This is a genomic window from Streptomyces sp. AC1-42W (assembly GCF_003248355.1).
In the GTDB taxonomy this organism is placed as follows: Bacteria; Actinomycetota; Actinomycetes; order Streptomycetales; family Streptomycetaceae; genus Streptomyces.
The window spans coordinates 925296-1038491 of sequence record NZ_QKWY01000001.1 but is presented as its reverse complement, the minus strand read 5'-3'; the positions used below and the strand labels follow the sequence as shown (position 1 = coordinate 1038491).

Annotated in this window: 106 protein-coding genes and 5 pseudogenes (2 of these 111 running past the window's edge); 57 read left to right on the top strand and 54 right to left on the bottom strand. The window is 71.5% G+C overall.

Translation table 11 applies throughout. The features are described 5' to 3' along the window. The 3 genes from DNK56_RS04775 to DNK56_RS04765 all read right to left on the bottom strand — a co-directional run. Window positions 1-1057: the 5' portion of a serine/threonine-protein kinase gene (locus DNK56_RS04775; RefSeq protein ID WP_111330738.1), read on the bottom strand. 476 nt of this gene lie to the left of the window's left edge; only the first 1057 of its 1533 coding nucleotides appear in the window; its start codon is at window positions 1055-1057; its stop codon lies beyond the left edge, outside the window. Further along, on the bottom strand, window positions 1054-1614 hold the full coding sequence (locus tag DNK56_RS04770) for a hypothetical protein (RefSeq protein WP_241989760.1): 561 nt from the start codon (window positions 1612-1614) through the stop codon (window positions 1054-1056). Before DNK56_RS04770 ends, DNK56_RS04775 begins: the two co-directional genes overlap by 4 nt. A gap of 233 nt (window positions 1615-1847) precedes the next feature. Continuing rightward, the gene (locus DNK56_RS04765) at window positions 1848-3920 is read right to left on the bottom strand and encodes an N-6 DNA methylase (protein WP_111330734.1); all 2073 of its coding nucleotides are present in this window, start codon (window positions 3918-3920) and stop codon (window positions 1848-1850) included. A gap of 257 nt (window positions 3921-4177) precedes the next feature. Here DNK56_RS04765 and DNK56_RS04760 point away from each other — a divergent pair, with 257 nt between their 5' ends. The 10 genes from DNK56_RS04760 (at window position 4178) to DNK56_RS04720 (ending at window position 10686) form a co-directional block, all read left to right on the top strand. Continuing rightward, a complete protein-coding gene (locus DNK56_RS04760; RefSeq protein WP_111330732.1) occupies window positions 4178-5044 on the top strand; it encodes a DUF4190 domain-containing protein in 867 nt (288 codons plus the stop codon). 186 nt (window positions 5045-5230) lie between these two features. Further along, window positions 5231-5560, top strand: coding sequence for a cupin domain-containing protein (locus DNK56_RS04755; RefSeq protein WP_111330730.1), 330 nt, complete (start codon window positions 5231-5233; stop codon window positions 5558-5560). Window positions 5561-5636: 76 nt separating this feature from the next. Continuing rightward, complete coding sequence (locus tag DNK56_RS04750; RefSeq protein ID WP_111330728.1) at window positions 5637-6548, top strand: hypothetical protein; 912 nt, start codon at window positions 5637-5639, stop codon at window positions 6546-6548. Then, window positions 6545-7057 carry a hypothetical protein gene (locus DNK56_RS04745; RefSeq protein ID WP_111330726.1) on the top strand — a complete coding sequence of 171 codons (513 nt, stop codon included), beginning with the start codon at window positions 6545-6547 and terminating at the stop codon, window positions 7055-7057. Before DNK56_RS04750 ends, DNK56_RS04745 begins: the two co-directional genes overlap by 4 nt. After that, window positions 7041-7475, top strand: a complete 435-nt coding sequence (locus tag DNK56_RS04740; protein ID WP_206750615.1) for a roadblock/LC7 domain-containing protein — start codon at window positions 7041-7043, stop codon at window positions 7473-7475. The genes DNK56_RS04745 and DNK56_RS04740 overlap by 17 nt, the downstream gene beginning before the upstream one ends. Continuing rightward, on the top strand, window positions 7472-7840 hold the full coding sequence (locus tag DNK56_RS04735) for a DUF742 domain-containing protein (RefSeq protein ID WP_111330724.1): 369 nt from the start codon (window positions 7472-7474) through the stop codon (window positions 7838-7840). Before DNK56_RS04740 ends, DNK56_RS04735 begins: the two co-directional genes overlap by 4 nt. Before the next feature lie 125 nt (window positions 7841-7965). Further along, entirely contained in the window at window positions 7966-8571 is a 606-nt protein-coding gene (locus DNK56_RS04730) for a hypothetical protein (RefSeq protein WP_111330721.1), read from the top strand. 14 nt (window positions 8572-8585) lie between these two features. Then, window positions 8586-8729, top strand: a complete 144-nt coding sequence (locus tag DNK56_RS34905; RefSeq protein ID WP_158558548.1) for a hypothetical protein — start codon at window positions 8586-8588, stop codon at window positions 8727-8729. A 56-nt stretch (window positions 8730-8785) separates the two neighbouring features. Beyond that, complete coding sequence (locus DNK56_RS04725; protein ID WP_111330719.1) at window positions 8786-9139, top strand: hypothetical protein; 354 nt, start codon at window positions 8786-8788, stop codon at window positions 9137-9139. A gap of 437 nt (window positions 9140-9576) precedes the next feature. Beyond that, a complete protein-coding gene (locus tag DNK56_RS04720; protein ID WP_111330716.1) occupies window positions 9577-10686 on the top strand; it encodes a helix-turn-helix domain-containing protein in 1110 nt (369 codons plus the stop codon). Window positions 10687-10732: 46 nt separating this feature from the next. On the opposite strand, the pseudogene DNK56_RS04715 reads toward DNK56_RS04720, so the two are convergent. Continuing rightward, window positions 10733-11155, bottom strand: a pseudogene (locus DNK56_RS04715) (HNH endonuclease family protein); the annotation flags it as partial. A gap of 95 nt (window positions 11156-11250) precedes the next feature. Here DNK56_RS04715 and DNK56_RS04710 point away from each other — a divergent pair. Genes DNK56_RS04710 through DNK56_RS04700 form a run of 3 tightly spaced genes read left to right on the top strand, consistent with a single transcriptional unit; the run spans window position 11251 to window position 15205 of the window. Beyond that, the gene (locus tag DNK56_RS04710) at window positions 11251-12408 is read left to right on the top strand and encodes a tyrosine-type recombinase/integrase (protein ID WP_111330714.1); all 1158 of its coding nucleotides are present in this window, start codon (window positions 11251-11253) and stop codon (window positions 12406-12408) included. Beyond that, window positions 12405-14609 carry a tyrosine-type recombinase/integrase gene (locus DNK56_RS04705; RefSeq protein WP_158558550.1) on the top strand — a complete coding sequence of 735 codons (2205 nt, stop codon included), beginning with the start codon at window positions 12405-12407 and terminating at the stop codon, window positions 14607-14609. The genes DNK56_RS04710 and DNK56_RS04705 overlap by 4 nt, the downstream gene beginning before the upstream one ends. After that, window positions 14606-15205: a DUF6262 family protein gene (locus DNK56_RS04700; protein WP_111330710.1), complete on the top strand. Its 600-nt coding sequence runs from the start codon at window positions 14606-14608 to the stop codon at window positions 15203-15205. Before DNK56_RS04705 ends, DNK56_RS04700 begins: the two co-directional genes overlap by 4 nt. 66 nt (window positions 15206-15271) lie before the next feature. Here DNK56_RS04700 and DNK56_RS35770 read toward each other — a convergent pair whose 3' ends face one another. From DNK56_RS35770 to DNK56_RS04680, 5 genes are all read right to left on the bottom strand, one after another. Further along, on the bottom strand, window positions 15272-15688 hold the full coding sequence (locus DNK56_RS35770) for a hypothetical protein (RefSeq protein ID WP_241989759.1): 417 nt from the start codon (window positions 15686-15688) through the stop codon (window positions 15272-15274). A gap of 45 nt (window positions 15689-15733) precedes the next feature. Beyond that, on the bottom strand, window positions 15734-16624 hold the full coding sequence (locus DNK56_RS04695; RefSeq protein ID WP_241989758.1) for a hypothetical protein: 891 nt from the start codon (window positions 16622-16624) through the stop codon (window positions 15734-15736). 72 nt (window positions 16625-16696) lie between these two features. Next, on the bottom strand, window positions 16697-17467 hold the full coding sequence (locus DNK56_RS04690; RefSeq protein ID WP_111330707.1) for an HNH endonuclease family protein: 771 nt from the start codon (window positions 17465-17467) through the stop codon (window positions 16697-16699). Window positions 17468-17477: 10 nt separating this feature from the next. Next, window positions 17478-17885, bottom strand: a complete 408-nt coding sequence (locus tag DNK56_RS04685; RefSeq protein ID WP_446750458.1) for a hypothetical protein — start codon at window positions 17883-17885, stop codon at window positions 17478-17480. Between the two features lie 132 nt (window positions 17886-18017). After that, window positions 18018-18884, bottom strand: a complete 867-nt coding sequence (locus tag DNK56_RS04680) for an SCO6745 family protein (protein ID WP_111330705.1) — start codon at window positions 18882-18884, stop codon at window positions 18018-18020. A gap of 116 nt (window positions 18885-19000) precedes the next feature. Here DNK56_RS04680 and DNK56_RS04675 point away from each other — a divergent pair, with 116 nt between their 5' ends. After that, a complete protein-coding gene (locus tag DNK56_RS04675) occupies window positions 19001-19576 on the top strand; it encodes a TetR/AcrR family transcriptional regulator (RefSeq protein ID WP_111330703.1) in 576 nt (191 codons plus the stop codon). A gap of 4 nt (window positions 19577-19580) precedes the next feature. Here DNK56_RS04675 and DNK56_RS04670 read toward each other — a convergent pair whose 3' ends face one another. Together DNK56_RS04670 and DNK56_RS04665 are read right to left on the bottom strand one after the other, a co-directional pair. Next, window positions 19581-20360, bottom strand: a complete 780-nt coding sequence (locus DNK56_RS04670) for a GntR family transcriptional regulator (protein WP_111330700.1) — start codon at window positions 20358-20360, stop codon at window positions 19581-19583. Then, window positions 20357-20899, bottom strand: a complete 543-nt coding sequence (locus DNK56_RS04665) for a GntR family transcriptional regulator (protein ID WP_111330698.1) — start codon at window positions 20897-20899, stop codon at window positions 20357-20359. Before DNK56_RS04665 ends, DNK56_RS04670 begins: the two co-directional genes overlap by 4 nt. Window positions 20900-21059: 160 nt before the next feature. On the opposite strand from DNK56_RS04665, the gene DNK56_RS04660 reads away from it, so the two are divergent. Next, window positions 21060-21464 carry an ATP-binding protein gene (locus tag DNK56_RS04660; RefSeq protein WP_111330696.1) on the top strand — a complete coding sequence of 135 codons (405 nt, stop codon included), beginning with the start codon at window positions 21060-21062 and terminating at the stop codon, window positions 21462-21464. Between the two features lie 12 nt (window positions 21465-21476). On the opposite strand, the gene DNK56_RS04655 is transcribed toward DNK56_RS04660, so the two are convergent. The 10 genes and pseudogenes from DNK56_RS04655 to DNK56_RS04605 form a co-directional block, all read right to left on the bottom strand. Then, a complete protein-coding gene (locus DNK56_RS04655; protein WP_111330694.1) occupies window positions 21477-22799 on the bottom strand; it encodes an MFS transporter in 1323 nt (440 codons plus the stop codon). 268 nt (window positions 22800-23067) lie between these two features. Further along, window positions 23068-24417 (bottom strand): annotated as a pseudogene (locus DNK56_RS04645) (IS200/IS605 family accessory protein TnpB-related protein); the annotation flags it as partial. A 15-nt stretch (window positions 24418-24432) separates the two neighbouring features. Next, the gene (locus DNK56_RS04640) at window positions 24433-25629 is read right to left on the bottom strand and encodes an IS110 family transposase (protein WP_111329880.1); all 1197 of its coding nucleotides are present in this window, start codon (window positions 25627-25629) and stop codon (window positions 24433-24435) included. Window positions 25630-25853: 224 nt separating this feature from the next. Beyond that, window positions 25854-26138 (bottom strand): annotated as a pseudogene (locus DNK56_RS35765) (IS200/IS605 family accessory protein TnpB-related protein); the annotation flags it as partial. Next, the gene (locus DNK56_RS04630; RefSeq protein ID WP_111330692.1) at window positions 26131-26706 is read right to left on the bottom strand and encodes an IS607 family transposase; all 576 of its coding nucleotides are present in this window, start codon (window positions 26704-26706) and stop codon (window positions 26131-26133) included. The gene DNK56_RS04630 and the pseudogene DNK56_RS35765, both read right to left, overlap by 8 nt. Before the next feature lie 153 nt (window positions 26707-26859). Further along, a complete protein-coding gene (gene mfd, locus DNK56_RS04625; protein WP_111330690.1) occupies window positions 26860-30390 on the bottom strand; it encodes a transcription-repair coupling factor in 3531 nt (1176 codons plus the stop codon). 277 nt (window positions 30391-30667) lie between these two features. Then, entirely contained in the window at window positions 30668-33250 is a 2583-nt protein-coding gene (locus DNK56_RS04620) for an ABC transporter permease (protein WP_111330688.1), read from the bottom strand. Further along, window positions 33247-34035, bottom strand: a complete 789-nt coding sequence (locus DNK56_RS04615; protein ID WP_111330686.1) for an ABC transporter ATP-binding protein — start codon at window positions 34033-34035, stop codon at window positions 33247-33249. Before DNK56_RS04615 ends, DNK56_RS04620 begins: the two co-directional genes overlap by 4 nt. A gap of 255 nt (window positions 34036-34290) precedes the next feature. Then, on the bottom strand, window positions 34291-35187 hold the full coding sequence (locus DNK56_RS04610) for an IS982 family transposase (protein ID WP_111330452.1): 897 nt from the start codon (window positions 35185-35187) through the stop codon (window positions 34291-34293). 200 nt (window positions 35188-35387) lie between these two features. Continuing rightward, entirely contained in the window at window positions 35388-36845 is a 1458-nt protein-coding gene (locus DNK56_RS04605; protein ID WP_111330684.1) for an MFS transporter, read from the bottom strand. A gap of 157 nt (window positions 36846-37002) precedes the next feature. On the opposite strand from DNK56_RS04605, the gene DNK56_RS04600 reads away from it, so the two are divergent. After that, window positions 37003-37458, top strand: coding sequence for a MarR family winged helix-turn-helix transcriptional regulator (locus tag DNK56_RS04600; protein WP_111330682.1), 456 nt, complete (start codon window positions 37003-37005; stop codon window positions 37456-37458). 54 nt (window positions 37459-37512) lie between these two features. Here the strand turns inward: DNK56_RS04600 and DNK56_RS04595 are convergent, their stop codons facing one another. The 3 genes from DNK56_RS04595 to DNK56_RS04585 form a co-directional block, all read right to left on the bottom strand. Then, window positions 37513-38406, bottom strand: coding sequence for a cellulose-binding protein (locus DNK56_RS04595; RefSeq protein ID WP_241989757.1), 894 nt, complete (start codon window positions 38404-38406; stop codon window positions 37513-37515). A gap of 196 nt (window positions 38407-38602) precedes the next feature. Beyond that, window positions 38603-41050 carry an SUKH-4 family immunity protein gene (locus DNK56_RS04590; protein WP_111330678.1) on the bottom strand — a complete coding sequence of 816 codons (2448 nt, stop codon included), beginning with the start codon at window positions 41048-41050 and terminating at the stop codon, window positions 38603-38605. A gap of 5 nt (window positions 41051-41055) precedes the next feature. After that, a complete protein-coding gene (locus tag DNK56_RS04585; protein ID WP_111330676.1) occupies window positions 41056-42033 on the bottom strand; it encodes an SMI1/KNR4 family protein in 978 nt (325 codons plus the stop codon). A gap of 300 nt (window positions 42034-42333) precedes the next feature. Between DNK56_RS04585 and DNK56_RS04580 the strand changes: the two genes are divergently transcribed. Both DNK56_RS04580 and DNK56_RS04575 read left to right on the top strand, forming a co-directional pair. Next, the gene (locus DNK56_RS04580) at window positions 42334-42867 is read left to right on the top strand and encodes a YwqJ-related putative deaminase (RefSeq protein ID WP_111330674.1); all 534 of its coding nucleotides are present in this window, start codon (window positions 42334-42336) and stop codon (window positions 42865-42867) included. An 8-nt stretch (window positions 42868-42875) separates the two neighbouring features. Beyond that, a complete protein-coding gene (locus DNK56_RS04575) occupies window positions 42876-43400 on the top strand; it encodes an SUKH-3 domain-containing protein (protein WP_111330672.1) in 525 nt (174 codons plus the stop codon). An 8-nt stretch (window positions 43401-43408) separates the two neighbouring features. Here DNK56_RS04575 and DNK56_RS04570 read toward each other — a convergent pair whose 3' ends face one another. Beyond that, window positions 43409-44737, bottom strand: coding sequence for a sensor histidine kinase (locus tag DNK56_RS04570; RefSeq protein WP_111330670.1), 1329 nt, complete (start codon window positions 44735-44737; stop codon window positions 43409-43411). Between the two features lie 155 nt (window positions 44738-44892). Here DNK56_RS04570 and DNK56_RS04565 point away from each other — a divergent pair, with 155 nt between their 5' ends. The 5 genes from DNK56_RS04565 to pth all read left to right on the top strand — a co-directional run bounded on the left by DNK56_RS04565 (window position 44893) and on the right by pth (window position 49991). After that, window positions 44893-45744 carry a hypothetical protein gene (locus DNK56_RS04565; protein WP_111330668.1) on the top strand — a complete coding sequence of 284 codons (852 nt, stop codon included), beginning with the start codon at window positions 44893-44895 and terminating at the stop codon, window positions 45742-45744. 209 nt (window positions 45745-45953) lie between these two features. Then, window positions 45954-47402, top strand: coding sequence for a bifunctional UDP-N-acetylglucosamine diphosphorylase/glucosamine-1-phosphate N-acetyltransferase GlmU (glmU, locus tag DNK56_RS04555; protein ID WP_111330666.1), 1449 nt, complete (start codon window positions 45954-45956; stop codon window positions 47400-47402). Between the two features lie 120 nt (window positions 47403-47522). Beyond that, window positions 47523-48497, top strand: a complete 975-nt coding sequence (locus tag DNK56_RS04550; protein ID WP_111330664.1) for a ribose-phosphate diphosphokinase — start codon at window positions 47523-47525, stop codon at window positions 48495-48497. Window positions 48498-48689: 192 nt separating this feature from the next. Further along, complete coding sequence (locus DNK56_RS04545; protein ID WP_111330662.1) at window positions 48690-49271, top strand: 50S ribosomal protein L25/general stress protein Ctc; 582 nt, start codon at window positions 48690-48692, stop codon at window positions 49269-49271. A 126-nt stretch (window positions 49272-49397) separates the two neighbouring features. After that, window positions 49398-49991 (top strand): aminoacyl-tRNA hydrolase, encoded by a 594-nt coding sequence (pth, locus tag DNK56_RS04540; RefSeq protein ID WP_111330660.1) that lies wholly within the window; start codon window positions 49398-49400, stop codon window positions 49989-49991. A 75-nt stretch (window positions 49992-50066) separates the two neighbouring features. Here pth and ppc read toward each other — a convergent pair whose 3' ends face one another. Beyond that, window positions 50067-52796 (bottom strand): phosphoenolpyruvate carboxylase, encoded by a 2730-nt coding sequence (gene ppc, locus DNK56_RS04535; RefSeq protein ID WP_111330658.1) that lies wholly within the window; start codon window positions 52794-52796, stop codon window positions 50067-50069. 336 nt (window positions 52797-53132) lie between these two features. On the opposite strand from ppc, the gene DNK56_RS04530 reads away from it, so the two are divergent. From DNK56_RS04530 to DNK56_RS04515, 4 genes are all read left to right on the top strand, one after another. Beyond that, entirely contained in the window at window positions 53133-54116 is a 984-nt protein-coding gene (locus DNK56_RS04530; protein ID WP_111330656.1) for an acyl-CoA desaturase, read from the top strand. After that, on the top strand, window positions 54113-54799 hold the full coding sequence (locus DNK56_RS04525; RefSeq protein ID WP_111330654.1) for a TetR/AcrR family transcriptional regulator: 687 nt from the start codon (window positions 54113-54115) through the stop codon (window positions 54797-54799). The genes DNK56_RS04530 and DNK56_RS04525 overlap by 4 nt, the downstream gene beginning before the upstream one ends. 260 nt (window positions 54800-55059) lie before the next feature. Continuing rightward, window positions 55060-56820 carry an FG-GAP repeat domain-containing protein gene (locus DNK56_RS04520; protein ID WP_111330652.1) on the top strand — a complete coding sequence of 587 codons (1761 nt, stop codon included), beginning with the start codon at window positions 55060-55062 and terminating at the stop codon, window positions 56818-56820. Window positions 56821-57090: 270 nt separating this feature from the next. Further along, complete coding sequence (locus DNK56_RS04515) at window positions 57091-58437, top strand: FAD-dependent oxidoreductase (RefSeq protein ID WP_158558559.1); 1347 nt, start codon at window positions 57091-57093, stop codon at window positions 58435-58437. Window positions 58438-58461: 24 nt separating this feature from the next. On the opposite strand, the pseudogene DNK56_RS04510 reads toward DNK56_RS04515, so the two are convergent. Next, window positions 58462-58821, bottom strand: a pseudogene (locus tag DNK56_RS04510) (VOC family protein); the annotation flags it as partial. After that, entirely contained in the window at window positions 58818-59618 is an 801-nt protein-coding gene (locus DNK56_RS04505; protein ID WP_111330648.1) for a trans-aconitate 2-methyltransferase, read from the bottom strand. The gene DNK56_RS04505 and the pseudogene DNK56_RS04510, both read right to left, overlap by 4 nt. Window positions 59619-59706: 88 nt before the next feature. On the opposite strand from DNK56_RS04505, the gene DNK56_RS04500 reads away from it, so the two are divergent. Continuing rightward, window positions 59707-60201 carry a MarR family winged helix-turn-helix transcriptional regulator gene (locus DNK56_RS04500; protein ID WP_111330646.1) on the top strand — a complete coding sequence of 165 codons (495 nt, stop codon included), beginning with the start codon at window positions 59707-59709 and terminating at the stop codon, window positions 60199-60201. Here the strand turns inward: DNK56_RS04500 and DNK56_RS04495 are convergent. After that, window positions 60163-60951 carry a LuxR C-terminal-related transcriptional regulator gene (locus tag DNK56_RS04495; RefSeq protein WP_111330644.1) on the bottom strand — a complete coding sequence of 263 codons (789 nt, stop codon included), beginning with the start codon at window positions 60949-60951 and terminating at the stop codon, window positions 60163-60165. The two genes, DNK56_RS04500 and DNK56_RS04495, sit on opposite strands and share 39 nt — an antisense overlap. Window positions 60952-61148: 197 nt before the next feature. Here DNK56_RS04495 and DNK56_RS04490 point away from each other — a divergent pair, with 197 nt between their 5' ends. Then, window positions 61149-61433, top strand: coding sequence for a GNAT family N-acetyltransferase (locus DNK56_RS04490; protein ID WP_111330642.1), 285 nt, complete (start codon window positions 61149-61151; stop codon window positions 61431-61433). Between the two features lie 39 nt (window positions 61434-61472). Here DNK56_RS04490 and galK read toward each other — a convergent pair whose 3' ends face one another. The 8 genes from galK to DNK56_RS04450 form a co-directional block, all read right to left on the bottom strand. Further along, entirely contained in the window at window positions 61473-62642 is a 1170-nt protein-coding gene (galK, locus tag DNK56_RS04485; protein WP_111330640.1) for a galactokinase, read from the bottom strand. Next, entirely contained in the window at window positions 62639-63619 is a 981-nt protein-coding gene (gene galE / locus DNK56_RS04480) for a UDP-glucose 4-epimerase GalE (protein ID WP_111330638.1), read from the bottom strand. The genes galK and galE overlap by 4 nt, the downstream gene beginning before the upstream one ends. Further along, a complete protein-coding gene (gene galT, locus DNK56_RS04475; RefSeq protein ID WP_111330636.1) occupies window positions 63616-64659 on the bottom strand; it encodes a galactose-1-phosphate uridylyltransferase in 1044 nt (347 codons plus the stop codon). Before galT ends, galE begins: the two co-directional genes overlap by 4 nt. 137 nt (window positions 64660-64796) lie before the next feature. After that, window positions 64797-65489 (bottom strand): response regulator transcription factor, encoded by a 693-nt coding sequence (locus DNK56_RS04470; RefSeq protein ID WP_111335465.1) that lies wholly within the window; start codon window positions 65487-65489, stop codon window positions 64797-64799. Window positions 65490-65620: 131 nt separating this feature from the next. Next, window positions 65621-67402, bottom strand: coding sequence for an outer membrane protein assembly factor BamB family protein (locus DNK56_RS04465; RefSeq protein WP_111330634.1), 1782 nt, complete (start codon window positions 67400-67402; stop codon window positions 65621-65623). Between the two features lie 51 nt (window positions 67403-67453). After that, entirely contained in the window at window positions 67454-69286 is a 1833-nt protein-coding gene (locus DNK56_RS04460) for an outer membrane protein assembly factor BamB family protein (protein WP_111335464.1), read from the bottom strand. Window positions 69287-69533: 247 nt separating this feature from the next. After that, entirely contained in the window at window positions 69534-71234 is a 1701-nt protein-coding gene (locus DNK56_RS04455) for an outer membrane protein assembly factor BamB family protein (protein ID WP_342211072.1), read from the bottom strand. A 3-nt stretch (window positions 71235-71237) separates the two neighbouring features. Continuing rightward, a complete protein-coding gene (locus tag DNK56_RS04450) occupies window positions 71238-73058 on the bottom strand; it encodes an ABC-F family ATP-binding cassette domain-containing protein (RefSeq protein ID WP_111330630.1) in 1821 nt (606 codons plus the stop codon). A 124-nt stretch (window positions 73059-73182) separates the two neighbouring features. Between DNK56_RS04450 and DNK56_RS04445 the strand changes: the two genes are divergently transcribed. Beyond that, the gene (locus DNK56_RS04445) at window positions 73183-73824 is read left to right on the top strand and encodes a lipoprotein (protein ID WP_199563880.1); all 642 of its coding nucleotides are present in this window, start codon (window positions 73183-73185) and stop codon (window positions 73822-73824) included. 3 nt (window positions 73825-73827) lie between these two features. Here DNK56_RS04445 and DNK56_RS04440 read toward each other — a convergent pair whose 3' ends face one another. From DNK56_RS04440 to rsmI, 5 genes are all read right to left on the bottom strand, one after another. Further along, on the bottom strand, window positions 73828-74721 hold the full coding sequence (locus DNK56_RS04440) for a 4-(cytidine 5'-diphospho)-2-C-methyl-D-erythritol kinase (RefSeq protein WP_111330628.1): 894 nt from the start codon (window positions 74719-74721) through the stop codon (window positions 73828-73830). Continuing rightward, the gene (gene rsmA, locus DNK56_RS04435; protein WP_111330626.1) at window positions 74718-75653 is read right to left on the bottom strand and encodes a 16S rRNA (adenine(1518)-N(6)/adenine(1519)-N(6))-dimethyltransferase RsmA; all 936 of its coding nucleotides are present in this window, start codon (window positions 75651-75653) and stop codon (window positions 74718-74720) included. The genes DNK56_RS04440 and rsmA overlap by 4 nt, the downstream gene beginning before the upstream one ends. 53 nt (window positions 75654-75706) lie before the next feature. After that, window positions 75707-76573 (bottom strand): TatD family hydrolase, encoded by an 867-nt coding sequence (locus tag DNK56_RS04430; protein ID WP_111330624.1) that lies wholly within the window; start codon window positions 76571-76573, stop codon window positions 75707-75709. A gap of 74 nt (window positions 76574-76647) precedes the next feature. Further along, on the bottom strand, window positions 76648-77043 hold the full coding sequence (locus DNK56_RS04425) for a hypothetical protein (protein WP_111330622.1): 396 nt from the start codon (window positions 77041-77043) through the stop codon (window positions 76648-76650). Window positions 77044-77203: 160 nt separating this feature from the next. Then, window positions 77204-78067 carry a 16S rRNA (cytidine(1402)-2'-O)-methyltransferase gene (gene rsmI / locus DNK56_RS04420; RefSeq protein ID WP_111330620.1) on the bottom strand — a complete coding sequence of 288 codons (864 nt, stop codon included), beginning with the start codon at window positions 78065-78067 and terminating at the stop codon, window positions 77204-77206. Window positions 78068-78152: 85 nt separating this feature from the next. Between rsmI and DNK56_RS04415 the strand changes: the two genes are divergently transcribed. Both DNK56_RS04415 and DNK56_RS04410 read left to right on the top strand, forming a co-directional pair. Continuing rightward, window positions 78153-79931, top strand: coding sequence for a dolichyl-phosphate-mannose--protein mannosyltransferase (locus DNK56_RS04415; RefSeq protein ID WP_111330618.1), 1779 nt, complete (start codon window positions 78153-78155; stop codon window positions 79929-79931). A gap of 254 nt (window positions 79932-80185) precedes the next feature. Beyond that, window positions 80186-80962, top strand: a complete 777-nt coding sequence (locus DNK56_RS04410) for an NUDIX domain-containing protein (RefSeq protein WP_111330617.1) — start codon at window positions 80186-80188, stop codon at window positions 80960-80962. Here the strand turns inward: DNK56_RS04410 and DNK56_RS04405 are convergent. Next, window positions 80946-82079 carry a helix-turn-helix domain-containing protein gene (locus DNK56_RS04405; RefSeq protein WP_199563881.1) on the bottom strand — a complete coding sequence of 378 codons (1134 nt, stop codon included), beginning with the start codon at window positions 82077-82079 and terminating at the stop codon, window positions 80946-80948. The genes DNK56_RS04410 and DNK56_RS04405 overlap by 17 nt on opposite strands. A gap of 964 nt (window positions 82080-83043) precedes the next feature. Here DNK56_RS04405 and DNK56_RS04395 point away from each other — a divergent pair. The 16 genes from DNK56_RS04395 (at window position 83044) to DNK56_RS04315 (ending at window position 96861) form a co-directional block, all read left to right on the top strand. Continuing rightward, on the top strand, window positions 83044-83310 hold the full coding sequence (locus tag DNK56_RS04395) for a DUF6284 family protein (protein WP_111330613.1): 267 nt from the start codon (window positions 83044-83046) through the stop codon (window positions 83308-83310). Continuing rightward, complete coding sequence (locus DNK56_RS04390) at window positions 83307-83597, top strand: DUF6303 family protein (RefSeq protein ID WP_111330611.1); 291 nt, start codon at window positions 83307-83309, stop codon at window positions 83595-83597. Before DNK56_RS04395 ends, DNK56_RS04390 begins: the two co-directional genes overlap by 4 nt. After that, window positions 83594-84607 (top strand): DUF2637 domain-containing protein, encoded by a 1014-nt coding sequence (locus tag DNK56_RS04385; RefSeq protein ID WP_111330609.1) that lies wholly within the window; start codon window positions 83594-83596, stop codon window positions 84605-84607. Before DNK56_RS04390 ends, DNK56_RS04385 begins: the two co-directional genes overlap by 4 nt. Then, window positions 84604-85113, top strand: coding sequence for a hypothetical protein (locus tag DNK56_RS04380; protein ID WP_199563882.1), 510 nt, complete (start codon window positions 84604-84606; stop codon window positions 85111-85113). Before DNK56_RS04385 ends, DNK56_RS04380 begins: the two co-directional genes overlap by 4 nt. Window positions 85114-85154: 41 nt before the next feature. Continuing rightward, on the top strand, window positions 85155-85892 hold the full coding sequence (locus tag DNK56_RS04375; protein ID WP_111330607.1) for a DNA cytosine methyltransferase: 738 nt from the start codon (window positions 85155-85157) through the stop codon (window positions 85890-85892). After that, complete coding sequence (locus tag DNK56_RS04370) at window positions 85892-86218, top strand: RRQRL motif-containing zinc-binding protein (RefSeq protein ID WP_111330605.1); 327 nt, start codon at window positions 85892-85894, stop codon at window positions 86216-86218. The genes DNK56_RS04375 and DNK56_RS04370 overlap by 1 nt, the downstream gene beginning before the upstream one ends. A 24-nt stretch (window positions 86219-86242) precedes the next feature. Beyond that, a complete protein-coding gene (locus DNK56_RS04365; protein WP_111330603.1) occupies window positions 86243-86722 on the top strand; it encodes a pRL2-23 in 480 nt (159 codons plus the stop codon). Then, on the top strand, window positions 86712-87104 hold the full coding sequence (locus tag DNK56_RS04360; RefSeq protein ID WP_111330601.1) for a DUF3307 domain-containing protein: 393 nt from the start codon (window positions 86712-86714) through the stop codon (window positions 87102-87104). The genes DNK56_RS04365 and DNK56_RS04360 overlap by 11 nt, the downstream gene beginning before the upstream one ends. 13 nt (window positions 87105-87117) lie before the next feature. Continuing rightward, window positions 87118-87720 carry a plasmid transfer protein TraA gene (gene traA / locus DNK56_RS04355; RefSeq protein WP_111330599.1) on the top strand — a complete coding sequence of 201 codons (603 nt, stop codon included), beginning with the start codon at window positions 87118-87120 and terminating at the stop codon, window positions 87718-87720. A 65-nt stretch (window positions 87721-87785) separates the two neighbouring features. Beyond that, on the top strand, window positions 87786-89783 hold the full coding sequence (gene traB / locus DNK56_RS04350; RefSeq protein ID WP_111335456.1) for a plasmid transfer protein TraB: 1998 nt from the start codon (window positions 87786-87788) through the stop codon (window positions 89781-89783). Window positions 89784-89953: 170 nt separating this feature from the next. After that, window positions 89954-90451: a hypothetical protein gene (locus tag DNK56_RS04345; RefSeq protein WP_111330597.1), complete on the top strand. Its 498-nt coding sequence runs from the start codon at window positions 89954-89956 to the stop codon at window positions 90449-90451. 99 nt (window positions 90452-90550) lie between these two features. Further along, window positions 90551-91414: a bifunctional DNA primase/polymerase gene (locus tag DNK56_RS04340; protein WP_111330595.1), complete on the top strand. Its 864-nt coding sequence runs from the start codon at window positions 90551-90553 to the stop codon at window positions 91412-91414. A 3-nt stretch (window positions 91415-91417) separates the two neighbouring features. Further along, on the top strand, window positions 91418-92896 hold the full coding sequence (locus DNK56_RS04335) for an ATP-binding protein (protein ID WP_111330593.1): 1479 nt from the start codon (window positions 91418-91420) through the stop codon (window positions 92894-92896). Between the two features lie 436 nt (window positions 92897-93332). Beyond that, window positions 93333-93578 (top strand): helix-turn-helix transcriptional regulator, encoded by a 246-nt coding sequence (locus DNK56_RS04330; protein WP_111330590.1) that lies wholly within the window; start codon window positions 93333-93335, stop codon window positions 93576-93578. Window positions 93579-93651: 73 nt separating this feature from the next. Then, the gene (locus tag DNK56_RS04325; RefSeq protein ID WP_111330588.1) at window positions 93652-94911 is read left to right on the top strand and encodes a tyrosine-type recombinase/integrase; all 1260 of its coding nucleotides are present in this window, start codon (window positions 93652-93654) and stop codon (window positions 94909-94911) included. A 300-nt stretch (window positions 94912-95211) separates the two neighbouring features. Beyond that, a complete protein-coding gene (locus DNK56_RS04315; protein ID WP_199563883.1) occupies window positions 95212-96861 on the top strand; it encodes a penicillin-binding transpeptidase domain-containing protein in 1650 nt (549 codons plus the stop codon). A 7-nt stretch (window positions 96862-96868) separates the two neighbouring features. On the opposite strand, the gene DNK56_RS04310 is transcribed toward DNK56_RS04315, so the two are convergent. Continuing rightward, window positions 96869-97501, bottom strand: a complete 633-nt coding sequence (locus DNK56_RS04310) for an NAD(P)-dependent oxidoreductase (RefSeq protein ID WP_111330582.1) — start codon at window positions 97499-97501, stop codon at window positions 96869-96871. Then, the gene (locus tag DNK56_RS04305) at window positions 97498-98466 is read right to left on the bottom strand and encodes an EamA family transporter (protein ID WP_199563884.1); all 969 of its coding nucleotides are present in this window, start codon (window positions 98464-98466) and stop codon (window positions 97498-97500) included. The genes DNK56_RS04310 and DNK56_RS04305 overlap by 4 nt, the downstream gene beginning before the upstream one ends. A gap of 91 nt (window positions 98467-98557) precedes the next feature. On the opposite strand from DNK56_RS04305, the gene DNK56_RS04300 reads away from it, so the two are divergent. Beyond that, window positions 98558-99448: a LysR family transcriptional regulator gene (locus tag DNK56_RS04300; protein ID WP_111330580.1), complete on the top strand. Its 891-nt coding sequence runs from the start codon at window positions 98558-98560 to the stop codon at window positions 99446-99448. A 79-nt stretch (window positions 99449-99527) separates the two neighbouring features. Here the strand turns inward: DNK56_RS04300 and DNK56_RS04295 are convergent, their stop codons facing one another. Genes DNK56_RS04295 through DNK56_RS04280 form a run of 4 tightly spaced genes read right to left on the bottom strand, consistent with a single transcriptional unit; the run spans window position 99528 to window position 100777 of the window. Then, the gene (locus DNK56_RS04295) at window positions 99528-100079 is read right to left on the bottom strand and encodes a GNAT family N-acetyltransferase (RefSeq protein WP_111330578.1); all 552 of its coding nucleotides are present in this window, start codon (window positions 100077-100079) and stop codon (window positions 99528-99530) included. Further along, entirely contained in the window at window positions 100076-100297 is a 222-nt protein-coding gene (locus tag DNK56_RS04290; protein WP_274543585.1) for a lasso peptide biosynthesis B2 protein, read from the bottom strand. The genes DNK56_RS04295 and DNK56_RS04290 overlap by 4 nt, the downstream gene beginning before the upstream one ends. Before the next feature lie 34 nt (window positions 100298-100331). After that, on the bottom strand, window positions 100332-100577 hold the full coding sequence (locus tag DNK56_RS04285) for a hypothetical protein (RefSeq protein WP_111330576.1): 246 nt from the start codon (window positions 100575-100577) through the stop codon (window positions 100332-100334). After that, window positions 100574-100777: a hypothetical protein gene (locus DNK56_RS04280; RefSeq protein ID WP_111330574.1), complete on the bottom strand. Its 204-nt coding sequence runs from the start codon at window positions 100775-100777 to the stop codon at window positions 100574-100576. Before DNK56_RS04280 ends, DNK56_RS04285 begins: the two co-directional genes overlap by 4 nt. A gap of 336 nt (window positions 100778-101113) precedes the next feature. On the opposite strand from DNK56_RS04280, the gene DNK56_RS04275 reads away from it, so the two are divergent. The 3 genes from DNK56_RS04275 (at window position 101114) to DNK56_RS04260 (ending at window position 103790) form a co-directional block, all read left to right on the top strand. Continuing rightward, a complete protein-coding gene (locus DNK56_RS04275) occupies window positions 101114-101869 on the top strand; it encodes a DUF6879 family protein (RefSeq protein WP_111330572.1) in 756 nt (251 codons plus the stop codon). Window positions 101870-101884: 15 nt separating this feature from the next. After that, window positions 101885-102736, top strand: a complete 852-nt coding sequence (locus DNK56_RS04270) for a helix-turn-helix domain-containing protein (protein ID WP_111330570.1) — start codon at window positions 101885-101887, stop codon at window positions 102734-102736. A 244-nt stretch (window positions 102737-102980) separates the two neighbouring features. After that, window positions 102981-103790, top strand: a complete 810-nt coding sequence (locus DNK56_RS04260; protein ID WP_111330566.1) for a class I SAM-dependent methyltransferase — start codon at window positions 102981-102983, stop codon at window positions 103788-103790. Window positions 103791-103865: 75 nt separating this feature from the next. Here DNK56_RS04260 and DNK56_RS04255 read toward each other — a convergent pair whose 3' ends face one another. Together DNK56_RS04255 and DNK56_RS04250 are read right to left on the bottom strand one after the other, a co-directional pair. Beyond that, window positions 103866-104867 (bottom strand): hypothetical protein, encoded by a 1002-nt coding sequence (locus tag DNK56_RS04255; RefSeq protein ID WP_111330564.1) that lies wholly within the window; start codon window positions 104865-104867, stop codon window positions 103866-103868. Then, a complete protein-coding gene (locus DNK56_RS04250; RefSeq protein ID WP_111330562.1) occupies window positions 104864-105427 on the bottom strand; it encodes an RNA polymerase sigma factor in 564 nt (187 codons plus the stop codon). Before DNK56_RS04250 ends, DNK56_RS04255 begins: the two co-directional genes overlap by 4 nt. A 213-nt stretch (window positions 105428-105640) precedes the next feature. Here DNK56_RS04250 and DNK56_RS04245 point away from each other — a divergent pair, with 213 nt between their 5' ends. Further along, a complete protein-coding gene (locus tag DNK56_RS04245) occupies window positions 105641-106843 on the top strand; it encodes an IS110 family transposase (RefSeq protein WP_111330560.1) in 1203 nt (400 codons plus the stop codon). 100 nt (window positions 106844-106943) lie between these two features. Here DNK56_RS04245 and DNK56_RS04240 read toward each other — a convergent pair whose 3' ends face one another. From DNK56_RS04240 to DNK56_RS04225, 3 genes and pseudogenes are all read right to left on the bottom strand, one after another. After that, window positions 106944-107726, bottom strand: a complete 783-nt coding sequence (locus tag DNK56_RS04240; protein WP_111330558.1) for an SDR family NAD(P)-dependent oxidoreductase — start codon at window positions 107724-107726, stop codon at window positions 106944-106946. After that, window positions 107723-107911 (bottom strand): annotated as a pseudogene (locus DNK56_RS04235) (serine hydrolase); the annotation flags it as partial. The pseudogene DNK56_RS04235 and the gene DNK56_RS04240, both read right to left, overlap by 4 nt. A gap of 943 nt (window positions 107912-108854) precedes the next feature. Then, entirely contained in the window at window positions 108855-110108 is a 1254-nt protein-coding gene (locus DNK56_RS04225) for an ATP-grasp domain-containing protein (protein ID WP_146610528.1), read from the bottom strand. A gap of 625 nt (window positions 110109-110733) precedes the next feature. On the opposite strand from DNK56_RS04225, the gene DNK56_RS04220 reads away from it, so the two are divergent. The 4 genes in view from DNK56_RS04220 to DNK56_RS04205 are tightly spaced (at most 12 nt apart) and all read left to right on the top strand, a layout consistent with a single transcriptional unit that may run on beyond the window. After that, on the top strand, window positions 110734-112545 hold the full coding sequence (locus DNK56_RS04220; protein ID WP_146610529.1) for a hypothetical protein: 1812 nt from the start codon (window positions 110734-110736) through the stop codon (window positions 112543-112545). Between the two features lie 12 nt (window positions 112546-112557). Continuing rightward, window positions 112558-112875: a Rieske 2Fe-2S domain-containing protein gene (locus DNK56_RS04215; RefSeq protein WP_111330550.1), complete on the top strand. Its 318-nt coding sequence runs from the start codon at window positions 112558-112560 to the stop codon at window positions 112873-112875. After that, the gene (locus DNK56_RS04210; protein WP_111330548.1) at window positions 112872-113132 is read left to right on the top strand and encodes an indolepyruvate ferredoxin oxidoreductase subunit alpha; all 261 of its coding nucleotides are present in this window, start codon (window positions 112872-112874) and stop codon (window positions 113130-113132) included. The genes DNK56_RS04215 and DNK56_RS04210 overlap by 4 nt, the downstream gene beginning before the upstream one ends. Beyond that, window positions 113129-113196: the 5' end (the start) of a cupin domain-containing protein gene (locus DNK56_RS04205; protein WP_241989756.1), read on the top strand. 502 nt of this gene lie beyond the right edge of the window; the window shows 68 of its 570 coding nt (coding positions 1-68); the start codon lies at window positions 113129-113131; the stop codon falls past the right edge of the window. The genes DNK56_RS04210 and DNK56_RS04205 overlap by 4 nt, the downstream gene beginning before the upstream one ends.

The following is a 113196-nucleotide window of genomic DNA, read 5'->3' as shown; positions in this document are numbered from 1 at the left end:
GGAGCAGGCCGCCGAGCATGTCCACGGCCTGGGTGATGCGGCCTTCGCCGAGGAGGCGCTTGACCTCGTCGACGGCTGCGGCGACGTCCGGGCGGGCGGGCGCCGGGGCGGGCCTGGCGGGCGGCGGGACGGTGGCGCGGTCGGGCCAGGGGGCGTGCGGGCGCAGGAAGGGGCGGGTGGGGTCGAGGGGGCCGGAGGGCTGCCGGGAGCCGCGTGCGGGCAGCAGCGGGGCGAGCTGTTCGTACACCTCCTGGGCGCTGGCGGGGCGGTGCTGCGGGTCCTTGGCGAGCAGCCGCAGGACCAGTGTCTCCAGGGCCTCGGGGATGTCGGGCCTGATCTGCCGGACGGGCAGGGGCGGTTCGTAGAGGTGGCGGTGGAGCACGCCGAGGGCGGTGGAGCCGGCGAAGGGCACGTCGCCGCTGAGCAGTTCGTGCAGCAGGACGCCGAGGGCGTACAGGTCGGTGTACGGGCCGACGGCGCCGCCCATGGCCTGTTCGGGGGCCATGTAGGCCGGGGAGCCGATGGGCGAGCCGGTGTTGGTGAGCCGGGTGGTGTCGGTGTCGAGGACGGAGGCGACGCCGAGGTCGAGGACGAGGACGGTGCCGTCCGGACGGACCATCACGTTGCGGGGCTTGAGGTCGCGGTGGACGATCGGCACGGCGTGCACGGCGCTGAGGACGGCGCACAGCTGGGCGGCGACCGCGACGGCCCACGGCCAGGGGTAGGGGTCGTGTTCGGCGAGGTGGTCGCCGAGGTCGGCGCCCTCCACGTACTGCATGACGAGGAAGAGGTCGTCGCCGTCGCTGCCGGCGTCGTGCACGGTGACCAGGCCGGGGTGGTCCACCTGGGCGGTGACGCGGCACTCGCGGACGAAGCGGCGGCGCAGCTCCTCCGCCGCGTCGCTCCCGATGGGGCCGGTGACCCGGTCGGGGCGCAGCAGTTTGACGGCGACCCGGCGGTCCAGGCGCTGGTCGTAGGCCGTCCAGACCTGGCCCATGCCGCCCTGGCCGAGGATCGTGGCCAGTTCGTACCGCCCGCCGACGAGGCGGCCGTTCACCGGCCCTCCTCCTTGCGGAGGTAGTCGCTCAGCTCGTCCAGTTCGGCGCGGACCTGGTCGATGCGGTGGGGCGGCGGGGGCGGGGTGGGGGTCGGGGTGTGCGGCGTGGTGTGCGGCCGGGGTGCCGGGGGCTGGGCGCGGGGCGGTGCGTAGGGGGGCGGGGCGGGCAGCGGGACATGCGGCCCGTACAGCGGGGTGGGCAGCGGGACGGTGGTCGCGTAGCCGTAGTGGGGCGCCGGCTGCGGGAGGGCGGTGCCCCGGTCCGGGAACCGGGCCGTGAGCCGCGCGTAGTGGCGGATGTCGGCGACGAGGTAGTGCGCGCAGGCGCCCGCCATCGCTATGAGGAGCAGCGGGATGAAGATGTCGTCGAGCCTGTTCGTCTCGCCCTCCGGGCCGTCCTGGCCGATGATCGGCAGCAGCACGCAGACGAGGACGAAGCCGGCGCCGGCGGTCCACCAGTCCGCGGCGCGGCGGCGGACGCAGGCCAGCCGGAGCAGCGGCGCCCACAGCAGCAGGCCGAGGGAGCAGATCGCGAGCGCGGGGAACAGCACGCGCATGGACACGATCCAGGCCCGGCCGGGGACTCGGCGCGGCGCCGCGGGCGCGGGACCCGACGCATACATGGCTGCTCCTGGAATGCCTGGTCGTGGAAGGTACGCGCGCGGGGACGTGCGTACGGATTCGAGCGTAAGGGGCGACACCGACAGGGGCGCCGGGGTTGTGCGGAACCGTTGTGGTTCCGATCACCTCCGGGTGGCCGCGTCCGCTGCCGGTCCCGCCGTCGCCGCTGTCATTCCGGGGTGACCGTACCGTCCGTCAGGCCGTCGTAGAGGCCCTGGGCGAGTTGTCCGCCGAGGCGTCCGGCGAGCCGCAGCGCGTCCTCGAACGCGGCGAGGGCGCGGAAGCGTTCGCCGTAGCGGCGCTGTTCGGACAGGGGCAGGCGCGGCAGTTGGAGGCGGCGGGCGTCGAGCCGGGTCGCGGTGGAGGCGTGGCTGCTGGCCTGCCGGTTGTTGGTGGTGCCGCGCAGGAAGCCGGCGAGGAACCAGGGGTCGAGCACGGCCGGGTCGGGGCGCAGCAGCTGGAGGTTGCGGCCGAGCGCGGCGCCGGCGGTGGCCTCGTCGACGACGCGGACGACGGTGACGCCGCCGAGTACGGGGACGACGACGTCGCCGGCCGCGACGAGGACGGGTTCCTCGGGTGTCCCGTCGGCGGGGAGGCTGCCGGAGGGGCCGGTGCCCGCGAGGACGTCGTGTTCGGTGAGGACGGGGCCGGTTCCGGTGCCGGGGCCGCCGTGCCGGAGCTGGAGGGCGCCGGCGCGGGCGAGTTCGCCGAGGGTGGTGAGCGGGCGGTGCGCGGGGGTGGCGGGGGCGGGCGGGGGCGGGGTGAGCCCGGTGGCCAGGCCCAGGGTGCGGGTGAGCCGTTCGCGTACGCCGGCCAGCTCGGCGGGGCCGCGGGTGGCGGCGGGGGACGGCAGGTGGCGGGCGGGGGCGAGGTCCACGTCGTCGTCGAGGAGTTCGATGACGGGGACGGTGCGGGAGGCGCCGGAGCGCGGGTCGGCGGGCTGCGGGCGCCCGTCCTCGTACGCCTGCCAGGCGTCGAGCACGGTGTGGCGCAGGGCGGCCGGGTCCAGGCGTTCGCGGCCGCCCCGCTCGGCGGTCTCGGCCGGGTCCGCGGTGTCGACCAGGAGGAGTTCGGGCGAGGGGTGCGGCTCGGCGCCCGGCCTGCGCAGCACCCACAGGTGCAGGGGGACGCCGTAGGGGGGCGCGGCGCCGGCCGGCAGGGCGACGACGGCGCGCAGGGTGCCCCGGCGCAGGAGGTCGGCACGGATGCGGCGGCCGGAGCGGCGGGACGCGGCGGCGGGCGGCATCAGCAGGACGGCGGTGCCGCCGTCACGCAGCCGGGCCAGTGCGTGCTGCACCCAGGCGAGTTCGGACTCGGTGCGGGCGGGCAGTCCGTACTCCCAGCGCGGGTCGTAGGCGAGTTCCTCGTGGCCCCAGTTGCGTTCGTTGAACGGGGGGTGGCAGAGGACGGCGTCGGCGGCCAGTTCGGGGAAGGCGTCGGCGCGCAGCGTGTCGCCGGTGCGCACGTCGGGCGCGCCGGCGCCGGGGGTGGTGCGCAGGGCGAGGCGGAGGGCGGTGACGGCGGCGAGGCCGGGGTCGCTCTCCTGCCCGTACCGGGTGGCCGGTCCGGGGACGGCGGCCAGCAGTGCGCCGGTGCCGGCCGCGGGGTCGAGGACGGTGCGTACGGCGGGGTCGCCGGTGCCGGCCAGTTCCGCCATGAGTTCGGCGAGGCCGGGCGGGGTGAGCGTGTACTGGCGCGGGTTGGCGTCGAGCTGGCGGCCGAGCAGGAACTCGTACGTCTCGCGGGTGCCGGTCCCGGCGGCGAGTTCGGCGGCGGAGCGCAGCAGCGGGACGGAGGGGAGGAGTTCGGCGCGGTCCGGGGTGTGGACGGCGCGTCCGTTGCCGGCGGGACCGAAGCGGTCGGCGAGGACGTCGCCCAGGGCGAGGGTGAGCACGCCGGCCATCCGTTCGTCGCTCACGCCGGTGATCTCGCGCCAGGCGGCGGGGCTGCGGTCCACCAGGAGGAGGGCGCAGCCGACGTGGACGAGGGCGGTGACGGCGCCGGCCGGGTGTCCGGCCAGTTGCTGCCAGACGCGTTCGCGGAGGGGGACCTCGACGAGTTTGCCCTGGTCGCGGAGCCATCGCTCGACCTCGGACAGGGCGAAGGAGGGGCTGGTCTCGGTGCCGCCGACGGGCTGGGGGAAGTCGGCGTGCCGGCGGCGCCAGTTGCTGACGGCGGCGCGTCCCACCCCGGCCAGGCGGGCGATCCCGGCGGCGGTCACCTCTGTCGCGTTCTCCGGCACTGCTGTCTCCCTGTCCCGCTGCCGGCCGATGCCTGGACAGCGCATCACGTGATGCGTTGCGGCCGTGCGGGCGAGCATACCGACCCGTTCACAGAGCACGCCCATCCTCTTCGTTCACATCGAGCGGTGTGTCATTTCCTGTGAACCGTGTTGACTCGGTTCACACATGATGGTGTCATTGCCCCGTCGCCGCACGACAGCGGCAGCCGCAACCGCAACCGCTCACGTTTCCCCCGTACTTGCCGAAGGGCACAGCCATGTCCCAGTTCACGCAGCCGCAGCAGTCCCCGTACTCCCAGCCGCAGCAGCCGTACGGCCCCGGTCATGCGCCGGGTATGCGCCCCGCGCGCAACGGGCTGGGCATCGCCGCCCTGATCCTCGGGCTCATCGGCGCGGTCTCCGGCCTGATCCCGTTCCTCTTCTGGCTGGCGGGCATCCTCGGCACCATCGCACTGGTCCTGGGCCTGGTGGGCCGGGGCCGCGCCAAGCGGGGCGAGGCGACGAACAAGGGCATGGCGACGTTCGGCACGATCCTGGCGCTGATCGCGCTGATCATGTCGGTGGTCGGCGCGGTGATCACGTTCAAGGCGGTGGACGACGCGGTGGACGACCTGAACAAGGCGGTGTCGGACACGACGGCGTCCGCGAAGCCGAAGGCGGGCGGGGACGCGGCGAAGGACAAGGACAAGAACAAGGGCGGCGACAAGGCGAAGGGCGAGGAGAAGCCCCTCGACGAGGCGCTGGAGGCCGGTGACTCGGCGGTCTACGACGACGACCTCACGGTCACGGTCGGCGACCCGGCGGCGTACTCCCCGAGCGAATACTCCGTGGGCCACACCAAGGGCAACAAGGCGTACAAGGTCACCGTCGTCATCGAGAACGCCGGCAAGGAGAAGTTCGAAGCCACGCTCGTCACCGCCGATGCGCGGGCCGGCGCGGACGGGGTGAACGCCGAGAAGATCTTCGACGACAAGGTCGGCGAGGGCTTCACCGGCACGATCCTGCCGGGCAAGAAGGTCACGGTGACCTACGCCTTCGACGCGCCGTCCGACGCGAAGAACCTCACGGTGGAGATCAGCCCCGGCATCTTCTACGACGCCTCGCAGTGGGAGCTCACGCTCTGACCCGCAGGGCCTCCGGCCCGTACGACCCGCGCACCACCCGTCCCCGGGGGCGGGTGGTGCACACGTGCTGTGCATCGTGCGTCAGGTGGTGCACCTGTGGCGTAGGAATCGGCATGTACGCGCCGTACGCTCACCGGCACCGGCAGGCGGCGACGAGCCCGTCGCCGTACCGAATGGGGGACATCCATGCTTCCGGGGTTCACGATCGCCTCGCCGCGCCACTGGCCGGAACCGGTCGAGGCCGGTGAGGGGATCACGGCCTGGCGGATCAAGGAGGCGTCGGCGGCCGACCCGAGCGTGATGATGGTGCTCCGCTTCGCGGGCGGCGCCGCCTTCGGCGAGGACCGGCACGGCGTACGGGAGATCGTGCACGTCATGGAGGGCGAGTTCGGCGACGGCCGGGACGTCTGGCCCGCCGGAACGGTCATCTGCGGCGAGCCGGGCTCGGTGCACCACCCCCAGTCGGCGACGGGCTGCACGCTGCTGGTCATCTACCCGGACGGCGAGGCCGCCTGAAATCGTTGCGGCCGGCTCACGGGGGTGGTCGGCCGCACCGCCGCAGACGCACCGGCGAGGAAGCGGGGGGACAGAGGTGGCGTGGCTGTCGTATGCGGGCGGTGCCGCGGCCGTGATGGCGGCCGTGGGCTGGATACGGGAGAGCAGGCGGCGCGTCGCCGCCGAGCGGGACGGCGAGGACGCGCTGCGCCGGTACCGCGTGGCGGCATCGGACGCCGCCGCGCAGGCGGAGGCCGTCCACCGGCTGGAGGGCCGTATCCGGTCCGAGGCGCTGGCGGTGGACTGGTGGCGCAGCCGCTACGGCGAACTGAGCGAAGCACTCGGCCCCGCCGTACGGCGCCTGGAGCAGCAGACGTCCGCCGCGCAGGCGCCCAAGGAGGAACTGCCCGTCGACGCGCGGCGGTTCGAGACGCTGGTCCACGAGGTCCTCGAACAGGCCCGCCACGAGACCGTCCGCGCGCGGACGCGGGTGGAGCGGGCCACCGAGGAAGCCGAACGCGAAACGGCGTCCCTGCGCGCCTCGGCACTGGCCGGCGTCCGCACGACGGCCGAGCACATGCACACCGCGCTGGCCACCGCGCAGGTGGCCGTCGACCAGGCGCTCGAACAGGTCACGTCGGAGGTCGAGCAGGGTGTCCTGCACGAACTGGACCGGTGCGTGAGCCAGGCAGGCCACGCGGTGCAGCGGCTGCGGCTGCGGCTGCTGAGCGACGCCTGGCCGGGCGTCCAGCGGGCGGACTGCACGGTCGAGGAGATCGTGGAGGGCGCGCGGGCCCGCACCGTGCACTTCGACCTGGTCCGCTGGGTGCCCGCGGAGCCGGGCGACGTGTGGATACAGGGCCGGGTGGCCGAACCGGTCGCCATGGTGCTGGCCGAACTCCTGGACAACGCGGCCACCTACTCGGCCTCCCCGTACAGGTACGGGCCGAGTGGGCCGGCCCCGGTGGAGGGGTACGGGTCACGGTCCGCGACCAGGGGCTCGGGATGACCCGCGGCGAGCTGGAACGAGCCCGCGCGACGCTGGCCGCCGGCCGGACGCTGGACGCGACCCGGCTGGACGGGGCGCAGCAGCTGGGGCTGCTCGTCGCCGGCCGGCTGTCCGACCTGTACGAGCTGCCGGTGCGGCTGGAGAGTGCCGAGGGCGGCGGTGTGCTCGCCGTCCTCGACATCGGCCCGCACCACTTCGCCGAGGTCGAGGAGCCGGCGCTCCTGGCGGCCGTGCCCGCGCCGCCCCCGCCCCGGACGGCCGACGAGGACACCGGCGCCGTCTGCCCGATTCCGCCGGCGCCCGCCCGGCAGGCGCCCTCCGGCCTCCCGCAGCGCCGCCCGGCCGCCCGCGCCGCGCCCCTTCCCGCCCTGCCGGAGACGGCATCCGACGTGCTGCCGGACGGCGGAACGGGGGCGTTCTCCGCACTGCAGGACGCCCTGACCGATCTTTTCGCCCCGGCGCCCTCGGGGCCGCGCAGAGAGGAGCTGCCACGTGGTGGACACGGGTGATCTCACGGCGGACCAGGTGGATCTGAGCCCGCAGCTCACCCGCCTCCTCCAGCACCGGGGGACGATCGCCGCGGTGCTCTTCAGCGGCGACGGGCTGGCCCTGGCCCACTCCGACGGCACATCGCGGGAGACGGCCGAGCGGACCGCCGCCCTGTGCTCGGGGCTCGCGTCCCTCACCGGCGGGCTGGCCGAGTTCTGCGGAACCACACCGGACCGGGTCCCGCTGCGCTATCTGATGATCGACTGCCACAGCCACACCGTGCTGGTGCTCTCCGCCGGAGCGCGCACCGGACTGGCCCTCTCCGTCGCGGCGGACAGCCTCTCCGCACAGGTGCAGGAGGCGATCCGCGCGGCGGGCAAGACGATCCACGGTCTGCGGTCCGTCCTGGAAACGCGCGAGCGCGACGGCGTGGGGTGAGCGACGGCCACACCCGGCGCGGCCTGACGCGGTCCTTCGCGATGGCCGGGGACGCGGCGTACCTCGGTGTCCCGCTGGACCCGGCCACCCTGCTGCGCGTACCGGACGGCGCGGCCGACTCCGGGGCCGCCGCACGCCTGGGGCCCGGCCCGCTGCGTGTGCTGCGGCTGTGCCGGACCGGCGTGATGTCGGTCGTCGAGGTCTCCGCGCGTCTGCGGCTGCCCGGCGCGGTCACCCGCTCCCTGATCGCCGAGTTACTGGACCGGGATCTGCTCCGCGCCGAGGCCGCCCCCGATCCGTCGTCGTCGCCGGTGCCGGACACGGCCCTGCTGGAAAGAGTGCTGCGTGGACTGGAACGGCTCTAGATCCTGGCGTCCCGTTCCCCGTCGTCCGCCCGTCAACGACTTCCCGGGCCGCCCGCTGTTCCCGGCGGACGAGCTCCGCCGGCCCCCGCCCTGACCACCTTCGTCCGCTCCATCCTGGAGGCACGGTGACCACCCCACACCTCCCGCCCCTGCACGGCGACGGCCTGACCCTGCACGACGGGCCCACCGCCTGCCCGCACGCCGTCGTCACCGGCTATCCGCAGGCACGGCACGTCCTCGACCGGCCCGGCCTGTTCCCCCGGACGACGAACGCGGGGCGGCCACCCGGACTGCGGGGCGCCGACGGGGAGACCCACGCCCGGCTGCGCGCGGCCGTGGAGGAGGCGCTCGCCGGCCTCGACCTCCACGCGCTGCGCCGCCATGCCCGCGTACAGGCACGGCGGTTGCTCGACCCGATCGCCGCGCGCGGCATCGGGGACCTGATGGGCGAGTACGCGGACATCCTGCCGCTGCGCGCCCTGCTGACCACCCTGGGCACCGGCGACGACACCGCCCGGCAGCTGGAGTCGGTCTGGCACACCAGCGCCTGGCCGGAGCGCCCGGGCGCTCTGGTCCCCGCCCTCGACGCCGCCGTGGCGGCCGACCGCCGCGCGCCGGGCGGCGGGCTACGGCGGCCACCTCCCCCGGTCTGGGCCGCACACACGACCACTCCCATCTCGGCTGGGGAGCCGGAGCCCACCGCTGCCCGGCATCGGCGACGGCCCGGCTGATCGCCGAGGCGGCCGTGGAGAGCGTCATCGACCGACTCTGGCAGATTGTTCCCGTCACCGGGCCGGCCGATCCGCACACCGGTACGGACGTCGTCGTCCCCGTCCACATCGGCGTCACCTGCCGGCCCGCCGACCGCGGCACACCGGTCCCCGACTGACCGCAGCCCGCCCCGCCCCGCCCCGCTCCCGTACCGCTCCGAGGAGACCACACCCCATGCTCACGCTCGCGGCCCTGGCCCGCCGGTCCGAGTACGCCCTGCACCCTCCGGCCGGGCACGACCGGACCGGCGACGACTCCGTCCCGGTCGACCGGGCCGCGCTGCTGACCCGCGCCGACTGGCCCGGCGAGTCGTTCGCCGGCACCCTCCTCGTCTGCGAACCCGACAGCATCGCTCCCGACCGGGCCGCCACCGTGCTCGGGCGCCTGGCCGACCGGCGCGCGGCCGGCCTGGTCGTCGCCGACGCCGAGGGACGCGCGCTGCCCCCGCCCTGGTCGCGGCGGCCCGGCAGGCGGCCCTTCCGCTGCTGCGCTCCACCGAGCCGGCGGCGGTCTGGCGGCACACCCTGATCCCCCGCGTCACCGAGCAGCGGCTGCTGAGCGCCGACCGGCACGCCCTGCTCCTGGGCCGCCTCCTCGACCATCTGGCGCCCGGCACCCGGACCGCCCCGGCCGAGCTGCTCGCCTGGCTGTCCGGCGAACTCGACGCCGACATACGCCTGGACGAGCCCCACGGCCGGCACGCGCCCGCCCCGGCCCCGCCCGGCGGCACGGCCCTCGTCCACCCGGTCGCCGCCACCGGCCAGGTCCTCACCGCCCACCGCTCGCTGCCCTGGAGCGCGCCCGAGGCGGAGCTGCTGCGCCGCACCGCGGCCGTCCTGGCCCCGCCCCCGCAGACACCCACCGCCCCGCCCCCGCCGGCGCCCGTCGCAGCGGCCCGCGAGGGGCGCGCCGCCCGGCTCGCGACGAGCCTGCGGGCGGTCCGTCTCGCCGCGTTCCAGGCCCTGATGACCGGTCACATCGAGTCGGCGCAGCGCATCCTGGGCCCGCTGTCGCCCGGCCTGCTGGACACCGAGGACGCGCAGATCGCCATCATCGACTGCGCGGCCGGACCCCGTGACGAGGTCTTCGCCCGCGTCAAGTCGCGGCTCGACGACGAGGGAAACGGTCTGGCGGTGCGCTGCCCGGCGTTCGAGGGCCACATCATCGTCGTGGCTCCGCGCCCGGACCCCGGCGCGCCGGAGGCTCCCGCCGTCGCCCGGCTGCGGACGCTCGTCGCCGACAACGGGCTGCTCAGTCTGGGCATCAGCCCCGTGCTGCCGGTGGAGGAGATCGGCAACGGCTACAGCATGGCCTACGACGCCATCGCCACCGCCCGTATCAGTCCCACGCGGGCCGCCACCGCCACCGGGACCCCCGGCCTGCTGGAGGCGCTCGACCCCGCCGGAGCGCGGCAGTGGGCCACGGCGCTGCTGTCCCCGGTCCTGGGCCGGCGCGGCGGTGATCAGCAGTTGTCGACCGTGGGGCTCGGCCTCGAATTCGAGGTCTCGGCCGCCAGCCGCATCCTGGGCATCCACCGCAACACGCTCTCGCGCAGGGTGCGCGGCATGCTCCAGGCCACGGGACTGGACCCGGACCGCACCCTGGACCGCATCAGCCTCTCCCTGGCCCTGCAGATCCACGCCCTGCACGGACCGGCGCCCCGGCCCGCCGCCGGCACGGTTCCCGGGCTCGCCGGCCTCGTCGACCGGGAGCCGGTGACCACCTGGGCCGCCGCCGCCCTCGCCCCGCTCCGGCAGGACCACACGGACCGGCGGACCACCGACGGCGGGACCCTGCGCGCCTGGGCCGCCCTCGACTTCCGGGTCGACGCCACCGCACGGGAGACCGGCCTGTACGCCGCGACCGTACGCAGTCACATACGCACCGCCGAGGGGCAGCTCGACTGGATGCTCCTGTCGGCCCTGCCGACCGGTCACCTCACCACCGACGAGGACGCCCCGCGCAAGCAGTCCGGGCTGCGGCACCTGGCCGTGGCCCTCCAGGCCACACCGGGCTCCCCGCCGCTCCGGCTGCCCGACCCGGTGCACGCGGGAGGCGAGGCCCCCCGGCCCTGACTGCCGTCAGCGGGGCCCGTCGGCGGGGCCCGTCAGCCGGAAGCGGTCAGCCGCCGCACTGCTTCAGCATCATGTCCTTGTCGGCGGCCGTCACCGGCAGCGCGTACTTCAGGGAGACCTGGGCGAACCGCAGCGCGTAGGCGCAGCGGATCGGCTTGTACGGGGGGAGCCAGGTGGCGGGGCCAGCGTCCCGTTTGGCGTTGTTGGCGGGGCCGTCGACCGGGAGGAGGTTGAGGGGGTCGTTGGCGATCTGCTGGCGCTTGGCCTCGTTCCAGTGGGCGGCGCCCATCTGCCAGTCGTACGAGAGCGGCATGACGTGGTCGATCTGGACCTTGGTCGCCTGCTGCTTGCGCCACTCGATGGTCTTGCCGGTGTACGGGTCCTTGAGGGTCATCGAGACGACCACGCAGTCCGAGCCGGAGCGGAGTTCGACGTTCTTGCCGTCGCGGGCGAGGAGGTCGTTGCGGGTTATCTCCATCTCCTTCCTGAGTGCGATGCACATGAGGCACAGCCGTAACCCCTTCCTGTCCCTTCCCGTTATCAGCCATGCCATGAGGCACATGAGTGACAACGAGACAGGAAGCAGATCCCTTGACGTTACTTACAGAGAAGGCCGTATCTCCCGCCACCGGCGAGACCACCTGGCTCCTGGTCGACGAAGAGACGTACGCGCCTCACCCCGAAGCCCGTGAGTTCTCCCTGTATCTACGCGGAGCCGGGCGGTCACCGCAGACACAGCGCGCGTACGTCCCCAGAGTCGGTCGCTTCCTCAATTGGTGTGCAGAGCGGGGCACCGACTGGAGGACCGTCCGGCTACGGGAAATGAGTCTGTTCAAGTTCCATGTCGAGCGGACACCGACCCGGTACGGGCGGCCTCCGTCCGGCAAGACGGTCAACGCCACGCTCACTGCGGTGTGCGAGTTCCTCCGCTTCTGCGCCGTCCAGGGGCACGTGGATCACGAAGTCGCCGCACGCCTCAGTGAGCCGCGTTTCCTCTCCCACGCCCCGGCCGGCTTCGATCCCGGCGAGGGCGGCCAGCACCTGATGGTCAAAGCCCGCGTCCTGAAGGCGCCGGAGATCGAGCGGGCACCGCAGACGCTCACCAGCGTCCAGACGAAGCAGGTCATCGACGCCGCTCGCACCGCGCGTGACCGGCTGCTGCTGACCGTCCTGGTGAAAGCGGGCCTCCGCATCGGCGAAGCTCTCGGACTGCGGCGTGAGGACATACATCTGCTCCCCGACTCCACACACCTGGGCTGCCGAACCGGTGGCGCGCACCTGCATGTCAGGCCCCGTCACGACAACGTGAACGGCGCGCGGGCCAAGGCCGGGCGCCCTCGCATGGTTCCGCTCACACCGGAAGTGGTGCACCGATACCGCGATCATCTCTCCGAGCGTGAACAGGTCGTCGGCGCCGCCGAGTGTGACTACGTCTTCCTCAACCTCGTCGGCATCCACGCGGGACGTCCGCTGTCCTACTCCAACACGAAGCAGGTGATCGAACGTATCGGGAAGCGCTGCGGGCTCACTGCCCGACCGCACATGATGCGGCACACAGCCGCCACCCGATGGATCCGCGACGGGGTCGCTCCGGACGTCGTACAGACCCTCCTGGGCCACGCCTCCTCGGCGAGCACCGCCGTGTACCTGCACGCCCAGGACGAGGATCTCCGTGCCGCCGTCGAGACCGTCGAGAGTCTCGTGCCGGAGCTGCTGCGATGACCAGTGCGCTCCTCCGCTCCGCTGCCGTTTCCTCCGTCTCCGGCGCCCCGGAGTGGCCGTCGTGGCTCGCGGCACGCCTGCCGTCGGGCTGGCGCACGGGTGAGTGGGACCCCGTTCAGACGCTTTTCACCGCCGATCCCGGCAATCCCACGACGAGCGTGTTCGTCTGCTCCGTAGTCGCCTGTCGCACCCATGTGGCGAGTAATGGATCCCGCTGCGACGCCTGCCGTAAAGCCCGCTACCTTCTGGGCAATCCCGCGGACTTCGACGCCACGCACATCCCGGACACGTCCCGCCGCCGGCCCAACACCTCCGCGAACGGGGCGATGCCGGGCGTCTCCCAGTTCTCGCTCGCGAGTGTGAGCCCCGCGGTCCGCCAAGAGCTCTTGTACGGGCTCCAGCAGCGCGACGACGCCGGAATCAGCCTTGTCCCCCAGCGGGTACGCCGCATTGTGGCCGGCCTCCCCGCCGGACTCGGCTCGCTCCTCGACCTGGACGCCTCCTTCTCCTCCGGGCTTCCGGCTGCAGCCTCCGGCGTCCTGAACGGTGTTCTCCTGCACGTCCGACGCGCACGCGTCGAGTTCGAGGGCGCCGATCCGACCTCGGGCGACGTATGGGAGTGCGCTCTCATCGGGCTGACGGCAGGGCGCGGTCGCAAGTACGCCGCTGTCCACGGTGACATCGACTTCCGTCCGGTACGGCAGCGTTGGCTGCGAGAACTCGTCAAGGAGTACGGCCGCACGGCACGCCCCAACGTCATGGACCTGCGGCAGACCGTCTACGCAGCGACCATCGCGTCCTCCGCGCTGGCAGGCCGCCCCCACGGGGATGAGCCGGGGCTCCTCGCCATGGCCGACATGAATGCCGTAGTGGACCTGTTCCGGATCACCAAGCGTCCCGAGGACGGTCACGACTACTCCACCAGCCACCGCAGAGCCCTGCTCCGGCACTGGCGCACGTTCCTGGACTACGCCCGTCAGGCCGGGATGATGGATCACGTGCCCGGCGGGTTCGCGCTCAACCCCCGCTTCCACAGCATCGCCGCCGTGGAGGTGACCGAGGACGATCTCGGCCGTGCGATCCCCGAGCACGTCATCGCCCAGCTCGACGCGCACCTCGATCTGCTCGGCACCTCGACGGGGTACGCGAGCGGCGGCTGGGCGGCCGCCGACTTCGCGCGGATGTATCAGGTGGTCTACGCGGTCCTCCGGGACACCGGCCGGCGTCCGGGCGAGGTCACCAGCCTGCGCCGCGACTGCCTGGAGCGGGTCGACGGCAAACCGACGCTGATCTACGACAACCACAAGCGTCGACGCCACGGCCGTCGGCTGCCGATCTCGGAGAGCACCGCCCAGCTGATCGAAACCTGGCAGAAGAAGCTCGATGCACTTCCGGCCGTACCGGCGTGTGCCCAGTGGCTCTTTCCCTCACCGGGACAGCGCAACCGTCCACGCCGCGGGCATCTGAAGGCCGCGCAGTTCTGCAACCGGATCTTCCGCGACTGGGTCGACGAGCTGATCCCAAACCTAATGGACGACCGGCTCGACGAGGACGGCGCCCCGCTCGCCTACGACCGCACCGAGGTCGTCCCGTACGGCTTCCGACACTCGTACGCCCAGCGCCATGCGGACGCGGGCACTCGCCCCGACGTCCTGCGGGAACTCATGGACCACCGTTCACTGGACGTCACCATGGGCTGCTACAAGGTTTCCCTCAGCCGAAAGCAGGAGGCCGTGCGCACGGTCGCGGCGCTCGCCGTCGACCGGCACGGAGCAACCCGCGGGTTCAGCGACCCCCTCGCCTATGAGGTGGAAAGCGTTGGGGTTCCCTATGGCGGCTGCACCGAGCCGAGCAACGTCAAGGCCGGCGGTGGGCACTGCCGCATCCGCTTCCAGTGCGCAGGATGCGACTTCTACCGGCCCGATCCCTCCTACCTCCCCGCCCTGGAACAGCAGGTCGCGGACCTGCGGGCCGACAAGGAAGCCGCCCTCGCGATGGAAGCCGCCGACTGGGTCGTACGCAATCTCGATGACCAGATCCGCGCCTACTCGAAGTCGGCCGACGAGATGCGGCGGAAACTCGACGCGCTGCCCGCCGAGGAGCGGGCCGCCGTCGAATCCGCATCACGCGAGCTGCGCAAGGCACGTTCGGCAGCGGCCTTCATCCCTCTGCAGGCACTGACGACACGGAGCTCCGAATGAGAATCCCTGCTACTTCCGGCGGCAACGACCGGAACGCCCGGGTCGAGCGCCTGCGCGTCAGCCGCGCCAAGGACAGCGAAGACAAAACAAAGCGTGCACTCGACGCCGTGGATGACCTTCTCCGCTCGGGGCGACGGATCACCGTTGCTCAAGTGGCACGGGATGCCTCGGTTTCCACGTGGTTCGTCTACAACCGGCGTCAGGTGCACCAGGCCGTTCAGGACGGCATCTCCGCCCAGCGAACGCGAGGTCGTCAGAACTCCCACACTCCAGAAGCGTCCCAGGTATCTCCGGCTGGGTTACGGACGGACCTTGCACTGGCCCGCGAAGAGATCAAGGACCTCAAGAAGGAGCGCGATCGGCTCCGTAGCCGGGTCAGGCTCTCTCTCGGCGCCGAGTTGGAGGGCGTGAACCAGCATGAGCTGATCGAGCGGGTGCAGCAGATGGAGCAGCGGAATACCGCGCTGGAGCAAGCATTGTCAGAGGCCAGGGATCGGATCACCGACCTGGAGGGCCAACTGCGCGAGGCGGAGGACGACCTCACCGCCGCGCGAACCAGTCTGCGCCGTGCCATGCGGGCTGTTCCGTCCCCATAGCTCGCGTTCCACCACCTGCGGCTGTCCGGCTTGAGTGCCGTCCGCCGGACAGCCGAAGGGCCGGAATCAGAATGGGGGATCGTTGATGAGCGAGCCGGTCCAGACAGGTGAGACCGGCTCGGAATCGCGCTGCTGAAGGAGCGCGACGGCATCGTTGGCGCGTCCCAGGTCAATAAGGTACCCAGCGAGTTCGTTGCTGTTCGCGGCGGCGTGCCGTTCGAGAACAGCAACAGCCTCCTCGGCGCGTCCGGCGCCAGCGAGCAACTCAGCAATGTGCGGCGCCGCGTACGAGGTGGCCCCCTCGGGGTGGGAGAGGGCATGAGCGACCGCTACGTCGACGCCGTCGCGGGCAGCGATCAGCGGCAGCCGCATCCAGTACAGATCCCATTCCTCCTCGCCCCCTCGGGCGGCGGCGAGGGCGTCGAGGTGCGCCAGGCCCGTCCTCGGGGCGTCTCTGGTCGAGACACAGGCCGGACAGAGCATGAAGGATCCAGTCGTCCCCGTTGTGGGCGTCGGCCTGAACCCGCATCACGTCGATCGCTTCGTCCCCTCGACCGTGCCGTGCCAGGAGCTGTGCGAGCTCGAAAGCCGAGTTGGGATCAAGGCCCCAGGTCGGTCGGCCTGCCGGTACACGGCGATCGCACCTTCCACATCGCCGCGCTGCTCCAGCACCTCGGCCAGGCGCCGCTCGGCGTCACCGAAATCCTCGGTCGCCGCGTACGCCCGCAGTTCCTCGATCCGATCGTGTCTCGCCAGCAGGTCGGCCAGCTGGTCGCGGTTGTTGACGGAGGTGATCTGCCGGGTGTGCAGCAGGGCGATCGCTTCGTCGATGCGGCCCTGGCGTTCACGGATCGCGGCAAGCAGCCCGATCGCCGTGTCGAGGTCAAGGCCACGGCAGCACCACGGGCCGTCGCACCGATGCCGAGCCGGGATCCGGGCGGCCAGCAGCGCGGCAACCTCTTCGTCCCGGCCTGTTCCCCTGACAATGTCGACCAGAGCGGTGGCAAGAACCCAGTCCTCGATTCCAGCACTCAGCCGAGTGACCGCCTCGTCCGCACACCCATGCCGGGCCAGCAGGCGCGCGAAGAACTCCAGCGGGAGCCCTCCCTTGCTCGCGTACGGCCGGGCCAGGATGATCGCCTCCTCAGCCCGCCCCCAGCTCTCCAGCAACTCCGCCTGAACCTGGGCTGCCGGCCACCAGCCAGTGGCAACGTACGGAGTAAGCACCTCCAGCGCCTCGGTCTGCCGTCCCTGGTCGCCGAGCAGCTGCGCCCAGGCCCGCGCGCAGAACCATTCCCCGCGACGGGCTTGGACCTCTACCTCTTCACTGTGGCCGGCCTCAAGAAGCCGGGAGGCCAGGAGTGGAGGAATGCAGCCGGACAAGGTCCGGGCCTGACGGTCGAGAGCGGCAGCGTCCATGACTGCGAACCTTAGCCATCACGGCCGAGAGTGACCCCGCACCCCGGGGCCGGGACAGCACTGGGGCTCCTGTCAGCCCTGGCACTGTTCCAGCATCATGGCCTTGTCCGCCGTTGTCACCGGGAGTTCGTACTTGTCAGCGACCTGCGCGAAGCGCACCGCGTACGAGCACCGGATCTTCTTGTTCGGCGGAAGCCAGGACGCCGGCCCCGAGTCACGCTTCGCCGAATTGGCGCGCCCTTCGACTGGAAGCAGATTGAGCACGTCGTTCGCCAGTTGCCTGCGCTTGCTCTCCGGCCAACGGGCGGCACCCATCTGCCAGCTGTAGGACAGCGGGACCACGTGGTCTATCTGTACCTCGGTGGCCTTGGCCTTTTTCCAGGCGATCTCCTTGCCGGTGTACGGGTCGTACAGGTTCATCGCAACGACCACGCAGTCGGAACCTGAACGGAACTGCACGTGTTGCCCGTGGAGTTTCAACAAGTCATTCCGCGTGTCACAACCATTCCTCGCCAGCGGCACCCCATCCGCCGTATCCATCCACGCATACCCGAACTTGTCACGCTCGTAGCCCGTCTTCGGCCCACGCCCCTTTGTGGTGAGCCCTTGGATGAGCTTGCGTGCGTCGGCCTTGTCCGCTTCCGACGTGAGCGCGGCGAGCCCCGGCTTCGTCCCGTCGGGGTTCGCCAACGGGCTCACCACGCGGCCGGCGGCGGTATCCGGACCAGATCCTGCGGCGGTGCCACCTGCCTCCAGTTCGTCACAGCCGGTGACCAGCGCAGCGGCAATGGCGGCCGCAATCACGACCTTCGTCCCGCCTGTCCGCAGGATCCTGTAACTCATGTGCCTCTCACTACGCACAGCCGACCACACCCTGCATACGCTGTGAGAACAGGTCCACCACGGCGCGGACCATAGAGATAATGCGGGTGTCGCAGCCGTTGCGGGACAGCGGTATGCCGTCCACCGAGTCCTTCCACGCGTAGCCGAACTTGTCCCGCTTGTAACCGGTCTTGGCACCGCGGCCCTTGGTGGCGACCCGCTCGATGACCTTGCGGGCCGCCGCCTTGTCCGCGTCGGAGGTGAGCGGGGCGAGGCCGGGTTTCGTGCCGTCCGCGTTCTCCAGCGGGCTGGCGCCGAACCCGGTGGCGGCGGGGCCGCCGTCCGCGCCGGCGGAGGGGCCGGTGGAGGAGGCGGCCTGCTCGGGATCGCAGCCGGCGAGTGCCAGCACGGCCGTCGCGGCCAGGGCGGGCACCGTCACTCGACACACGCGGGGAGATATCACTCGTATCCGTCCTGACGGGGAGAAAGCCGAACCAACGAGGGGATTCTACGAACGTCTTCCCCGCCGGAAGGATTTCATGGCCCCGAACCCTTCCCGCGCGCGGGCCCGTCACACCTTGCCGATGCCCAGGGTGTTCTCGGACGGCAGCAGTCCGGACCCGATCGCCGCCACCCACAGCGGCCCGAGCAGGCCGACGAGCCGTTCCCGCTCCGCCTCCGTGAGCACCCGCCACGGGCCGGCCGCCGCCTCGTCCGTCCGGCGCTCCACCTCGGCGCGCAGGGCCCGTCCGGCCTCCGTCGCCGTGCCGTCGGCCGCCACCAGCCCCCGGCGCGCGAGCCGTTCGAGCCCCGCCCGCCACTCGCCCTCGCCCCAGCCCCGGCTGCCGAACACCTCGGGGCGGGCGGCCCCGATCGCCGCGAAGGACACCAGCGACTCGACCGGGTCCAGCTCCGCGTCCGCCAGCGCCGCGAGGTGGCCGTCGCCCCGGTGCTCGCGCAGGACCGTCGCCGCGTGCCACAGGGCGAGGTGCGGGGCGTCCGGCCGGGGCAGCGCGGCGTTCGCGGCGGCGAGCGGCCGGCCCGCCACCTCGGCCGCCTCCGCGACGCGCCCCAGCAGGGCCGCGGCCTCGGCGGTCCCGGGCGCGCCGACCTCCTCCCCCAGCAGCGCCCCGTACATGCGGTCCACGGCCCGGACCCGTGCGGCGAGCACCGCGTCCGGCGCGGCGACCGACCAGACGGCGGGGACGTACGCGCCGACCATGCGCGGGCTGAAGCTGTAGAACGCCTCCCCGACGGTGTCCGCCCCGGCCTCCCCGAGCGGCGCCGCGCGCCAGGCGAAGTAGCTCGGCCACCGCTCGTCCACCGCGTACCCCAGGGCCGCGGCCTCCTCGAACGCCTCCGGCGCGTAGTACAGCACCGCGTGCAGCGGCTCCAGCAGGTGCCACAGCTGCCGTACGCGACCCGGCTCGTCGGTCATGTCGTCTCCGCCCTTCCCCCGCGCGGCCGCTATCTAGCCACCGCCTAGATTGAGGCTCCAGAGTGCGCCGGACCCCTCGAACTTGTCAACGCCTAGATCCCGCGTACTCTCGTCCCATGACCAGCGACCGCGCCTATCACCACGGCGACCTGCGGCGGGCCGTCCTCGCCGCCGCGCTCGACGTCATCGGCACCGAGGGCCCCGCCGCGCTCAGCCTGCGCGACCTCGCCCGCCGGGCCGGGGTCTCCCATGCCGCCCCCGCCCACCACTTCAAGGACCGCACCGGTCTGCTCACCGCCGTCGCCGCCGAGGGCTACGGCCTGTTCGCGGACGCGCTGGCCGCCGAACCGGACCTGCGGGAGCGGGGCGTGGCGTACGTACGGTTCGCGGCGACGCACCCCGCGCACTTCCAGGTGATGTTCCGGCCCGACCTGCTCCGGGCCGACGACCCGGACCTGCTGGCCGCCAAGGACCGCGCGACGGCCGCCCTGCGCTCGGGCGTCGCCGCCCTCGACACCGCGGACGACGACCCCCGCCTCACCGGCGTCGCCGCCTGGTCCCTCGCCCACGGCTTCGCCACGCTGCTGCTCAGCGGCAACCTCACCGACGCGGTGGCCGACCGCGACCCGGAGGACGTGTTCCGGATCATCGCCCGCCTGCTGCTCACACCGGGCGGGCCGCACGGCCGGTAAGGCCCTACTCGGCCGTGAACTCGTACTGCACCTCGTACAGGTGCCCGGCCTTCACCATGACCGTCGCCTCGATGGGCCGCTCGCCGTCGCTGTAGACGACGCGCAGCGTACGCAGCACCGGCAGCCCTCCGGGCAGGCGCAGCGCCTGGTACTGATCCTGGGTGGGCACCCGCGCGGACACGCGGTCGACGCTGAGCCGTGGCGGGTAGCCCAGCCCCGCGAGCAGCGTCGGGGTCCCGCCCGGAATCTTGCGGCGATCCGTCATCGCCGTACCGCTGACGATGTCCAGCGGGTAGTACGAGGCAACGAGCTCGGCGGGTTCGTCGTCGATCACGAGCAACTGGCGCCGCAGCAGCGCCGGATCACCTCCCGGAAGCCTCAACGCCTCCGCGACATCCGCCGGTGGCTGGACCTCGGCCACTTCGAGCAGCGTGCTGTGAGCCCGAGAGCCGCCCTTCGCCGCTTCGGCCAGCCAGCGGTACGGCTCCCCGGCGCCCGCCGGAGCCATCGACGCGGCCGGGCGGACAGTCCGCTGGCGATGCTCGCGCACAGTCACCGACGCACCCGCCCTACCGACCACCAGTTCCTCGTCCTTGAGCAGCTGCACCGCCTTCTGGATAGTCGCGTTCGAGGCGTCGAACCGCTGCTTGAGGTGGGCCGTCGAGGGCAGGTTCGCGCCGGGCGCGAGGTCTCCGCCCATGATCTGGTCCCTGAGATCGGCCGCGATCCGCTCATGCAGCGAACGGCGGTCGGCGGCGTCGGCTTCGGGTCTGGGCACGGTCATCCGATCCTGATCTCGTAGCGCAGCTTCTGGCGTTGCGGAGGCATGACCATGACGTCGACCTGAATGGGTCGGTCAGCCTCGTCCAGGGTGAGCCGTGTCAGCTGGAGGACGGGGTCGCCCTCCGCCAGCCCCAGCTGCTCGACCTCGGGCCCGGTCGCCCGCCGCGCGGTCACCTCTTCACGTACGCGTACGCCGACGTGGCCCAGCTCCACCAGAAGCCTGACAGCCCCACCGGGGATCTTGGCCGTTCCGGCGAGGCCGGTGCCGCCCGCGATGCCCAGCGGGTAGTAGGTGTCCGTCAACTCGCAGGGCTCGCCGTCGAGGTACATGATCCTGCGCCGGGCGACGACGTTCTCCCCGGCCGCCACCCCGAGCAGTTCCGCGACCAATTCCGGGGCCGCCACCTCGCCCGCCTGGACAACGCGCTGGCTCCCCCGGCGCCCCTCGGCGGCAGCCTCGGCCGCCCAGGTGTCGCCCGGAGCGCCGGAGGACGCGGCGAGATAGGGCGTCGACGTACTGACCCATTCATTACCGCCCATGTCCTTCTCCTCCGCAGCTCCCACCGACACGACACCCAGCGTGCCTCATCTCCAGACGGGAGGCCCAGTCACTCCCCACCAGAGACCACCTTGCCACCTTTCGCGAACAGCAGTAAGGTCGTCGCCACGTTACAACCCGCAAGCAAGGCGGTGAACCACCGTGTCCCTGGTGCAGCAACGACGCTTCACCCGCAGGCGCACCTCTGTCGGTGCCTCACGCGCGTTCGTTACCGGCGTCCTCGCCGAGTGGCATCTCCACACCTTGATCGAGGACATAAGGCTGTGCGTCTCGGAACTCGCCACCAACGCATTGCTGCACGGTGTTCTGCCCGGCCGGGAGTTCAGCGTCGTGCTCCACCGGACCGAGGACCAGGTACGGCTGGAGGTCCGCGACAGCGGACCCGGTCAACCACGCGTCCAGCAGGCCGCCGAAGACGCCTGCTCCGGACGCGGCTTGCACCTCGTCCGGGAACTCGCCGACGACTTCGGAATCGATGACCACGTCGTCGGCAAGACCGTGTGGCTGATCTTCAAGACCGCGCCCGCCACGGCAGCGCTTCCGTGATGCGGTCGCCGCTCACTCCCCGATCGACCGCACCCCGTCCCCCCCGGTACGCCACTGCGCCCCCTCCAGATCCCGTATGCGCGGGATCGGTGACGGCAGGAGCCAGAGCAGGGAGAGGCAGCCGCCCACTGCCGCCACCAGGAGGGTGGGACGCAGGCCGAGGAAGGTGGCCAGGGCGCCTCCGGCTACCGCGCCCACCGGGCGTACCCCGTAGTTGACCGTGCCGAACGCGCCCGCCACACGGCTGCGCATCCCGTCCGGGATCACCGCCGCCTGGAGGGAGTTGAGGTTGACGTCGAACAGCATGACGCCGAAGCCCGAGAGGAATTCCGCACCCGCCAGCGCGGCCGCGCGGAGCCAGAGCGGCCCATTCGCGGCGGCGGCGAGAGCGATCGGGGCAGGGAAGAGGACCGCGCCCACGAGGATGCCCCGGCCCATGCCCAGGCGGCGGGAGATCGCCGGGGCGCACACCGCGCCGAGCAAGGCCCCGGTCGCGCCGATGCCCAGGGCGAGACCGATCGCACCGGCCGACAGACCGAGGTCACGCGTCGCGAACAGGACGAGCAGGCCGCTGCCGCCGACGAAAGTGAAGAAGTTGACCGTCGTCGCGCAGCCCAGCGAGGCCCGCAGTACCGGGTGGCGCACCACGAACGCCAGGCCCTCGCGGGCGCTGCGCAGCAGCGGGGGTGCGGCCGGGCCGGTGGCGGGCGGTTCGTCGACCTGGATGCGGCCGATCAGCGCTGCCGACGCCAGGAACGACAGCGCGTCCACCACGATCGCGACGGGCGCGGTCAGCGCCTGGACCAGTGCGCCGCCGATCGCGGGGCCGGCCACATAGGAGGCCGAACGGCTGGTGCTGATCCTGCTGTTGGCGTCCAGGTACGACGCCCTCGGCACGAGCCGTACGAAGAACGACGGGTACGCGGTGTTGAACAGCAGCCCGCCCGCGCCCACCAGGACCGCGACCACGTACAGCTGGGTCAGCGTCACCGAGCCCAGGACGTAGGCGACCGGGAGGCTCAGCAGGACCGCCGCGCGCACGATGTCGGCGAGGATCATCAGGCGGCGCTTGCGGGCACGCCGGTCCGCCCACGCGCCCACGAACAACCCGAGGAGGTTGGGCGCCCAGATCAGGGCGGTCAGCCAGGCGACCTGATTGGCGGAGGCGCCGAGAGTGCTGACGGCGATCAGCGGCAGAGCCAGTTCGGTGATCCGGTCACCGAACTGGGAGACGGTGTTCCCCGCCCAGAAGCGGGCGAAGCGCCGGTCCCGCCACAACGACGGTGTCTTCGCCTGCGGGGATATGCCGGAGGGTGCACCGGATTCGGCGGTCATGGGGCCGCCCCCTCGTTTCTTTCGCCCTCCGGCAGCGCGTACCGCAGCAACGCCACGCCACGGCTTCTCCCACATCATCACCGACTGCGTGACCGAGTTCGTCATCGGCGGCTCACCATGCGCACCGGACGCGGCCGAGCAGGTCGCCGAGCGGCTGCCCCGACGTGCGACAGGCGGCCGTGAACACCCTCGCCGACGTGCGGACCGCGCTCGACCGGGCGGGCCACCCGGCCGGCTCGTACCGGCTGATCCTCCAGTCGTACCGTTCCTATTCAGTGAGCAGGAGTGGGTCTTGGACCCGCTCCTGCTCACTGCGGACATCCCGAACGGTGTTGGGTGTCCTGGTCGCCCGCGTTCTCGCCGCGTCCGGCGGCACGGATCGTGTCCGTGGTCCGGGAATACGGGGGCGGGGTCCCTCACGCCCTGGGGCACCCGGTGCGGTCTGGACGGTCCGATGCCTCACACGATCACTCCGGTCGTGTGAGGGCGGTGCCGTCCGACGCCGGATCGGGTGTCCCAGGGCGCGTCGCCCGATCGCGATACCGGCGGCATCGTGACGGGACATCTTCCGGTGCGGGGCGGTCAGTGGCTTCTGCCAGTGCTGCCCACCCCACATCGAGGTGTAGGCCGGGTCGACCGCGATGATCGCGAGACCGTGTTCGGCGGCCATGGAGACAAGGCGGGCCTTGAGCCTGCCGGTGGGCATGCCGGAGATCAGCTGCCGGAACCGCTTCCTGCGGCCGTGCTTCTCCCGCGTCTTCTCCGCCCCGAAGTCCAGGTCTTCGATGGCGATCGCGGTGACGCCGGTCCGACGAGCCCAGTGCAGGAGGCGGGTGAGCGCGTGGCGGACCTGCGCGTCACGATGTCTTGCCGATCCGCTGAGATCGTAGGTGAAGCGGCTGGGGTTGCCGACCGGGTTGCCATGCGTGTCGAGGCGGTAGGCGGCGAAGTGGTCGGCGTTGGTGTCTACCCCGATCACACCCCCGGCCCGCGCAGCTTCCAGCGGGACGGTCCGCACGACTGGTTTCTGCCAGGACGCGGTCAGGTACCAGCGCCCCCGGCCGGTGTCGTAATGGATTCGGTAGGCGACCGCGCGGTTGCCCTCGACACGGTCGGCCCACTCCGCACCCCGGTGCGCGAAGGCGACCGTGCAGGCGAGGGTGTAGCGGCCGTGCGTGGTGTTGGCCAGGTGAGCCAAGGGCGCGGGGAGTTTGATGCTGACCTGGCCCTCCGGAGTGACGCGGATCGTTTCGTTCCCGTACCGCTTCCCCGACTCACCGTCCGCCGCCAGAAACCACCGCTCCGCCTCCCACCGCTCCCGCCACTCCTCCTCGCTCAGCCCGGCCTCGGCGAGATGATGGCGCGTGTTCAACAGACGCTTCCCGCCACGCACGACCCGCACCCGCCCCGACCGCCAGTCCGCGACAGCAGCCGCGAGCCGGTCCTCCAGGGCCTTCAAACGGCGGGACTTCTGGAACCACTCACCCCGGGACCGGTAACCACCCGCCGCACGCTTCGTACCCTTCGACCCGACCGGCAACGACAACCGGCGCCGCAGCGCCCCGATCCCGGCCTCCAAGGAGCGGATATGCGCCGCCAGGCACCGCCTCGCCAACGCTTCCTAATGCTGTTGTCAAACGGCCGCAGTCGCTGAGGGTGTGACTTGATAGCACCGTCGGTCACGGATCAGGGCCCACAGGACGTTGACGCGTCGGCGGGCGAGGGCGAGCACGGCTTGGACGTGCTTCTTCCCCTCGGCGCGTTTGCGGTCGTAGAACTTCCGCGAGTTCGGGTCGTAGCGGACGCTGACCAGCGCGGAGGTGTAGAAGACGCGCTGGAGTCTTCGGTGGTAATTGAGCGGCCGGTGGAGGTTGCCACTGACCTTGCCCGAGTCGCGAGGGGCGGGGGCGACGCCGGCGAAGGCCGCCAGGGCGTCCGGGGAGCCGAAGTCGTCCAGGCTGCCGCCGATAGCGGCGAGGAACTCGGCACCGAGCACGGTGCCGATGCCCGGGACGCTCTGGACTATGTCGGCGAGTTCGTGCTCGCGAAACCGGCCCTCGATGAGCTTGTCCATCTCGGAGATCTGCTCGTTGAGGGCCATCACCTCCTCGGCCAGGGTGTGGACCAGCTTGGCGGTGGTCTTCTCCCCGGGGACGGCGGTGTGCTGTCGCTCGGCGGCCTCAACTGCTGTTTCGGCCAAGGCTCTTGCGTTGCGGACCTTGCGGTTGGCCAGCCATTTGGTCAGCCGCGCGGTCCCGGCGCGGCGGATCGCGGCCGGAGCCTGGCAGCCCGTCAGCAGCCTGAGCGGGCCGGTGTTGGTCACGTCCAAGGCACGCTCAAGGGCCGGGAACATGCTCAGCAGGGTGCCGCGCAGCCGGTTCACCACGCGGGTGCGGTCTTCGACCAGGTCGGCACGGCGTCCGGTCAGCAGCTTGAGTTCGATGGCGGCTTCGTCACCGGGGCGGATGGGCCGCAGGTCACGACGCATCCGGGCCTGGTCGGCGATCACGTAGGCGTCGCGGGCGTCGGTCTTGCCCTCGCCGCGGTAGCCGTCGGATGCCCGGTTCACCAGACGGCCGGGGATGTAAAGGACTTCCTGGCCGTGGTTGATCAGCAGAGCCAGCAGCAGCGCGGGCTCCCCGCCGGTCATATCGATGGCCCAGGTCACCTGGCGGCCGTCGGCCAGGTCGAGGACGTCACCGATCAACTTCAGCAGCTCGGGCTCATCGTTGGCGACCCGCCGCGACAGCAGGGTCTTGCCCCCGGCGTCCAGCGCGAGGCCGTGATGATGGCCCTTGCCACTGTCGATCCCCGCCCATATCCGGCTCATCGTGCTCCTGACGTACGTGTGCGTGCTGTTCGTACCACGGACGACCTCGCCGGCATTGCTCTACACAGCGACTTGTTCGCACTTCCTAATCGGCGGCCGAGTCGTCGTGGGGCGCCGGGCGGCGAAGCGATGGTAGCCACGAAACGGCAGCCCACTGATAGCCACACCCAGCACCCCTGGGCGACCCAACCCTACGAATGGCTCGATCAACCCGATCAAGAAGGTAGAGCCCACTGATCATGCGACGCCTTCGTGATCGCCCCCGCGATCCGCGACGACGACACCCCCGTCAACCCACGCTTACGCACAGCCCACGACTCAGCATCGTGGTCCAAGCCATCCGCGCACCGGGCTTTCAGATCCCGCGACGCCAGCGCACCCTGATACGCGCCCACGGCCCGCAACACCCGCTCGTCCTGCCCGGTGAGGTGCTTGAGACGGTCCCTCACCGCTACCCCGGACGGTCCGGGAGCGACGAACGGAGCGGCGACCGGGCGCAGGTCAGCCACGTTCGGCGGCCTCCATTGCTCTGCGGGCACGGCTTTGTGCCGACCCGCGCCCGTACCGGCGGGCGCAGAACGAGGTCAGCACCTCAACCATGTCCCCTACCAGGTCGTCCTCGGCTTCACCGTCGTCCAGCACCAGGAGGCGACGGCCCGTCGCGCACAATGCGGCCTCGACAAGTTCTACGTTCATCCGGCCGATCCGGTCCCTGTGCTCCACCACCACGCAGGTCACGTGCTGATCGGCCAGCAGGCGCCGGGCCTTGGGGCGGCAGCCGTCCATCCCGGAGGCGATCTCCGCCTCGACCCGGACGACCCGGTGACCGGCCTTCGCCGCCCACGCCGACAGCCGGGCGACCTGGCGCTCCGGATCGCTCTTCCGGTCGTGCGAGGACACGCGGGCATACAGACCCACTCCACCCATGGCCCGGGACGCCGTGTTCGCGTCCACATTCACCAGGATCGTTCGCGGCCCGACCCGCCGAGCCGGCACCGGCAACGATCCCTCACGGAACCACCGATACGCGGTCTGCGGATGCACACCCTGCGCCCGCGCCCACTCCGTCAGATTCACACCCTGAGAACGACACTCACTCGTGCGTGGTTACGCTCACTCCCCCAAACCCGAGGAACAACAGGTGGCAACCCCTTCGCAGAAACGGGAACGGGTGCGGGTGCGGTACGTCGTCGGCGTATCGCACCCGCACCCGTGTCCGCGCTCAGACCCTCACGACCCCAGGATCGTCGTCAGGAACTCGCCCGTCCACGCCAGCAGTTCGCGGCCCACCACCGGCTTCCCGCCGATCCGCCCCGTCGTCGGGCGCGGGACCAGGATCTGGTGCACCGCCGGCTTGATGACCGTCTTCGGGTAGAGGCGCTTGAGGCGCAGCTCCTGCGACTCGCGCAGTTCGACCGGCGCGAAGCGGATGTTGGACCCCTGGAGCACGATGTCGCCGACGCCGCAGGCGCGAGCCAGCATCCGCAGACCGGCCACGAGCAGCAGGTTCTCGACCGGCTCCGGGAGCTTGCCGTAGCGGTCGGTCAGCTCCTCGCGGACCGCCTTGATGTCCTCCTCCGAGTTCGCCGAGGCGATCGCGCGGTACGCCTGGAGGCGCAGCCGCTCGCCGGGCGCGTAGTCGTGCGGGACGTGCGCGTCCACCGGCAGCTCGATCTTGACCTCCAGCGGCGGCTCCTCCTCCACCCCGCCCTCCAGGGAGGCCCGGTAGTCCGCGACCGCCTCGCCCACCATGCGTACGTACAGGTCGAAGCCGACGCCCGCGATGTGGCCGGACTGCTCGCCGCCGAGCAGGTTGCCCGCGCCCCGGATCTCCAGGTCCTTCATGGCGACGTACATGCCGGCGCCCATCTCGGTATGCTGGGCGATCGTGGCCAGCCGCTCGTGCGCGGTCTCGGTGAGCGGCTTCTCGGGCGGGTAGAGGAAGTACGCGTACCCCCGGTCGCGGCCCCGGCCGACGCGGCCGCGCAACTGGTGGAGCTGGGAGAGGCCGAAGTTGTCACCGCGCTCCACGATGAGCGTGTTGGCGTTGGAGATGTCGATGCCGGACTCGACGATCGTGGTGGAGACCAGCACGTCGAACTTCTTCTCCCAGAAGTCCACGACCACCTGCTCCAGGGCCTGTTCGGACATCTGGCCGTGCGCCGTGGCGATCCGCGCCTCGGGCACGATCTCGCGCAGCCGCGCCGCCGCCCGGTCGATCGACTCGACCCGGTTGTGAATGTAGAACGCCTGGCCCTCACGCAGCAGTTCACGCCGGATCGCGGCGCCGATCTGCTTCTCCTCGTACGGGCCGACGAAGGTCAGGACGGGGTGGCGCTCCTCGGGCGGCGTGGTGATGGTGGACATCTCGCGGATGCCGGTGACCGCCATTTCGAGCGTACGGGGGATGGGCGTCGCGGACATGGTGAGCACGTCCACGTTGGCGCGGAGCTTCTTCAGCTGCTCCTTGTGCTCGACGCCGAACCGCTGCTCCTCGTCCACGATGACCAGGCCCAGGTCCTTGAACTTCGTCTCGGACGAGAACAGCCGGTGGGTGCCGATGACCAGGTCGACCGAGCCCTCGCGGAGCCCTTCGAGGGTCGCCTTGGACTCCGTCTCCGTCTGGAAGCGGCTCAGCGCGCGCACATTGACGGGGAACTGCGAGTAGCGCTCGGTGAACGTACCGTAGTGCTGCTGCACCAGGAGCGTGGTGGGGACGAGAACGGCGACCTGCTTCCCGTCCTGGACCGCCTTGAACGCGGCGCGGACCGCGATCTCCGTCTTGCCGTACCCGACGTCGCCGCAGATCAACCGGTCCATCGGGACCGACTTCTCCATGTCCGACTTGACCTCGGCGATCGTCGTCAGCTGGTCGGGCGTCTCCGCGTACGGGAAGGCGTCCTCCAGCTCGCGCTGCCAGGGCGTGTCCGGGCCGAAGGTGTGGCCGGGGGCCGCCATCCGGGCCGAGTAGAGCTTGATCAGGTCGGCGGCGATCTCCTTGACGGCCTTCTTGGCGCGCGCCTTGGTCTTCGTCCAGTCGGCGCCGCCGAGCCGGTGCAGGGTGGGGGCCTCGCCGCCGACGTACTTGGTGACCTGCTCCAGCTGGTCGGTCGGGATGTACAGCCGGTCGCCGGGCTGGCCGCGCTTGGCGGGCGCGTACTCGACGAGCAGGTACTCGCGGGTGGCGCCCTGCACCGTACGCTGCACCATCTCGATGTAGCGGCCCACGCCGTGCTGCTCGTGGACGATGTAGTCGCCGGCCTCCAGGGTCAGCGGGTCGATGGTCTTGCGCCGCCGGACGGGCATCCGGCCCAGGTCCTTGGTGGCGGTGCGCTGGCCGGTGAGGTCCGTCTCGGTGAGCACGGCGAGCTGGAGGCCGGGGTGGACGAAGCCGTGGTCGATGGCGCCGCAGGAGACGTGCACCACGGACGGGGAGATCTCGCCCAGGTCCGGGTCGAGCCGGGCCGCGATCCCCTCGCCGCCCAGCATCTCGACGGTGCGCGAGGCGAGCCCCTGGCCCTCCGTGACGTACACCGTGCGCCAGCCGTCGGCCAGCCGGCCCTTGGTGTCGGCGAACGCCCGCGCGGTGTCCCCCCGGTACGCCTCCGGGGCCTGCATGCCGAGCGCCAGGGTGTCCCCGTCCGGCTCGGCGTCGGCGGCGAACGGGGAGATCGACCACCACATCATGTCCAGCTCACGGGCCCGCTCGCGCACGTCCGCGATGCCGCGCAGCGAGGCCTCTCCGACGTCGATCGGGGCCTCGCCGCCGCCCGCCGACGCCGCCCAGGACGCCTGCAGGAACTCCTGGCTGGTCGCGACCAGGTCGGCGGCGCGGGTGCGCACCCGCTCGGGGTCGCAGACGACGGCCATCGCGCCCTCGGGCAGCACGTCGAGCAGCAGCTCCATGTCGTCCACGAGGACCGGTGCCAGGGACTCCATGCCCTCGACCGCGATGCCCTCGGCGATCTTGTCGAGGAGTTCGCCCAGCTCGGGGTGTGCCTCGGCGAGCGCGGCGGCCCGCTCCCTGACCTCGTCCGTCAGCAGCAGCTCCCGGCAGGGCGGCGCCCACAGCCCGTGCTCGGCGACCTCCAGGGAGCGCTGGTCGGCGATCTTGAAGTAGCGGATCTCCTCGACGTCGTCGCCCCAGAACTCCACCCGCAGCGGGTGCTCCTCGGTGGGCGGGAAGACGTCCAGGATGCCGCCGCGCACCGCGAACTCGCCGCGCTTCTCGACCAGTTCGACCCGTGCGTAGGCGGCCGCCGCCAGCGCCTCCACGGTGGCGCCGAGGTCGGCGCTCTGCCCGGTGCGCAGGGCCACGGGCTCCAGGTCGGCGAGCCCCTTGACCTGTGGCTGGAGCACGGAGCGGATGGGGGCGACGACGACGGACACCGGCCCGGTCTCGGGGTCGTCCGCGCTCGGGTGCGCCAGGCGCCGCAGCACGGCGAGCCGGCGGCCCACGGTGTCGGAGCGGGGCGACAGGCGCTCGTGCGGCAGGGTCTCCCAGGACGGGAACTCCGCGATCGTGTCCGGCGGCAGCATGGTGCGCAGCGCGGCGGCCAGGTCCTCCGCCTCCCGGCCGGTCGCGGTGACCGCGAGGACGGTGCGCCCGGCGTCCCTGGCCAGCGCCGCCACCGCGAAGGGGCGGGCGGCGGGCGGGCCCACCAGGTCGATGTGCATCCGGTGGCCGTCACCGGCGGCCTTCACCGCTTCGTCGAGCGCCGGATCACGTACGACGACATCCAGCAGACCGTTCAGGCTCATGAAGGGGGTTCCGTCCGGGTGGTGAGGGGTGGCCTGACGGCCGGCTGCCGCCAGGGCGCGCTGCACCGGGGGCAACGCGAAGGGCCCGACGCGTGGAACGAGCCGGGGGTTCCAGCGTACGGCCCGGGACCGACAGCCGCGCCCGCGGCGGGGGTCCGCGCACCGTACCGTGCCCGCCCCACCGGCCCCTCCCGCCCCGCGCACCGCACACACCCCGGCCCCGGCGCGTTCCGGGGAACGTGCCGGGGCCGGGGCCGTCAGAGCGTGACCTTTCTTCTCACCCGTCCGAGGCGATCGCGTTCAGGACGTTCATCCGGCCGGCCCGGAACGCGGGGACCAGGGCGGCGAACAGTCCGACGAAGGCGGAGGCGATGAACACCGTGATGATCGTCGGCCACGGGATGTCCAGGACGCCCAGGCCCTCCAGGGCCAGCAGCTTCTGGGCCGCGGTGCCCCAGCCCATGCCCAGGCCGAGGCCGAGCAGGGCGCCGAACAGGGCGATGACGACGGACTCCAGCCGGATCATGCGGCGCAGCTGGCGGCGGGAGAGGCCGATGGCGCGCATCAGGCCGATCTCGCGGGTCCGCTCGACGACCGACAGGGCCAGGGTGTTCACCACACCGAGCACCGCGACGATGATCGCCAGGGCGAGCAGCCCGTACACGACGTTCAGGAGCTGGCCGACCTGGTCCTTCAGGTCCTCCTTGAAGTCGGCCTGGTTCTGCACCTTGTACTGCGGGTACTTCGCGAGCGAGTCCTTGAGCGCCGCGTAGGCCGCGTCCTCCTGGCCGTCCTTCGCCTTGGCGAACATGATCATGTTCTGGGGCATCTTGTCGGCGGGGACGTACCGCTGGGCGGTCTCGGTGCTCATGTACATCGCGCCCTGGTCGAGGGCGGTGTCGTCCGAGGTGATCGCGGCGACCTTCAGCTTCGCCCGCTCGCCGCCCTTGAACGCGACGGTGAGGGTGTCGCCGACCTTGACGCGGTGGGCGGTGGCGAACTCCTCGCCGACCGACATGGCGTCCTTGCCGTACGCGGCGTCCAGGTCGCCGGAGAGGACCTCGCGGCGTACGTCCTGGGCGTAGGTGGGGTCGGCGGCGGTGACGTGCTCGTCGGTCTTCTTGCCGTCCGGGCCGGTCAGCTCGGCGTTGATCACCTTGTAGTGCGTGAGGTGGTCGATGCCGGGCGCGGAGGCCAGGGCCTCGGCGGCCTGCGGGACGATCAGCTGCTCGGGGACGGAGGACTGCACGATGAAGTCCGCGCCGACCGACTTGTCGAGTTCGTCGGTGGCCGAGGCGACCATGGAGGAGCCGACCACGGAGAGGCAGGCCACCAGGGCGAGGCCGATCATCAGGGCGGCGCCGGTGGCGCCGGTGCGGCGCGGGTTGCGCAGGGCGTTGCGTTCGGCGAGCCGGCCGACCGGTCCGAAGAACCGCAGCAGTACGGCGCTCAGTGCCCGTACGACGACTCCGGCGAGCAGCGGGCCGATCACGACGAAGCCGACGAGGGTGAACAGGACGCCGAGGCCGAGGAAGGCGGAGCCGTCGCTCGCCTCGTCCACCCGGGTGGTGTACCAGAGGGCGGCCGCGCCGGCGCCGGTCAGGACCAGGCCGAGGCCGGCCCGGACCCAGCCGGACTTGGCGTCCGCCGGGGTGCCGGCGTCGCGCAGGGCGGCCATCGGGGAGACCTTGCCGGCCCGGCGGGCCGGGACGTAGGCGGCGAGGACGGTGACGACGATGCCGAGCACGAGCCCGATGACGGGGGTGGTCCAGGCGATCGTGAGGTCCTCGGTGGACAGCTCCATGCCGACGGCGCCCATGACCTTCATCAGCCCGACGGCGAGCCCGACCCCGGCGCCGACACCGAGGACGGAGCCGAAGATGCCCAGGAGCACCGCTTCCAGCAGCACCGAGCGGTTGACCTGCTTGCGGCTGGAGCCGATGGCCCGCATCAGGCCGATCTCGCGGGTGCGCTGGGCGACCAGCATGGAGAAGGTGTTGACGATGAGGAAGATGCCGACGAGGAAGGCGATCCCGGCGAAGCCGAGCATGGCGTACTTCATGACGTCGAGGAACGACCCCATGGAGTCCTTGTTGTCGGCGGCCGACTCCTCCTGCGTGCGGATCTTGTACGCGGTGGAGCCGGCGAGCTCCTTGGCCACGTTCTGCTTCAACCGCTCGTCGCTGACGCCGGGTTCGGCGGTGACGGAGATGTGCGAGTACACGTCGGGGGCGCCGAGGAGGTAGCGCTGGGCGGTGGTGGTGTCGAGGTAGACGATGGCCGCGCCGGGGTTCGTCACCTTGAAGGCGACGATGCCGCTGATCTTCCCCGTGATGTCGCCGGGGGAGGCGATGGTGCGCAGTTCGTCGCCGATCTTGAGATCGTGCTTCTCGGCGGTGTCGGCGTCCACCATGACCTCGGTGGGGCCGCGCGGGGCGTGGCCGGAGGTGATCTCCATGGACCGCAGGTCGTTCTCGGTCCAGTTGCCGGCGATGGTCGGGGCTCCGGTGTCGGAGCCCATGTTCTCGTTCTCGCTGTTGACGACGGTGACGGCCGCGCTGGAGACGGCTCCCTCCGCCTTCTTGACGCCGTCCGCCTTCTCGACCTCGGCGAGGAGGGAGGCGGGCAGCGATTCGGGCTTGCCGTTGCCCGGGACGTCGTCGACCTTGGCCTTCTTGGGGCTGACGGTGACGTCGGCGGAGGTGGCGGCGAAGAGCTTGTCGAACGTGGTGTTCATGGTGTCGGTGAACACGAGGGTGCCGCTGACGAAGGCCACCGACAGCAGGACGGCGACGGCGGAGAGCGCCATGCGTCCCTTGTGCGCGAAGAAGTTGCGCATCGAGGTCTTCCACACGGTCATGAGGTCCGCCCGCGCGCGTCGAAGTCCTTCATGCGGTCCAGCACCTGGTCGGCGGTGGGGTTGAGCATCTCGTCCACGATGCGGCCGTCCGCCAGGTAGAGCACCCGGTCCGCGTAGGAGGCGGCGACCGGGTCGTGGGTGACCATGACGATGGTCTGGCCCAGCTCGTCCACGGACTTGCGCAGGAAGCTCAGGACCTCGGCGCCGGCCCGCGAGTCCAGGTTGCCGGTGGGCTCGTCGCCGAAGATGATCTCCGGCTTGGCGGCGAGGGCCCGCGCGACGGCGACGCGCTGCTGCTGGCCGCCGGAGAGCTGCGTGGGGCGGTGCTTGAGCCGGCCGGCGAGGCCCACGGTCTCCACGACCTGGTTGAGCCAGCCGGCGTCGGGCCTGCGGCCCGCGATGTCCATCGGGAGCGTGATGTTCTCCAGCGCGTTGAGCGTCGGGAGCAGGTTGAACGCCTGGAAGATGAACCCGATGCGGTCGCGGCGGAGTTGGGTGAGCTTCTTGTCCTTGAGGCCGGTGATCTCGGTGTCGGCCAGGTGGATGTGACCGGACGTCACGGTGTCGAGGCCGGCCAGGCAGTGCATCAGCGTCGACTTGCCGGAGCCGGACGGGCCCATGATCGCCGTGAACTGCCCGCGGGCGATGTCCACATCGACGTGGTCCAGCGCGACGACCCGCGTCTCGCCGGTCCCGTACGCCTTGACGACCTGCCGCGCCCGCGCAGCCACGGCCGTACGCCCTCCAGTGCCCCCGTGCCTGGGAATGGTTACAGCCGTTGTCACGGTATATCTCCTAAGTCGGTCGGCGACGGGTTGTCGCCCTCTGCTGTGAAGTCTGCTGGCAGGAGGGGGTCCGGCGCGCTGGTGCGCAGCGCAGTCTTCGGGTGGGGTTTTCCCCACCCCGCCCCCTGTGGTCCGCCCCTCCGCGGTACGTGGAACACGCTACGGAGGGGGGCCACCCCGCCACGTCCTCCAGCGGGAGGAACGGCCCCTGGCCCGATGTGGGGAGCGCCCCCTAGACGAGTAGTTCCGATGTGTTCAGTGATCGAATGCGGTCAGCGACCGCAGGACCGGGGCTCCGGTCTTGTGGTTGTGCCAGATCGCGGCGGCCATCGCGAGGATGCGCTGGGCGACACGGACGGCGACGCCCTCGAAGGTGCGTCCGCCGTGCTGCTCCAGGTCGAGCTGGCCTTTCAAGGTGTCGTTGACCGACTCGATCAGCTGCCGCACCGACTTGAGCAGCGACTCGCCCTTGCGGCGCTTCTCCCGCTTGAACGACGGGCGGAGCAACTGGGCGCCGCGGAAGGCGAGATCGGTCTCGAACTCCTTGGAGGCGAAGCCCTTGTCCGCGATGACGAGCAGACCGGGCCGGTCGGCGGTCAGGTCTGGTTCGCGGTCCAGCATCGCGGCCAGGACCTCGCGTTCGTCGATCTTCGGGCTGGCCAGGGCCCAGGTGATGGGCATGCCGGTCGGCGTGCAGACCAGGAAGAGCCGCAGGCCCCAGTAGAAGCGGGAGTGCGAAGCGCAGTACCCGTATCCGGCCCAGCCGGCCATGTCCGACCGCTTCACCGTCGGGCGGGACATGCCGCACGGCACGGGCGTGGAGTCCACGATCCACTGGTTGTCGAACCAGAAGTCCGTGTCCACCGCGAGCATCCGTATTGCCTTCTTCACCAGCGGCAGCGCCGCACGCAGCCGCTTGTTGTATCCCGGCCGCTTGGGCAGGTACGGGAACATCGCACTCAGGTTGCCGTGAGCGAAACGCAGCCAGCGGGCTTCCGAGGCGAAGCCCAGCAGGGACTGCGCGACGGCCAGACAGACCAGCTCGGAATCACTCAACTGCGGTGGCCTGCCCAGGCATCGGGCCCCTCCGATCTCGTCGTCGATCTTCACGTACAGTCCGGTGATGAGGGCGTCCAAGTCTTCGTTCGTCACAAAACGATCTTGGGCGCCCTCGCCATGTCTCCGGGCGGACCATCAACATTCGGAACTACTCGTCTAGGGGACTGCGCCCCCGGGAGCATGCCCGTCTCAGGGGCTGCCCCCCCGGGGCCTGCGCCGCACGGCTGACATGACGACGCCCCCGTCCCGGCGGGGGACCGGGGCGGGGGCGTCGCGTGGGTGGTGCGGCCGGGTCAGCTCTTGGCGGGGGCCGCTTCCGGGGTCGCCGGGGCCGGGGAGGTGTCCGGGGTGGCGGTGGTGGCGCGGGTCGCCGGGATGAAGGCGGCGACGGCCACCGCGATCAGGGCGACGCCGCAGCCGACGATCAGGCCCATGCGGAAGCCCGCCTCGGAGGTGAAGGTGTAGCCGCCCGTCTCGGTGGTGAGCTGGGCGAGGACGGCGCCGATGACGGCGGCGCCGACCGAGGTGCCCAGAGCGCGCATGAGGGTGTTGAAGCCGTTGGCCGCGGCGGTCTCGGAGGCCGGGACGGCGCTCATGATGAGGGCCGGCATCGCCCCGTAGGCCAGGCCCACACCGCCGCTGCTGACCATGAGGAACAGCATCAGGCCCCAGGCGCTGCCCATCAGCAGCAGGCCGAGGCCGTAGGCGGCGGCGATGACCGCGACCCCGCAGATCAGGGTGAACTTGGGCCCGCGGGCGTCGGTGAGCTTCCCGCCCAGCGGGGAGACCAGCATCATCATGATGCCGCCGGGGGCCATCCACAGACCGGCCTGGAGCATCGACTGGCCGAGCCCGTAGCCGGTGGCCTCGGGGAACTGCAGCAGCTGAGGCGCGATCAGCATCCCGGCGTACATACCGAATCCGACGAACAGCGACGCGATGTTGGTGATCAGCACCCGGGGGCGGGCCGTGGTGCGGAGGTCCACCAGCGGGTCGGTGGTGCGCAGTTCCCAGAAGCCCCAGGCGATGAGCACCACGACGGCGGCGGCGAACAGGCCCGTGGTCGTCGTGGAGGTCCAGCCCCAGTCGGCGCCCTTGGAGACGGCGAGCAGCAGGGCGACCAGGCCGACCGCCAGGCCGAGCGCGCCGGGCACGTCGAAGCGCTGCCCCTTGGCGCCGGCCGGGACGTCCGGGATCAGGAACCAGATCAGCGCGCAGATGGCGGCGGCCAGCACGGCCGAGCCCCAGAACAGCACGCGCCAGCTGGCGTACTGGGCGACCGCCGACGCGATCGGCAGGCCGAGCGCGCCGCCGATGCCGAGCGAGGCGCTGACCAGGGCGATGGACGAGCTCATCTTCTCCGGCGGCACCACGTCGCGCAGCAGGGCGATGCCGAGCGGCACCATGCCCATGCCCATGCCCTGGAGCCCGCGCCCGACGATCATCGGGACGACGGTGGAGGAGAGCGCGCAGACCACCGAGCCGACGATCAGCGGCACCGAGCAGGCGAGCAGCATCCGCCGCTTGCCGAGCAGGTCGCCGAGCCGGCCGGAGACCGGCACACACACCGCGGAGACCAGCAGGGTGACGGTGATGACCCAGGCCGCGTTGGAGGACGAGGTGTCCAGCATCCGGGGCAGTTCCGCGATGAGGGGCGTGACCAGCGTCTGCATGACCGCTGCCACGGTGCCGGCGAAGGCCAGGGTGGCGACGACGCCGCCCGTCCTGGCCTGCGGCTGGGGGGCTTCCATGAAGGGGGACTCCTCGGGGGGTAGGGGTGGTCCCGCCTGCCGGGACAGCGACGTGCATCGTACATGCTCAATGCGTCATACACATTATGTGTCTCGTACACACTGCATGCGAGAATGGACCGCCGTCCCCACGCAGCAGAAGCAGGAGGCCGCAGACATGCCCAGGCCCACGGAAGAGGTGGAGTACGAGCAGATGCTCCTCGGCCGCCACAGCCTCGCCGACCACCGCGGCGGACGCCACAAGTACGCCCTCCTGGACCGCAGCGCCTACATCCTGCTGAGCCGGCTCCGCGTCCAGGGCCCCATGTCCAACGGCGAACTGAGCGACGCCTTCGGCCTCGACGCCTCCACCCTCAACCGGCAGACCGCCGCCGTGGCCCGCGCCGGGCTCGCCGAACGCATCCCCGACCCGGACGGCGGCATGGCCCGCAAGTTCCGCATCACCCACGAGGGCGCGCAACTCCTGGACGCGGAACGCGAACGCGTCGTGCGCTCCCTGGACCGGGTCATGCACGACTGGCCGGACGACGACATCGCCGCCTTCGCCGGCTACCTCAAACGCTTCAACAGCAGCATCGAACAGCTCTCCCGACGCCCCTGGCCCCGCCCCTGAGAAACCCCCGAGAACACCCCGAGCACCCTCCGCGAGCCCGCCGGGGAAAGCCGGTCAGTCCCGCGCCGGGGCCACCCGCCCGGTCAGCGCCGCGAGCGAACTGCGCACGTGCGCCATGTGCGCCTGGACCTCCTCGCGGCCCTCCTCGTGCTCCCGCAGTATCCGCTCGGTCTCGCGCACCACCCGCTCCTCGCGCACCCGCGCACGGGAGAGCAGCTCCGCCGCACGCGCCTCGGCGTCCTCCCGGCCGTGCCGCGCGGCCTCCTCCGCCTCGGCCCGGACCCGCCGCGCCGCCGCCAGATCCTCCTCCGCCCGCTCCAGCAGCGCGGCATGCCCGGCCGCCTGCGCCGCCTCCGCCTCCGCGAGCTCCCGCTCGGCCGCCTTCCACCGCTCGGCGTGCTCCTGCTCCTGATGCGCCAGCACACTCGCGGTACGGGTACGCGTCGCCTCCATCGCGGACGCGGCCTCCTCGCGCAGCCGCGCCGCCTCCGAGCGCGCCGCCTCCAGCACCTCGCCGGCCGCCGCCCCGGCGACCCCGACCACCTCGTCGGCCCGGCCCACCGCCGCCGCCCGCACCGCGTCCGCGTCCGCCCGCGCCGCGTCCCGCAGGGCCGGCGCCGCCGCGTCCGCCTCGTCCCCCAGGGCCTGCGCCTCCTCGCGCGCGGCCGCCACGAGCGCCCCCGCCTCCTCGGCGGCCAGCGCGAGAATCCGCTGCGCCCGCTCCCCCAGCGACGCGTAGTCCTGGGGCTCCAGCCGCGCCACGACCTCGTCCAGCCGGGCGGACTCCGCCGCCAGCAGCTCCGTCCGCTCCGTGAGCGCGGCCACCCGCGCCGCGGCCTCGTCCCGCTCGGCGGTGAGCGCCGCGACCGCGCGGTCCACCTGCTCCGGCCGGTAGCCACGCCCCCGTACACCGACGAACCCGTACGCGGACCCCGGTGCAGAACTCATCCCTGACGCCTCTTTCCGATCATCCCGAATCCGACGCCCGCGCGGCGAGCGATACGTCAAGGATGCGGCAATTGGTGGGGAAGTCGGAATCGATGCGGCGCTTTCCGGACGGAAGCGACCGGCATCACACCCGGCGAAAGGCGTGGTGCCCGGCCCCTCACAGGGGTCCGGGCACCACGCCTCGCGTACGGAACGGTCAGATCAGCCCGTCCCACATCTGTTCCAGCAGCACCGACCACCAGCTCTCCGGCGACGCCAGCGCCGCCGCGTCCAGCGCCACCAGCTGCGCCTGGAAATCCACCGTCCAGCGGCCCGCCTGCTCCGGGTTCAGCCCGTACCGCAGCCGCCACATCCGGCCCAGCAGCGCCATGCAGCGCACGAACTCCGGCAGCCCCGTGTTCACGAACTGCGGCGGCACCGGCGCACCGCCCGGACCCGACTCCACCGGCACCGCCACGATGTGCGCGGTCCCGTACTGGACGCAGATCGCCCGGCCGAAGTCCGAACCCATCACCAGGTACGACCCGGCGTCCGAAGCCGGCCGCACCTGCCGCTGCGCGGCCAGCTCCGCCAGCGTCGGCACCACCGGCTGACCCGGCTGCGCCCAGAAGAACGGCCCGAAGCCGGCGGGCAGCCCCGCCCACACCAGCGTCCGCGCCACGATCTCCGGCACGCCCTGACGGGACACCGCCCGCTGGTCGAAGCGGAGCACACCCTGCGGACCGAAGGTCTGCAGCATCTCCTCCGCCAGCGCCTCCGGCGGAACCGGCGGCGCCGGCTGCATCTGCGGCAGCGGCGCGCGCACCGGCGCCGGCCGCGCGGGACCGTCCGCCACCTGGTGCAACTCGCCCTGATGCGTGAGCAGATGCTGCATGCCCTGCTGCCGGCTGGCGTGATCCGTGCCGTACGGGGCGACGGAGGTGATCCGCACCTGCGGCCAGGTCTCCCGGATCATCCGGGCGCAGTAGCCGCCGGGCAGCTCGCAGGACTCCAGCTCCGTGTGCAGCTCGATCACCTGCTGCGGCGGAACGTTCATCGCCCGCAGCTCGTGCAGCATCTGCCACTCCGGGTGCGGGGTGCCCGGCGCCGAGCGGCGGATCAGCTGCTGCTCACTGCCGTCCGGCGCCCGGAAGCGCAGCACCGCCTGGTAGCCCGGACCCACGGTCGGCTGACCGGGGGGCGCCTGCGGATAGCCATACGCCGGCGGCGGAGCCTGCCCCGGTACGCCCATCGGCGGGCCGGGCGGCTGCGGCGCGCCCGGACCGACCTGGCCCGGACCGGCGAGCATCGTCGCCGCATGGTGCACCCCGCCGGGACCGGGCGGCGGCGTCGCACCCGGCGGCGGGGGCGGCGGCTGCTGCCCGGCGGGCGCGCCGGGGGCACCGGGCGGGCCGGGCGGCTGCGGGGCGTGCGGGCCGGCCGCGTGGGGGTCGGCGAACATCGTGGCGGCCTGGTGCACCCCGCCACCGGGCGGCGGCGTCGGCGGACCGGGCGGCTGCGGGGCACCGGGCGGGCCCAGCTGCGAGACGAGCTGCGTCGGCACATAGCCGCCCGCCGGGGCGCCGGGCGCACCCGGCCCCGAGGGCGGCGGCGGCACCGGGGCACCCGGCCGGACACCCGGAACACCGGGGGCACCGGGCGGCGGAGGCGTCCCGCCCCGCGGGGAGCGCGGCGGGACGGCCGCCTTGCTCGTCGCGGCGTCGGCGATGTCCCCCGCGCCACCGGGCGGCGGGGTGTGCCGGCCGGGAACCCCCGGCGCGGGCGGCGGACCGGGCACACCGGGCACGGGCGGGCCCGGCACCGCGGTACCGGGAACGGGCGGTCCGGGCACGGCCGTACCGGGCACCGGAGGACCCGGCACCGGCGGGGCGGAGTTCGCCGGGTGGCCGCCCAGGCTCGGCGCGATCGCGGTCTTCGGCAACTGGCTGCCGCCCGGCATCAGCGCCGTGGGAGCGTCCGCCGGCACGACCGGGGGCAGCTCCTCCTCGTCGTCCGCGCCGGAGAGCGGCGGCGCGAACGCGGTCGCCGTCAGCGCCACCTCCGCGTCGCCCGCGCCGGCGCCGGTGTTCGTGTCGGTCCCGGCCCAGGGCGTGGCGCCCACGGGCGGCTGGAGCGAGGACGCCGGCACGCCGTCCGACGCGGTCGGCTCGTACGCCACGGACCCGCCCTGCGAAGGCGTCGGGGACGACGGGATCGGGGCCGGCGGCGGAAACGACGACGGGGCGGCCGGGGCGGGCGGCGGGGTGTCGTCCCGCTCGGCACGCCGGTCCGGGATACCCAGCTTGTCCGCCGCCTCCTGCAACCACTCCGGCGGGCTCAGCAGGAACGACGTCTGATTCAGGTCCACCCGCTCGGGCGGCGCCGGAGCGGCCGGCTCGACGTCCTGCGAGCCGTACTCCTCCTCGTACCGGCGGATCACCTCACCCACCGGCAGTCCGGGCCACAGCGTCGCCTCACCACTGTCCCGCGCGATCACCAGCCGCTGACGGCCACCGTCCGACACCGGCCCGTCCGGACGGTCCTCGGCCCACACCACGAATCCGAGTTCGAATTCACGGACCCGCACCTCGCGGTGCTGGTACGCCGGAACGTCACCGTTCACCCACTCGTCCGCGCGCTCCTGCGCCTGTGCGAAGGTCACCATCGCGCTCACCCCTCCACCGGGACGACGTGCGCGAAGCCGCCGTCCACCATCAGGTTCGCCACCGTCTCCAGCTCCGGCGGATTGCCCGCGAGCCGCTGGAGGAACGCGTCGAAGTCCTCACCGCACGGCAGCAGCAGCCGGTCCACCCGCTCCCGCACCGTCCAGCCGTCCCGGTCGCGCGCGTCGTCGTAGGCGCAGAACCACACCGAGCCCAGACCCTCGCCCCGCACCTTCACCGCGAGAATGCCGCCCTGCACGAAGGCCACACCGAGGTAGTCCTTCGTCAGATGGTCGCGCAGGCACTTGTTCACGTACACCAGGTCGTTCACGGCGGCCTCCTCGCGCACCGTGAAGAACGGCTGGTCGACCAGCAGCCCCAGCTCCGCGTCCAGCGCCGTACCCACCGGAGCCGCGCCACCGGCCGCCTTGAGGAACGAACGGTACGCACCCGGCAGCCGGTAGCCGAGATCCTCCTCGACGCCCAGGATCTGCTGCTCGCTCACCGCGACCGACCCCTTGGGCAGCCGGAAGTGCGCCGGCCGGGTCTCCTGGAGCGGACGCGTACCCCGCTTGTCCAGGTCCACCTCGGTCGACGCCAGCCCCGCGTGGTGGCGCAGCAGCGCCTTCACCTCGACCGGGACCAGCTCCATCCGCCGGCCGCCCGGCACGTGATGCCAGGTCCAGCCGTGCGGGGTCGCCACCGGCGGGATCGTGTCCCACAGCTCATGACCGGCCTCCGCCATCGCCGCGTTCGCCGACACGTAGTCCGTCAGCCGCAACTCGTCCACGCCGAAACCCTGCGGAGGCTCCGCGATCTCCGCCGCCGCCCGCGCGTACGGCGAGAAGTCCGGGCAGCCGTTCTCGTCCATCCGCACCCCTCTGGGGTGGCGCGAGGCCCGGACCGGGTCCGGGAAGTGCACGAGCTGCCCGGCATAGGCCGCGTTCGGTGGCGCGGCTTCCTGCCCGAGCCGACCTGTCGTCATGGCGGTTGCCCCCTGCTGCGTCCGGCTGATGAGGACCGACCCAGGGGGTCGTCCAGGCACAGCCTAAGCGGTGACCCCCGCACGGGAACCGGCCCCGCCGCCTCCGGACCACTTCCGTCACCAACCGTCACAACGGTGTGACGGACGAGCGACGGGAAGGCCACCGAATCGCGACACGCGACCACGTTTCACCGACCCAGCTTTCACAGGACCCGACACATTTGGCAGGCTGTCACCCGCATACACGGGGGCGTGCACATTCTGCAGCGGCCGCTGCGGGCACGGGAGGGACACAGCACCATGCACACCGCACACACTGCACAGACCGTCACCACCGGGGACCCACGACTCAGCTGGAGCAGCACCGATCAGGGCCACGCCCCCCGGCTCGGCCAGCGCCGCGACGGCATCCTGCCGGCCGTCGCCGCCGCCCTGTCCGTACGCGGCGAGACCCTCACCTGCACCGCGGGCAAGGGCGACCAGCCACCCGTCCTGCACCACCTCGTACAGGACTTCCTCGACACCCTCCCCAGCGCGCAGCGCGAACGGTTCACCGGCCGCTGCCCCGAAGCCATACTGCTCTCCCGCCACCTCACCGCCACCGAGGCCGGACGCTCCAAGCGGGCCCAGCGCAAACCCCTCACCAACGGCGAGGCGCGCCGCGCCCTCAAGCACTCCCGACTCACCGCACGCCGCATCCGCGAGGACGGCGACCCGCTGCACGGCAGCTACGCGGCACCCTGCCGCTCCTGCGCCGTGATGCTGGCCCACTTCGGCGTCCGCCCCGTGGACATCACCACACCCGGCGCGGCCACCACCGCAGAGAAGGGCTGACCGCGCCCATGCACGACCGCACCGACCTGCCCGCGCAGTCCGGCCCCGAGCGGCCGGCCGCCCCCCGCTTCCCGGCCGCCGTGGACACCGCCCTGCGCGCCGCCGGCTGGCAGCCCGGCCGCTGGGACATCCGCCAGGCCGAGGAGTGGGCCGACGCGCTGCGCTCGTACGCCTCACCGGCCGGGCACCGGCACGCCGTCTTCCCGGCCGCCGTCGAGGCATGGGCCGAGTTCGGCGGGCTGCGCGTCACCGCCACCGCGCCCGGCCGCCAGATCGCGCCGCCGGCCGTCCGCATCGACCCGCTCAGCGGGCTGCACCTGGCCCGCACCCTCGGCGACCTGGGCCGGGCGCTGGACACGGAGGTGGCGCCGCTCGGCGAGGAGGGGGAGGGCCAGGCGGTCCTGGCGATCGATCTGACCGGGCGGGTGTACTCCATCGACCACACCGGCGACTGGTATCTGGGCCGGGACATCGACACGGCCCTCGCGACGCTGGTCACGGGGCTCCAGCCGGAGCGGCTGGTCTCGGGCTAGCCCCTGCCCTAAGCGGACGCCGCTGCGGCGCCGTCGGCGCCGGTGCCCTCGTCCGGCAGAACCGCCGAAACGCGGAAACCGCCCCTGTCCGTGGGACCCGAGACGAACACACCGCCCAGGCCCAGCACGCGTTCACGCATGCCGACCAGGCCGTTGCCCCCACTGGGCAGCCCCGCGTCCGCCGTCGCCGCGTCGGACGGGCCGTTCTCCACCTGCATCGCGACCTCGGCGTCCCGGTGCGCCAGCCGCACCCACGTCCTCGCGCCGGCCGCGTGCTTGTGGACGTTGGTGAGGGCCTCCTGCACCACCCGGTACGCCGTCTGCTCGACCTCGGGCGCGTACGCCCGCACGTCGCCCTCCACCGACAGCTCCACGGTCATCCCGGCCGCCCGCGACTGCCCGACCAGCGCCTCCACCTCGTCCAGGCGCGGCCCGTCCTCCGCCGCCGCCTGCGCCGCCCGGCCGACCGCGGCCAGCGGCACCTTGTCCACACGGGTCATCATCGGGTCACCGGTCCGCAGCACGCCCAGCATCTCGCGCAGCTCGGTGAGCGCCTGGCGGCCCATGTCACCGACCAGCGCCGCGTTGCGCACGGCCTTGGCGGGGTCCTTGGGCGCCACCGCCTGGAGCGCCGCCGCGTGCACCACCATCAGGCTCACCCGGTGGGCCACCACGTCGTGCATCTCGCGGGCGATCCGGGTGCGCTCCTCGGTGCGGGCCCACTCCGCGCGCTCCTCGGCCCGGTCGGCGAGCAGCGACAGCTCCCGCTCCAGCGAGTCGGCCCGCTCCCGCAGGCTCTCCATCAGCCGGCGCCTGGCCCCTATGTACAGGCCGAACAGCACGGGCGGGGCGGTCAGCCCGACGGCCATGAAGAGGGACAGCATCGGCACGTACCAGTCGCCGGGCCCGAAGTCGGCGTTCTCGTCGACGCCCTGGCGCAGCCGCACGTAGGTCACGATGAACGTCCCCACCAGGGACATGCTCATCAGCACGGCGGTGATCCGCCGGGGCACCTCGGACGCGGCCAGCGTGTAGAGCCCCACCAGGCCCATCAGGAAGCCCATCTCGGCGGGGGTCGTCGCGATCGAGACCAGCACCACCGCGATCGGCCACCGCCGCCGCACCAGCAGCACGGCCCCGGCGAGCAGCCCGAACACCACCCCCAGGGGCACGGGCAGCCCCGCGTCCCCCGCGAACGCCACCCCTTCGAGCCCGCATTCCAGCGCCGAGACCAGCGCCAGTCCCCCGTCGAGCGCGACACTCCGTCGCCGTTCCCACCACCAGTAGCCACGGGTGGTCGAACCCGCCGCTTCCCGGTCTGCCCCCGTTGCGGTCATGGCATCCAGCCTACGGGCGCCCGCATCCCATTTAAGGAGCACCCGCACAGCACGTCGCACGTTCGACCGAAGGCCGATTGGGGAACAACCGCCCGAAATAACGAATCGACCGCCCATTCGACCCGGACGTCCGGATTCCGGACAACGCTTGGCGCATGACGGAAACCACGAGCAAGTACGCGGACTTCGAGGGCCTGCGCGAACAGGCGGTAGCGCTGCGCCGGGAGGGCCTGAGCCGCCGCCAGATCCGGGACCGGCTGCACGTCGACAACAACGACATCCTCAACCGCCTACTGGAGGGCGAGCCCGCGCCGGAGTGGACCAAACGCCCGCGCGCCAAGGACGACCTGAGAGCGAAGGCCCGCGAGCTGCGGCTGGAAGGGAAGACGTACGACCAGATCCAGCTGGAGCTGGGATGCTCGAAGAGTTCGATCTCGCTATGGGTACGAGACCTGCCGAAGCCGCCGAGGCGCTCACCCGCGGAAGCCTCCGCCATCGCCAGGCGGGGATGGGAAGCCACCCTTGAGCGGCGCGAGGCGGAGCGGCAGCGGACCAAGCGCGACGCGGTTGCCGAGATCGGAACGATGACCGAGCGGGAGCTGTTCGTGCTCGGCGTCGGGCTCTACTGGGCGGAAGGCACCAAGGCCAAACCCCACCGACGCCAGGAGCGAGTGACCTTCATCAACAGCGATCCGCACATGATCCGCGTCTTCCTGGCCTGGCTCCGCCTGCTGAAGGTGCCGTCCGAGCACCTGCGGTTCCACGTACACATTCACGAGTCGGCCGATGTGCCTGGCGCCGAGCGGTTCTGGAGAGAGGAAGTCGGCCCGTCCGGCTCGTTCGGAAAAACCTCGCTCAAGAAGCACAATCCCACCACCACGCGCAAGAACACCGGCGAGTTGTACCGCGGTTGCCTCGTGGTGCGCGTGAACAAGAGCGCCGCGCTGTACCGTCGCATTGAGGGCTGGTGGTACGGCATAGTAGATGCCACGCCCTCCGCCGGCTGACCTTTTGTCCGGTTTGCGGCGTACGCCATCCCCTATGGTGTAATCGGCAACACGGGTTACTTTGGATAACTTGTTCCAGGTTCAAGTCCTGGTAGGGGAGCTCTTTCGTGCGGGCCCCGACCATTTCGGTCGGGGCCCTTGCCCATGTCCGGGCGGACGCCCCCCGGTATCCTGCGGGTGTCCACCACCCGAAGCCGAAGGGCATATCCGTGAGCTCCGTACGCCCGGCAGCCGTCGTCGTCCTCGCAGCGGGTGAGGGCACCCGCATGAAGTCGAAGACACCCAAGGTCCTGCACCAGATCTCCGGGCGCTCGCTCGTCGGTCATGTCGTCGCCGCATCCCGTGAGCTGGACCCCCAGCACCTCGTCGTGGTGGTGGGCCACGCGCACGAGCAGGTCACCACCCACCTCGCCGAGGCCGACGCGCAGGTGCGCACCGCCTACCAGGCCGAGCGCAAGGGCACCGGGAACGCGGTGCGGGTCGCGCTCGACGAGCTGGGCGGTGCGGTCGAGGGCACCGTGGTCGTGGTGTGCGGGGACACCCCGCTGCTGTCCGGCGAGACGCTGGCGGCGCTCGCCGCGACGCACACCGCCGACGGCAACGCGGTCACCGTGCTCAGCGCCGAGGTCCCCGACGCCACCGGCTACGGGCGCATCGTGCGCGACGCGGCCAGTGGCGCGGTCACCGCGATCGTGGAGCACAAGGACGCGAGCGACGAGCAGCGGGCCGTGCGGGAGATCAACTCCGGGGTGTTCGCGTTCGACGGGAAGCTGCTCGCGACGGCGCTGGGCCAGGTGCGCACGGACAACAGCCAGGGCGAGGAGTACCTCACCGACGTGCTGTCCATCCTGCGCGAGGCCGGGCACCGGGTGGGCGCTTCGGTGGCGGGCGACCACCGCGAGATCCTGGGCATCAACAACCGGGTGCAGCTGGCGGAGGCCCGCCGGCTGCTGAACCAGCGGCTGCTGGAGCGCGCGATGACGGCCGGGGTGACCGTCGTCGACCCGGCGTCCACGCTGATCGACGTCACCGTGACGTACGAGCGCGACGCGATCGTGCACCCGGGCACCCAGCTGCTGGGCAGCACGCACCTCGCGGAGGACGCCGAGGTCGGCCCGAACTCGCGGCTGACGGACACCGTCGTGCACGCGGGCGCGCGGGTGGACAACACCGTGGCGGACGGCGCCGAGGTCGGTCCGGGCGCGCTGGTGGGCCCGTACGCGTATCTGCGGCCCGGCACCACGCTCGGCCCGAAGGCGAAGGCCGGCACCTACGTCGAGATGAAGAACGCGACGATCGGCGAGGGCACCAAGGTCCCGCACCTGTCGTACGTGGGCGACGCCACCATCGGCGACCACACCAACATCGGCGCCGCGAGCGTCTTCGTGAACTACGACGGTGTGGCCAAGCACCACACGACGATCGGGTCGCACTGCCGCACCGGGTCGGACAATATGTTTGTGGCGCCTGTCACGGTCGGAGACGGTGTCTACACCGCCGCCGGGTCGGTCATCACGAAGGACGTACCGTCCGGTTCGCTGGCCGTGGCACGGGGCCAGCAAAGGAATATCGAGGGTTGGGTGGCGCGCAAGCGTCCCGGAAGCGCCGCCGCGCAGGCGGCCCAGGCGGCGGCGGAGAAGCCGACCGGCGAAAGCTGACCGGAAACAGGTGCGCCGCGCACGGCGTACCGTGATAGATGCTCACCCCATTTCGGCTGGCTCGTTGCACTTCGGGACATCTGTGTGCGGCGCCAGGAACACGTCTGAGGAGACTGTGCTGTGACCGGGATCAAGACGACCGGCGAGAAGAAACTGATGCTCTTCTCCGGCCGCGCCCACCCCGAGCTGGCCGAGGAGGTCGCGCACCAGCTGGGTGTCGGCCTCGTGCCGACGAAGGCCTTCGATTTCGCCAACGGTGAGATCTACGTCCGCTTCCAGGAGTCGGCGCGCGGCGCGGACTGCTTCCTGATCCAGAGCCACACGGCTCCGATCAACAAGTGGATCATGGAGCAGCTGATCATGCTCGACGCGCTCAAGCGCGCGTCGGCCCGTTCGATCACGGTGATCGTGCCGTTCTACGGCTACGCCCGCCAGGACAAGAAGCACCGCGGTCGCGAGCCGATCTCGGCCCGGATGGTCGCGGACCTGATGAAGACGGCGGGCGCGGACCGCATCCTCACCGTCGATCTGCACACCGACCAGATCCAGGGTTTCTTCGACGGCCCGGTGGACCACCTCTTCGCGCTGCCGATCCTGGCGGATTACGTGGGTGCCAAGGTGGACCGCTCCAAGCTGACGATCGTCTCCCCGGACGCCGGCCGCGTGCGCGTCGCGGACCGCTGGTGCGACCGGCTCGACGCCCCGCTGGCGATCGTGCACAAGCGCCGTGACAAGGATGTCGCCAACCAGGTGACCGTCCACGAGGTCGTCGGCAATGTGAAGGGCCGGGTCTGTGTCCTGGTCGACGACATGATCGACACCGGCGGCACCATCTGCGCCGCGGCCGACGCCCTGTTCGCGCACGGCGCGGAGGACGTGATGGTGACGGCGACGCACGGCGTGCTGTCCGGTCCGGCGGCGGACCGCCTCAAGAACTCGAAGGTCAGCGAGTTCGTGTTCACGGATACCCTGCCGACCCCGAATGAGCTGGAGCTCGACAAGATCAAGGTCCTGTCGATCGCCCCGACGATCGCCCGCGCGGTGCGCGAGGTCTTCGAGGACGGCTCGGTCACCAGCCTGTTCGAGGAGCAGTAGGACCGGGCGGCGGCCACCGCCGCCGTTGATCCACTTTGGGGTGCGGCCTCTCCGCCGGGTAGACTCGACGAGTTGCTCGGCGAGGGAGGCCGTACCTGTGTACGGGGCTCCGTTATCGGCGCGCTCTTCGTAGCAGGCCAGTTTTGGCCGGGTGACCGTCCGTTCTTCCGTCACCTCACGAGGAGTGCCACCATGGCCGAGATCAAGCTGAGTGCCCAGGTCCGTACCGAGTTCGGTAAGGGTGCCGCCCGCCGCGCGCGCCGTGCCCACCAGGTTCCCGCGGTCGTCTACGGCCACGGCGCCGAGCCGGTCCACATCACCCTGCCGGGCCACGAGCTGCTGCTCGCGCTCCGTACCGCCAACGTGCTGATCGGTCTGGAGATCGACGGCAAGGACGCGCTGGTCATCCCGAAGGCCGTCCAGCGCAACCCGCTCAAGGGCGACATCGAGCACGTCGACCTGCTCACCGTGAAGCGCGGCGAGAAGGTCAACGTCGAGATCGCGGTGCACGTCGAGGGCGACCTGGCGCCGGGCGGCAACCTGCTCGAGTACGTGATGAACACGCTGCTCGTCGAGGCCGAGGCCACCAACATCCCCGAGTCCGTCACGGTCTCCGTGAAGGGCCTGGACGCCGGTGCGTCCATCCTCGCCAAGGACATCCCGCTGCCGGCCGGCTCGGTGCTGGCCGAGGGCGACCCGAACGCCATCGTGCTGCAGGTCGTCGCCGCGCAGGTCGAGGAGGCCCCGGCCGAGGAGGCCGGCGAGGAGGCCTGAGCCCTCGCCGTACCTGCTTGACTGACGGGGCGGTGGTCTCCCTTCACCGGGGAGCCGCCGCCCCGTCTTCCTGTCCGCGCCCGCCGTACGGGGGCACAACGTGTACGAACGAGGAGACCGCACGCGATGTCCGAAGCCACCGACCCCTGGCTGATCGTGGGGCTGGGCAACCCCGGCCCCGAGTACGCGGCGAACCGGCACAACGTCGGCTTCATGGTCGCCGACCTGCTCGCCGAGCGGATCGGCGGGAAGTTCAAGCGCGCCCCGAAGGCCCAGGCGCAGGTCCTGGAGGGGCGGATCGGTCCGCCGGGGCCGCTGAGCCGGCGGGTGGTGGTCGCCAAGCCGATGTCGTACATGAACCTGTCCGGCGGCCCGGTCGCGGCGCTGCGGGACTTCTACAAGGTGCCGCTGGACCATGTGGTGGCGGTCCACGACGAGCTGGACATCGACTACGGGACGCTGCGGCTGAAGCTGGGCGGCGGCGACAACGGGCACAACGGGCTGAAGTCGATGACGAAGGCGATGGGTCCGGACTATCACCGGGTGCGGTTCGGGATCGGCCGGCCGCCGGGGCGGATGCAGGTGGCGGACTTCGTGCTGAAGGACTTCTCCTCCATGGAGCGCAAGGAGCTGGCGCTGGAGGTGGACCGGGCGGCGGACGCGGTGGAGTGCCTGCTGGCGGAGGGGCTGGAGCGCGCGCAGTCCGCGTACAACTCCTGACCGGGTCCGTGCCGGTGGAGCGGGACGGGGCGCGGGGGGATTCCCCCGCGCCCCGTCCGTGTGTGCGGGGCCGGCTCAGCCGGTGTTGCGCAGGCCCGCGGCCACGCCGTTGACGGTGAGCAGCAGGGCGCGGGCGAGCAGCGGGTCCTCCTCCTCGCCGCGTTCGGCGGCCTGGCGCTGGCGGGCGAGCAGGGAGACCTGGAGGTAGGAGATCGGGTCCAGGTAGGCGTCGCGGATGGCGAAGGTCTGCTGGAGCACCGGGTGGGTGTCGAGCAGCTTGTCGCCGCCGGTGACGCGCAGGACTTCCTGCACGGTGAGGGCGTGTTCGGCCTCGATGGCGTCGAAGACGTGCTTCAGCTCGTCGGGGACGAGGGTGTCCACGTAGTGGCGGGCGATGCGCAGGTCGGTCTTGGCGAGGGTCATCTCGACGTTGGAGATGAAGTTGCGGAAGAAGTGCCACTGGTCGTGCATCTCTTCCAGGACCGTGTCGAGGCCGGCTTCGCGCAGGGCCTTGAGGCCGGAGCCGACGCCGTACCAGCCGGGGACGATCTGGCGGGACTGGGTCCAGCCGAAGACCCACGGGATGGCGCGCAGTCCGTCGAGGGAGACGCCGGAGCCGGGGCGGCGGGAGGGCCGCGAGCCGAGGTGCAGGTTGCCGAGCTGTTCGACGGGGGTGGAGGCGAGGAAGTAGGACGGCAGGTCCGGGTCCTCGACGAGCTTGCGGTAGGCGGCGTGGGCGGCGTCGGAGACGGTGTCCATCGCGGCGTCCCAGCGGGCGAGGGCCTCGTCGGACTGGCGGGGTGCGGTGTGCAGGGCGGATGCCTGCAGGGTGGCGGCGACGGTCAGTTCGAGGTTTTCGCGGGCGAGGGCGGGGATGAGGTACTTGTCGGAGATGACCTCGCCCTGTTCGGTGACCTTGATCTCGCCCTCCAGGGTGCCCCAGGGCTGGGCGAGGATCGCGTCGTGCGAGGGGCCGCCGCCGCGGCCGACGGTGCCGCCGCGGCCGTGGAAGAGGCGCAGCCGGACGCCGTAGCGGTGGGCGACGTCGCGCAGGCGGCGCTGGGCGCGGTGGATCTCCCACTGGGAGGTGGTGATGCCGCCGAACTTGGAGGAGTCGGAGTAGCCGAGCATGACCTCCTGGACGTCGCCGCGCAGGGAGACGAGGCGGCGGTAGGAGGGGTCGGCGAGCATTTCGTCGAGGATGACGTCGGCGGCGCGCAGTTCGTCGGTGGTCTCCAGGAGCGGCACGATGCCGATCCGGGCCCAGCCGGCGTGGAGGTCGACGAGGCCGGCCTCGCGGGCGAGGACGGCGGCGGCGAAGACGTCGTCGGCGCCCTGGCACATGGAGATGATGTAGGACTCGATGACCTCGGGGCCGAAGCGTTCGAAGGCTTCCTTGATGGTGTGGAAGACGCCGAGGGTCTTCTCGCCTGCGGCGTCGAGCGGGGCCGGGGTGGGGGCGAGGGGGCGGCGGGAGCGGAGTTCCTTGGCGAGGAGCTTCTGCCGGTAGTCGCGGGGCATGTCGGCGTAGCGCCAGGATTCCTCGCCGAGTCGGTCGAAGAGCTGGCCGAGGGCGTGGTGGTGGGCGTCGGCGTGTTCGCGGACGTCCATGGTGGCGAGCTGGAGGCCGAAGGCGGCGAGTGTGCGGATGGTGCGGGCCATGCGGCCGTCGGCGACGATGCCGGCCTTGTAGCGGCGCAGCGAGTCCTGGATGAGGGTCAGGTCGTTGACGAGTTCGGCGGTGCCGAGGTAGTCGCAGCCGGGGCGGTGCGGGCGGCCGCTGGCGAGGCGTTCGCGGGTGTTGACGAGCTTCTGGCGGATGCAGGTGGCCTTGAGCCGGTAGGGCTCTTCGGCGTTGAGCCGCTTGTAGCGGGGGCTGATCTCGGGGAGGAGGTCGAGGTCGGCCTTGAGGGAGGCGAGGAGTTCGTCGGTGGCGCCGGTGTAGCGGATGGAGTTGGAGAGCAGTCCGCGCAGTTGGTCGATGAGTTCGAGGGCGTCGGTGATGCCGTGCTCGTGCTGGAGGATGAGGACGTCCCAGGTGACCTTGGGGGTCACGTTGGGGTTGCCGTCGCGGTCGCCGCCGATCCAGGTGCCGAAGGTGAGGGGGCGGGTGCCTGCGGGCAGTTCGACGCCGACGCGCTCCAGTTCGGCGGCCAGGTCCTCCAGGACGTCGCCGACGGCGTCGGCGTGCAGTTCGTCGAGGTAGTAGATGGCGTTGCGGGCCTCGTCGGTGGGCTCCGGGCGGACGACGCGCAGTTCGTCGGTCTGCCAGATGAGGTCGATGTTCTCGGCGAGCCGGAGGTCCTGGCGGCGGCGGTCGGCCTCGACGACGGGGGTGTCGAGGAGGGCGGCGACGCGGCGGAGCTTGTTGAGGACGGAGCGCCGGGCGGCCTCGGTGGGGTGCGCGGTGAAGACGGGGCGCACGTTGAGGTTCTTGACGGTGGCGCGCAGGTGCTCGGGGTCGGCGTCCTTGAGCCGGTCGGCGGTGCGGGCGAGGAGGCCGCCCTCGGCGCCGCGGCGGTCGCGCATCTCGTGGGCGCGGTGGACCTGCTCGGTGACGTTGGCGAGGTGGAAGTAGGTGGAGAAGGCGCGGACGAGCTTGGCGGCGGTCTCCAGGTCGGTGTCCCCGAGGAGCTGGGCGGCGGCTTCGCCGTCGGTGCGGGTCAGGGCGCGGACGCGTTCGACGAGGTCGAGGAGTTCCGGCCCTTCCTGGCGTACCAGGGTTTCGCCCAGGAGGTCGCCCAGGCGGCGGATGTCGGCGCGCAGCTCGGGGCTGGCGGCGGGGGTCTGGTCGGCACTGCTCACAGTGTGCGGCTCCTTGCAGTGGTTGTGCACGGGGTCCGGGGACCGCGGTCGGCGGATGCCGACGCCACCCCGGAAAGCAGGGTGCGGACCGCGCTGTCCGACCTCTCCAGGATAGGTGTCCGTGCTTTCGGCGCTGTTCGCGCCCCGGAGGGGCCGTCCGATTGTCAGCGGCTCCGGCCGGGGTACGCGGTGTGTGTCTACCCGGTATTCGTGCGTCTGTGCGCGGTGTTTCGCCCTCTCGTGGGCGGGCCTGCGCGCTGACATACTTACGAAGCCGTAGGTTACGGGTGCGTAACCCCGGTTGTCCGTCTCGTTCTCACCCCCAGGGGACTCCCCATGAAGACCAGCCCCGATGTGATCGAGGCCGCCGCTCCGGCGGCCGGTGATCCTGTTCCTCCCTCCGCCACGCTCGGCGGGGACAACAAGCGGTCGATCGAGCAGATCGCGTTGCTGCTGTTCATCGTCGTTCCGTTCGTGGCGCTGGTCGCGGCGGTGCCGCTGGCCTGGGGCCGCGGTGTGAGCTGGCTCGATCTGGGTCTGCTGGTGGCGATGTACTTCATCGGCTGCCATGGCATCACGATCGGTTTCCACCGCTATTTCACGCATGGTTCGTTCAAGGCGAAGCGTCCGCTCCGCATCGCTCTGGCGGTGGCCGGTTCGCTGGCGGTCGAGGGTCCTCTGGTGCGCTGGGTGGCCGATCACCGCAAGCATCACCGGTTCTCGGACGCGGACGGCGATCCGCATTCGCCGTGGCGGTTCGGTGAGACGCTGCCGGCGCTGCTGAAGGGTCTGTGGTGGGCTCACATCGCATGGATGTTCGATGAGGAGCAGACTCCGCAGCAGAAGTACGCCCCGGACCTCATCAAGGACCCGGCGATCCGCCGTGTCTCCCGTCACTTCATGACGTTCACGATCATCTCGCTGGCGATTCCCCCGCTGGTCGGCGGGCTGGTGACGATGTCGTGGTGGGGTGCGGCGACGGCGTTCTTCTGGGGCTCGCTGGTACGGGTGGCCCTGCTGCACCACGTGACGTGGTCGATCAACTCGATCTGCCACGCGGTGGGCAAGCGCCCCTTCAGGTCCCGCGACCGCTCGGGCAACGTGTGGTGGCTGGCGGTCCTGTCCTGCGGCGAGTCCTGGCACAACCTGCACCACGCGGACCCGACGAGCGCGCGGCACGGCGTGATGCGGGGTCAGATCGATTCGAGTGCCCGGCTCATCCGCTGGTTCGAGCGGGCCGGCTGGGCCTACGACGTGCGCTGGCCGGACTCCGCCCGGATCGAGTCCCGGCGCCACCCCGCGGCGGCCGACCCGGCATGATGGACGACGTGGCGACCGACTCCAGCGCAGGCAGCGAGAACACCCGTGCACCCTCGTCCCGGCGGGCCCGCCGGGTGCGGATGACCGGGAAGGAACGCCGTGAGCAGTTGCTGGACATCGGTCGCACCCTGTTCGCGGACAAGGGCTTCGAGGGCACGTCGGTCGAGGAGATCGCGGCCCGCGCGGGGGTGTCGAAGCCGGTCGTCTACGAGCACTTCGGCGGCAAGGAGGGGCTGTACGCGGTCGTGGTGGACCGGGAGATGCGCAAGCTCCTGGACATGGTGACCGGTGCGCTGACCGCGGGCCATCCGCGTGAGCTCCTGGAGCAGGCGGCCTTCGCCCTGCTGGACTACATCGAGACGTACACGGACGGCTTCCGCATTCTCGTCCGGGACTCTCCGGTGGCGCAGTCCACGGGCACGTTCGCCTCCCTGATCAGCGATATCGCCACCCAGGTGGAGGACATCCTGGGGCTGGAGTTCAAGGCCAGGGGATTCGATCCGAAGCTGGCCCCGCTGTACGCGCAGGCGCTGGTGGGCATGGTGGCGCTGACGGGTCAGTGGTGGGTGAACGCGCGCAAGCCGAAGAAGGCGGAGGTCGCGGCGCATCTGGTGAATCTGGCCTGGCACGGTCTGGAGAATCTGGAGTCCAAGCCGCGGCTGATAGGGCACCGCAAGAGCTGACGGGCCGTCCGGGTTTCCGCGGCCGTCCGGATCTCCGCGGCCGGGCGGTTTTCCGCGGCCGCGGTCGCGGATGTGTCCAAGCCGCAACCTTGATCCAGCGCTAAACCACTACAGTCCCGGTGGTCACAGTTGTAGAGTCTGTGACCATTCCGGGAATGCGTCGCCTGCATGTAATGCACCTGTGAACGGTGCACGTTTTGCACCGTGCGATCGCCTTTCTCCCGGTTCCACCACTTACCCCTGGGGGGGCTTTGACTTCTGTGGAACCCGGCCGTTCTGTTACGCGCTCCAAGCGTGCGCGGCGGATCGCGGCCTGCACCGCACTCGTCCTTTCCGCCGGCATGCTGCTGGCGGCCCCGGCCTCGGCCGATGACTCGGCGACCGCTCCGAGCGGCGCCACCGCGCAGAACACCCCGGAGCTCGGCGCGCAGCCGACGCTCACCCTGCCGAAGCGCTCGGCGAAGAAGAAGTCGGACGCGTCCGCCGCACCGGGTGCGCAGTCCCCGTCCGCGGTCGTTCCCGCGAAGCCGCGTGCCGACCTGGACGGCGACGGCTACAGCGACATGCTGTACCGGGGCCTGGACGGCAACCTGTACGCGATCACGGACTCCTCGGGCTCGCACGCGTACACGATCTACAGCGACGACCAGTTCGAGACGCCGAAGGACATCATCACGCCGGGCGACCTGGACGGCGGCGGGATGGCCGAGGTGCTGACGCTGTCGGCGTCCGGCAAGCTCTCGCTCTACCAGAGCTGGGGCGCGGACAGCACCGGCTACGTCACCTGGTCGGGCAACGGCTGGCAGAAGTACAACAAGGTCGTCTCCCCCGGCGACCTGAACGGCGACGGCCGCGGCGACCTGCTCGCGCGGACGCCCTCCGGCGACATCTACGTGTACATCTCGACCGGCAATGTGAACAGCGCGCCCTTCAAGGCCGGTGTCAAGGTCGGCTACGGCTGGAACACGTACGACCAGATCGTCGGCGCCAACGACGTCAACGGCGACGGGCTGGGCGACATCATCGCCCGCAAGCCCAACGGCGACGTGTACTTCTACGCCGGTACCGGCGACGCGTCGAACCCGTTCAAGGCGCGCGTGAAGGTCGGCTACGGCTGGGACATCTACAACCAGCTGATCAGCTTCGACGACGTGGACGGCGACGGCCTGGGCGACATCGTCGCCCGCAAGGTGAACGGCACGCTGTACACGTACTACTCGAAGGGCGACGGCACCTTCGAGAAGCGCGTCGAGGGCGGCACGGGCTGGAACGCGGCGGCGCTGTTCGTCGGCGCGGGCGGCAACCCGGACTTCGGCAAGCACGAGGTCCTGGGCCGTTCCAAGGGCGGCAGCCTGTACTGGTACCAGAACCGCAACAACGGGAAGTTCTTCCCGCGTCAGGGCGACGGCTCGGACAGCGGCTGGAACAGCGTGAGCCTGTCGATGGCGTCGTCGCTCGACAACGACGGCTGGGGCGACCTGGTCCAGAACTACAAGGGCACGCTCTACGTCAACGGCGACTACATCGGCACCGGCTGGCAGGTCTACAACAGCCTCACCGGTCCGGGCGACCTGACCGGCGACGGCAAGGGCGACCTCCTGGCCCGCGACACCAAGGGCAACCTGTACCTGTACAAGGGCAACGGGCTCGGCACCAAGTTCGCGGCCAAGGCCAAGGTCGGCTACGGCTACAACACGTACAACAAGATCGTCGGCGCCGGTGACCTCAGCGGCGACGGCATCGCGGACGTCGTGGCCCGCGACACCAAGGGCAACCTGTACCTGTACAAGGGCACGGGCAACGCCTCGAAGCCGCTCTCGGCCCGCGTGAAGCTCGGCTACGGCTACAACATCTACAAGCAGTTCGCCGCCCCGGGCGACATGGACGGCGACGGCCACGCGGACCTGGTCGGCATCGACGGCAAGGGCGACGTGTACCGCTACTCGTCGACCGGCACCGGCAAGCTGAACAAGCGCGCGAAGATCGGCTACGGCTGGGACATCTACAACGGCCTGTACTAGGCCGGTCTTCGTCCCGCGGCCTTCGCCCGGATCGTGTGCTCCGACCTAGGAGCGCACACGTCCGGTGCGAAGGCCGCGGAGACGTGTTCCACTCCCGCCCCACCACTCACTCGTGTGTCCCGACCCGCGCCGCGCTGTGGCCGAACCTCGGCCCACCAGGCTTCCGCGGTGGGACACTTGCGACGAATCGATGTCGAGGGCCGATCAGGGAGTGAGCCGGTGAACTCTGCCGTGGACGCGGGCAGCCGCCGTGGACGTCATGTGGTGGTCGTGGGCGGGAGCCTCTCGGGGCTGCTCGCGGCGCATGTGCTGGCCGGGCACGCCGACCGGGTGACCGTCGTCGAGCGTGACCGGTTCCCGGACGGCGCCGAGCCGCGGTCCGGCGTGCCGCAAGGGCGCCATCCCCATGTGCTGCTGGAGGGTGGACAGGTCGCCGTGGAAGCGCTGCTGCCGGGCTTCCTCGCGGATTTACGGAAGGCGGGTGCGCCGTGGGTGGGCATGCCGTCGGACCTAGTGCTCCGGCAGGCCGGGCGCTGGTTCCGGCGCGTGCGCCCCTCCACACACATCTATACCGGGTCCCGTGCCCAACTGGAGGAACTGGTACGGCGGCGGGTTCTCGCCAACCCGCTGATCAGCACTCTGGAGGGCACCGACGTCGTGGGGCTCCTCGGTGACGCCTCGCGGGTGAGGGGCGTACTGCTGCGGGACCGTTCCGGGGACACCCATGCGGAACCCCGGGCCCTGGCGGCCGACCTGGTGGTCGATGCCTCCGGCGCCGGTACGAAGGCCCCGCAGTGGCTCGCCGCATGCGGCGCCCCGGCCCCGCACGAGGAGACCATCGACACGGGGCTCGCCTACGCCTCCCGCGTCTACCGCGGCCCGGAGGGGGTTCTCGACGGTCCGACCGTCGGGTACTACGTCTATCCGGGCCCCTCACAGCCGCACGGCGGCGGTGCGCTGCCCCTGGAGGACGGCACCCACCTGGTGATCGTGTCCGGGCTGCGCGGCACCGAACCGCCCACGGACGAGGACGGGTTCACGTCGTACGTCAAACGGCTGGACCATCCGCTCCTGGACCGCTGGCTGGAGAAGGCCGAACCGCTCTCCCCGCCGTTCGGCTTCCGGCGCACCGCCAACATCCGCCGCCGCTACGACCTGCCCGGCACGCCGGCGGGATTCCTCGCGACCGGCGACGCCCTGTGCACCTTCAACCCGGTCTACGGCCAGGGCATGGCCGTCGCCGCGATGAACGCGGTCGCCCTGCGTGACGCGCTCGCCGATCGGCGCCCCACGACCCGGCGTGTGCGGCGGGCGCTGCTCGCGGCCTCCCGTCAGGCATGGGACATCTCCGCCGGGGCGGATCGCAAGATGCCGGGCGCCATGGGCAACGCCCTCGACTGCGGGCCCGCGGACCGGGTCGCGGACTGGTACCTGAGCCGCGTCCAGGAGAGGGCGACCGGCGACCCGGTCGTGGGTGACGCCTTCCGTGCCGTACTCATGCTCGCCCGGCCCGTCTCGGCGCTGTTCGCTCCGCCGGTCGCCCGCGCCGTTCTCTTCACCCGGCCGGCGCCGACGCCGGAGGAACCTCCTGCGACACCGGAGGAACCGGGAGCCTGAGCGGGCGGGGCCCGGACCGGAGAAGGACACGGGTTCGAGGAACTCCAGCCGGTTGCCGACCGGGTCGTGGCTGTAGAAGCGGCGGTGTCCCGGCAGGTTCCCGTCCCAGACCACCTCGGCACCGCGTGCGGCCAGCCGGGCCGCGTACGCCTCGATGTCCGTGACCCGCAGCCCCGGATGGGCCTTGCGGGCCGGCCGGAAGTCCGCCTCGATCCCCAGATGCAGCTGAACGGCGCCGGCGGCGAACCAGCAGCCGCCGCGGGCGGCGAGCACGGGCGGCTTGCGGATCTCCGTCATGCCGAGGACGTCCGCGTAGTAGGCGCGCAGCGCCTCCTCGCTGCCCTCGGGGGCGGCCAGCTGGACATGGTCGAGCGCGGCGATCATCGCTTCCCCCGCCGGGCCACGGCGAAGATGCGGCGGAAGGGGAACACCGTGCCGTGCAGGCCCCGGGGGTAGGCCGTGCGGAGGCGGGCGCGGTGTTCGGCGCGGAAGGCGTTCAGGGCCTCCTCGTCGTCGGCGAGGGCGGTGAGAACGGGGCGCAGGCCGGTGCCCTCGACCCAGTCCAGAACCGGGTCCTCGCCCGGCAGCAAATGGAGGTACGTGGTCTCCCAGACGTCGGCGGTGAGGCCGGGGCCCGTCAGCGCGTCCAGGTAACCGGCGGGGCTCAGCACGGCGTCCGCGTGGCGCAGCAGGCCGCCCAGGCGGGGGCGCCAGCGCGGGGACTCGGCGAGTTCGCGCATCAGGGCGTGCGAGGGCTGGTCGAAGTTGCCGGGGACCTGGAGGGCGAGGGTGCCGCCGGGCAGCAGGGCGTCCAGCCAGTCCGGGAAGCGGTCGGCGTGGCCGGGCACCCATTGGAGCAGGGCGTTGGAGATGATCAGGCCGTACGGCTCCGAGGGCGTCCAGGTGGCGGCGTCGGCCTCGGCGAAGTCCAGCAGGTCCGTGGTGTGGGCGCGGGCCCGTTCCAGCATCTGCGGCAAGCTGTCGTAGCCGGTGATCCGGGCGGCGGGCCAGCGCTCGGCGAGCAGGGCGGTGACGTTGCCGGCGCCGCAGCCGAGGTCGGCGACACGGGGCGCGGGGGTGCCGGGCGGGTCGGGGGCGCGGGCCAGGAGGTCGTGGAAGGGCCGGGTGCGGTGGTCCGCGTGGCGCAGGTATTGCCGGGGGTCCCAGAGCGGTGCGGTCATGGATCCAGGGTCGACCTGAAAGTATCTTGATGTCAAGACACTCGAATTCAAGAGACTTCATATCGACAGACCCTCTACACTGATCCACATGGAGGACGAGGTCGACCGACTGGTCGCTGCATGGCGCCGAGAGCGCCCCGACCTCGACGTGGAACCGCTCGAGGTCCTCAGCCGCGTCTCGCGCCTGGCCCGTCACCTCGACCGGGCCCGCCGCATCGCCTTCGCCGAGCACCAGCTGGAGCCGTGGGAGTTCGACGTCCTCACGTCGCTGCGCCGGGCCGGCGCCCCGTATCAGCTCTCCCCCGGCCAACTGCTCACCCAGACCCTGGTCACCTCGGGCACGATGACCAACCGCATCGACCGGCTGACCAAGAAGAACCTCGTCGAGCGGCTCCCCGACCCCAGCGACCGGCGCGGCGTGCTGGTCCGGCTCACCGCCGAGGGCCGCGACAAGGCCGATCAGTCGCTGGCCGGACTGCTGGCCCAGGAGCGCGCCATCCTCGGCGAGCTGTCCGCCCAGCAGCGCACCGAACTGGCCGGGCTGCTACGCAGGTTGACCGCCCCGTTCGACAACATTCCCTGAGCCCGCCGCCCCGTCCGGCGGCTCCTTCTCCGCCAGGTCGGCCGGGCCGACCCCCGCCCGGCGCGCCAGCGCCACCGCGGCCAGGGTGGAGTGGACGCCCAGCTTGCCCAGCACGTTCTGCATGTGCGTACGCACGGTGTGCGGCGAGAGGAACAGCCGCTCCGCGACCGCCTTGCGGCCCAGCCCCGCCACCATGCACCGCAGCACCTCCCGCTCGCGCGGGGTCAGCGACGCCACCAGCTTCTCGCTCTCGGTGCGGTGCTTGCGCTCGGCCAGCAGCTCCCGCAGCACCCCCGTCAGCAGGGCGGCGGGCAGATGCGTCTCGTCCCGCAGCACCCCCCTGATCACCGCCAGCAGCCGTTGCAGCGAGCTGTCCTTGGCGACCCAGCCGCAGGCCCCCGCCTGGAGGGCGCGCGCGGCCCGGCCGGGCTCGTCCTTCTCGGCGAGCACCACCGTACGCACCGAGGGGCGGGCCGCCCGGACCGCGCCCACCAGCGCGATCCCGTCCACCGGGACCGGCGCGGCGGCCTGCGGGGCGAGGTGGCCGCCCAGCTCCGCGTCCACCAGGAGCACGTCGTACGCCCGGCCCTCCGCCGCCGCCCGCTCCAGGCAGCGCAGCGCAGCCGGGCCGCTGCCCGCCGCCGCGACCTCCACATCCGGCTCGGCCGCGAGCGCGGCGGCGAGCGATTCGGCGAAGATCCGGTGGTCGTCCACCACGAGAACCCGGATACGGGCCACAGGCACCCCCATGCTGTGTGTGACGGGGCGCGCCGAGCGCGCGTCCCCCGGCGGGGCCGGACCGCGGGCGCCGCGCCCAGGCCGTCTCGGTACCCCCTGCGTGCGCGCAGGCCCCCCGCCGGCGCGCTGTGCATCAGGGTACGGGCGAGGGGCCCGGCCGGAAGGAAATTGCCGGAAGTCGCGGCGGGGCCCGCCCTACGCTGAGGCGCATGTTTCATCTTGAGACGGACGTGGACAAGGAGCGGCGGGCGCTGCTGCATCAGCGGCTGCGGGACGACAACACCGCGCACCGGGGCTCCGGCCTCGGCGCGCGGCTGCTCGCCGAGGCGGAACGGGTGGCGCGGGAGGACCGGTCGTGCGCCCGCTCCCGCGTGGAGACCTGGGACTTCCAGGCCCCCGGCTTCTACCGCAAGCAGGGGTACGAGATCCGCGGGCAGGTCGAGGACTTCCCCCCGGGCGTCACGCAGTTCACCCTCACCAAGAACCTGGTCTGACCTCGCCCCGCCCCGCCGGAAGGGCCGCCGGCCCGGCCGTCAGACCAGCCGGCGCGCCCCCGCCGACGGCACCGCCGGAAAGACCCCCGGCGCACCGAACCCGGCACCCGCGAACGCGTCGAGCACCGCCCCGGTGACGGCGTCCGCCGCCGCCTCCTCGACGAGGACGATGGCCGAGCCGCCGAAGCCGCCCCCGGTCATGCGCGCGCCGAGCGCCCCGGCCGCGTTCGCCGCCTCGACCACGAGGTCCAGCTCCGGGCAGGAGACGCGCAGGTCGTCGCGGAGCGAGACGTGCCCCGCCGTGAGGACCGGGCCCGCCGCGCGCACGTCGCCGGCGTCCAGCAGGGCGATGACCCGCTCCACGCGCCGGTTGTCGCCGACCACATGGCGCACGTAGCGCACGACCGACTCGTCAGCGCCGGCTCCGGCCAGCCGGTCGAGGGCGGAATCCAGCTCGCCGTACGGCAGTTCGCGCAGGGTGCGCAGGCCGAGCAGGCGGGCGCCCTCCTCGCAGCCGGCCCGGCGCTCCGCGTACGCCCCGTCGCCGAGCGCGTGCTTGACGCGGGTGCCGACGACCAGGAGCCGCAGCCCGTGGGCGGCCAGGTCGAAGGGGACCTGGCGGCGGCCGAGGTCGCGGGTGTCCAGATGCAGGGCGTGGCCCTCGGTGCAGCAGGCGGAGGCCATCTGGTCCATGACCCCGCAGGGCACCCCGACGAACGCGTTCTCGGCGCGCTGGGCGAGGACCGCGAGGGCGGCGCGGTCGAGCCCGAGGCCGAAGAGGTCGTTCAGGGCGAGCGCGGTGACGACTTCGAGGGCGGCGGACGAGGAGAGCCCGGCGCCGGTGGGGACGGTGGAGGTCAGCTGGATGTCGGCGCCGGTGACCGGGTGGCCGGCCTCGCGCAGCGCCCAGACGACCCCGGCCGGGTAGGCGGCCCAGCCGTGGCCCTGGTGCGGGGCCAGTTCGTCCACCCGGAGGCCGACGACGCCGCCGGGCACATCGGTGGAGTGCAGCCGCAGCTCCCCGTCGGTGCGGCGGGCGACGGCGGCGCGGGCGGTGTGCGGCAGGGCGAGCGGCATGACGAAGCCGTCGTTGAAGTCGGTGTACTCGCCGATCAGGTTGACCCGGCCGGGCGCGGCCCAGACGCCCTCGGGCGCGTACCCGTACAGCTCGGTGAAGGAGGCGGTGGGCTCCGCGTGGTCCTCGGTCATGGCGCGGTGGGCTCCTCTCGGCGGGCGAAGGTCCAGGCGTCGGAGACGATGCCGGCCAGGTCGGTGCGGGAGGGCCGCCAGCCGAGCCGTTCCCCGGCGGTGGCGGCGGAGGCGACGAGGACGGCCGGGTCGCCGCCCCGGCGCGGGGCCGCGGTCTCGGGGACGGGGTGGCCGGTGACCTCGCGGACGGTCTCGATGACCTCGCGGACCGAGAAGCCGTTGCCGTTGCCGAGGTTGCAGATGAGGTGCTCGCCGGGGGCGGCGGCGTCCAGGGCCAGCAGATGGGCCTCGGCGAGGTCCGCGACGTGGATGTAGTCGCGGACGCAGGTGCCGTCCGGGGTCGGGTAGTCGTCGCCGTAGACGGAGATCGACGCGCGCCGGCCCAGGGCCACCTGGAGGACCAGCGGGATGAGGTGGGACTCGGGGCTGTGCCGCTCGCCGCAGGCGCCGTACGCCCCGGCCACGTTGAAGTAGCGCAGCGAGACGGCGGCCAGGCCGTGCGCGGCGGCCTCTCCGGTGATCATGTGGTCCACGGCGAGCTTGGTGGCGCCGTACGGGCTGGTCGGGGCGGTCGGGTCGGACTCCGTGATGGGGCTGGAGACCGGCTCGCCGTAGGTCGCGGCGGTGGAGGAGAACACCAGGGTGCGCACGCCGGCGTCGCGCATCGCGGCGAGCAGGGCGGTGGAGCCGCCGACGTTGTTGACCCAGTACTTCTCGGGGTCGGCGACGGACTCGCCGACCTGGGAGTACGCGGCGAAGTGCAGCACCCCGTCGTAGGAGGCGTCGAGCCACTTCGCGGCGTCCTGGACGCGGCCCTCGATGAAGTCGGCGCCGTCCGGGACGCCCTCCCGGAAGCCGGTGGAGAGGTCGTCGAGGACGGTGACGGTGTGCCCGGCTTCGAGCAGGTGCTGCGCGACGACGCCGCCGACGTATCCGGCGCCGCCGGTGACCAGGTACTTCTTCGGGGTGTTACTCACTGGCTCGCTACCTCTCGCAGTCGCTGGGCCGCGGTCTCCGGCGGCACGTCGTTGATGAACACGTTCATGCCGGATTCGGAACCCGCGAGGAACTTCAGCTTGCCGGAGGTCCGTCGGATGGTGAAAAGCTCGAGGTGGAGCCCGAACTCCTCGCGCCCGGGGGCCCCGAACGGCGCCTGGTGCCAGGCGGAGATGTACGGGGTCGGCGGCTCTCCGGGTCCGAAGATCCGGTCGAATCGCCTCAAGAGTTCCAGATAGACCTGTGGGAACTCCGTGCGTGCCGCCTCGTCGAGGTCCCGCAGGTCGGCGACGCGGCGGCGCGGGTGGAGGTGGACCTCGTACGGCCAGTGCGCCGCGTACGGCACGAAGGCGGTCCAGTGCTCGGCGGCGAGCACGATCCGGGAGCCGTCCGCCTCCTCGCGGGCCACCACGTCCTCGAAGAGGTTGCGGCCGGTCTCCGCGCGGTGGGCGGTCGCCGAGCGCAGCATCAGCCCGGTGCGCGGGGTGACGAAGGGGTAGCCGTAGATCTGGCCGTGCGGGTGGCCGAGGGTGACGCCGATCTCGGCGCCCCGGTTCTCGAAGCAGAAGACCTGCTCGACCTGCGGGAGCGCGGCCAGGGCCGCGGTGCGGTCGGTCCAGGCGTCCAGGACGAGGCGGACGCGCTCCTCGGTGAGGTCGGCGAAGGAGGCGTCGTGGTCGGAGGTGAAGCAGACGACCTCGCAGCGGCCGGAGTCGCCGGCGAGGGAGGGGAAGCGGTTCTCGAAGACGGCGACGTCGTAGTCCGGCTCCGGGATCTCGCTGCGCCGGCCCTCGCGCGAGGGGCACAGCGGGCACTCGTCGGCGGGCGGGTGGTAGGTGCGGCCCTGGCGGTGCGAGGCGATGGCGACGCTGTCGCCGAGCAGGGGGTCGCGCCGGATCTCGGAGGAGGTGGAGACGGCGTCGAGCGGGCGGGTGTCGACCGCGTCGCGCACGGCGTCCTCGCGGCGGTCGTAGTAGATCAGCTCCCGGCCGTCGGCGAGCGTCGTCACGGTCTTCTTCACCAGGCTCCCTCCACCATCAAACAGAACTCAACACAATGAACCATGAATAAACAACAGCGTCAATGAAGAACCCCAGCGAAGAACCCCACCACCCGTGCGGGTGATGGGGTCTGGGAGGGGGCACGCGGCGGGCGCCGTCAGCCGGTGGGCTCCGGGCCCCGGCGCAGCACCGCCGCCCGGTCCAGCAGCCCGGTGCGGGCGGCCAGCGCGGCGGCCTCCAGCCGGGAGCCGACCCCGAGCTTCATCAGGACGCGCTGGACATGGGTACGGGCGGTGCTCGGCGCGATCCGCATCCCGGCCGCGATCAGCCGGGTGTCCTCGCCCTCCGCGACCCGGACCAGCACCTCCGCCTCGCGCGGGGTGAGCAGCCGCAGCAGCCGGCGGCCCTCGTCGTCGGGCCGGGCCGCCGGGTCGAGGAGCTCGGCGAAGGCGCCCTGGAGGAGCTGGGGCGCGACGGCCGCCTCGCCGGACCGGGCCCTGGCCATGGCGCGCTCCACGCCCTCGATGCGCTCGTCGTGCCGGACGTACCCGGCGGCCCCGGCCGCGAACGCGGCGGCGATCCCGCGCGGGCTGGGCACCGGGCCGAGCACCACCACCGCGGTCTGCGGGCGCTCCCGTCTGATCCGGACCACCGGGTCGAAGGTGCCCGGCTCGGCGGGGGCGGCCGTGCCGAACAGGCAGACCTCGGGGGCCCGGCCGACCACCAGTTCCGCCGCCCCGCTCGTCGGCGCGGCGGCGGCCAGCACCCGGTGGCCGCGCAGCTTCAGCGCGGAGGCGAGCGCCTCGGCGAGCAGTCGGTGGTCGTCGACCACCATGAGCCGGACACTCACACCCATCGCACGTTCCCCCCGTTGCACCGACACAGGCCCCCCGGCCCTCCAGGGCCGCAAGTTACACGCCCGGAAACGCGTGTGGGGGTGGAACCGGCCGGTTCCACCCCCTACGCGTCGGCGCCTCGCACTCAGCCGGTGCGGAAGGACACCACCAGGTACTCGTCGTCGTCCAGGGAGCTCTTGCGGGGTGCGCTGACCATCGTCTCGGAGATGAAGAAGTGCCCCCGCTCGTAGCGGAACTCCGCGTAGTCCGAGGAGAAGCTGGTCTCCGCGTCCCGGATCTTCTCGTCGGCCGGGTTGCGCATCAGCACCGTCTGCTCGAAGGTCTCTCCGTTGATCGAGACGACCTCGCCGCCCTTGTCGTAGGGGGGCTCGCGGTACGCGATGATGTTGCCGCCGTCCATGCGCAGCGGGAACATCGTGTACTTCTCGCCCGCGTCGGCCCGGTCACCGGTCTGCTTGCCGGTGGTGAGGTCGAAGGAGACGATCTCGTTGGTCCGGCTGAAACTCTCGCTGGCGCCGTCGTGCTCCTCGGTGGGCAGGTAGACGCGGTTGTTGCCGACCGCGACGTGCTGGCAGCTCTCGACCTTGGTGGACCGGCAGTTGGCCGCGTACTTCTCCGCGTCGGCCGAGATGCGGATCTTCAGCTTGCCGGTGGCCTCGTCGATCGAGAAGAAGTCGGAGATGCCACTGCCGTCACCGGCGGTGTCGCCGACGTCGGCCGCGACGACGAGGGGCTTGGTGGAGACGATGCTCGCGTAGTCGACGCCCGCGGGCATCTTGTACGAGGAGATCGGGGCGCCCGTCGTCGGGTTCAGCGACTGGATGACGAGCTGGGGCTCGTCGTACGAACCGCAGGAGCGGACCACGGCGAGGGCCTCGCCGCCGCCGTATCCGCGGTCGTAGCAGCGGTCGGTGCTGACCTTCGGCTTCCACAGTTCGGCGCCGTCGGCGAGCTTGAAGGCGGCGCCGCCGTCGTTGCCGCCGGCCGCGACGGTGGTGCCGCTGAGGGTGACCTCGTCGAACCGGACCGGCCGGTCACCGCCGGTGGTCGCGGTGACCTGCTTGTTCCACAGGAGCTTGCCGGTCGCCAGGTCGAGCGCGCCGACCCGGTTGCAGCTGGGGTACTTGTTGGACTTCGACCGCTTGCCGTCCTCGATGAGCACGGCGGTCTTGTAGTCCTCGCTCATGTGCCGGGAGGCGGCGCAGACCTGGCCCTCCAGCGGGATCGACCAGAGCTTGGTGCCCTTGTCCAGGTCGTAGCCGACGACCTCGTTGACTCCGGTCTTCACGTACGCCTTGTCGGTGATCCAGGAGCCGGCGACCGTGGTGACCTCGGTGACCTTGGGGTGCGGTAGCTGGAAGGCGACGGTGGACTCGACGTTGGCCGGGGCCTTCTCCTTGCCGCCGGTGTCGCCGCCCTTCTCGCCCTTGTCTCCCCCCTTCCCGCCCTTGTTCTCACCGGTGGTGCCGGCGGAGGTGCCCGCCTCGTCCTTCTTGTCGCCGTCGCCGCTGTTGGCGTACCAGATGCCGCCGCCGACGATCAGGGCGACGGCGACCACGGCGGCGACGATGATCTGCGCCTGGGTGGAGGACTTCTTCGGCTCGTTCCCGCCGGGCTGCGGCGGCTGGTAGGCCGGCTGCATCGGGGCGGTCGGGTAGCCGTACGGCTGCTGCTGCTGTCCTTGCTGCGGGAAGCCGTAGGCGGCCTGCGTCGGGAAGTCGTGCGGCTGCTGCTGTCCCTGCTGCGGGAAGCCGTAGCCGGGCTGGGTGGGGGGCTGCGGGTAGCCGTAGCCCGGCTGCTGGGGCGGCGGGGTCGGCGCGCCGAAACCGCCGGGCGGCGGGTCCTGGGGCGCGCCGAATCCACCCTGGGGCGGATCGTTGGGGGGCGGCGGGGGCGGCTGGGTCATGGCGTTGCGTACCTCGGGAAAAAAGGGGCGGTCGGTCGGTGGGCCGTCACATCAGTTGCCGAAGGCCATCATGGTCTTCGTCTCCAGCTCTTCCTTGTCGTTGCCCGCGCTGACCCGTCCGCTCGCGATGAACGAACGGCCGCCCGCGTACAGAATCGTCGGGTTGTAGAACGAGCGCTCGATCGCGGAGGTCGAGTCCGGGTGCTGGAGGATCATCTTCGGGCTGCCGCCGGTCGGCGGGAGGGTGGCGATGCCGCCGCCCTTGCTGTAGCCGCCGTCGATGTACAGCAGGACGTCGCCGCCCTCCATGCCCAGCGGCTTCATGGTCTGCGCGTCCGGGGCGTTCGCCTTCCACTTCGGCTTGCCGGTGTTCAGGTTGAACGCGACGACCTTGTTGGTGCGGGCGGAGCCGCTGGTGTCGTCCTGGGTCGCCATGTAGAAGGTGTTGGCGTCGGCCGCGACGCCGGTGCAGCCCTGGAGCTGCTTGCCGAAGATCGTGAAGCCGCCGCCGCAGTCCGGGGCGAACTTGTCGCCCTTGTCACCGACGAGCTGGGAGCGGAGCGTGCCGTTCTCGCGGAGCGCGATGATGCTCCACACCTTGTCCTCGCTGCTGTCGCCCTTGGTGAGGGAGACGATGAGCGGGCTCACCGAGTAGACCTTGTCGACCTCCCAGCCGCGGGCCGGCCTGTAGGCCCACTTGGCCTTGCCGGTGGCGGGGTCGAGCTCCTCGATCTGCTGCTGCGGGTTGTTCACGTCGCCGGTGCGGCAGTTGACCGCGGCGATGAGCTTGGGGCCGCCGGCGAACGCGAAGGGCTGGCAGTTGCCGCTCCGCTTGCCGAAGACCTCCTTGCCGTCGCTGACCCGGTAGGCGTTGGCGGCGCCGGTGCGGCCGGCCGTCACGGTGTCACCGCTGATGGCCATGGAGAAGTCCGACATCATGTCGAAGAGGCCGCTCTTCTTGACCTCCTTCTTCCACCCCGCCTCGCCGGTGTTGAGGTCGATCTGCTGGAGGACCGAGCAGTCGGCCTTGTCCGTGGTGCCGTTCTTGACCGCGATGACGATCTTGCCGTCCGTGGTGGTCTGCTCGGGCGCGGAGCAGAGGTCGGCGGGCAGCTTGAGCGTCCACTGCTGCTCGCCGTCGGCCACCGCGTAGCCGGAGACGGTGCGGTACATGCCCTTGACGATGGTGTCGCCGACGATCCAGGGGCCGTAGACGTCCGCGCCGTTGCGCGGCAGGTCCACGTCGTTCTTCTGGAGCCAGAGGACCTTGGCCTCGCCGTCCTTGCGGCCGCTGTTGAGGTCCTCGTCGCCCCGTCCGGTGCCGTTGCCGTCGCCCTTGTCGACGGTGGGCGAGGCGGACGGCTTCTTCGACGCCTGCTCGCTCTTCTTGGCGACCGGCTTCTCGTCGTCGTCACCGCCACCGCTCGTCGCGAACCAGACGCCGCCGCCTATGACCAGGAGCGCGGCGACGGCGGCGCTGATGATCACGACCGGCTTGCGCTTGAACGGGCCGGACCCGCCGGGTCCCGGCGGCACGGGCGCGCCGGGGTACTGCTGCGGCGGGAAGCCGTAGCCGGGCTGGGTGGGCGGGCCGTAGGGGCCCGGCTGCTGCGGCTGCCCGTAGGGGCCGGGCTGCTGGTTGTAGGGGCCCGGCTGCTGGGGCTGCTGCCCGTAGGGGCCGGGCTGCTGACCGTACGGGCCCGGCTGCTGCGGGTAGCCGTAGCCGGGCTGGGTGGGCGGCGGGGTGGCGGGGGCCTGGGGCGGCGCGGCAGGCGGCGGCGGAGTCTGCGGCGGGCCCTGGGGCGGCTGCGGTACCCCGTGCGGCGGTTGCTGCGGAGCGCCGAAGCCTCCCTGCGGCGGTTGCTGTCCGGGCGGCTGCGTCATCAGCACGTCCCCCCTTCGTGCGGTCCGGTGCCCGTTCCGGACTCCCCCGCGATCCCGCCGGTGGTCCGCAGGACGGTCACGACCCCTGGACCATGGCGAAATGGAGCGAATCGGGCATGGCTTCCGCAGTGTTACGTCATCGAGCGGGACTTCTTTGTACCACCCGCCCCACGGGGCCTCCCGGTTCGGTCCGCCCCTGTTCCCAAGGGCGGACCGGGTCGTGATACCGCCGTGATGCTCCGGACCGTCAGTTCCCGAAGGCGACCATGGAACGGGTCTCCTCCTCGTCCCCGTCGTCCACCCCGCTGATCCGGGTCTGCACGAGGAGGCTGCGCCCGTCGGCGTACACGACGCGCGGGTCGAAGAAGCCGCGCTCCATCTCGGCGCCGGACGCCGGGTGCCGCAGCACGAAGCGCGGGGTGCCGCCGGTGGCGGGCAGGGTGGCGATCCCGCCGCCCTTCTTCCGGCCCGGCTGCACGTACATCAGCAGCTTGCCGTCCTCGACGCGCAGCGGGGTGAGCGGCTGGTCGGGCGCCGAGGTGGCGGACCAGCGGAACTTGCCGGTGCTCAGGTCGAAGGCGGCGACCTTGTTCACGTAGTCGTGTTCCGGGTCGGTCTTGGTCTTCAGGTAGAACGTGTTCGCGTCGGCGGCGACGCCGAGGCAGTTGTCCAGGTTTCCGCTGAGTGAGCCGAGGTCGTCGTCGCACTTGGGCTCGTAGTCGCCCGGTCCGCCGGAGAGCCGGGAGCGGTAGCTGCCGTCCGCGTTGAGCACGATCACGGCCCACTTGTCCGGGCTCATCAGCGAGACGATCGGCGGGTCGGCCGAGTAGATCTGCTTGATCTCCCAGTCCTTGTCGGTCTTGAGCTTGTACGTCCACAGCGTCTTGCCGGTGGCCGGGTCGATGCGTTCGAGACGCTGGTTCTTGTACTGGTCGTCGGAGGTGTGGCAGCTGACGGCCGCGAGGGCGACCGGGCCGCTGGCCAGGCCGAACGGCTGGCACGTGCCGGTGCGTTCGCCGAACAGCCGCTTGCCGTCGCTGACCCGGAAGCCCTCGGTGCGGCTGGTGCGGCCCACGGTCACGGTGTCGCCGTTGATGGCCATCGCGAGGTCGGAGAGCCCGTCCCACAGGCCCTTGCGGACGAACGACTTGCGCCAGCCGAGCTTGCCGGTGCGCATGTCGACCATCTGGAGGGTGTCGCAGTCGGAGCCTTCGGTGGTGTCCTGCCGGAGCCCGAGGACGATCTTGCCGTCCTCGGTGGGCCGGGAGGGCGCCCCGCACATCCGGGTGGGCAGCCGCAGGCTCCAGAGTTCGGTGCCGTCCGCCATGGAGTAGCCGGAGACGGTGTAGAACATGGCCCGGACGACGGTGTCCCCGGCGAACCAGGGGCCGAACACGTCGTCGCCGTAGCGCGGCAGGTCCACGCCGCTGCGCTGGAGCCACCGGACCTTCGCCTCGCCGGACCCGGCGCCGGCGTTGATGGTCCGGGTCTCCTCCTCCGGGCTGATCACCGGCTCGCCCGTGGCCTTGCCCTTGCCCCCGTCCCCGGTCGGCGAGGGGGCCGCGGTGGGCTTCGCGGAGTGGCTGGGTCCCGCCACGGGCTTGTCGTCGTCCCCGTTCCCGGCGGTGGCGAACCATATTCCGCCGCCGGCCAGGAGCGCCACGGCCAGCACGGCGCCGACGATCTTCGCGGTCCGGCCCCGGAAGGGACCGCCGCGCGGTGGCCGGGGGGCGGGGGCGGCGTACTGCTGGGTGGGCAGCTGGTGCGAACCCGGCTGCGCGTACGGGCCGGGCTGCTGGTACGGGCCGGGCTGCGGCTGCGCGTAGCCCTGGGGCGGGAATCCGTAGCCGGGCTGCGCGGGCGGGTCGTACGGTGCCCCGAACTCGCCCTCGGGCGGCCGCTGTCCGGGCGGCCGGCTCATCGCCCCGTCCCCCTGTTCCGTTGTCACTTGTCAGGCGTCCTCGGCCAGTTCGAGCCAGCGCATCTCCAGCACATCGCGTTCCGCGACGAGTTCGCGCAGTTCGGCGTCCAGCTTCGCGACCTTCTCGAAGTCCGTGGCGTGCTCGGCGATCTGCGCGTGCAGGGTCGTCTCGCGGGTCGACATCTTCTCCAGCTGCCGCTCGACCTTCTGGAGCTCCTTCTTGGCGGCGCGGGCCGCCTGCGCGGAGACGGCGGGCGCCGGGGCGGCGGCCTGCGACGCGGCGGCCGGGGCCGCGGCGGCGGGCGTCGGCGTCTCGGCCTGGCGCTGCCTGCGCTCCAGGTACTCGTCGATGCCGCGCGGCAGCATGCGCAGCGACTTGTCGCCGAGGAGGGCCATGACCCGGTCCGTGGTGCGCTCGACGAAGAACCGGTCGTGGGAGATCACGATCATGGAGCCGGGCCAGCCGTCGAGCAGGTCCTCCAGCTGGGTCAGGGTCTCGATGTCGAGGTCGTTGGTCGGCTCGTCGAGGAAGAGGACGTTGGGCTCGTCCATCAGCAGCCGCAGGATCTGGAGCCGGCGCCGCTCACCGCCGGAGAGGTCGCCCACGGGCGTCCACTGCTTCTCCTTGGCGAAGCCGAACTGCTCGCAGAGCTGGCCGGCGGTCATCTCGCGGCCCTTGCCGAGGTCCACCCGGTCCCGCACCTGCTGGACGGCCTCCAGGACGCGCAGGTTCGGGTCGAGCTCGTGGACCTCCTGGGAGAGGTAGGCGAGCCGGACGGTCTTGCCGACGACGATCCGCCCGGCGGCCGGCTGCACCTCGCCCTCGCTGCGGGCGGCCTCGGCGAGCGCCCTCAGCAGCGACGTCTTGCCGGCGCCGTTGACGCCGACGAGGCCGATGCGGTCGCCGGGGCCGAGCTGCCAGGTGAGGTGGGTGAGCAGGGTCTTGGGGCCCGCCTGGACGGTCACGTCCTCCAGGTCGAACACGGTCTTGCCGAGCCGGGCGTTGGCGAACTTCATCAGCTCGCTGGTGTCGCGCGGCGGCGGCACGTCCGCGATCAGCTCGTTGGCGGCCTCGATGCGGTAGCGCGGCTTGGCGGTACGGGCGGGGGCGCCGCGCCGCAGCCAGGCCAGCTCCTTGCGCATCAGGTTCTGCCGCTTGGTCTCCTCGGTGGCGGCGATCCGCTCCCGTTCGGCGCGGGCGAACACGTAGTCGCTGTAGCCGCCCTCGTACTCGTGGACCGTGCCGCGCTGGACGTCCCACATGCGGGTGCAGACCTGGTCCAGGAACCAGCGGTCGTGGGTGACGCAGACCAGGGCGGAGCGGCGGGCGCGCAGATGGCCGGCGAGCCAGGAGATGCCCTCGACGTCGAGGTGGTTGGTGGGCTCGTCGAGGACGATCAGGTCCTGGTCGGCGATGAGCAGCTTGGCGAGGGCGATCCGGCGCCGCTCGCCGCCGGAGAGCGGCGCGATGACGGTGTCCAGGCCGTCGGCGAAGCCGGGCAGGTCGAGCCCGCCGAACAGGCCGGTGAGCACGTCGCGGATCTTGGCGCTGCCCGCCCACTCATGGTCGGCGAGGTCGCCGATGACCTCGTGCCGGATGGTGGCCCCGGGGTCCAGCGAGTCGTGCTGGGTGAGCACGCCCAGGCGCAGTCCGCCGCTGTGTGTGACGCGGCCGGTGTCCGCCTCCTCCAGCTTGGCGATCATCCGGATCAGGGTCGTCTTGCCGTCGCCGTTGCGGCCGACGACGCCGATCCGGTCCCCCTCCGAGACGCCGAGGGAGACTCCGTCGAGCAGGGCACGGGTGCCGTACACCTTGCTGACCTGCTCGACATTGATGAGGTTGACGGCCACGAACGCTCCAGCTACGAGGAAGATTCCGGCCTCCAGCGTAGTCGCCCGCCGTACGGACCTCCGTACGAGCGCCCGCCCCGCCCGGTGTAGGTTGCGCGCAACGATCAAGGGGTGGGGAGTCTCGATGACACTGCGTACCGTGCGTGGCCTGGTGCCCGTACTGCTGGCCGCGGCCGTGCTGACCGGTTGCTCGTCGGAGCCGGACAGCGGCGACGACGCGAAGGCGGGGAAGAAGGCGGGGAAGTCCGCGGCGCCCGCCGTGAAGGCGGCGGCCAAGGGCGGCACGGTCGGGGGCGCGGGCTCCGGCTGCGAGCTGCCGGTGACGTTCGACCTGGCGAAGGACTGGAAGCCGGAGGCGGTCGAGATGGATCCGGACTCGGAGTTCGCCGAGCTGGGGAAGCAGGGCCCGGTCACGATGGCCTGCGAGATCGACGCGAAGCCGGCGGGCCGGATCGGCTTCCTGCGCGTCTGGCAGGCGACGGGCTCCGACGCGTCGGCGCGCAAGGCGCTGGAGGGCTTCGTCGGGGCGGACAATCAGCCTTCGAAAATCACCTACAAGCAGGTCACCGCGGGTGGTCTGGCCGTCACCGAGGCGACGTACACGACCTACAGCGCGCTGCTGGAGGAGGACATGCGCGCCCACGCCTTCGCCGTCGCGACCCCGAAGGGGCCGGTCGTGGTGGGCCTGGACGCCATGGACGAGGTGGAGATCGAAAAGATGCTCCCCGCGTACGAACTGGCCAAGAAGTCCGTACGGGTGGGCTGACCGCTACACGACCGTCGCGCCCCGCGCCGGGGAGGACGCCGTCCGCGCCGTGCGGCAGGTGCCGGACGCGGTGAGGGCGGCGGCCACCCGGTCCGCCGCCGCCGCGTCCTCCGTGAGGAACGCGGTCGTCGGGCCGGAGCCGGAGACCAGGGCGGCCAGCGCGCCCGCCTCCGTGCCCGCGGCCAGCGTCGCGGCCAGGGAGGGGCGCAGGGAGAGCGCGGGGGCCTGGAGGTCGTTGCCCAGGGTGGCGGCCAGGGCCTTCGCGTCGCCCGTGCGCAGGGCGTCCAGGAGAGCGTCCGATGCGGCCGGTTCCGGGACGCGGGTGCCCTCCGTGAGCCGGTCGAACTCGCGGTAGACCGCGGGCGTGGAGAGCCCGCCGTCCGCCACCGCGAACACCCAGTGGAACGTGCCGCCCACCTCGACCGGGGTCAGCAGCTCGCCCCGGCCGGTGCCCAGCGCGGCGCCGCCGACCAGGCTGAACGGCACGTCGCTGCCCAGCTCCGCGCAGAGGGCGAGCAGGTCCTCGCGCGGGGTGCCGGTCCCCCACAGCGCGTCGCAGGCCAGCAGGGCGCCGGCCCCGTCCGCGCTGCCGCCCGCCATGCCGCCGGCGACCGGGATGTCCTTGTCGATGTGGATGTGCACGTCGGGCGCGATGCCGTGCCGGGCGGCGAGGGCGGACGCCGCCCGCGCGGCCAGGTTGGACGCGTCGAGCGGGACCTGTGCGGCGTCGGGCCCGGAGCAGGTGATCCGGAGGCTGTCGGCCGGGGTGACGGTGACCTCGTCGTACAGGCCGACCGCGAGGAAGACGTTGGCCAGGTCGTGGAAGCCGTCCGGGCGCGCGGCGCCGACCGCGAGCTGGACGTTGACCTTGGCGGGAACCCGTACGGTGACGCTCATCGGGCACTCCCGGTCTCGGTGCCGGTGTCGGTCCCGGTGTCGGTCCCGGTCTCGGTGTCGTTCCCGGTCGTCGTCGGCTTGTTCTCGGCGACCGCCGCGAACTCCTCGATGGTCAGGGACTCGCCGCGCGCCTGCGGCGAGACGCCGGCCGCGAGCAGGGCGGCCTCGGCGGCGGGCGCGGAGCCGGCCCAGCCCGCGAGTGCCGCGCGCAGGGTCTTGCGGCGCTGGGCGAACGCGGCGTCCACGACCGCGAAGACCTCTTCCTTGCTCGCCGTCGTCGCCACGGGTTCGCGGCGGCGGACCAGCGAGACGAGCCCGGAGTCGACGTTGGGCGCGGGCCAGAACACCTTGCGGCCGATGGACCCGGCGCGCTTGACGTCGGTGTACCAGTTGGCCTTCACGGAGGGCACGCCGTAGACCTTGTTGCCGGGGCGGGCGGCCAGCCGGTCGGCGACCTCGGCCTGCACCATGACGAGGGTCCGCTCGATGCTGGGGAAGCGGTCGAGCACGGTGAGCAGCACCGGCACGGCGACGTTGTACGGCAGGTTGGCGACCAGCGCGGTGGGCGCGGGCCCCGGCAGTTCCCGTACGAGCATGGCGTCGGAGTGCACCAGCGCGAAGCGGTCGGCGCGGGCGGGCATCCGGGCGGCGACGGTGGCGGGCAGGGCCGCCGCGAGTACGTCGTCGATCTCGACGGCCACGACGCGGTCCGCGACCTCGAGGAGCGCGAGGGTCAGCGAGCCGAGGCCCGGTCCGACCTCGACCACCACGTCGTCCGGCCGGACCTCCGCCGTCCGCACGATCCGGCGGACCGTGTTGGCGTCGATGACGAAGTTCTGCCCGCGCTGCTTGGTGGGGCGTACGCCGAGGGTCGCGGCCAGTTCGCGGACGTCTGCGGGGCCCAGGAGGGCGTCGGGCTCAGTGGTACTCACCTGTAAAGCGTAAGGCGCCCCGCCTCGGGCGCCCGCCACCCGTCGCCGTCCGCTCAGTAGTCGAACGCCCTCGCCGTGTTGTCCGCGATCGCCTCCGCCAGCGTGTCCTCGTCCAGGCCCCTGACCTCCGCCATCGCCCGCAGCGTCACCGGGATCAGGTACGGGGCGTTGGGGCGCCCCCGGTACGGGGCCGGGGTCAGGAACGGGGCGTCCGTCTCGACGAGGACCAGTTCCAGCGGGGCGACCGCCAGCGCGTCGCGCAGCGGCTGGGCGTTCTTGAAGGTCATGTTGCCGGCGAACGACATGAAGTAGCCGGCGTCCGCGCAGATCCGGGCCATCTCCGCGTCGCCCGAGTAGCAGTGGAAGACGGTCCGCTCCGGCGCCCCCGCGTCCGCGAGGATGCGCAGGACGTCCGCGTGGGCCTCGCGGTCGTGGATGACGAGGGCCTTGCCGTGGCGCTTGGCGATCTCGATGTGGGCCCGGAAGGACTCCTCCTGGGCGGCCATGCCCTCGGGGCCGGTCCGGAAGTGGTCGAGGCCGGTCTCGCCGACGCCGCGTACGTGGGGCAGGGCGGCGAGCGCGTCGATCTCGGCGAGGGCGTCGTGCAGCGCGGCGCTGCCGCCCGCCTCACGGGCCCCCTGCCTCGACCAGCCATCCGGATCGCCGTGGACGATGCGCGGCGCCTCGTTGGGGTGGAGGGCGACGGCGGCGTGCACGTTCGCGTGGGCGGCGGCGGTCTCGGCGGCCCAGCGTGAGCCCTTCACGTCGCAGCCCACCTGGACCACGGTCGTCACGTTCACCGCGGCGGCCCTGGCCAGGCCCTCCTCGACGGTGCCGTCCTGCATGTCCAGGTGGGTGTGCGAATCGGCGACCGGGACCCGGAGGGGTTCCGGCAGCGGCGGTGCTTCGGTGCGGCTCATGGGCACGATCGTACGAGGATCGCGCCGCGGGGCTCTCCGCTAAGCGGTCTGAACGGTCCGAGCGGTCTGAGCGGTCACCTGCGGAAGGGGTGCAGGAGGTCGGACAGGTGCCAGTGGTGGCCGGTGGACGGGGCGGCGGTGGCCGCGGTGGCCGGCCGGGGTTCCTCGGGCGGCTCCTGGGGGATCAGCGGTCCGGCGGAGGGCTGGGTGCGCGCGTCGTGCAGGAGCCGCTGGACGGTCGAGACCCGGCCGGCCCTCATGATCCGTACGACGTGCCCGCCGCAGTTGGCGCAGGTGGGGGTGGAAAGGGGGGACGGCACCTGTTCGCCGTCCGCCTTGTAGACCACGTAGGCGTGGTTGGAGGCGTCGACGTGGTGTTCTATCTCGTAGGCCTGCTCCCAGCCGTGCCCGCACCTCATGCAGGCGAAGGCGTAGGCCTCGTGCGCGGTGGTGATGGTGGTGTCGCTCATGCCTGCTCCTCTTGTCCGTCGGACAAGCACTCCGGGGAATGCGCCCTGGATTCCAGTGGACGCCTTCACCGGCGGGAGCGCACCGGGCCGGGTCGAGTATTGGAGCGGTTTTGGCCTGCTCGTGGTCAAAGAGCCCGGTTCGCGGCTCTCGCTTTGCTTTTCACGATAGTCCTTTACCGTCCGCATGGCCGGTCCTGGCCGCATTCTTTGCCGCGACGACCGCGTCAAACACCTCGCGTTTGGGCAGGCCCGCCTCGGCGGCCACGGCGGCGATCGCCTCCTTGCGCCTCTCCCCCGCCTCCTCGCGCACCCGCACCCTGCGCACCAGCTCCCCGGCATCCAGTTCCTCGGCGCCCACGGGCGCGCCCTCGACGACGACGGTGATCTCGCCGCGCACCTGCTCGGCGGCCGACCACGCGGCGAGGTCGCCCAGCGGGCCGCGCTTGACCTCCTCGTACGTCTTGGTCAGTTCCCGGCACACGGCGCCCCGCCGTTCCGCGCCGAACACCTCGGCCATCGCGGCAAGGGTGTCGTCCAGCCGGTGCGGGGCCTCGAAGAAGACCATCGTGCGAGGCTCGCGGGCGACCTCGCGGAGCTTGGAGAGGCGTTCGCCGCCCTTGCGCGGCAGGAACCCCTCGAAGCAGAACCGGTCCACCGGCAGCGCGGACAGGGCGAGCGCGGTGAGCACGGCGGACGGGCCGGGCACGGCGGTGACCCGGATGTCCTGCTCCACGGCGGCGGCGACCAGCCGGTAGCCGGGGTCGGAGACGGACGGCATGCCCGCGTCCGTGACCAGCAGCACCCGGGCGCCGCCGGCCAGCGCCTCCACGAGTTCCGGCGTGCGCGCGGACTCGTTCCCCTCGAAGTAGGAGACGACGCGCCCCGTGGTGTGGACGCCGAGCCCCTGCGTCAGCCGGCGCAGCCGGCGGGTGTCCTCGGCGGCGATGACGTCGGCCGCCTCCAGCTCGGCGGCGAGCCGGGGCGGGGCGTCCGCCAGGTCGCCGATGGGGGTCCCTGCGAGCACGAGCGTTCCAGTCGATCCAGTCACCGTCCCATCCTCCCAGTACCGGCCGCGCCCCTCCCACAGACGTGTTCCCTACGATGGCGCCGTGACGAGTACCGCACCCGACGCCCGGCAGGGCGAAGACGCCGGGGAACAGCACGGCACGGAGCCGACCTCCTGGGAGCGGCGGCTGCGCCGCTTCGGCCATTCCCCGCGCCCCGGAATCGGGCTGCGCGAGCGGCTGGTTCCGCCGTACAACCGGCCCGGAAAGCAGCTGTGGGCGGTGCTCGGCGTGCCGCCGGGGCTCGCCGAACGGCTGGTCCGCTGGTCGGCCTGGGGCGGGCCGCTGCTGGTGGCCGCGGTCGCCGGTGTGCTGCGGTTCTGGAAGCTGGGCAGCCCGCATGCGGTGATATTCGACGAGACGTACTACGCGAAGGACTCCTGGGCGCTGGTCAACCAGGGGTACGAGGGCGCGTGGCCCAAGGACGTCGACCGGCTGATCCTGAACGACCCCTCGCAGGTCCCGGTGCCGACCGATCCCGGCTATGTGGTGCACCCGCCGGTCGGTAAGTGGATCATCGGCCTGGGCGAGCAGATGTTCGGGTTCACGCCATTCGGCTGGCGGTTCATGGTGGCGCTGCTCGGCACGGTGTCGGTGCTGATGCTGTGCCGGATCGGCCGCCGGCTGTTCCGTTCGACGTTCCTGGGCTGTCTGGCGGGCACGCTGCTCGCGGTGGACGGGCTGCACTTCGTGATGAGCCGCACCGCGCTGCTCGACCTGGTGCTGATGTTCTTCGTGCTGGCCGCGTTCGGCTGCCTGCTGGCCGACCGCGACTGGGCGAGGCGGCGGCTGGCGGCGGCGCTGCCGGTGGACGAGGAGGGCGTGCTGCGCCCGGAGGCGCGGGTCGCGGAGAACCTGCGGCTGGGGTGGCGGCCGTGGCGCATCGCGGCGGGCGTCTCGCTGGGTCTGGCCTTCGGCACGAAGTGGAACGGCCTGTACATCATGGTCGCGTTCGGGCTGATGACGGTGTTGTGGGACGTGGGCGCGCGCCGCACCGCGGGGGCCGTGCGGCCGTATCTCGCGGTGCTGCGGCGCGATGTGCTGCCGGCGTTCGTGTCGGTGGTGCCGGTCGCGATCGCCACGTACCTGGCGTCCTGGACGGGCTGGATCGTCCGCGACTCGCCGGGCCACCGCGGCTACTACCGGGACTGGGCGGCGACGGACGGCACCGGCGGCAGCTGGACCTGGCTGCCGGACTGGCTGCGCAGCCTGTGGCACTACGAGTACCAGGTGTACGAGTTCCATGTGAACCTGACGTCCGGGCACACGTACCAGTCCAATCCGTGGAGCTGGATCATCCTGGGCCGGCCGGTCTCCTACTTCTACGAGGAGCAGAACGGCTGCCCGACGTCCTCGACCGGCAAGTGCGCCCGCGAGGTGCTGGCGATCGGGACGCCGCTGCTGTGGTGGGCGGCCTGCTTCGCGCTGGCGTACGTGCTGTGGCGCTGGTTCTTCCGCCGGGACTGGCGGGCGGGCGCGATCGCCTGCGGGGTGGCCGCGGGCTGGCTGCCGTGGTTCCTGTACCAGGAGCGCACGATCTTCCTGTTCTACGCGGTCGTCTTCGTGCCGTTCCTGTGCCTGGCGGTGGCGATGATGGCCGGGGCGATGCTGGGACCGGCCGCGGAGACGGGGACGCGGTACGAACTCGGCCTGGTGAAGCCCGATCCCACGGGCGAACGGCGGCGGACGCTGGGGGCGGTCGCGGTCGGGGTGCTGGTGCTGCTGATCATCTGGAACTTCATCTACTTCTGGCCGCTGTACACGGGCACGTCCATCCCGGAGGACTCCTGGCGCGACCGGATGTGGCTGGGCACCTGGATCTAGCGCGGAAAACGGCGGGCCCGGCACCACTCGGTGTCGGGCCCGCCGTGGTCGTCAGTGGTGGCTGTTGGTCGTTGTGGGCCGTGCTTTGACGGCCCACAGGCGGCCCCGGATTCCACGCGCGACAGGAAGAGACCGGCCGCACGTCACGTGCCGAAAACCCACGGAAGTGAGAGACGCGCATGACTGAGCCATCGGTACAGCTCCCCCGTTACGCTGGCGAACATCAGCCAACGATCCGGGGGTGTGCGCCAAGGATGGGACCCAAGACGCAGAGGGTCTACGAGACGATCCGATCCTGGATCGAGTCGGGCAGGTACGCGCCCGGCGACAAGCTGCCTTCAGAACGCGTACTGAGTTCCGAACTGGGCATTGGCCGCACGGCCCTAAGGCAGGTGCTGGCCCGGCTCGCGAACGAACGGTTCATCAAGGCGCACGACCGAAGCGCCTACCGCGTATCCGGAGGCGCCGGGGTGCCGACCCCGAGCGACGTGCCGGCGTGGGAGATCCATGGCAGTCGCCGCATCTACGAGAACCAGTGGGTCAGCCTCGATCTGGTCGACGTCGAACCCCCCGGTGTCGAGCGCTTCGAACACCACGTAGTCCGGCTTCACCACGTCGCGATCACCGCTGTCGTCGATGACCAGAACCGTGTGCTCATGCTCTGGCGGTACCGCTTCGTACCGCAGCAGTGGGGCTGGGAGCTCCCCGGCGGCATCGTGGACGCCGGCGAGGACCCGGCCACCACGGCCGCACGCGAAACGGAGGAAGAGACGGGTTGGCGCCCGGCCAAGGTTGAGCACGTGGTCACCTACCAACCGATGATCGGCATGGTCGATTCGCCGCACGAGATTTTCGTGGCGAGGGGAGCCACTCACGTCGGAGAACCTACGGACGCCGAGGAAGCCGGCCACGTCGCCTGGGTGCCGTTGGGCGACATCCCCGGCCTGATGAGCGAGGGCAAGCTGATGGGCTCCGGAACGATCGTTGCCCTTCTTCACCTCCTCTCCTCACGACCTACAGCCGCCCAGTAAGCAACTCCACGCGCTGGCGATACCGCACGGACCCCGTGCGGTTCGCTGCCAGCCTTGCCCGCTGAAGGTGGCTACGCGCCTGGTCCAGTTCGCCGCGCGCAAGGTGGGCCTGCGTGAGGTCGCAGTGCACGCCGGCGCTTGCGCGTACGAACGATGAGTCTGCGCTGTTCAGTGAGCTGTACAGCTCATCCATAGCTTGTTCGTCACCGAGCTTGGCCAGCACATTTCCGCGCCAGCGCGTGAGGTGGCCAGCGTTGAGAAAGATGCTCAGCATGTCCGGGTCGCGTACCTCGCCATCGCCCGGCAACAGGGCTTCCGCCCGCTCCAACGCCGCACGCGCCTCCGACGCCATGTCTACGCCAGCGGCGGCGCACAGCTCCGCCTCAGCAGCCGCGAGCCACGCGCGAAGTCGCGGCGACTGACGCTCGGCTTGTGTCCTCTGCGCGTCGCGTACCAACTCAATCGCAAGCAACGGGCGGCCCGCGTCCGCCAGAACGTAAGCCTGCTCCCCCATGGCGTGAGCCAGGTACAACGGGGACTCAGCGTCCTGTGCCGCCTTCTTCGCCAGCTCGTACCGCCGCCACGCCCGCTCCACAGCACCGGCATCCAAAGCCTGCCAGGCAGCGAGGGTGGAAGCTCCGGCGAGCGCAGCGGCGATAGGTCGTCTGGCGCTCGGAAGGACAGCGAAGGTCAACGCATCTTCCATCGCTGCCAGATGCCCGTTCATCTGGTCGACCAGCCCGGCCGCCCCCATCTGCCTGTCCATCGTGCGTAACAGCTCGGTCTGATCGAGGAACGACCCGACCATGGACTCGCTGAGGTTGCTCGATGAGTCGATCAGGCTCAGTAGTTCCTCGTAACCGTCAGCCGCCGGCCGAACCTCGCCGCTCCCGCCCCGGAGTTCAGCGTCCGTGACTCCCAGCAGCGGCCGGAGGAGTCCCGCGTACCGGTCCGTGATGGCACGGCGTCCGTTCTCCCACTCCGAGATGTAGACCTTGAGACTCGCTGGCGAGGCGATGTCGAGGAGCCTCTGCTCCGCGTACCGACGCATCTCGTGGATGAGTTTCTCCTGCGACCATCCCCGCGCCTTCCTAGCCGCCCTTAACCCTGTCGCCATGCCGCCTCCCTTAAAGCCGCAGGTGAGAGCTGGTTAACCCCACTGAGATTAACCCTTGTTGGCTACCGGGACACCCCGCTTGGGCCGTTCTCTGGAGATGCACGCCGACACCGAATGCACCGAAGGGCTTGCATCTGGTGCGCACCAGATGCTTATCTACTGGTGCGCACCAGATGGGCCCTGGAGGGAACGTCGGTGACACAGAAGGGCCCTCTTTGGGCTGCTTCGCCCTGCACAAACAGAGCGCCCGGAGGGTCCCGGCAACGGGAGTGAGCCCGAAGGAAGCCGTGGTCCTTGAGAACTGAACAGCGTGATGAATGACAGGCATCTGCGACAAGCCGCAGGCCCTGCCGCACGAGGTAGCAAGCACCTTCATCCCGGTCCTCTCAGGACTGGTGACACCCGTCCGTGCGGTGAGACAAGGGCAAAGATCGCGAACCATCCCGTACGCCATGTGCGCGCCGTTGGAGGCCGACGTGAAGCGACGAAGAATCTGGGCGCCGTGCCTGCTGGACCGGCAGGCCGGCCGCGCCCACCGCGTCATCTGACCGCCGCAGCCGTTGAGCTGGGGCCGGTTGCCTCCTCCGTCCGTCCGGCCCGCCGCGTGCGGTGCTGTACGGGCGGGGTCGAGGGGAACCGGAGAGTCCGGAACCGCAGCGGCACCCCGGGGGCAACCGGGATGCCGCGATACAGGCACCTGTATGGGAGGCACCTGTGATCAGCAGTCTGACAGAGAAGGAACGCGAGGAGCTGTCGAAGAAGGTCAGCGAGGCCAACCGACGTTCCTCCGGCGGCACCGGCCGCTGAACCACCCCCGCCCCGGACCCGGCGTGATGCCGCCGGATCGAATCCGGCCCGGGGCACCGCCACCCCCTCGGGTGGCCTTCCACCCAACGGCCAGCGCCCCGGAGCGGCTACTCCGGGGCGCTGTTTGGGCCGTCCCATCGCTAGGAGACAACGACCCATGATCCCCATCGTTGCACTTCAGGACCGTGTTACGGCCGCGTCGCTCGACTTCGAGCCGCCGGCCGCCGAGCTGGACGCGATCGAGCACGAGATGCCGCTCATCCGGGCGGAGGTCGAGCTGTTGGACGCGCAGATCACGACCCTCGACCGCCCGGCCAGTGAGCTGGACGAGCGGCGTATCCGCCGGGCCCGGAACCGGGTCATGGCCGCCCGCCGTGACCTGAGCAATCGCACCTTCACGGTGCAGCCGGGCGGTGCGGCATGACGACGGCTGACACCTTCACCGCCCAGATGTCCATCGCGCAGGACACCGGCCGGTGGCGCCTGTACGTGGTGGTCTACGGCGAGCTGGTCTCCGAGTGGCCCGAGTACGTCTTCGACGGCGCTGCGGTGCCGAGTGTTCAGGACCGTTCACGGGCCCTGACCGTTCTCGGCTACACGTTCACCGGTAACCCGGTCTGGTACTGGATCGAGGACCACGTCCCCGGCGATGACCCGGCTGGACCGGTCCGGCTGATCGCGTCCGTGCGGGTGCGGGAGGTGGCGTCGTGAACGATGTTCAGATCCGTTCAGCGGAGAAGGCGCTGTCGGTGGGGACGTGGCTGATCGTGGGCGGCGCGATGCTGTTCTCGATCCTCACGGTCACCCCGCTGATGAAGCAGCACACCCCCGAGGGCTGGGGCTGGACCGCCCCCATCCTGCCCCTCGTTGTGGACGCGGCGGTCGTCATCGTCGTCCGGCTCGATTCCGTGCTGGCCCGGCTGGGCGGGCACGGCGGGCGGTGGCCCATCGCGCTGCGGTGGATGACCGGAGCGATGACCCTCGCCCTGAACATCGCGGACTCCGCGTTGAAGAAGGAGCTGGTCGGTGTGGCCGTGCACGCGGTCGCGCCCCTGCTGCTGATCGTCACGGCGGAGACCGGTCTCGCCTACCGGCAGGCCATCACCGCCGCCCAGCAGGCCCGCGAAGCCCAGCTCAAGGCCGAACGCGCCGAGCGCGAACGGGTCGCCGCCGAGCGCCGCGAGGCGCAGGAGCGGCGGGCCCGTGAGGAGCGCGAGCATGCCGCCCAGTTGGCGCGTGAGCAGCGTGAGCACGAGGCCATGCTGGCCCGTGAACAGACCGCCCGTGAGGAAGCGGTGCGGCGTGAGGAGCGTGAGCGGGCCGAGGCCAGGGAGCGTGCTGAGCGCGAGGCTCGTGAACGCCGTGAACGCGAGCGTGAACAGCAGCAGGCCGAGCGTGAACGCCTCGAACGCGAAGCCGTCCAGCGCCGCGAGCGCGAGCGGCTGGAGCGCGAGCAGACCGAGCGCCGGCAACGTGATGAGCGTGCTGAGCGGGAGGCCCGTGAACGCGAGGCGCTGCTGTCCGGCGGCCCGGTGAACACCAAGCTCCCCGAGGACCGCGCCCGCCAGATCGTCACCGCCGCCCACGCATCCGGCCTGCCCGTGCGCAACGCGGCGGAGCTGTGCGGGTGGTCGGTGGGGTGGGTGTCCACCCGTTACCAGGAACTGCGCGACACCCCCGGCCCCACTGCGCCCGCTGCTCTCGAAGGAGTCTCCGCGTGATCGCGCTGATCCGCACCCGCACCCTTAACGCCCTGCGTACCGACCTCGCCAAGGCCGAAGCGGCCACCAGGGCCGCCCGCGTCAAGGGTGAGCAGCACGAGCTGGAACGGGACCTCGCCGCCACCGCCGCGGCGCGCGCCGAGACGACGGTGGAGTCCCTGCGGGACGCGCTGGCCCGTGCGAGCGAGGACGTGGCCCGGCTCCAGGGGGAGCTGGAGGCGTTGCGGGCTCAGTCGCTGCTGGACACCGAGGACCGGCAGGTCCTGCGGATGCTGCTGCGGACCGCGCGCAAGCAGTCCAGCCGGACCGACCGCGTCTACGTCCTCTACCGCTTCGGGGACCTGCACAGCGTGCACGTCACCCGAGACGCAGCGGAGATCGCCGCCGAGGCCGAGGGCGCCCCCCGGGACGGATGGACCGCGTCCACCACCTGCTGCCCGTCCAACTCGCCGGCCGCCGAGATCCCCTGGCGCATCCGGCCGGTCCCCCTCGGCGGCACCCGGTGAACACCCTGCCCGCCCAACGCAGGCGAAGCGCCCCTGGTGTGATGCGCCGGCCGCGCGTGCTGGATCTGTTCTGCTGCGCGGGCGGGGCGTCGATGGGCTACTACCTCGCCGGATTCGACGTGACCGGCGTCGACATCGTCCCCCGCCCCGCCTACCCGTTCACGTTCGTCCAGGCCGACGCGCTGGATGCGGCGCGGGAGTGGTGCCAGGAATTCGACCTGGTCCACTACTCCCCGCCCTGCCAGGCGTCCTGCGCGCTGACCAAGGGAACCAACCGCGGCCGCCGCAACCACATCGATCTCATCCCGCAGGTGAGGGAGGTGTGCGAGTGGTACGGCGTCCCCTACGTCATCGAGAACGTCCAGGGCGCCCGGCTGCGCAAGGACCTGCTGTTGTGCGGGGAGATGTTCGGGCTGTCGGTGATCCGTCACCGCTACTTCGAACTCGGACCCTACTGGTCACCCCCGGCGGCCGTGCACAAGCCGCACCGGGGCCCGGTCCGAGGCTGGCGCCACGGCATGTGGCGCGACGGCCCGTACATCGCCGCCTACGGCAAAGGCGGCGGCAAGGGCACCGTCACCGAGATGCAGCACGCCATGGGCATCACCTGGACCAGCACCCACGAAGAACTCACCGAAGCCATCCCACCCGCCTACACCCGCTACATCGGCCGCGACTTCATCGCGGACGACTGGGCCGCGGCCACCATGCCCTGCGCCGAGACGCGGCTGCTCCATCTCGCCCGCCCGGCCCCGCACGACCTGGTGGTGGCCGCCTGATGGCCACCCTCCCCGAATACCGGTGGCACCTGGCCCCCGAGGGCCTGGCCACCCGCCGCCAGCTCCGCGCCATGGGACTGCGGCCCGGCGGTCAGGACGTCGCCGCCGTCCTTCACCGGCCCCGGCGACGACGCGAACCCCTCGTCGCGTACCTCTACCGCGTCGACCTCGCCCGCCCCGTACGGCCGATGACCCCGGCCCGTACCGCAGCGCTGGCCAAGGCCATGCGGGCCCGCCGCCTGTGCCCGGCCTGCCGGCGGGACGCCGGGTACTGCATCCCGCGCTCCCTCGGCACGTGCGTGACCTGCGCCAATTCCCTTTGCTGACCCACCCACCTTCTGGAGGCATCGGTGGAACAGTCCCTCATCGCCGTGTTCGGAACCCTCGCCGGAACCCTGGTCGCCGGGTTCGTTCAGGCCCGGATCGCCCACACCGCCCGCAACGCCGCTCGCGGTGACGACCGGCGCCGTGACTGCGTCAACGCCGTCATCGACCTCGCGGTCGCCCTCTCCGATCACCGCCGGGCCATGTGGAAGCTGGGCGAGGCCCGCCTGACCGGCGCCGACGACGAACGCGTCCAGGCACTGCGCGACCAAGCGCACCACACCCGCGGAGCAGTCACCGCCCCGGCTGCCCGCGTCCAGCTCCTCGCCCCCACCGCCCAGGAAGCCGCCCGCCTCGCGGTGCGGGCCACCTACGCGATGCGCAACCCGAACAACGCACCCGAGCTGGAAGCCCTCCGGCTTCGCGCGCTGGAAGCCCATGACGCCCTGATCGCCACTGCGGGGCGCCACTTCTCCGTGCCCGAGGGGGCGTGCCGTGTTCGCTGACCTCGCGTTCCTGCTCTACCTCGGCCATCTGATCTCCGACTACCCGCTCCAGAGCGACCACCAGGCCGTGCACAAGGCCGCACCCGGCCTGGTCGGTTGGCGGGCGAACGTTGCCCACACCGCGACGCATGTCGTCGTCTGCGGGCTGCTGCTCGCCCTGGGCGCGGCCGTGCTCGGCTGGCGGCTCCCGCTCCTGTCCGCCACCGCCGCTCTGCTGTGGATCGGGGGCACGCACGCGGTGATCGACCGGCGATGGCCGGTCGCGGCCTGGATGCGCCTGGCCCGCCAGAAGGACTGGGCAGCTGCCGGCGGTGCCGCGCACGTCGATCAGACCGCCCATATCGCCGCGCTCGTCGTCGCGGCTCTCTGTCTCTCCGCCTGAAAAGGAGCACGTCATGGCAAGCAGCCCCAGTCAGCAGGCCCGCGATTTCGCTCGTCAGCAGGCTGCCCGCCCCTTCACTCCCCCGCCCCGCAGAAATGGCGGTGGCCAGGCCCCCAGCAGCAAGGGCGCCAAGTTCGCAAGCAACGCCGGGGCGGCAGTCGGAGGGTTCGTCGGTTCGGTGGCCGGCGGGTTCGTCCCGCCGATCAACGTCACCGTCAACAACAACAAATCGGCATCCACCCCCGGGGCCCGTCGGCACGCGGAGAGCCTGCTCCCCGCCCCTGAGTTCTCCTCCCCGGCTCAGATCCGCGACTACTGCAACGCGTTGCGGGCTGCCGCCGTGATGCTGTCGTTCGAGGTCGCGATGGGTGCCGAGATCCTCAAGGCCGTCCTCGCGACGGTCCCGGACCCGGACGGCCGACTGGGCGGCGCGAAGATCCGCGCGTTCAAGGTCTCGCGGAAACTGCAGCGCGCGGCCGACGAGCTGCGCAACGCCGCCAAGCTCGCCGCGGCCTGCCACGCGCAGTTCCAGCAGGAGTACGAGGGCGAGCTGAACGCCCACCGCCACCGCGCCCAGCACCGGCAGCAGCCCCGCATGAACTGGAGCGCGCAGTGAGCAGCCGCCGGGCCGACCAGAACGGACACGACGTCGAACGGGAGCTGGACAGGATGGGAAGGCGGATGAGGAACCACAGCGACCACGGCACGCCGGGCGGCGGGAGCATCGGGGCCTACCTGCTGCACCGGGCGAAGCCGCACCTGCCGCCGTGGCTCGGAGTCGCCGGGATCGGCGTGGCCGGGTCGGGTGCGCACCTGATGTGGGCGGACTCGGTCGGCGCCGGCGTCGGCCTGACCCTGTCCGCCGTCGCCCTGACCGGGGCGACCTGGTGGGCCGGGCGCGAGACCAGCCCGCAGCGGCGTCTGCACTCCGCGATCACCGTCGCTGCCGGGTCCGCATGGATGACCGGAGCCGCCCTCGCCGGGCCCCTGGCCGGCAGCCTCCCCGACGCCTACCTGATGGGCGGGGCGGTCCTCGCTCTGTCGTGGAACATCCGCATGGCGCTGCGTACCTCGGACGGCGAGGCGGCCGGGTCGGCGGACAAGGGACTGCTGGAGAAGGTCGGTCTGGCGAAGGCGAAGATCGGTCGTACGCAGGTCGAGCCGAACCGGGTCACAGCTGCGCTCGCGCTGGAGCCCGGCGAACAGACCACCGACGACGTCGCGAAGGCGCTGGTGCGGATCGCGTCGGCGCTGGACCTGCCGCAGTCGGCGGTGCGGTTCCAGCCCGACCCGGACTCCGCCCGGCGCGGGGACCTGGTCATCGTGCCCAAGGACATGCTGACCGAGGCCGAGCCGTGGGAGGGCCCGTCCCTGCCCGGCGGTTCGATCATGGACCCGCTCGTCATCGGCCGGTACGACGACGGCTCCCCGCTCGTGGTGTGGCTGCCCGGCGACCCCAGCCAGGGCCGCAACGCCCAGCACTTCCTGATCGCGGGCGGAACGGGTTCCGGCAAGGGCGACACCGCCCTGAACCTCCAGACGGAGATCCTGTCCCGCCGGGACGTCATCATGTGGCTCTCCGACCCGAAGAGCTTCCAGGACTTCCGGCCCCTGCTGCCCGCGTACGACTGGGCCGTGGAAGGCGGTTCCGGCACCGAGGCCATGGTGGAAGCTCTCCAGCAGGTCATTCCGGCCCGGACCGGGTGGCTGGGTAAGCACTCCTACCGGCAGTGGACGCCCCAGTCCGCCGAGCGGCAGACCGACCCGGCGCACTCCTGCCGGCCGTCCGGCGCGTGTGGGTGCGAGGGGATGCCGTACCTGGTCGCGTGGATGGAAGAGGCCGCCAACACCCTCCGCGCCCTCGGGGATGACGCGTTCACGGGCATCGCGCAGGAGGCCCGCTCCGCTGGGTGCTCGCTGATCGTCTCGCTCCAGCGGCCCTCGTACGACCAGATGTCCACCAGCACCCGGGCCTCTCTGCCGTCCGTGATCGCGCTGGGCTGCGACCCCCGCGATGAGGGGTTCTCCCTCCCGGACTCGGTCATCGACGCCGGGGCCCACCCCGGAGCGTGGGGTAACCGCAAGCCTGGCTACTGCTACGTCGTCGCCGGCGGAATCGACCCGGACCGCTACGCGGCCCCCGCCCGCACCCGGCAGTTCACTACGGATGCCGCACCGGTCATGGAGATGCTCGCCCAGTGGGCGCTCCGCAACGGCGCCACCGCCGACCCCGTCACCACCGGGGCCGCGAAGGCGGTCGTCGGCAACGCCTACACCGGCCGGACCACGGCCGTCGACACGGAGACCACCATGGCCGACCAGGACGACGACACCACCCCGACCGGCACCCTGATGGACCCCGAGGACGCGGCGATGGACCCGGAGGCCGACCTCCCGGCCCCGCAGCAGGGCGACGACACCCCGCTGTTCGGGCAGGAGACCGGCCGCAAGCCGTCCCCGGACGAGGCACGGGAGCTGTTCGCCCGTGCGCTGGACGAGTTCGAGGCGGCCGGGCAGATGGTCATCGGACCTAAGGACTTCATGGACTGGTGCGACCGCAACCGTCTCGGCCGGTCCTGGGTGTCCAAGCGGCTCAAGGACGCCGCCATGGAGGGACGTCTCCAGCCGACCTCCCAGACCGGCCGGTGGCGGATCGTGCCCGTTCTCGCCGCCGCCTGACAGCCGTCACATGTGACGGGCCCGTCACACCCAAACCCCTAGGCGGGAGCGGGTGTGACGCGCCATCACAGCGGCCCGTCACACCCCCGTCACACCCACCCGCACCCCTCAGCCGGGGCCCGCCGTCACACCCGACGCCAGGCCCCCGCCCGTCCGGGAGGACCCTCCCCATGAACCGACCCGAACAGCCCCCGGCCAGTCGCCCGCTCACCCCCGCCGAAGCCGACCTCCACGCCCGCCGCCTCATTCACGAGGCATACGCACCCGCCGACGAGACACCGACCGCGCACCGCGACGACACCCCGCTCCCCACGTACGGGCCCACCCCGCCCGTCGCCCAACCGGGCCGCCCCCCGATGTCCCAGAAGGCCACGGACGCCAGCGCCCTGATGCTCACCGGATCGGTCGCCGCCCTGTCCCTCGGCGGGGCCACCTCTCTCGTCCTCTACACCCTCGGCCACGTCGCCCCGGTCACCCTCGCCGTGGGCGCGGGCGGACCCGTCGCCCTGATCCTCGCCGCCGGCTCCCTGCTCCGCTCCGCCGGACGCGCCAAGGCAGACGCCCACACCGAACACCACCACCACTACAAGGGCCCCGTCCACCAGGACCAGCGCACCACCCGCACCACCAACCGGGGCCTGTGGACCAAGACCATCAACCGCCACTGAAAGCCACGCCTGTCCCAAGCACGACTGAGGGCGGCCCCCGTCTCGCCAAAGCCTGGGGCCGCCCTCATCCAGCACGCAACAGAACTGGAGACACCCAGCATGACGCAATCAACCCTCATTCCGCGAGACCGGAAGCCGGGGGCGCACTTGCGCACGGCCCTGTCGCTCGCGGCGGGCGATACGCCGGTCTTGCCGCTGCGGGCGGGAAAGGTCCCGTTCGGGAACTGCCTGGCCTGCCACAACAACGCGTGCGGCGGGCGCCCGACCATGAAGGTTCCCGGCCCTTGCCTGTGCCCGCGTCCGTGCCACGCGTGGGCCGCCGCCACTCACGACCTGGCCGTGATCACCTCACCCGTGTGGGTGGCCGCGTGGCGTCAGGCGGAAGGTGTCGCCTACCACCCGGGCGGGGCCGGGCTGACCGTTGTAGACCTCGACAACGCCGACGCCATCGCCTGGGCCCGCCGCACGCTGCCCCTCACCCAGACCGTGTCCACCACGCGGGGCGAGCACTGGATCTACCGGGGCGCCATGCAGTCCGCGAACGCCGTACGGCCCGGAGTCGACATCAAGTCCACGATGTCCTACGCCCGCTGGCTGGGCCCCGGAACCGGCACCACGGCCGACCTGCCCGGCACCGTCCGCGTGTTGGTCGCCTCGAAGCCGTCTCCGGTCCGGCCCGTCACCGCACCCTTGCCGACCGCAAGCGGGGAGTGCCGTCACCGCACGCCCGTCTTCCTGGAACGCGGTATCACGATGGCCGAGCAGCAGATCACCGCCGCCACCACCGCCGTGCACGCCACCGTGTACCGCGCCTTCCTGGCTGTGCTCTCGGCGCACGGTCGGTGCGGGTGCCTGACCGACGCCCACATGCAGCGGCTGTTCGCCGCCGCGCAGACCAAGGGCGAGAGCGTCCGGCACTGCACCGACGCATGGGCCAACGCCCTCACGCGCTTGGGGATGTGAGCCGTGTCCGACGACGAGAAGAACCCCGCCCGCGAAGTCATTACCGAGTACGCGCAGTCCCACTTCCGGTACTTCCGCACCGCCGACGGCACCGTCTACGCCCAGAAGAACGGCCACCCCGTCGCCCGCCCCATCCGCTCCCAGGGCACCACCGGAAGCCACCGCCAGGAACTCATGGTCGGCATGTTCAAAGACGGGGCCGGTGTCTTCAACGGCACCGCGCTCAAGGAGGCACTCGACTTGATCGAAGCACTCGCGCTCACCGAGGACACCCAGGCCGTGCACATCCGCGTCGCGCCAGGCTTCGACGGGGCAACGTGGCTGGACCTCGGCCGGGCCGACGGACAGTCCGTCCGCATCCACCCCACCGGGTGGGAGATCGCCGTCCCGGACCCGCGCGAGGTGTGCTGGCGCCGTACCCAGCTCACCGGGGAACTGCCCCTGCCGGCCAAGGACACCGAGGACAAGGGCATCGATCTACTGCTCAGGTTGTGCAACTTCGCCACCGCGGAGACCGAGTGCCTGGCCATCGCCTGGCTCATCGGCTGCTTGGGACCGTCCGTGCCGGTCCCGGCACCGTTCCTGACCGGGCCGCAGGGGGCGGGGAAGTCGACCGGCGGGCGGATGCTCGTACGGATCGTGGAGGGCATGAGCGGGGACCTGCGCCGGGCCCCGAAGGATGAGGAGAACCTGATCGCCGCCGTCGCGGCGGGGTGGGTGACCGCGCTGGACAACCTGTCCCACATGACGCCGGACCTGTCCGACGCCATGTGCTGCATCGTCACCGGGGCCGAGTCCGTGAAGCGGGCCCTGTTCACCGACGGGGACGTGCACCGGGCCCGCTACCGGCGCCCCCTGCTCCTGACCGGCATCGACGTCGGCGTCATCCGCCCCGACCTCGCCGAACGCCTCCTGCCCTTGCGCCTCGAACGCCCTCGCGTCCGGCGCACCGAAGCCGAACTCTGGGGCGAGTTCGAAGAAGCCCTGCCGGTCATCCTCGGCTCGCTCCTAGACCTGACGGTCAAGGTCCGGGCGGCTGAGGCCGAGACACCGACGGATCTGCGGATGGCAGACTTCGCGCACCTGTGCGCGCAGCTCGACACTGCCACCGGCCTCGGAGCGCTCGCCGCGTACCGGGCGAGCCTGGACGACCTGAACGACGACGTGATCGAGGGTGACCTGCTCGCACAGACCGTCCTCAAGCACGCCGAGGACATCGCCCCCGGCGGTGAGCAGCGGATGACGTCCACCGAGTGGCTGCACCACCTCAGCCGCCTCTACAGCGGCGACGAACTCCGTCCCCTGCCCAAGGGGTGGCCGACCACCGGCAAGGTGCTCTCCGACCGGCTCAAGCGCCTTCAGCCCACCCTCGCTGCCCGAGGCGTCCTCATCGACTCCGGCCGCACCCGCGAGGGCCGCTACCTCGAAATGGCCCGCCCCGCCGCCGCACCGCCCGAGTACGAGCAGCCGGAAATGCCCTGACCCGCACCGCCGCTTCGCTGGACAAGCAAGAAGAGCACGCCCGCGCGGGTGCTCTTCTTGCTGTTCGGCGGCACGCCGCCCAAGGGTCGCGCCGCGAAGCGGCCCCTCACTTCACGCCCTGAGAGCCACCCACACCACTACAGACGCCCCTTCCCTTTTTCCTAAGTAGGGAAGCTCTGCGTCACAGCGTCACGCGGACGGCAAAACCGGCCCCTGGCCTGCGGTGATGGGCGTGACGCAGACGGTCAAGCTCTGCGTCATCCTGCGTCACCTGCGTCACGCCGTGACGCACCCCGTGACGCACCGATGACGCACGCCCACACCCCCGCGTCACACAAAACCGCAGGCCAGAGGGCCGCGTGACGCTCGTGACGCTGTGACGCAGAAATCCGCACCTAGGACAGGCACAGCCGCCCCGCCCCCAAGGAGTCGCACCGTGGCCCCGAAACGTGCCCCCGAGACCGACCCGCAGACCACCCTGCGGGGAGGGCTCCCCGACCGCTACCTGACCCCTGAGGACATCGCCGCGCTCCTCTCCGTCCCGCTGGAAACCGTCTACGCCTGGCGTAAGAAGCGCACGGGTCCGCCCGGCTTCCGCATCGGCAAGCACCTCCGCTTCGACCCCACCGCCGTCTACGCCTGGATCAACGCGCTCACCGAAGCCGACCGCGACGCAGCCTGACTCACCGACAACCACCCGCAGGGGCGCGGCCACCACCGGTCGCGCCCCTGGCGCATCCCCGACAGGAGCCCTTGTGGCCGGCCACATCCAAGACCGCTGGTACAAGACTGAGATCAACGCCGAGGGCAAGCCCGTACGCGTCAAGACCGACCGCTACGGCACCGGACGCCGATACCGCGCCCGGTACATCGGCCCCGACGGCACCGAGAAGTCGAAGTCCTTCCCGGACAAGCAGAAGCGCTTCGCCGAGCAGTGGCTGATCAAGACGGCTGCCGACATGGCAGGCGGGCAGTACGTCGACCCCCGCGCCGGCCGCGTCACCTTTCGGCAGTTCGCTGAGAAGTGGGTGGCCACGCACACCACCGAGGTGAACAGCCGCGAGGCTGCCGAGCGACGGCTGCGCCTGCACGCGTACCCGTACATCGGCACACGGCCGCTCGCGTCGTTCCAACCGGGGCACATCCGCACCTGGCTGGGGGAGCTGGAGACCAACGTTCCCGCCGCCTCGCACCGCCGGATCGTCTTCGGGACCGTGTCGGCGGCCTTCAGCGCCGCCCTGGACGACGGACTGGTGAACAAGAACCCGTGCAAGGCCAAGTCGATCCAGGTTCCGAAGGCGAGCCCCGCCCGGGTCTCCCCGTGGGCACCGACGCAGGTCTTCGGAGTGCGCGAGGCGCTGCCGGAGCATCTGCGGGCGACGGTCGATGCGGCGAGCGGGTGTGGGCTGCGTCAGGGCGAGGTGTTCGGGCTCTCCATGGACGAGTTGGACTACGAGGGCGGATGGCTGTCCGTACAGCACCAGCTCAAGCGCATCCGTGGCAAGTTCGTCTTCGCGCTGCCGAAGGGTGGTAAGACTCGCGATGTACCTCTCCCGTCGACCGTGGCGGCCGTCCTCAAAGCGCACTCGGAGAAGTACCCGCCCGTAAGGATCACGCTGCCATGGCGGACACCCGACGGCCCTCCCGTGACCAAGTCGCTCATCTTCACGGGAGCGAGTAGCGATCACATCCGCGTCAGCCACTTCAACGACTGCATGTGGAAGCCCGCCCTTGCCGCGGCGGGCATCATCCCCGAGCCCGAGGATGGCGCGCGGTACGCGTCCGCACCGCACGACGGAATGCATGCTCTGCGGCACTTCTACGCCTCGCTGCTATTGGACGCGGGTGAGAACATCCGCGCGCTGAGCACCTACCTCGGGCACTCCGATCCCGGATTCACGCTGCGCATCTACACTCACCTCATGCCGAGCAGCGAGGGGCGAACGCGGCGGGCAGTGGACAGCCTCTTCCAGCCGTCTCCGGACCATGATCACGGCCCAGAGACGGCCCAATAAGCTACGGGCGGCCCCGCCTGCCAGAGAAGCAGCAGGTAGGGGCCGTTCTGCCTGGTTTCAGCGAGGCTTCATCTACTTCTGGCCGCTGTACACCGGAACCCCCATTCCGGAGGACTCCTGGCGCGACCGGATGTGGCTGGACACCTGGATCTGACCGGAGCGTTCGCGCCAATCGCCGCCGGGCGCATCGCAGTCCGGTAACGACCGGCACCCGTGCTCACTACTGTCCCGTAAGGTGCCCCCTACAGCCTTCTTGAACGTGTTCAAGAAAAAAGCTCCGGGGGATGGGGACGGCAGGGAATGCGCAGTGGAGCGAAGGTAGGCATAGTCGGCGGGGTGTTCGCGCTCGTCCTGGGCGGGGTGGGTTACGGGGCGTACAACATCCTGGACGACCTCGGGGGCAACGGCGGCGGGGACGGTACGAGCACCGCCGCCGACTCCACCGAGGTGCGGACGGGTCCGGTGACCGAGAAGGAGATCGCCGAGACCTCGAAGAAGTTCCTGGCCGCCTGGGCGAAGGGCGACGCGGAGACGGCGGCGGCCCTCACCAACAACAAGGGCGACGCCGAGCCCGCGCTGGCCGGGTTCAGCGAGAAGGCCCATGTCACCGAGGCCGTGATCACGCCCGGCCCGGCGACCGGTTCGACGGTCCCGTACACGGTGAAGGCGACCGTCTCCTACGAGGGCGCCTCCAAGCCGTTGTCGTACGCCTCGAAGCTCACCGTCGTACGCGGACTGACGACCGGGCGCGCGCTGGTGGACTGGGAGCCGTCCGTCATCCACCCGGAGCTGGACAAGGGCGAGTCGCTGCAGACGGGCGAGTCGTCCACCGCGTCGATCGAGGCGGTGGACCGCAACGGCCAGGTGCTCACCGTGGAGAAGTACCCGTCGCTCGGCGGCATCCTGGACGAGCTGCGCAAGAAGTACGGCGAGAAGGCCGGCGGCACGACGGGGATCGAGACCTGGATCAACAGCGCGAACGCCGACGGGATCAACAAGACGCTGCTGACCCTGGTCAAGGGCAAGCCCGGCAAGTTGCAGACGACGCTGGACGCGAAGATCCAGGCGGCGGCCGAGCGGGGCGTGAAGAAGTTCGCGGAGGCGTCGGTCGCGGCGGTCGAGCCGTCCACGGGCGCGATCCGGGCCATCGCGAACAACCGGGCCGACGGCTTCGACGCGGCCCGGAAGGGCAAGGTCGCCCCCGGCTCCACGATGAAGATCATCACTGCCGCGATGATCATCCAGAACGGCCTCGGCAGCGCGAACAGCGCCGTGCAGTGCCCGCCGGACGTGCAGTGGGAGGGTGTCACCTTCCACAACCTGAACAACTTCTCGATCCAGAACGCGACGCTGAAGCGGGCCTTCGCCAAGTCCTGCAACACCACCTTCATCAAGCCGGTGGCGCCCCTGAAGGACAAGCGCGACACCGCGCTGAAGCTGGAGGCCGAGCGGTACTTCGGGATCGGGCTCAACTGGCAGACGGGCATCGTCACGGTCGACGGCAAGGTCCCGGAGTCCTCCGGCGCCGAGACCGCCGCCTCGTACATCGGCCAGGGCAAGGTCCAGATGAACCCGCTCAACATGGCGTCGGTCACCGCCACGGCGGTCAACGGCCGCTTCCTGCAGCCGTTCATCGTCCCGCGGTCCCTGGACAACCGGACCTTCGCCACCGCGACCCCACTGCCGCCCGGCGTCTCCGCCCAGCTCAAGGAGATGCTCCGCTACACCGCGACCAGCCCCGAGGGCACCGCGACCCAGGCCATGGCCAACGTGGGCGGCGACAAGGGCGCCAAGACCGGCTCGGCGGAGGTCGACGGCCACGCCACGTCCGACAGCTGGTTCGCCGGCTTCAGCAACGACCTGGCGGCCGCCGCACTGGTCCGGTCCGGCGGCCACGGCGGCGACGCGGCGGGCCCGGTCGTCGCGGAGGTGCTGCGCGCCGGCCCGTGAGGGCGGTTCAGTAGGCGACCGTGAAGTGCCGTTCGCCGTACGGTACTTCCAGCTCGTCCAGGACCGCTGCCGCCAGGTCCTCCGCCGAGATGCGGGAGGTGCCGTCCGGCGCGGTCAGGAGCGTGGTGGTGCCCCGGCGGTAGCCGCCCGTGCGGGAGCCCGGCTCCAGGACGGCGGGCGGGCTGAGGTAGATCCAGTCGGCCGAGTGGGCCCGGCAGGCGGCGAGTTGGGCGGTGCTGGCGTCGGCGACCATGCGCCACCGCGCCGGTACGTAGGCCGGGTCGTCCCGCACGAGCCGGCCGGGGTGTCCGGGGACCTCCAGCGGGCCCGATCCGCCGATCACCAGGACACGTGTCCCGGCCGCGGCCGCCGCGTCGAGCAGCGCCGTCGTGGTCGCGGCGATCGTGTGCTCGCGGCCCGCCGGCGGCCGGGTGGCGGCCACCACCGCGTCGGCGCCCGCGAACAGGGCGGCCATCGCGGCGGTGTCGTTCGCGTCGCCCGCCACCGGGGTGACGCCGGGCGGCAGGACCTCGGGCCGGGTGCTGCGGTAGACCGCGAGGGGCGTGTGGCCCCGGCTCACGGCTTCGGCGACGACGCGGGAACCGGCCATGCCTGCGGCTCCGAGAACGGCGATCCTCATGGGTGGGTCCTTTCGGGTGCGGGTTGGTGTGCGGGTTGGTGTGCTGGTACAGGTGCGCTTTCGTGCGCCGGTGCGGGGGTACGCGCCGAGCGGCCGGGCAACTGGCCCCCGACGATGGAGGCCAGGGCGAGCGCGAAGCCCAGCAGCTGGACCGGGCCGAGCGTCTGGCCGAGGACGAGCACGCCCAGGCCGGCCGCGACCAGCGGGGAGAGCAGGCCGAGGACGGCGACCGAGGTGACCGGTAGCTTGGCGATGCCCTGGAACCACAGGGCGTACGTGAGCAGCCCGCCGATCAGGCCCAGCCAGAGGTAGCCGAGCGCGGCCCGGCCGTCGATCGCGGGCGGCGCGCCCTCGGCGAGGAAGGTGACCGGGGCGAGGAAGAGGCCCCCTGCGGTGAGCTGCCAGCCCGTGAAGGCGAGCGGGCCCACGCCTTCGGGCCGCCCCCACCGCTTGGTGAGCGTCACGCCGAGCCCCATCGTGACCGCCCCGGCGAGCCCCGCCGCCACCCCGGCCGCGTCCAGCGACGCGGCGGGCCCGATGACGACCAGGCCGACGCCGGCCACCCCCGTGACGCCCCACACCAGGGGCCGGGCGGACAGCGGCCGGCGCAGTACGGCCACCGCGAGGACGGCGACGACGAGGGGCTGCGCGGCGCCCAGGGTCGCGGCGACGCCGCCCGGCAGCCGCTCCGCCGCGATGAACAGCAGCGGCAGGAAGAGCCCGATGTTGAGGACCCCCAGCACCGCCGCCTTCCCCCACCAGGCGCCGCGCGGCAGCGTGCGGGTCAGGGCGAGGGCGATCAGCCCGGCGGGCAGGGCGCGCAGCAGACCGGCGAACAGCGGGTGCCCGGCCGGCAGGAACTCCGTGGTGACGATGTAGGTCGTGCCCCACACCGCCGGTGCGAACGCGGTCAGGGCGGTCCGGGGCAGGTTCCCGGCGGCTCCTCGCGTGGGTCGGCTTGTCATGTCTCGAAGTCTCGGCCCGCACCCATTGATGAGTCCAACACATGTCTGTCAGTTCATTGATCTCGATCCGTGATGAGTGGACGATGTGCCCATGGAACTCCAGCAGCTGCGTTACGTGATCGCCGTGGCCGAAACCAATAGCTTCACGCGGGCCGCCGAGCGGTGCCTGGTGGTGCAGTCGGCGCTCAGTCACCAGATCGCCCGGCTGGAGCGGGAGCTGGGCGGCCGTCTCTTCGAGCGGACCACCCGCCGGGTGCGGCTGACCCCGGCGGGCGAGGCGTTCCTGCCGGCCGCCCGGCAGTGCCTGGAGGCCGCCGAACGTGCCGCCGCCGAGGTCGCGGCGGCCGTGGGCGAGGTGCGCGGCCGGCTGGCGGTCGGCCTGATTCCGACGGTGACCGCCGTCGACATCCCGGCCGCGCTGCGGGACTTCCGCCGCCGCCATCCCCAGGTGCGGGTCAGTCTGCGCGTCGGGGCCAGCGACGAGTTGGCCGAGCAGGTGCGCGAGGGCACGCTCGACGTGGCGTTCCTGGGGTTGCCGGCCACGGCCCGCCCCAGCGGCGTCGGCCGCCACGAGCTGTCCCGGGAACGGCTCGTGGCCGTGGTCGCCCCGGACCACGCGCTGGCCGGGGCACCCTCCGTCGACCTGCGCCGGCTGTCCCGCGAGGTCTTCGCGGACTTCCCGGCCGGTACGGCGGGCCGCGCGCAGACGGACCTGGCGTTCACGGCGGCGGGCCTGACCCGTGACGTCGCGTTCGAGGTCACCACCGCCGACTACATCGCCAGCCTCGTCGGCCCCGGCCTGGCGGTGGCGATGCTGCCGCCCGCGTACGCCGCGCGGCTCCCCGGCGTGGTGGCGATCGGGGTGTCCGACGCGCCGGTGCGCGTCCAGCACGTCATCTGGAGCCGCTCGGGCCGGACACCCGCCGCGACGGCGTTCCTGACGGTGCTGGGCGCGCCCGTACCGGAGGCGGACGGACGGTAGCCGGGCGGCTTGGAGGACGGGCCCGGCCAGGACGGGCGCCCATGCCTGAGCCGGAGTTGATGGGGCATCGGCGGTCGATTCAGGCGGACTCAGCGGCGCTCAGGAAGTCGTCGGCGGTGACGTCCATCAGGAGCTCGTCACAGGAACGGCCCAGCCAGTAGCCGGACTGTCGCAGGCGGCCCGCGGACTGGAATCCGGCCTTCTGGTAGGCCGCCACGCCCGCCGTGTTGGCTTCCAGCACCTTGAGCCACACCATGCGCAGCGCGGCGTACTCGAAGGCCCAGCGGAGGGTCAGGGAGGTGGCCTCCGTGGCCAGGCCCCTTCCCCTGGCTTCGGGGGCGACGAGAATGACGAACTCGGCGGTCCGTACTGCCGAGTCGATCTGCAAGGTCGTGATCCCGACCGGAGTGTGGTCATCGGCAGTGATCACCTCGAACTGGACGTAGTCACGGTTGCGGCCCTGGCCCTCCCAGCCACCGGCACGGACCTCCCATGACTGGGTTACCTGGGTGCCGTAGCCCAGGATCGTGCCGGGGTCGTTCTCCCACCGGTGGTAGTCGGCGAGGTGGTCACGGTTGGTCATCGCCAGGCTGACTCGCTCACCGGGCAGCAGGATGTGCGGGGCACTCATCGCGGTTCGGCTCCAGGGGGATTGGCTGTGTTGATCGGGGTGTAGTCGCCAGTGTGCCCGGGCTCCTCCACCGGGCGTCCGTGTTCGTCGCAGATCCAGGCATGAAGCCGGATCGGGTCGGCGGCGACGCCATGGCGCCAAGCACTGCCCCGACCACCGGCCGCGAGGAGCAGGGAGGCCGCGGTGGACTCTTCGAGGCAGGCGATCCGGGCGGGAATGGCGCGTGCGGGACGCCCTCGCCAGGGGGACCGGCTAAGCCCTGTCGGCCTCGGTCACCGGCTTGATGCGTTCCAGGGGCACGTCCCACTCGACACCCCCGCCCTGGGGGCGCATAAACGCCTGCCGGCCGGCCAGTTGGCCGTTCGACTTGTAGCGCTCCTCGATCACGCCCACCAGCAGGCCCGTGCGTTCCGAGATCGTGTCCACCACGAGCGTCTCGCGCGGCCATGGCAGTTTCCCGTGGTTGATCGTCGTTGCCGGCTTCTGTTGCCGCGTCACTGACGGCCCCCTCTCTGGAGCACTTCGGCCAGGCGGGCGGCCACGTCGGCACGAACGCGCCCCAGCTCGACAAGTCGCAGCGCTGGGGACGCGATGTCGACACCGAGCGAGGGAAAGACGATTCCGGCGGCGGCCAGCGCTCCCCGCAGAGACTCCATCGCCGCGAAGGGGTCGACGTCCCGCTGTGTCTTGATTGCCATGAACGGGACGCTAGAAGTGGGCGGTTGCCTGGCGACAGGATGTTTTCTCGATTTTTCTCCGGTACTTGCTTGCTTAAGGGCTGTCCCGTAATCCCCGGCGGGCGCACGACGACAGCTACGGCACCTCGCTGCGTTGTCGGAACGTCCGAATACGTCCAGTATGCGAACGCCCCTCCGCCTTGCGATGCACCGCATCTGACGCCGCGCGCTGATCCACCGGGGATTACGGGACAGCCCTTAGCTCGCTTTTTCGCACGAAAGTGGTCCGAGCCCGTAGTCCATGGACCTCGGCTGGGCAATGCTGGGGTGATCAGCCCCCGGCGGAAGGATCTGGTCATGGCCCGACGACTGCGCTTCAACGGGACAGGCAGCGGTGGCGGCTCGTGCCCCGCGATTCATGAAGATGTCGACACGGGCGAGGTCATCGTGCACGGGCCGCGCCTTACCGACCCGGACGCCCTCGCGCAGCTCCAGCACATCGACGAGGACGAAATCCCGATCGTGATGCCCCGCAACACGCTGATCGACTTCGGCCCGAAGGACCGCGACACCGAACCACGCATCCTCGATCCGGCCACGTTCGCTGGGATGTTCGAGAACTTCCAGCACAGTGCGTGGCACCTGGAGATGCGTGGAGGGTACGCGGTCGATCGGGCCGAGAGCACCTACGCCCAGTTCGTTCGGGGAGAGACCCCGACATGGAATATGGAAGGGCCGTGGGCCCGCACCATCCGCCCCAAGACGAGTGATGGCGCGGTGGTCGGGCGAGTTCGCATCGTGGACAACCCGCCGACCGAGGGGCAGCGGTACCTGCTTGCGCACGCCGAGTTCAACGACGCATTGGGCGAGGACGTGCGCAACATGTGGCGCGAGGACGCCGAGCGCGTCAACCTGCCCAACGAAGACTTCTGGATCTTCGACTCACACATCGTCGTCCTGTGCATCTTCGATGACGACGACATCCTGACCGGTGCCGAGCTGATCTCGGAACCGGCACGCGTCAACCAGTACAACCGGCTGCGGGACGTGGCCCAGCACCACGCCACCCCGTTTCGGAAGTTCGCGGCGGAGCTGGCCGCGAAGGAGGAGTAGAGCAGGCGTGAACCGGTGAGCACCGACTATCAGCAGGCCCGCGAAGCCCTCGGGGTTCGACTCCGGGAGCTTCGTTTGACCTGCCCCGACGGTCGGCTCACCGGCACCGCCTTGGCGCGCAAGCTCGGGTGGCCGAACTCGAAGGTCTCGAAGCTGGAACTGGGCAAGCAGACGGCCACTCCCGAAGATCTTGAACAGTGGGCCACCGCGTGCGGTCAGGCCGCGTCCTACGACGAGCTTCGCGCCAGGCTGGCGGGGTTCGAGTCGCACATCCGCTCGTGGCGGCGGCAGCTCACCGCAGGGCACAAGTCCGTCCAGGATGCCGCCGCGATGGAGCACGAGCGGACGCAGATCCTCACCATCTGGGAAAACTGCCTCATTCCCGGCATGTTGCAGATCCCCGACTACGCGCGGCATGTCTTCGTCCGGCACGCCGAACTGATGCGGTCACCACGAGACACCGAGGACGCCGTACGCGCCCGAATTCAGCGACAAGAGATGCTGTACCAGCGCGGGCGCAAGTACCGGATCATGATGTGGGAAGGCGCGTTGCGCACTCTGGTCTGTCCGCCCTCGGTCCTTGCGACGCAACTTCACCACCTCGCCAGTGCCATCGGGCTGGACACCGTCGAACTCGGCATCATCCCGTTCGACGCCTCCTTGAAGATCTGGCCCGGCAACAGCTTCTGGATCTACGACGAGCGCCTTGTGATCGTTGAGGACTGGCACGCCGAACTGTGGATAGATGACGCCGACAGCGTGGCCACCTACCTCTGCACTTGGCGCACCCTCAGCGAGTCGGCCGTCTACGGGTCCGACGCCCACAACGTCATCAACGCCGCCCGCCGGGCTCTGAACGCCCGTTAGCGGATCGCCGGGGTGGTCGGCTCCAAGGCCGGGACCTCATTGGCCGCTCGGAGGACAGGGCCGTACGAGAGGCCCGCGACAACATCCGCAGATACACGGCGAGCATCATCATCAGGCTTCGTCATCTGGCCGCGCTCCTCGGAAGCGAGCCGTACCGTGGCACACGGTCGGCGGTCGATCTCCGCGCGCACATTCACGAGGTGACCGCCAGGCCCGCTCTTGCCGGCAAGCCTATGGAGGCCCGATGACCGGTCAGCCCACGCACGATCATTCGGTGACCGATCGCTACCTTCTCTCCACCAAGGCGTACGGCTCGGAGCAGCACTTGGCCGCGCGCCAGTCCCTTTACCAGTGGCAGACCCCGCGCTACGACCTCCCGGGCATCGTCGTCGACGAACTGGCCGACGTGCGCGGCGCGGTCGCTGACGTGGGCTGCGGGAACGGGAAATTCGTTGCCCGGGTGCGGGACGAACGGCCCGACCTGCGCGTGCTGCCCATGGACGTCTCGCCCGGCATCCTCGGCGCCATTCCCGGAGCGATCGTCGCGGACGTTCAGCAGTTGCCGCTTGCGGAGGCGTCCCTCGGGGCGGTGCTTGCGCTTCACATGCTGTACCACGTCGAGGACCAGGCCGCCGCCGTGCGGGAGTTGGGGCGCGTACTGGCTCCCGGCGGTATCGCGGTCGTCTCCACGAACAGCCGGACCGACAAACGGGAGCTGGAACACCTCTGGCGCCGGGCCGCAGGCGATGTGCTGGGCGTGCGGGAGGGCCCGGCCCGAGTGCAGTTGTCGGCCCGCTTCACGTTGGAGGACGCGCCGGCGGTCCTCGGTGCCGTCTTCGGTGAGATCCGCACGATTCCGCTTCCCGGGGTGATCGAGGTGACCGACGCCGGGCCGGTCGTCGCGCACCTGGCCTCGTACGAAGCCTGGGCCGACGAGATGGGCGTTCCGTTCCCGGAGACGGTCGAGCGGGCGCGGGAGTTGGTCGACGGGATTATTCGGGCGGAGGGTGCCTTTCGGGTCAGCTGCCTCGGCGGCGTGCTCGTCTGCCGGTGAGCCCGGCGGCCGCGCTGGGCGGGCAGGGCCACACCCTGCCCGCCCTGGGCGGCCGGTCGTCGAGCGGGGGCTTGCTCAGTGGGTTGTCTTCGCCGGGCCCGCGTTCAGGTACGTTTCGCGCTGGACGACGTGGCCGGGGCGGTCGTCCGGGTCGTGGCCGACTTCCAGGAGGCGGCCGTCCGTGGGCGAGACGATCCAGTTCTCGCGCAGGGCCGCGGTGGCTTCGATCTTCCAGCCGCCCTTGTCGTTCTTGTACGTGGTCGGGGACCAGCCCCATTCCCGCTTGTTGCTCTCGGTGGGCCGGGCGGCCCACTTCCACGAGATCCGGGTACCGGAGCGGCCGACTGCGTCCTTCACGCCCTCGGTGACCGTGGCGCCGGGGGTCTGCGCCAGGACGCGGAAGAGCGCGGCCCGCACCTCCGGGGAGACCGGGGCGTCCGTCAGCAGCCGGCCGGCCTGCCGAACCGTCTGTTCGGCCGCGGCGTCGGCGCCCCGGGCACCGGCGGACAGGGTCCCGCGCAGGGCGTCGGGGTCGGTCGGCAGGGTGCCGAGGCCGTCCCAGTCGACCGTCCCCTTGCCCACGGGCCACGAGGTGCCCCCGGGGTTCTCCTTGGTGAGGGTCCGGCCGTCCTGGGTCTTCACGACGACCCCGTCCCGGCTGAGATAGCGGGTGTCGGTCCGCGCCTTCCGCCCCTCCGCCCAACTCCGCACCTCGGTCTTCCAGTACCTGGTGCCCGCACCCGCTCCGGTGGTCGTGTGGTCGGCCATCGTCGTGAAGACCTCGGACGCCGACGCGGTGGCGGCCGGGCCGTCGTCGCCGAAGCCGACGACCGGGAGCACCGCCGCCCCTGTCGCGACGGCCGCGACCGCCGCCGCGAGGGCGAAGACCCGGCGGCGGGCGAAGCGGCGCGCGGGGGCCGGGGCGGGGGCCGCCGCGTCGGCCGCGATGGCGGCGAGGACCAGGGAGCGGGCGCGGGCCGCGGCCTCCGGGGCGGGCGGTTCGGTGCGGCCGGCGCGGGCCAGGGCTGCGCCGCCGGGGAAGTCGAGCAGGTCCGTGGGCGGGTTCTCGTGGGTCATGCGAAGTCTCCCGTCAGGGTCGTACGGGCGGGGCCGGTCAGTCCGTCGCGCAGCCGGGCGCGCGCCCGGTGCAGGCGGGAACGGGCGGTTCCGGCGGGGATGCCGACGGCGGCGGCCGCCTCGGCGGGAGTCAGCTGCTCCCAGGCGACGAGCAGCAGCAGTTCGCGCTCGGTCGGGGGGAGTTCGGCGAGCCTGCGGCGCAGCTCCGGTGCCACCGACGCGGCGTCCAGCCGCCGGTCGACCGCCTGCCAGGGGTCGGCCGTCGTGGCGTCGGGCCGCGGTTCGGCGCGGGCGGCGGCGCGGGCCGCGCTCTGCCGGTGGCGCGACAGCACGTTGCGGGCGACGCCGAACAGCCAGCCGCGTGCGGAGCCGCGCGCCGCGTCGAACGTGGCCCGGTGGGCGTACGCCTGGAGCCATACCTCGGAGAGCAGGTCGTCGGCGGCGTCGGGGGCGCGGCGTACGAGGTAGCCGTGCAGGGCCGTCGTGTGCCGGGCGACGAGCGGTTCGAAGGCGGTGGGCTCCCGCGCGGAGCGAGCGAGCAGATCCTCGTCCGGGTCCATGGGGGGCTCCGTAAGTTGTTAGGTGGCCCGGGAGGGCCGGGTGTGGCTTATGGGGTCTTGCCTTCAGTGGCTTGCCAGGAGTGGCCGCCCGGTCCTTCGGGGCGCCCTGGCTGCTGATTGAGATGTGCGCGCTTCGTGCGGTCGCTGATTACGGAGATGACAGCGGGGTGTTCCTCGGGCCGACGGCATGCCGCGCGGAACGAGGAGGGGCAAGTGAGCAAGCGGAAGGCTCAGGTCTGGGCCGGTGTCGATGCCGGGAAGGGCCACCACTGGGCGGCGGTGGTCGATGAGACCGGCGCGACGCTCTGGTCGAAGAAGATCGACAACGACGAGTCGGCGATCCTGACCGCCATGGGCGAGATCCTCGACTTGGCGGACCAGATCCGTTGGGCGGTGGATATCTCCGGGACGTCCTCCGCGCTGCTGCTGGCCCTGCTCGCGGCGCACGGCCAGAAGGCCGTCTATGTGCCCGGACGCACGGTCAACCGCATGTCGGGCGCCTACCGGGGCGAGGCGAAGACCGACGCCCGCGACGCCTACGTCATCGCCGAGACCGCCCGTCACCGCAACGACTTCGCCGTCATCGACGTGCCCGCCCAGCTCGCTGCCGACCTCGCCTTGCCGACCGCCCACCGTTCCGACCTCGTGGCCGACCGGGTAAGGATGATCAACCGTCTGCGCGACGTGCTGACCGGCGTCTTTCCCGCGCTGGAGCGGGCCTTCGACTACAGCTCGCAGAAGGGGGCGCTGGTCCTGCTGACGGGTTACCAGACCCCTGCCGCGATCCGCCGCCGCGGCAGGGCGAGGCTGACGGCCTGGCTGGCCAACCGCAGCGTGCGCGGTGCCGACGCGGTCGCCGCGACCGCGCTGGAAGCTGCCCGGGCCCAGCAGACCGCGCTGCCCGGCGAGGATGTCGCCGCGCAGATCGTGGCCGACCTGGCGGCACAGATCCTGGCCCTGGACGACCGGCTGAAGCGGATCGACAAGCAGATCCGCGAGACGTTCCGCAGCCATCCGCAGGCGGAGATCATCGAGTCGCTGCCCGGCATGGGGCCGATACTCGGGGCCGAGTTCGTCGTCGCGGCCGGCGACCTGTCGGCCTACGCCGACGCCGGGCACCTCGCCTCGGCGGCCGGACTGGTGCCCGTCCCGCGCGACTCCGGCCGCCGCACCGGCAACCTGCACCGGCCCAAGCGCTACAGCCGCCGCCTGCGCAGGGTGTTCTACATGTCCGCGCAGACCAGCATCATCCGCGAAGGCCCGAACCGGGACTTCTACCTCAAGAAGCGCGGCGAGGGCTGCAAACACGTCCAGGCCGTCATCGCCCTGGCCCGCCGACGAGCCGGCGTGTTGTGGGCCCTGCTGCGTGACGGACGGGTCTTCACCTCCGCCCCACCGGTCACGCAAGCGGCTTGACTTCGTCATTGAGACTCCTGTCCGAGACCGCCGGGCGGCGGTCTCACCCCGTACTTGCACGAAGCGGGGAGCAGCGTTCGCGGCCCGCTCGCGAAGGGGCTCAGCCCTCGATCGCGGTCCGGAAGCCCACGTTCACCGCTGTCAGGCCGCCGTCCACGCACAGTGACGTGCCCGTGATCCACTCCGCGTCCGACGACGCCAGGAACACGACCGCCTTCGCGATGTCCTCCGGTTCGCCGACCCGGCCCAGCGGGTACAGCGCGCTGATCCGGCCCAGTTCGGCGTCGCGGCCCGCCCAGGCGTCGGTGCGGATCGTGCCGGGGACGACGAGGTTGGCGCGGACGCCGCGCGGTCCGGCGTGGCCGGCGAGGGTGCGGGTGAGGCTGGCCAGGCCCGCCTTCGCCGCGCTGTAGGCGTGGTTGCCGAAGTCCTGGGTGCCGTTGACGGAGCCGATGGACACGATCGCGCCCCGGCCCGATGCGGCAAGGTGCGGCATCGCGGCGCGCGAGCAGCGGTAGGCGCCGCCCAGCGTGATGTCCAGGTCGCGCTGCCAGGTCTCGTCGGGCTCGTCCTCGAAGAGGACGCTGTCCTGAGTGCAGGCGTACGCGTTGTTGACGAGGACGTCGAGCCCGCCGAACGCCTCGACGGCGTGGGCGACGGCCGCCTCGATCGCCGCCCGGTCCGCCACGTCGCAGGCCAGTGCCTCGGCCGTGCCCCCGTCCGACCGGATCTCCGCCGCCACGGCCCCGGCCCGGCCGGTGTCCAGGTCGGTGACGAGGACGCGGGCGCCCTCGGCGGCCAGCAGGCGGGCGGTGGCGGCGCCGATGCCCCGGCCCGCGCCGGTGATGAGGACGCCGTATCCGTCGAAGCGCGCAGGAGTCATAGCGCCGACCGTACCGCCCGGACGAGTGCCTGTGCCCGGGGATCGGCGGTGACGCCCTTCTGGAGGCCGTTGGTGACGTATCCGAAGGCGATCCCGGACTCCGGGTCGGCGAAGCCGAGGGAGCCGCCCCGGCCCGGATGCCCGAAGGAACCCGGTGCGAGCAGCGGGCTCGCCGGACCGTGGACACCCTCACGGGGACCAACACCCGAACCGCCGTCCACAGCCACGTATCCCTCTACGCTGCCTCTTCAGTCGAGAGGCGGCCAGTCCGACTCCCGGAGCTCGTCCTCGGGCGAGAAGAACTGAACGGTCGGGGCCAGGCCCAGGTGCAGAAGCACAGCCTCCAGCGCCGATGCCCGTACCGCCGGTGTCATCCTCTTCGCGGAAGGCGATCGTGCACTCCTCGGGGCCGGCCAGGAATGTCTGCCGCGTCACGGGTTCCTCGCCGAGCCGACCAGCCGGCCGAACGCGTAGCACAGGTCGTCGCCGCGTTCCAGATCGTGGTAGTACGCGAGCGGACGCGCGGAGTCGGCCGGCGTCCGCAACAATCCCAAGCACGCGGCAGGCGGCCATGTGTCTCCCAGCCGGCTGAACCGTGAGTGCGCCGCAGCGAAGTCGACGCGGGGACGCCCCGCTCCCCGCGCGTCCTCGTCCCCGAAGGCCTGGTCCCGCCGACGGTCCCCGCCCACCTGCGCCGCCCCCGTCCCCAGCCGCCGTAGCGCCTCGTCCGACAGCCGTGCGACGAACAAGCCCCCTGGCGGCAGCACGAGACCTGTGACTTCGACGAATCGGCGGACCCGGCCGCGCAGTACCGACGTGTCGGCCAATGCCCTGGCGACTGTTTCGGACAGAGTGAAAATTCTCGCACGCTCCGGCACAGTGGCACCGTACAGGACACACGGACCGTGACCCTGCGGGCTGTTCGCCCCGTGCACCGGGGTACGGCTCATGGACGACTCCGCGATCACCAACTGTCTGCGCCCGCCTTTCCGAGGGCTCCCCGCACCGTCTGCCCGGCCCCGCCGGTCACGGGCTTCTCGCTGAACTCCGCGCCGGCGGCCCGCTGTTCCTCACCGTTCGCGGTCGGTGCAGCATTCGTGTCAGCAACCGGGCTGAGCGCTTCAGGGTTCATCGCATCTCGAAGACCACTTGTTCTGTCAGCTCCTCGGTCAGCGCGTCAGCGTCGTTGGTTGTGTCCGCGCCGACGACGAGGACGCCCGACCGGGTGAAGGAGTCCGGGATGGACGGAATGGTGTCTCCTGGGGCGACCATCAGGTCCGCGTTGAGTACGGCCGGGTGGTTGGTGAGCTTGTCCCATCCGTGCACGGCCCGCAGAGTGCCGGGCGGAGGGAAGAGGAACTGAACCCGTGCCGCCCGGGTCATGGGTGGCGTCGGCGCCGGGGTGTTGTCGAGCAGGTCGTCGAGATGCGTGCCGTAGAACTCGAGGCCCGGCCTGGTGTGTTCCACGAGTGCGTGGATGAAGTCACCCCCGGTGCGGATGTGGAACTCGCCCAGGACCACCCCTGTCCTGGTGAGCCACAGCTCGACATGGAACGCGCCGCGTGTGATGCCGGTTGCGTTCAGGGCCCGCTCGACTGTGCTCCGGGCGTCCTCCGTCGATGCTTCGGTCAGCCCGGAGGGCATTCGCTGGCTGGTGGAGATGAAGCCGGTGGTCACTTCCTTGCGTGTCAGCCCCAGTACCCGGGGGACCCCTTGGACGAATACGCCCTCGGCGGAGTACTCGGCTCCGTCCACATGGGTTTCGATCAGGAAGGGGGGAGTGTTCCGGAGCATCTCGTCGGTCGCCCGGGCCGGCGGGGCAGAAGCCGTTGCGGGCGCGGAGGAGGGCCCTTTGAATGATGTCCGGGATGCCTGGGCGACGGCTGCCGGCAGGTCCTTCGGGTCTGCGACCAGGCGGACTCCGATGCTGGCCAGGCCGTCGCGGGGCTTGAGTACCCAGGGGCCGGGCGCCGTCGCCGAGACGAAGCGGCGAGCATCGGCCAGACTGTGGCATACGGCCGACTCGGGCTGGGGGAATCCGGCTTCGCGCAGCAGTTGCCGGCAGCGGTCCTTGTACCGGATGCGGCGGACGGCCTCCGGGTCGTTGCCCGGCAGGCCGAGTTGATGGGAAATGGCCGCTGCGGGAAGTACGGAGAGTTCCGCGATGGTGATCACCGCGTCGAACCCTTTCCGCCCCGCCGCCCAAGCGCGGCATGCTTCCGGGTTTCTGATGTCCAGTTCCACCGTTTCGTCGAGCACGGCGTGTTCCTGTGGAGTGGCCTTTGCCAGGTTGGCCCCGTAGTCGGCACCCACCAGTCGCAGGTCGCGTCGCTTCGCCTGTTCGCTCAACCGGCCGAGTTGGTCGCGTCCCCAGGAGGGCATCCCAGCCACCCCCAGAACGAGAATCGTGCCCTTGCGCACAGCTCCACCTCACCCTTCCTGTTCCAGGAATCATCTTCGGTAACAGAATCCAGCAACCAGGGGGGAAAATCCAGGAACCGGAGTGGTTCCGGAATCAACAGCCTTATTTCGGTCCGAGCCGGCGGGGAGGAGATTGGCGAGATGGAACCGTTCCCATTGGTGCTGGGGTCCATGTCTGTGGCCTGGTGTGGCTGTTGTGGTGACGGACGGCCGGCGCGAGGCATCGACAAGACCGGGACGGCTGGAACGTGAAGGTTCTTCGGGCGTTTCGGATCACCGGGAACGGCCGAGATCCCTTCGCGAGAATGGCTGGAACTCCTGCTGGACTTCGCCGAAGGGAAGGATCGAAGCGGCGGGGAACCGTACGGATTCGGTAACGGTTCGCTCCCGGCTCCTGTCCGGAATTTCTATCTACCGGCGGGAGGCGTCGTTGACCGGCTCCCTCTCTGCTTCTACGCTGCTGCGGCGCGTCGGATTTCTGCATACGGGTGCAGTCACCGAAACCATTCTTCATTCATCGGTACGTGCAGGTTCGACACACACCGATTTCCCGCGCCTGCGACCCGCGAAGGGCTCACGCATGTTCATGGAACTGCGATTACATCCGGGATTCACCGAGAAGGACGATGCTGATACGGCGGCCGTGGAGAAGGAGCTCCGTCGCCGGCTCGACATGATCTCCGGCCAGGACGATGTGGTCATCGCCCTCGGCCTCATGGCCGCCGGCCGCTGGAAGCCGGAGGGGGACGAGCGGGCCGCCGACCGTATCCGGTACGGACGAGGGTCACTGGATCTTGAGGCGGAGGGAATTCCCGCCGCCGACTTCGCCCACTTCCAGCGGCTGTGGTACTGGTTCAAGGTTCCCCACGGGGAGGCATCGCTGGTCTGGTGGTACATGTTCTGCCGTGCGCTCGGGCAGGAGGACGGCGTCGGCCGGGCCCTGCGGCGGATGACCCGGTGGCTGGGAGTCATGGAACGGGAGCCGGACCCGGGCACGATGCCCGCTCTCGCCCGGGAGATGGGGCTGCCGAATGGTGCGGCGGTGGTCACCGAGGCGGAGACCACGGATGTCGACGCCCTGGCCTTCGCGGTCCGCGACGCGGCACCCCTGGTTCCGGCGCTCCACCGACGTGACGTCCTGTGGCACGGGCGGCGCGTCACCGTGGGCCGGCTGGAGGAGGCGGCCCGACGCTCCTGGGACAGCCTGCCCGATGGTGAACGCGCCGAACTGCTCGCCGTGCTGGGACGCCGTGTCACCAGTGTGGAGCGGGTACGGCTGCTGGTGGACGGTGCGCTGCTGGACAATCGCGGTGTCGCCGCGTCGGTAGCCGACTGTGCGAAGGAGCAGGTGGCCGCGTGGCCCGAGAGCACGCTGGCGCTGATGACGCTGCTGCGCTGCTGGCACGAGGCAGGGTTCGTACTCCAGGAGACGAACCAGAGCCTCGTCTCCTTCCCCGCCCTGGCGCTCTTCATGACCCGCAAGGGCGCGGCCTACGGAAACGGACTCGCCGGGGAGATCCGTTCCGGCCTCGAGGACGGCGACCTGGTGCGGTACGCGCGGAACCTCGGCGCGCTGCGGCTGCGGACCGAGCAGAGGTACGAGCGCTGCCTGCATTTCGACGGCAGCAACTGGGAACGCCGTGAGTTTCTCCTCCCCCGCGGTATCTACCGGCGCGAGCAGTCCCTGCCCGAGAGCCTGTGCGAGCACTTGTACGCGCGCACGGGGGCGGAACCGCCCGCGCGCGGGGGTACGGGGAAGGACTGGGACACCTTCCTGGAACGTGTCCTGGAGGCCGGAAGTACCCCGACCCGTGTCATACAGGAGTGCGCGCACTGGGCGGCGAACACGGACGACCTGCCTGTCGACATCGCCGTCTTCACCGCTCCGCTGGGCACCCGGCTGGACGAGCCGTGGACCATGGAGTTCACCGACCTGTTCTGCTACACGGGGTTCCGCGAGGGATACGACCCGGCCGCTTTCGGCGTCACGGCCGGCCGTGTCGGCATGTACAACATCATCGCCCAGAGGATGCGCTACAACGCGGTCAAGAAGGCGCAGAACTACGCGCCTGTCATGCGCTTCGCGCCGCAGGGATTCAATCTTCCCGACATCGCCGTCGCAGAGGACGCCAACCACGGCGGGCACAGCGCGGCGGGTATCCGGCTGGCCTGCCGGTTGCCCGTCACCGTCCGGCACGGCGGCAACGACTGGAACGGGCTGGCCGACGTGCGTCTGAACCGGTGCGTGTACAGCCCGGAGAACCGCTTCCGGCCCCAGGACATGGTCATCGGCCATCGCTACGCGCAGTGGGCCAAGGGGATCGCCGACGCCACTTACCGCAGGAACCTGACTTTCGACGTCAAGTGGGCCCGGAAGGTCACCGACCTGACGCCCTGACCGGAGGACGCGATGACCGACACCATCCGCACCCGCACACCGGCCGGCGACGCGACCCTCGTTGTGCGCTTGGCCGGCGGGGCCGTACGGATACCCGCACGTTGCCCGCACCGCGGAGCCCCCCTGGCCGAGGCCGCGGTCACCGGAACGCTGCTGGTCTGCCCCTGGCACGGGGCCACCTTCGACCTGCGCACCGGCAGCCGTCTGCGCGGGCCCGTCTGCCCGGATCTCCCGGTCACGGCGGACGAGACCCGCGCACAGGAGTCCGGGGCGTCCAACACGCCACCCGAGGACGAGTCGTCCGCCGACACACCAGGAGAACCCGTATGACGTATGTGATCACTCAGCCCTGCGTCGATATCAAAGACGGTGCGTGCGTCGATGTGTGCCCCGTCGACTGCATCGAGGGCGGCGGCCAGGAACGCCAGTTCTATATAGACCCGCAGCGGTGCGTCGACTGCGACCTGTGCCTGACGGTGTGTCCCGTCGACGCCATCTACCCGGAATCGGAAGTCCCACCGGAGTGGGAACAGTTCACGCGGATCAACTCGGACTACTTCACCGACCGGGAGGCCGACGCCTCGTGACCACCATCGACAGGCCCGGCCAGGAACACCTGGCCATCGTCCGCTGGGCCGAGGCGGATATCGG

Excerpts from the sequence above, each read along its gene's own strand:
- DNK56_RS04770 (WP_241989760.1), bottom strand. The coding sequence starts at position 1,614 with ATGCGCGTGCTGTTCCCCGCGCTCGCGATCTGCTCCCTCGGCCTGCTG.
- DNK56_RS04760 (WP_111330732.1), top strand. The coding sequence starts at position 4,178 with ATGTCCCAGTTCACGCAGCCGCAGCAGTCCCCGTACTCCCAGCCGCAG.
- DNK56_RS04755 (WP_111330730.1), top strand. The coding sequence starts at position 5,231 with ATGCTTCCGGGGTTCACGATCGCCTCGCCGCGCCACTGGCCGGAACCG.
- DNK56_RS04745 (WP_111330726.1), top strand. The coding sequence starts at position 6,545 with ATGACCCGCGGCGAGCTGGAACGAGCCCGCGCGACGCTGGCCGCCGGC.
- DNK56_RS04725 (WP_111330719.1), top strand. The coding sequence starts at position 8,786 with ATGCTCACGCTCGCGGCCCTGGCCCGCCGGTCCGAGTACGCCCTGCAC.
- DNK56_RS04720 (WP_111330716.1), top strand. The coding sequence starts at position 9,577 with ATGACCGGTCACATCGAGTCGGCGCAGCGCATCCTGGGCCCGCTGTCG.
- DNK56_RS04705 (WP_158558550.1), top strand. The coding sequence starts at position 12,405 with ATGACCAGTGCGCTCCTCCGCTCCGCTGCCGTTTCCTCCGTCTCCGGC.
- DNK56_RS04700 (WP_111330710.1), top strand. The coding sequence starts at position 14,606 with ATGAGAATCCCTGCTACTTCCGGCGGCAACGACCGGAACGCCCGGGTC.
- DNK56_RS35770 (WP_241989759.1), bottom strand. The coding sequence starts at position 15,688 with ATGCTCTGTCCGGCCTGTGTCTCGACCAGAGACGCCCCGAGGACGGGC.
- DNK56_RS04695 (WP_241989758.1), bottom strand. The coding sequence starts at position 16,624 with ATGGACGCTGCCGCTCTCGACCGTCAGGCCCGGACCTTGTCCGGCTGC.
- DNK56_RS04690 (WP_111330707.1), bottom strand. The coding sequence starts at position 17,467 with ATGAGTTACAGGATCCTGCGGACAGGCGGGACGAAGGTCGTGATTGCG.
- DNK56_RS04680 (WP_111330705.1), bottom strand. The coding sequence starts at position 18,884 with ATGACCGACGAGCCGGGTCGCGTACGGCAGCTGTGGCACCTGCTGGAG.
- DNK56_RS04675 (WP_111330703.1), top strand. The coding sequence starts at position 19,001 with ATGACCAGCGACCGCGCCTATCACCACGGCGACCTGCGGCGGGCCGTC.
- DNK56_RS04670 (WP_111330700.1), bottom strand. The coding sequence starts at position 20,360 with ATGACCGTGCCCAGACCCGAAGCCGACGCCGCCGACCGCCGTTCGCTG.
- DNK56_RS04665 (WP_111330698.1), bottom strand. The coding sequence starts at position 20,899 with ATGGGCGGTAATGAATGGGTCAGTACGTCGACGCCCTATCTCGCCGCG.
- DNK56_RS04655 (WP_111330694.1), bottom strand. The coding sequence starts at position 22,799 with ATGACCGCCGAATCCGGTGCACCCTCCGGCATATCCCCGCAGGCGAAG.
- DNK56_RS04640 (WP_111329880.1), bottom strand. The coding sequence starts at position 25,629 with ATGAGCCGGATATGGGCGGGGATCGACAGTGGCAAGGGCCATCATCAC.
- mfd (WP_111330690.1), bottom strand. The coding sequence starts at position 30,390 with ATGAGCCTGAACGGTCTGCTGGATGTCGTCGTACGTGATCCGGCGCTC.
- DNK56_RS04620 (WP_111330688.1), bottom strand. The coding sequence starts at position 33,250 with ATGACCGTGTGGAAGACCTCGATGCGCAACTTCTTCGCGCACAAGGGA.
- DNK56_RS04605 (WP_111330684.1), bottom strand. The coding sequence starts at position 36,845 with ATGGAAGCCCCCCAGCCGCAGGCCAGGACGGGCGGCGTCGTCGCCACC.
- DNK56_RS04600 (WP_111330682.1), top strand. The coding sequence starts at position 37,003 with ATGCCCAGGCCCACGGAAGAGGTGGAGTACGAGCAGATGCTCCTCGGC.
- DNK56_RS04595 (WP_241989757.1), bottom strand. The coding sequence starts at position 38,406 with ATGAGTTCTGCACCGGGGTCCGCGTACGGGTTCGTCGGTGTACGGGGG.
- DNK56_RS04590 (WP_111330678.1), bottom strand. The coding sequence starts at position 41,050 with ATGGTGACCTTCGCACAGGCGCAGGAGCGCGCGGACGAGTGGGTGAAC.
- DNK56_RS04585 (WP_111330676.1), bottom strand. The coding sequence starts at position 42,033 with ATGACGACAGGTCGGCTCGGGCAGGAAGCCGCGCCACCGAACGCGGCC.
- DNK56_RS04580 (WP_111330674.1), top strand. The coding sequence starts at position 42,334 with ATGCACACCGCACACACTGCACAGACCGTCACCACCGGGGACCCACGA.
- DNK56_RS04575 (WP_111330672.1), top strand. The coding sequence starts at position 42,876 with ATGCACGACCGCACCGACCTGCCCGCGCAGTCCGGCCCCGAGCGGCCG.
- DNK56_RS04570 (WP_111330670.1), bottom strand. The coding sequence starts at position 44,737 with ATGACCGCAACGGGGGCAGACCGGGAAGCGGCGGGTTCGACCACCCGT.
- DNK56_RS04565 (WP_111330668.1), top strand. The coding sequence starts at position 44,893 with ATGACGGAAACCACGAGCAAGTACGCGGACTTCGAGGGCCTGCGCGAA.
- DNK56_RS04545 (WP_111330662.1), top strand. The coding sequence starts at position 48,690 with ATGGCCGAGATCAAGCTGAGTGCCCAGGTCCGTACCGAGTTCGGTAAG.
- pth (WP_111330660.1), top strand. The coding sequence starts at position 49,398 with ATGTCCGAAGCCACCGACCCCTGGCTGATCGTGGGGCTGGGCAACCCC.
- DNK56_RS04530 (WP_111330656.1), top strand. The coding sequence starts at position 53,133 with ATGAAGACCAGCCCCGATGTGATCGAGGCCGCCGCTCCGGCGGCCGGT.
- DNK56_RS04525 (WP_111330654.1), top strand. The coding sequence starts at position 54,113 with ATGATGGACGACGTGGCGACCGACTCCAGCGCAGGCAGCGAGAACACC.
- DNK56_RS04505 (WP_111330648.1), bottom strand. The coding sequence starts at position 59,618 with ATGACCGCACCGCTCTGGGACCCCCGGCAATACCTGCGCCACGCGGAC.
- DNK56_RS04500 (WP_111330646.1), top strand. The coding sequence starts at position 59,707 with ATGGAGGACGAGGTCGACCGACTGGTCGCTGCATGGCGCCGAGAGCGC.
- DNK56_RS04495 (WP_111330644.1), bottom strand. The coding sequence starts at position 60,951 with ATGGGGGTGCCTGTGGCCCGTATCCGGGTTCTCGTGGTGGACGACCAC.
- DNK56_RS04490 (WP_111330642.1), top strand. The coding sequence starts at position 61,149 with ATGTTTCATCTTGAGACGGACGTGGACAAGGAGCGGCGGGCGCTGCTG.
- galK (WP_111330640.1), bottom strand. The coding sequence starts at position 62,642 with ATGACCGAGGACCACGCGGAGCCCACCGCCTCCTTCACCGAGCTGTAC.
- DNK56_RS04465 (WP_111330634.1), bottom strand. The coding sequence starts at position 67,402 with ATGACCCAGCCGCCCCCGCCGCCCCCCAACGATCCGCCCCAGGGTGGA.
- DNK56_RS04460 (WP_111335464.1), bottom strand. The coding sequence starts at position 69,286 with ATGACGCAGCCGCCCGGACAGCAACCGCCGCAGGGAGGCTTCGGCGCT.
- DNK56_RS04445 (WP_199563880.1), top strand. The coding sequence starts at position 73,183 with ATGACACTGCGTACCGTGCGTGGCCTGGTGCCCGTACTGCTGGCCGCG.
- DNK56_RS04440 (WP_111330628.1), bottom strand. The coding sequence starts at position 74,721 with ATGAGCGTCACCGTACGGGTTCCCGCCAAGGTCAACGTCCAGCTCGCG.
- DNK56_RS04430 (WP_111330624.1), bottom strand. The coding sequence starts at position 76,573 with ATGAGCCGCACCGAAGCACCGCCGCTGCCGGAACCCCTCCGGGTCCCG.
- DNK56_RS04425 (WP_111330622.1), bottom strand. The coding sequence starts at position 77,043 with ATGAGCGACACCACCATCACCACCGCGCACGAGGCCTACGCCTTCGCC.
- DNK56_RS04410 (WP_111330617.1), top strand. The coding sequence starts at position 80,186 with ATGGGACCCAAGACGCAGAGGGTCTACGAGACGATCCGATCCTGGATC.
- DNK56_RS04405 (WP_199563881.1), bottom strand. The coding sequence starts at position 82,079 with ATGGCGACAGGGTTAAGGGCGGCTAGGAAGGCGCGGGGATGGTCGCAG.
- DNK56_RS04395 (WP_111330613.1), top strand. The coding sequence starts at position 83,044 with ATGATCCCCATCGTTGCACTTCAGGACCGTGTTACGGCCGCGTCGCTC.
- DNK56_RS04390 (WP_111330611.1), top strand. The coding sequence starts at position 83,307 with ATGACGACGGCTGACACCTTCACCGCCCAGATGTCCATCGCGCAGGAC.
- DNK56_RS04375 (WP_111330607.1), top strand. The coding sequence starts at position 85,155 with ATGCGCCGGCCGCGCGTGCTGGATCTGTTCTGCTGCGCGGGCGGGGCG.
- DNK56_RS04370 (WP_111330605.1), top strand. The coding sequence starts at position 85,892 with ATGGCCACCCTCCCCGAATACCGGTGGCACCTGGCCCCCGAGGGCCTG.
- traA (WP_111330599.1), top strand. The coding sequence starts at position 87,118 with ATGGCAAGCAGCCCCAGTCAGCAGGCCCGCGATTTCGCTCGTCAGCAG.
- traB (WP_111335456.1), top strand. The coding sequence starts at position 87,786 with ATGAGGAACCACAGCGACCACGGCACGCCGGGCGGCGGGAGCATCGGG.
- DNK56_RS04345 (WP_111330597.1), top strand. The coding sequence starts at position 89,954 with ATGAACCGACCCGAACAGCCCCCGGCCAGTCGCCCGCTCACCCCCGCC.
- DNK56_RS04340 (WP_111330595.1), top strand. The coding sequence starts at position 90,551 with ATGACGCAATCAACCCTCATTCCGCGAGACCGGAAGCCGGGGGCGCAC.
- DNK56_RS04315 (WP_199563883.1), top strand. The coding sequence starts at position 95,212 with ATGCGCAGTGGAGCGAAGGTAGGCATAGTCGGCGGGGTGTTCGCGCTC.
- DNK56_RS04310 (WP_111330582.1), bottom strand. The coding sequence starts at position 97,501 with ATGAGGATCGCCGTTCTCGGAGCCGCAGGCATGGCCGGTTCCCGCGTC.
- DNK56_RS04305 (WP_199563884.1), bottom strand. The coding sequence starts at position 98,466 with ATGACAAGCCGACCCACGCGAGGAGCCGCCGGGAACCTGCCCCGGACC.
- DNK56_RS04300 (WP_111330580.1), top strand. The coding sequence starts at position 98,558 with ATGGAACTCCAGCAGCTGCGTTACGTGATCGCCGTGGCCGAAACCAAT.
- DNK56_RS04295 (WP_111330578.1), bottom strand. The coding sequence starts at position 100,079 with ATGAGTGCCCCGCACATCCTGCTGCCCGGTGAGCGAGTCAGCCTGGCG.
- DNK56_RS04280 (WP_111330574.1), bottom strand. The coding sequence starts at position 100,777 with ATGGCAATCAAGACACAGCGGGACGTCGACCCCTTCGCGGCGATGGAG.
- DNK56_RS04275 (WP_111330572.1), top strand. The coding sequence starts at position 101,114 with ATGGCCCGACGACTGCGCTTCAACGGGACAGGCAGCGGTGGCGGCTCG.
- DNK56_RS04260 (WP_111330566.1), top strand. The coding sequence starts at position 102,981 with ATGACCGGTCAGCCCACGCACGATCATTCGGTGACCGATCGCTACCTT.
- DNK56_RS04255 (WP_111330564.1), bottom strand. The coding sequence starts at position 104,867 with ATGACCCACGAGAACCCGCCCACGGACCTGCTCGACTTCCCCGGCGGC.
- DNK56_RS04250 (WP_111330562.1), bottom strand. The coding sequence starts at position 105,427 with ATGGACCCGGACGAGGATCTGCTCGCTCGCTCCGCGCGGGAGCCCACC.
- DNK56_RS04240 (WP_111330558.1), bottom strand. The coding sequence starts at position 107,726 with ATGACTCCTGCGCGCTTCGACGGATACGGCGTCCTCATCACCGGCGCG.
- DNK56_RS04225 (WP_146610528.1), bottom strand. The coding sequence starts at position 110,108 with ATGCCCTCCTGGGGACGCGACCAACTCGGCCGGTTGAGCGAACAGGCG.
- DNK56_RS04220 (WP_146610529.1), top strand. The coding sequence starts at position 110,734 with ATGGAACTGCGATTACATCCGGGATTCACCGAGAAGGACGATGCTGAT.
- DNK56_RS04215 (WP_111330550.1), top strand. The coding sequence starts at position 112,558 with ATGACCGACACCATCCGCACCCGCACACCGGCCGGCGACGCGACCCTC.
- DNK56_RS04210 (WP_111330548.1), top strand. The coding sequence starts at position 112,872 with ATGACGTATGTGATCACTCAGCCCTGCGTCGATATCAAAGACGGTGCG.